78 protein-coding genes, 1 tRNA gene and 1 pseudogene (1 of these 80 cut by a window edge) are annotated in these 98,774 nt (G+C 45.2%); 30 read left to right on the top strand and 50 right to left on the bottom strand.

Annotated features, from left to right (window positions below; translation table 11 throughout):
- Window positions 1-109, top strand: partial view of a methyl-accepting chemotaxis protein gene (locus tag OW491_RS16955; protein ID WP_290037069.1) — the end only. It extends 1,685 nt beyond the left edge of the window; only the last 109 of its 1,794 coding nucleotides appear in the window; the start codon falls outside the window, past its left edge; the stop codon is at window positions 107-109.
- 106 nt (window positions 110-215) lie between these two features.
- On the opposite strand, the gene OW491_RS16960 is transcribed toward OW491_RS16955, so the two are convergent.
- Window positions 216-1,022 carry a response regulator gene (locus tag OW491_RS16960; RefSeq protein WP_290037070.1) on the bottom strand — a complete coding sequence of 269 codons (807 nt, stop codon included), beginning with the start codon at window positions 1,020-1,022 and terminating at the stop codon, window positions 216-218.
- A 176-nt stretch (window positions 1,023-1,198) separates the two neighbouring features.
- Window positions 1,199-3,448, bottom strand: a complete 2,250-nt coding sequence (ptsP, locus tag OW491_RS16965) for a phosphoenolpyruvate--protein phosphotransferase (protein WP_290037071.1) — start codon at window positions 3,446-3,448, stop codon at window positions 1,199-1,201.
- Window positions 3,449-3,598: 150 nt separating this feature from the next.
- Here ptsP and OW491_RS16970 point away from each other — a divergent pair, with 150 nt between their 5' ends.
- From OW491_RS16970 to recD, 4 genes are read left to right on the top strand one after another with little or no spacing between them, the layout of a single operon-like run.
- Complete coding sequence (locus tag OW491_RS16970) at window positions 3,599-3,805, top strand: hypothetical protein (protein WP_215152272.1); 207 nt, start codon at window positions 3,599-3,601, stop codon at window positions 3,803-3,805.
- Between the two features lie 56 nt (window positions 3,806-3,861).
- Window positions 3,862-7,134: an exodeoxyribonuclease V subunit gamma gene (gene recC, locus OW491_RS16975; RefSeq protein WP_290037073.1), complete on the top strand. Its 3,273-nt coding sequence runs from the start codon at window positions 3,862-3,864 to the stop codon at window positions 7,132-7,134.
- A complete protein-coding gene (recB, locus tag OW491_RS16980) occupies window positions 7,131-10,766 on the top strand; it encodes an exodeoxyribonuclease V subunit beta (protein ID WP_290037075.1) in 3,636 nt (1,211 codons plus the stop codon). Before recC ends, recB begins: the two co-directional genes overlap by 4 nt.
- The gene (gene recD, locus OW491_RS16985) at window positions 10,750-12,612 is read left to right on the top strand and encodes an exodeoxyribonuclease V subunit alpha (RefSeq protein ID WP_290037076.1); all 1,863 of its coding nucleotides are present in this window, start codon (window positions 10,750-10,752) and stop codon (window positions 12,610-12,612) included. The genes recB and recD overlap by 17 nt, the downstream gene beginning before the upstream one ends.
- 151 nt (window positions 12,613-12,763) lie before the next feature.
- Here recD and OW491_RS16990 read toward each other — a convergent pair whose 3' ends face one another.
- Window positions 12,764-12,919 carry a hypothetical protein gene (locus OW491_RS16990; RefSeq protein ID WP_178969029.1) on the bottom strand — a complete coding sequence of 52 codons (156 nt, stop codon included), beginning with the start codon at window positions 12,917-12,919 and terminating at the stop codon, window positions 12,764-12,766.
- A 42-nt stretch (window positions 12,920-12,961) separates the two neighbouring features.
- The gene (locus tag OW491_RS16995) at window positions 12,962-13,204 is read right to left on the bottom strand and encodes a GrxA family glutaredoxin (RefSeq protein WP_075172669.1); all 243 of its coding nucleotides are present in this window, start codon (window positions 13,202-13,204) and stop codon (window positions 12,962-12,964) included.
- Between the two features lie 529 nt (window positions 13,205-13,733).
- On the opposite strand from OW491_RS16995, the gene mqo reads away from it, so the two are divergent.
- Window positions 13,734-15,227 carry a malate dehydrogenase (quinone) gene (gene mqo, locus OW491_RS17000; RefSeq protein WP_075173534.1) on the top strand — a complete coding sequence of 498 codons (1,494 nt, stop codon included), beginning with the start codon at window positions 13,734-13,736 and terminating at the stop codon, window positions 15,225-15,227.
- Window positions 15,228-15,296: 69 nt separating this feature from the next.
- Here mqo and OW491_RS17005 read toward each other — a convergent pair whose 3' ends face one another.
- Window positions 15,297-15,869, bottom strand: coding sequence for a TIGR04211 family SH3 domain-containing protein (locus OW491_RS17005; RefSeq protein ID WP_075172668.1), 573 nt, complete (start codon window positions 15,867-15,869; stop codon window positions 15,297-15,299).
- 182 nt (window positions 15,870-16,051) lie between these two features.
- On the opposite strand from OW491_RS17005, the gene OW491_RS17010 reads away from it, so the two are divergent.
- Window positions 16,052-16,915 carry a mechanosensitive ion channel domain-containing protein gene (locus OW491_RS17010; RefSeq protein WP_075172667.1) on the top strand — a complete coding sequence of 288 codons (864 nt, stop codon included), beginning with the start codon at window positions 16,052-16,054 and terminating at the stop codon, window positions 16,913-16,915.
- A 44-nt stretch (window positions 16,916-16,959) separates the two neighbouring features.
- Here the strand turns inward: OW491_RS17010 and OW491_RS17015 are convergent, their stop codons facing one another.
- The 3 genes from OW491_RS17015 to OW491_RS17025 form a co-directional block, all read right to left on the bottom strand.
- Complete coding sequence (locus tag OW491_RS17015) at window positions 16,960-19,158, bottom strand: sodium:solute symporter (RefSeq protein ID WP_290037077.1); 2,199 nt, start codon at window positions 19,156-19,158, stop codon at window positions 16,960-16,962.
- A gap of 40 nt (window positions 19,159-19,198) precedes the next feature.
- Entirely contained in the window at window positions 19,199-19,480 is a 282-nt protein-coding gene (gene yidD / locus OW491_RS17020; RefSeq protein WP_178969026.1) for a membrane protein insertion efficiency factor YidD, read from the bottom strand.
- A gap of 174 nt (window positions 19,481-19,654) precedes the next feature.
- Complete coding sequence (locus OW491_RS17025; RefSeq protein WP_075172665.1) at window positions 19,655-21,043, bottom strand: PhoH family protein; 1,389 nt, start codon at window positions 21,041-21,043, stop codon at window positions 19,655-19,657.
- A 142-nt stretch (window positions 21,044-21,185) separates the two neighbouring features.
- Here OW491_RS17025 and cobB point away from each other — a divergent pair.
- The 11 genes and pseudogenes from cobB to OW491_RS17080 all read left to right on the top strand — a co-directional run.
- Window positions 21,186-21,929 (top strand): annotated as a pseudogene (gene cobB, locus OW491_RS17030) (Sir2 family NAD+-dependent deacetylase); the annotation flags it as partial.
- A gap of 118 nt (window positions 21,930-22,047) precedes the next feature.
- On the top strand, window positions 22,048-23,418 hold the full coding sequence (gene ppnN, locus OW491_RS17035) for a nucleotide 5'-monophosphate nucleosidase PpnN (RefSeq protein ID WP_075172663.1): 1,371 nt from the start codon (window positions 22,048-22,050) through the stop codon (window positions 23,416-23,418).
- A gap of 182 nt (window positions 23,419-23,600) precedes the next feature.
- Window positions 23,601-24,545, top strand: coding sequence for a peptidoglycan DD-metalloendopeptidase family protein (locus OW491_RS17040; RefSeq protein ID WP_075172662.1), 945 nt, complete (start codon window positions 23,601-23,603; stop codon window positions 24,543-24,545).
- Window positions 24,494-24,940 (top strand): polymer-forming cytoskeletal protein, encoded by a 447-nt coding sequence (locus OW491_RS17045; protein ID WP_075172661.1) that lies wholly within the window; start codon window positions 24,494-24,496, stop codon window positions 24,938-24,940. The genes OW491_RS17040 and OW491_RS17045 overlap by 52 nt, the downstream gene beginning before the upstream one ends.
- A gap of 13 nt (window positions 24,941-24,953) precedes the next feature.
- Window positions 24,954-25,751, top strand: a complete 798-nt coding sequence (locus OW491_RS17050) for a class II glutamine amidotransferase (protein WP_290037079.1) — start codon at window positions 24,954-24,956, stop codon at window positions 25,749-25,751.
- An 8-nt stretch (window positions 25,752-25,759) separates the two neighbouring features.
- Window positions 25,760-27,418, top strand: coding sequence for an AMP-binding protein (locus OW491_RS17055; protein WP_290037080.1), 1,659 nt, complete (start codon window positions 25,760-25,762; stop codon window positions 27,416-27,418).
- 50 nt (window positions 27,419-27,468) lie between these two features.
- Window positions 27,469-31,392: an ATP-dependent RNA helicase HrpA gene (gene hrpA / locus OW491_RS17060; protein ID WP_290037082.1), complete on the top strand. Its 3,924-nt coding sequence runs from the start codon at window positions 27,469-27,471 to the stop codon at window positions 31,390-31,392.
- A gap of 327 nt (window positions 31,393-31,719) precedes the next feature.
- Entirely contained in the window at window positions 31,720-32,634 is a 915-nt protein-coding gene (locus tag OW491_RS17065) for a porin (protein ID WP_290037083.1), read from the top strand.
- A 129-nt stretch (window positions 32,635-32,763) separates the two neighbouring features.
- Window positions 32,764-33,489 carry a VacJ family lipoprotein gene (locus tag OW491_RS17070; RefSeq protein ID WP_290037085.1) on the top strand — a complete coding sequence of 242 codons (726 nt, stop codon included), beginning with the start codon at window positions 32,764-32,766 and terminating at the stop codon, window positions 33,487-33,489.
- 37 nt (window positions 33,490-33,526) lie between these two features.
- On the top strand, window positions 33,527-34,723 hold the full coding sequence (locus OW491_RS17075; protein WP_075172655.1) for a SpoIIE family protein phosphatase: 1,197 nt from the start codon (window positions 33,527-33,529) through the stop codon (window positions 34,721-34,723).
- A complete protein-coding gene (locus OW491_RS17080; protein ID WP_083609992.1) occupies window positions 34,724-35,215 on the top strand; it encodes an STAS domain-containing protein in 492 nt (163 codons plus the stop codon).
- Between the two features lie 596 nt (window positions 35,216-35,811).
- Here OW491_RS17080 and dusA read toward each other — a convergent pair.
- The 14 genes from dusA to OW491_RS17150 all read right to left on the bottom strand — a co-directional run bounded on the left by dusA (window position 35,812) and on the right by OW491_RS17150 (window position 51,732).
- Complete coding sequence (dusA, locus tag OW491_RS17085) at window positions 35,812-36,789, bottom strand: tRNA dihydrouridine(20/20a) synthase DusA (protein ID WP_290037087.1); 978 nt, start codon at window positions 36,787-36,789, stop codon at window positions 35,812-35,814.
- Window positions 36,790-36,870: 81 nt separating this feature from the next.
- Entirely contained in the window at window positions 36,871-37,617 is a 747-nt protein-coding gene (locus OW491_RS17090) for a glycerophosphodiester phosphodiesterase family protein (RefSeq protein ID WP_290037088.1), read from the bottom strand.
- 25 nt (window positions 37,618-37,642) lie between these two features.
- On the bottom strand, window positions 37,643-38,212 hold the full coding sequence (locus OW491_RS17095; protein WP_083609991.1) for a LemA family protein: 570 nt from the start codon (window positions 38,210-38,212) through the stop codon (window positions 37,643-37,645).
- Window positions 38,213-38,352: 140 nt separating this feature from the next.
- Window positions 38,353-40,248 (bottom strand): DUF2207 domain-containing protein, encoded by a 1,896-nt coding sequence (locus tag OW491_RS17100; RefSeq protein WP_290037105.1) that lies wholly within the window; start codon window positions 40,246-40,248, stop codon window positions 38,353-38,355.
- 113 nt (window positions 40,249-40,361) lie between these two features.
- Complete coding sequence (locus tag OW491_RS17105; RefSeq protein WP_290037107.1) at window positions 40,362-41,204, bottom strand: metallophosphoesterase family protein; 843 nt, start codon at window positions 41,202-41,204, stop codon at window positions 40,362-40,364.
- Window positions 41,201-42,553 carry a sodium:proline symporter gene (locus OW491_RS17110; RefSeq protein WP_178969005.1) on the bottom strand — a complete coding sequence of 451 codons (1,353 nt, stop codon included), beginning with the start codon at window positions 42,551-42,553 and terminating at the stop codon, window positions 41,201-41,203. Before OW491_RS17110 ends, OW491_RS17105 begins: the two co-directional genes overlap by 4 nt.
- Window positions 42,550-43,203 carry a TIGR04282 family arsenosugar biosynthesis glycosyltransferase gene (locus OW491_RS17115; protein ID WP_215152256.1) on the bottom strand — a complete coding sequence of 218 codons (654 nt, stop codon included), beginning with the start codon at window positions 43,201-43,203 and terminating at the stop codon, window positions 42,550-42,552. Before OW491_RS17115 ends, OW491_RS17110 begins: the two co-directional genes overlap by 4 nt.
- Window positions 43,200-43,883 carry a TIGR04283 family arsenosugar biosynthesis glycosyltransferase gene (locus tag OW491_RS17120; RefSeq protein ID WP_075178352.1) on the bottom strand — a complete coding sequence of 228 codons (684 nt, stop codon included), beginning with the start codon at window positions 43,881-43,883 and terminating at the stop codon, window positions 43,200-43,202. The genes OW491_RS17115 and OW491_RS17120 overlap by 4 nt, the downstream gene beginning before the upstream one ends.
- Entirely contained in the window at window positions 43,870-44,706 is an 837-nt protein-coding gene (locus tag OW491_RS17125) for a DUF547 domain-containing protein (protein ID WP_290037109.1), read from the bottom strand. Before OW491_RS17125 ends, OW491_RS17120 begins: the two co-directional genes overlap by 14 nt.
- Window positions 44,706-46,856, bottom strand: coding sequence for a bifunctional TVP38/TMEM64 family protein/FAD-dependent oxidoreductase (locus tag OW491_RS17130; RefSeq protein WP_290037110.1), 2,151 nt, complete (start codon window positions 46,854-46,856; stop codon window positions 44,706-44,708). Before OW491_RS17130 ends, OW491_RS17125 begins: the two co-directional genes overlap by 1 nt.
- Before the next feature lie 11 nt (window positions 46,857-46,867).
- On the bottom strand, window positions 46,868-47,818 hold the full coding sequence (arsS, locus tag OW491_RS17135) for an arsenosugar biosynthesis radical SAM (seleno)protein ArsS (RefSeq protein ID WP_215152252.1): 951 nt from the start codon (window positions 47,816-47,818) through the stop codon (window positions 46,868-46,870).
- Between the two features lie 116 nt (window positions 47,819-47,934).
- Window positions 47,935-49,110, bottom strand: a complete 1,176-nt coding sequence (locus tag OW491_RS17140) for an FAD-dependent oxidoreductase (RefSeq protein WP_290037112.1) — start codon at window positions 49,108-49,110, stop codon at window positions 47,935-47,937.
- A 199-nt stretch (window positions 49,111-49,309) separates the two neighbouring features.
- Window positions 49,310-50,167: a delta-class carbonic anhydrase gene (locus OW491_RS17145; RefSeq protein WP_075178347.1), complete on the bottom strand. Its 858-nt coding sequence runs from the start codon at window positions 50,165-50,167 to the stop codon at window positions 49,310-49,312.
- 404 nt (window positions 50,168-50,571) lie between these two features.
- Window positions 50,572-51,732: an alpha-hydroxy acid oxidase gene (locus OW491_RS17150; RefSeq protein ID WP_290037114.1), complete on the bottom strand. Its 1,161-nt coding sequence runs from the start codon at window positions 51,730-51,732 to the stop codon at window positions 50,572-50,574.
- 111 nt (window positions 51,733-51,843) lie between these two features.
- Between OW491_RS17150 and OW491_RS17155 the strand changes: the two genes are divergently transcribed.
- Window positions 51,844-52,752 carry a LysR substrate-binding domain-containing protein gene (locus OW491_RS17155; RefSeq protein ID WP_290037116.1) on the top strand — a complete coding sequence of 303 codons (909 nt, stop codon included), beginning with the start codon at window positions 51,844-51,846 and terminating at the stop codon, window positions 52,750-52,752.
- A 98-nt stretch (window positions 52,753-52,850) separates the two neighbouring features.
- Here OW491_RS17155 and gcvP read toward each other — a convergent pair whose 3' ends face one another.
- From gcvP to OW491_RS17190, 7 genes are all read right to left on the bottom strand, one after another.
- Window positions 52,851-55,745, bottom strand: coding sequence for an aminomethyl-transferring glycine dehydrogenase (gcvP, locus tag OW491_RS17160; protein ID WP_290037118.1), 2,895 nt, complete (start codon window positions 55,743-55,745; stop codon window positions 52,851-52,853).
- A 265-nt stretch (window positions 55,746-56,010) separates the two neighbouring features.
- Window positions 56,011-57,039, bottom strand: a complete 1,029-nt coding sequence (locus OW491_RS17165) for a lipid A deacylase LpxR family protein (protein WP_290037120.1) — start codon at window positions 57,037-57,039, stop codon at window positions 56,011-56,013.
- A gap of 25 nt (window positions 57,040-57,064) precedes the next feature.
- Window positions 57,065-57,598 (bottom strand): disulfide bond formation protein B, encoded by a 534-nt coding sequence (locus OW491_RS17170; RefSeq protein ID WP_215152246.1) that lies wholly within the window; start codon window positions 57,596-57,598, stop codon window positions 57,065-57,067.
- 40 nt (window positions 57,599-57,638) lie between these two features.
- On the bottom strand, window positions 57,639-57,971 hold the full coding sequence (locus OW491_RS17175; protein WP_075178342.1) for a YdbL family protein: 333 nt from the start codon (window positions 57,969-57,971) through the stop codon (window positions 57,639-57,641).
- Between the two features lie 12 nt (window positions 57,972-57,983).
- Complete coding sequence (locus OW491_RS17180; RefSeq protein ID WP_290037121.1) at window positions 57,984-58,187, bottom strand: YnbE family lipoprotein; 204 nt, start codon at window positions 58,185-58,187, stop codon at window positions 57,984-57,986.
- 20 nt (window positions 58,188-58,207) lie between these two features.
- Window positions 58,208-60,514: a YdbH domain-containing protein gene (locus OW491_RS17185; RefSeq protein WP_290037123.1), complete on the bottom strand. Its 2,307-nt coding sequence runs from the start codon at window positions 60,512-60,514 to the stop codon at window positions 58,208-58,210.
- Window positions 60,515-60,566: 52 nt separating this feature from the next.
- Complete coding sequence (locus tag OW491_RS17190; RefSeq protein ID WP_290037125.1) at window positions 60,567-61,205, bottom strand: class I SAM-dependent methyltransferase; 639 nt, start codon at window positions 61,203-61,205, stop codon at window positions 60,567-60,569.
- A 232-nt stretch (window positions 61,206-61,437) separates the two neighbouring features.
- On the opposite strand from OW491_RS17190, the gene OW491_RS17195 reads away from it, so the two are divergent.
- A complete protein-coding gene (locus OW491_RS17195) occupies window positions 61,438-61,788 on the top strand; it encodes a hypothetical protein (protein WP_075172635.1) in 351 nt (116 codons plus the stop codon).
- A 4-nt stretch (window positions 61,789-61,792) separates the two neighbouring features.
- Window positions 61,793-63,160 carry a DNA recombination protein RmuC gene (rmuC, locus tag OW491_RS17200; RefSeq protein WP_290037126.1) on the top strand — a complete coding sequence of 456 codons (1,368 nt, stop codon included), beginning with the start codon at window positions 61,793-61,795 and terminating at the stop codon, window positions 63,158-63,160.
- Between the two features lie 75 nt (window positions 63,161-63,235).
- Here rmuC and OW491_RS17205 read toward each other — a convergent pair whose 3' ends face one another.
- The 3 genes from OW491_RS17205 to pspA all read right to left on the bottom strand — a co-directional run bounded on the left by OW491_RS17205 (window position 63,236) and on the right by pspA (window position 64,672).
- Window positions 63,236-63,679, bottom strand: coding sequence for a PspC domain-containing protein (locus OW491_RS17205; protein WP_075172633.1), 444 nt, complete (start codon window positions 63,677-63,679; stop codon window positions 63,236-63,238).
- Between the two features lie 16 nt (window positions 63,680-63,695).
- On the bottom strand, window positions 63,696-63,935 hold the full coding sequence (pspB, locus tag OW491_RS17210) for an envelope stress response membrane protein PspB (RefSeq protein WP_075172632.1): 240 nt from the start codon (window positions 63,933-63,935) through the stop codon (window positions 63,696-63,698).
- Between the two features lie 71 nt (window positions 63,936-64,006).
- The gene (pspA, locus tag OW491_RS17215) at window positions 64,007-64,672 is read right to left on the bottom strand and encodes a phage shock protein PspA (RefSeq protein WP_075172631.1); all 666 of its coding nucleotides are present in this window, start codon (window positions 64,670-64,672) and stop codon (window positions 64,007-64,009) included.
- A gap of 214 nt (window positions 64,673-64,886) precedes the next feature.
- On the opposite strand from pspA, the gene pspF reads away from it, so the two are divergent.
- The 5 genes from pspF (at window position 64,887) to OW491_RS17240 (ending at window position 70,590) form a co-directional block, all read left to right on the top strand.
- Window positions 64,887-65,999 carry a phage shock protein operon transcriptional activator gene (pspF, locus tag OW491_RS17220; protein ID WP_277253389.1) on the top strand — a complete coding sequence of 371 codons (1,113 nt, stop codon included), beginning with the start codon at window positions 64,887-64,889 and terminating at the stop codon, window positions 65,997-65,999.
- Window positions 66,000-66,456: 457 nt separating this feature from the next.
- Window positions 66,457-67,779: a cell division protein FtsA gene (ftsA, locus tag OW491_RS17225; RefSeq protein ID WP_290037128.1), complete on the top strand. Its 1,323-nt coding sequence runs from the start codon at window positions 66,457-66,459 to the stop codon at window positions 67,777-67,779.
- 87 nt (window positions 67,780-67,866) lie between these two features.
- Window positions 67,867-69,096 (top strand): cell division protein FtsZ, encoded by a 1,230-nt coding sequence (gene ftsZ, locus OW491_RS17230; RefSeq protein WP_075172628.1) that lies wholly within the window; start codon window positions 67,867-67,869, stop codon window positions 69,094-69,096.
- Window positions 69,097-69,217: 121 nt separating this feature from the next.
- A complete protein-coding gene (gene chrA / locus OW491_RS17235) occupies window positions 69,218-70,393 on the top strand; it encodes a chromate efflux transporter (protein ID WP_290037129.1) in 1,176 nt (391 codons plus the stop codon).
- A gap of 109 nt (window positions 70,394-70,502) precedes the next feature.
- A tRNA-Ser gene (locus OW491_RS17240) sits at window positions 70,503-70,590 on the top strand.
- Window positions 70,591-70,813: 223 nt separating this feature from the next.
- Here the strand turns inward: OW491_RS17240 and OW491_RS17245 are convergent.
- Window positions 70,814-71,131, bottom strand: coding sequence for a hypothetical protein (locus OW491_RS17245; RefSeq protein ID WP_290037130.1), 318 nt, complete (start codon window positions 71,129-71,131; stop codon window positions 70,814-70,816).
- A gap of 380 nt (window positions 71,132-71,511) precedes the next feature.
- Complete coding sequence (locus tag OW491_RS17250; RefSeq protein WP_290037131.1) at window positions 71,512-72,339, bottom strand: DUF2971 domain-containing protein; 828 nt, start codon at window positions 72,337-72,339, stop codon at window positions 71,512-71,514.
- Between the two features lie 224 nt (window positions 72,340-72,563).
- Between OW491_RS17250 and OW491_RS17255 the strand changes: the two genes are divergently transcribed.
- Entirely contained in the window at window positions 72,564-72,830 is a 267-nt protein-coding gene (locus OW491_RS17255) for a hypothetical protein (protein WP_290037133.1), read from the top strand.
- Between the two features lie 46 nt (window positions 72,831-72,876).
- Here the strand turns inward: OW491_RS17255 and OW491_RS17260 are convergent, their stop codons facing one another.
- The 10 genes from OW491_RS17260 to urtA all read right to left on the bottom strand — a co-directional run bounded on the left by OW491_RS17260 (window position 72,877) and on the right by urtA (window position 82,428).
- On the bottom strand, window positions 72,877-73,353 hold the full coding sequence (locus tag OW491_RS17260; RefSeq protein WP_290037135.1) for a hypothetical protein: 477 nt from the start codon (window positions 73,351-73,353) through the stop codon (window positions 72,877-72,879).
- 157 nt (window positions 73,354-73,510) lie between these two features.
- Entirely contained in the window at window positions 73,511-73,885 is a 375-nt protein-coding gene (locus OW491_RS17265) for a zinc ribbon domain-containing protein (protein WP_290037136.1), read from the bottom strand.
- A 72-nt stretch (window positions 73,886-73,957) separates the two neighbouring features.
- On the bottom strand, window positions 73,958-75,190 hold the full coding sequence (gene fmdA, locus OW491_RS17270) for a formamidase (RefSeq protein ID WP_075172625.1): 1,233 nt from the start codon (window positions 75,188-75,190) through the stop codon (window positions 73,958-73,960).
- 33 nt (window positions 75,191-75,223) lie between these two features.
- Window positions 75,224-76,375: an AAA family ATPase gene (locus OW491_RS17275; protein WP_215152235.1), complete on the bottom strand. Its 1,152-nt coding sequence runs from the start codon at window positions 76,373-76,375 to the stop codon at window positions 75,224-75,226.
- Window positions 76,376-76,427: 52 nt separating this feature from the next.
- Complete coding sequence (locus OW491_RS17280) at window positions 76,428-77,471, bottom strand: aliphatic amidase (protein WP_075172623.1); 1,044 nt, start codon at window positions 77,469-77,471, stop codon at window positions 76,428-76,430.
- A gap of 38 nt (window positions 77,472-77,509) precedes the next feature.
- Window positions 77,510-78,199, bottom strand: coding sequence for an urea ABC transporter ATP-binding subunit UrtE (gene urtE / locus OW491_RS17285; RefSeq protein WP_075172622.1), 690 nt, complete (start codon window positions 78,197-78,199; stop codon window positions 77,510-77,512).
- A 10-nt stretch (window positions 78,200-78,209) separates the two neighbouring features.
- Window positions 78,210-78,953 carry an urea ABC transporter ATP-binding protein UrtD gene (gene urtD / locus OW491_RS17290; protein ID WP_139303156.1) on the bottom strand — a complete coding sequence of 248 codons (744 nt, stop codon included), beginning with the start codon at window positions 78,951-78,953 and terminating at the stop codon, window positions 78,210-78,212.
- 11 nt (window positions 78,954-78,964) lie between these two features.
- Entirely contained in the window at window positions 78,965-80,137 is a 1,173-nt protein-coding gene (gene urtC, locus OW491_RS17295; protein ID WP_290037139.1) for an urea ABC transporter permease subunit UrtC, read from the bottom strand.
- A gap of 10 nt (window positions 80,138-80,147) precedes the next feature.
- Window positions 80,148-81,074: an urea ABC transporter permease subunit UrtB gene (gene urtB / locus OW491_RS17300; protein WP_290037141.1), complete on the bottom strand. Its 927-nt coding sequence runs from the start codon at window positions 81,072-81,074 to the stop codon at window positions 80,148-80,150.
- A 103-nt stretch (window positions 81,075-81,177) separates the two neighbouring features.
- Window positions 81,178-82,428 carry an urea ABC transporter substrate-binding protein gene (gene urtA / locus OW491_RS17305; RefSeq protein WP_290037143.1) on the bottom strand — a complete coding sequence of 417 codons (1,251 nt, stop codon included), beginning with the start codon at window positions 82,426-82,428 and terminating at the stop codon, window positions 81,178-81,180.
- A 293-nt stretch (window positions 82,429-82,721) separates the two neighbouring features.
- Here urtA and OW491_RS17310 point away from each other — a divergent pair, with 293 nt between their 5' ends.
- From OW491_RS17310 to fadB, 3 genes are all read left to right on the top strand, one after another.
- On the top strand, window positions 82,722-86,120 hold the full coding sequence (locus OW491_RS17310) for an ATP-binding protein (protein WP_290037144.1): 3,399 nt from the start codon (window positions 82,722-82,724) through the stop codon (window positions 86,118-86,120).
- Between the two features lie 33 nt (window positions 86,121-86,153).
- On the top strand, window positions 86,154-87,095 hold the full coding sequence (locus OW491_RS17315) for a DNA-binding response regulator (protein WP_075178330.1): 942 nt from the start codon (window positions 86,154-86,156) through the stop codon (window positions 87,093-87,095).
- 282 nt (window positions 87,096-87,377) lie between these two features.
- Window positions 87,378-89,519, top strand: a complete 2,142-nt coding sequence (fadB, locus tag OW491_RS17320) for a fatty acid oxidation complex subunit alpha FadB (protein ID WP_290037154.1) — start codon at window positions 87,378-87,380, stop codon at window positions 89,517-89,519.
- Between the two features lie 68 nt (window positions 89,520-89,587).
- On the opposite strand, the gene OW491_RS17325 is transcribed toward fadB, so the two are convergent.
- From OW491_RS17325 to OW491_RS17350, 6 genes are all read right to left on the bottom strand, one after another.
- Complete coding sequence (locus OW491_RS17325; RefSeq protein WP_290037155.1) at window positions 89,588-90,565, bottom strand: tripartite tricarboxylate transporter substrate-binding protein; 978 nt, start codon at window positions 90,563-90,565, stop codon at window positions 89,588-89,590.
- Between the two features lie 18 nt (window positions 90,566-90,583).
- Window positions 90,584-92,704 carry a hypothetical protein gene (locus OW491_RS17330; protein ID WP_290037158.1) on the bottom strand — a complete coding sequence of 707 codons (2,121 nt, stop codon included), beginning with the start codon at window positions 92,702-92,704 and terminating at the stop codon, window positions 90,584-90,586.
- Between the two features lie 3 nt (window positions 92,705-92,707).
- Complete coding sequence (locus tag OW491_RS17335) at window positions 92,708-94,138, bottom strand: HlyD family efflux transporter periplasmic adaptor subunit (RefSeq protein ID WP_290037160.1); 1,431 nt, start codon at window positions 94,136-94,138, stop codon at window positions 92,708-92,710.
- 9 nt (window positions 94,139-94,147) lie between these two features.
- Window positions 94,148-94,954, bottom strand: a complete 807-nt coding sequence (locus OW491_RS17340; RefSeq protein ID WP_075172612.1) for an efflux RND transporter periplasmic adaptor subunit — start codon at window positions 94,952-94,954, stop codon at window positions 94,148-94,150.
- Complete coding sequence (locus OW491_RS17345) at window positions 94,951-96,495, bottom strand: TolC family protein (RefSeq protein ID WP_290037163.1); 1,545 nt, start codon at window positions 96,493-96,495, stop codon at window positions 94,951-94,953. Before OW491_RS17345 ends, OW491_RS17340 begins: the two co-directional genes overlap by 4 nt.
- Window positions 96,495-98,774, bottom strand: a 2,280-nt coding sequence (locus OW491_RS17350) for a tandem-95 repeat protein (RefSeq protein WP_290037164.1), incomplete at its 5' end; no start/stop codon positions are given. The genes OW491_RS17345 and OW491_RS17350, both read right to left, overlap by 1 nt.

A 98,774-nucleotide genomic window follows, 5' to 3' on the forward strand; every position in this document is an offset into this window, starting at 1 on the left:
AGATACGGGTGAAGTGCTTAATGACCTTTCTATTCCTTTATATGTGAATGGGCAGCATTGGGGTGCATTGATCATGGGCTTTAATCCGGATGCCCTTTTAAGTGAGTGATAAGCTATTGTTGTAGGCATTTAGCAGGCGAACAATGCTAATTAAATACAAAAAAGCCGGCTCTTAAACGAGTCGGCTTTTTTGTATTTAATTGAATAAAAGGGCGTTAATAATCGCTTTTATCTAGCACAAGCCGCTCAATAATGCGTTTGGCCATCTCATAGGAAAGAGGCTTTGAACACAAAGCGGATACTCCGGATTTTTGAATAGCGGTTAGCTGCTCTGGGTTTTGCTCGGATGTGATCATAATAATAGGGACACTTGCTTGGTCACTATTTTGTCTGATTTTTTCGACCATTTCTCGGCCATCTAAATTAGGCATGTTGTAGTCGGTGATTATGAGGTCAAATGCTTGGTTTTCGACTTGAGAAATCGCCTCATTGCCATCGTTGGCTTCTAAGATAGTTTCTACACCTATATTACGCAAAATTTTACATACATAGTTGCGTGAGAGTTTGCTGTCATCTACGACTAGAATACGTAGTTCCTCAAACTCTTCTTCGGTATAGCTGGCTTCTGTGTCTTGATCCGATAGGTAGAGCAGTGTGCTTTGTAGTGCAGACAGCAGGTCTTTACGGCTAAAGGGTTTAGGTAAGATTGCAATAGCCCCAGATTGACGTATTGGCTCTAAGTATCGGTAATGCGTTTCAGACGAGATTAATAAAAAAGTTATGTGCGCCAATTGCTCATCTTTGCGCATCAGTGTCACAACATCAGTTCCAGTCATATCAGGGAGGTGCATAGATGAAACTACCAAGTCAGGTAGTTGAGTCTGCATGCCCTCTAATGCTTGTGCAGCACCATCGTATTCATCGATTTTATGAATACCAAAACTTTTAAGATGATTAACAATAATGGTCCTTTGTACTTTTGATGGTTCGATGACCAGTACAAAAAGATCGTCGTAATTCATAATCGGTCTCTAATATTAGATGTTGCTGTCTTGCTTAATCAGTTTAACACCGATTCGAAATTCTGCTGTGAATGTCGATGTTTTAACAGTTTTAATGAAAACGAGCTAATAGATTTATATATCGTCCAAGTTGTTGATTTCTTGAGACGATTATAAAAGCTATCAAAATTAATTGTTTACAGGCCTAGCTCTTTCAGTTTCTTGTTGAGCACTTTACGTATTTCGCTCTCATCTTCAGCAGACTCTACTTTAGCGAGCAGTTTTTTAGCGTCGGCGCGGCTAATATTGCGGATAAGCCACTTAATTTTAGGGATTCGATGTGCGCTTAAGCTCAAGCGATCAAACCCCATAGCGACTAATAAAAGTACAGACGCAGGATCTGCCGCCATTTCACCACATAATGAAACCGGCAGCTGTAAGGCTGCACACTTTTTACGAATGAAGTACAAAGCACTTAAGACCGCAGGGTTGAGGTTGTCAAACAGCCGCGATACTTTGGGATTGTTACGATCGACGGCTAACAAGTATTGAGTTAAATCGTTAGAACCGATAGAAACGAAGTCGATATAGGGTGCTATTTTATCTAAGAGCAAGAGAACTGATGGCACTTCAATCATAATGCCTAGCTTGGGCATGATGGCTTGTTTACCTTCGGCAACGAGTTCAGAGATGACCTGATTAAGCAGCTCCTTAATCGTTTTGACTTCATCTATCCGGCTAACCATCGGGATCAAGATTTTTAAGTTCTCGCGCCCATGCGCAGCCCTGACCATAGCCCTCAATTGAGTGACTTGTAGTGTGGTGTTGTCGAGTGTGAAGCGGATACCGCGCCACCCTAAATAAGGGTTTTCTTCTTTGAAATCAAAGTAAGGCAGCTGTTTGTCACCACCAATATCAAGCGTTCGCATTGATACTGGACGAGGGCTGTAGGCATCGATAACTTCTTTATAGACGAGGTATTGTTCCTCTTCTGTTGGGAAATTATCGTGGATCATAAAAGGGATCTCAGAGCGGTAAAGCCCAATACCTTCGGCACCATTACGCAATCCTGGCGAGACGTCAGCCAATAAACCGGTATTGGTGAATAAGCTGACGTGGAAATCGTCAGTCGTGACGGCAGGTAAGTCTTTTAGACCAGCCAGCGATTGGTTGAATTGCTGCTCTGTATCTTTGATTCGCTGGTATTCAGCGACCATCTCTTCAGGCGGTGCAATAATAATCTCACCGCGGCCTGCGTCGATGACGATTTGTTTACCCTTGTAGCGTTTTATATCTAGGTCAGACACGCCCATTATGGCAGGAATACCTAGCGCGTTTGCAACGATTGACGTATGCGATAAAGCTGAGCCTGACCGGCATATAATCCCTTGGATTTGATCCGATGGATACGCTGATAAATCGGCAATACTAATGAGCTCACCCGCCAAAATAACAGGCGTTGTTTTGTCGGGGGATTCGGTTTGTTCTTTGCGGGCCATTTGGGTCATGAGTTTAATAGCGATGTTACGCACATCTTCCCCGCGAGCCTTCAAATATGGGTCGTCAGCTTGCTCAAAAGAGCTCGCTAACTTGAGAGCTGTTTCTCGAACGGCCCACTGAGCACTGCAGCCTTGAGCAATTAAATCCCGTGTACTATCAAGTAACTCAGGGCTTTCGAGCATCATTCGATAAACGCCAAAGAGCGATAGGATATCTTCAGGCAGCTCTTTCTCAATTCGGTTAGCGCCTAAGTCAAGATCATCCCGAACAGAGTCTAGTGCGCTGTCGAATTGTTTACGTTCTTTTAAAATGCCCGCCCCTTGCATTTCGGGCGCTTGTTTAAGGTCGATATGCGTATGCAGCGGTGTTAACTCACCTATGCCAATCCCAGCAGAGCCTGCAATACCTGAGTAGCGTTTGAAAAGCCTTTTGGGCTTACGTGTAGTGATCCACTCGCCGGATTTCTGAATATTGTATAAGGTGCCAGCTAGCTGAGAGGCGATAGTCACTAAAAATGCTTCAGCTTCTTGTGAAAAAGGCTTCTTAGCTGTGCCTTGAACTACAAGTACACCAATGAGCTGGCGTAGGTGGATGAGCGGAACCCCCATAAATTGGCGGTACGGGGTTTCTTGTGCTTGTGGGAAAAACGCATACTTTTCATGCGCGGGAGCATTCGCTAAGTTTAACGTATGCTTCGTAGCGGCGATGGTGCCAACTAAGCCTTCGTCTATACTCAGTTTGATTTTTCCGATGGAAGATTCGGCAAGGCCCTGGGTTGCCGCTAATATTAGCTTAGAGCGTGTAGGCGACTTAAGGTACAAGCTGCACACCGGTACTTCCATGATGTGGCTTAGGCGCGCGACAATAACTTGCATGGCGCTCATGGCGTTTTCAGCCCCAGAGATTTCTTGGACCAGAGTCGTTAAGGTGGTTAGCGAATGCTGCATGGGCGGTGGCCTGCTAAGAAGAATCGTTCACGTAAGTCTCATATTCGCACACAAAACAAGGATTTACCAATGGCTGAAAGTAGCAAGTTTCAGTAAAATAAGTTGCAGAATTCGGTTGTATTTCTTGAGTTATAAAAGGTTAACGCGGACATGAAAAGTTATTTATTTACGACAGAAAACGACCGCGGCGGTGTAATGCTTTGCGATATAGATACATTAGAAGATGCGGTCGTTTATTTACAAGATCGTTTTGCGGGCGTTATTCGTGTTGAGCAGGGCAAAGACTTTTGGTCACAAGAAGAAGGCTATCACTTTGTAGAGACTTCCACATCGAGCGAGGATAGTCCGCCGTCCTAGCATCACGCTGTTACATACCACCTTAACTTGTATTGTTAGCTTCAAAGGGATCTTGCATGTTGTATGTTTATCACTCTAACGCGCTAGATCACTTACGTGATTTATTGGTTGAAATGGTCAAGCGTTCGCCGCTTGATGATCCATTTTTACCTGATCAAATTCTTGTGCAAAGTCCAGGCATGGCGCAGTGGCTCAAGTTGGAGTTGGCGGAGCAACTGGGCATAGCCGCCAATATAGAGTTCCCGTTACCGGCAAGCTTTCTGTGGAAAGTTTTTGTTAGTGTTTTGGACGATGTTCCTAAACGTTCGGCGTACAATAAAGATTCGATGACGTGGGTTTTGATGCGCATTTTACCAAATGTGATTAAAGACTCAGGTTTTGAAGTCCTGCATTCGTATTTGGAACAAGATAGCAACCCGCTTAGACACTACCACCTGTGTGTCAAAATAGCGGACCTTTACGATCAATACCTTGTATACCGTCCAGACTGGATAGCTAGCTGGGAATCAGGTAGTAGCGAACCGGCAACCGGTGATGATGCGTGGCAGCCTGTTTTATGGCGGGCTCTTGTTGCTGATACGCAAGCCCGGGGTTTACCTCATTGGCATCGAGCCAATATGTATGAAACCTTCGTTAAAGCACTGTCGGCTCGCACATCAGACTTGGCAGGTATTCCTCCTCGCATTTTTGTTTTTGGTATATCGGCATTACCGCAAAACTACTTGGAAGCCTTAGTAGCATTAGGGAACACGGTTGATGTTCATCTGATGATTGCCAATCCGTGCCGGCATTACTGGGGTGATATTATCGACCCAAGTTATCTCGCTAAACTAAACCGGCTTTGGTTAGGGAAAGGGATTGATCCTGAGAGTCATCATTATGATTCTGGGCATCCATTACTCAGTTCGATGGGTAAGTTAGGCCGGGATTATCTCCATATGATCCAGCAGATGTCTTTAGAGGAAGTAGGGTTGTTCGGTGAGCCGCATTACGATTCGCTATTACATGCAGTGCAATCGGATATTCTTGAGTTACACAACCGTACTTGTGCATCCGAAAGTGACGATTTTAGCTTTCAAAGCTTTGCCCAGGATAAAAGCATTCAAGTCCATTCAAACTACAGTGCTATGCGAGAGGTTGAAGTCTTGCAGGATCAATTGCTGGCCATGTTTGAGGCTGATGACTCACTGAAACCTCGCGATATTATTGTGATGATGCCAGATGTGGCCAGTTATGCTCCTTATATCGATGCGGTGTTTGGTAATGCTTCTGAGCATGCGTATTTGCCGTATTCCATTTCGGATCGCTCTGCAGATCAAGAAATTCCTCTTATCGCAAATTTTTTGAGTGTTATATCACTTAATCAAAGCCGTTTCGGTGCGCCTGAAATTTTAGACTTACTAGAGCTTCCAGCGACGTTACGTTGCTTTGATTTATCTGCTGCGGAGTTCGAACAGCTTCGCCGTTGGGTTGATGAGTCTGGTATTCATTGGGGGTTAGATTCACAATCCCGCGAAGACTTAGACGGGGTATCTTTTCATCAAAACAGCTGGCAATTTGGTATGGATCGGTTGTTTTGTGGGTATGCCATGGGAGATGTTGAAGATCTCTGGCAGTCCATTGCGCCTTACGGTGGGGTCACAGGGATATCATCGGCTGCATTAGGTCAATTAGCGGCTTTTCTACAGGTATTGTCTGATGTTCGCTTGTTATTCGCTCAGTCTTTAACGGCAAATGAGTGGATTGAACAGGTTCATGCGCTAACTCATCGTTTATACGTGGCAGATGAACGAGACCAAGAAGCACTGGAATTGATCTATAAAGCGTTAGAATCATTGCGCGAAACGATCAGTGAAGTGCACTACCAAGCTGCTATACCAGCTGAAGTGATTCAGGATTACCTGAAGGAACATTTAGGTAACCAACGATCGACACAGCGTTTCTTATCAGGGCAGGTTAACTTTTGTACGTTAATGCCAATGCGCGCCATTCCGTTTAAAGTGGTATGTCTTTTGGGCATGAATGATAGCGATTACCCTCGTGCGCTGCCGCCAATGGGGTTTGATTTAATGGTTGAACACCCGCGCAAAGGGGATCGTTCGCGCCGAGATGATGACCGTTACCTCTTTTTAGAAGCGATGCTGTCCGCGCGCGATATTCTATATATCAGTTATGTTGGCCGTTCTATTGCTGATAATAGCCCACGGGTTCCTTCTGTGCTTGTAAGTGAGCTGTTGGAATATTGTGATCAGGCGTATGGTGCGGCATCAGACTCCCACATTACCTCGGGTGATCTCATCAAGGAGATCACGACGGTGCATCCATTAACCGCTTATAGCGCATCGTATTTTCTGCCCGACGAGAGTGAGCGCTTGTTCAGCTATAACGAACGATGGCTGTCGGCCCACGAAAGTTCTCCTGTGACGTCATTTCTGACACGAAAACTAGATCCCCCCGAGCTAGAGGTAGTAGAGCTATCTGACTTAATACGTTTTTATCGTGACCCCATCCGCTTCTTCTTTGAGAGGCGATTGCAAATTTTCTTTAGTACAGAGGCTGATGTGCTGAGTGAAGAAGAGCCTTTTGAGTCCGCCGGCTTGTCTAACTATCTACTCAGAAAGCAACTTCTGACGGCATCATTAAATCAAAATGACTTAGCCAAGGTTGGCGAGTTTGTTACACAAACGGGTCTGCTACCGGTGGGTATTGCTGGACAAAGAGAGTTAGCCCAGCGGATTAAGGATGTCAGTGAACTACACGAAAAGCTTCAACCGTTCATGACAACTTCTCAACCGACTCGGGTTGAGGTTGACTTAAATTTGCAATTAACAAGCCAGCAATCGCTCACGCTTCAGGGATGGATAGATCAATCGTATCCTGATCATTTTCTAAAGTTTGATGTGGTTAAAGTGTCAGGAAAGCATGTTTTTGCTAGCTGGATTCAACATTTGGCAACCTGTGCTGCAGGCTATGACAAGCCTACTTATTTTCGAGGGTTAAGCGATCTAGTTAAGTTGCAACCCGTTCCTAGTGCCGAAGCGAAAGAGCAATTAGTTCGTTTGTTAACAACGTATGTTGATGGCTTGTGCTTTCCGGTTAGCTGGCTACCTGATTCGGGTTATTTTCTCTTAGATTTGGCTGGTAAGGGGGAAGAGTTTGTACTTAAAAAGGCCCGTGAAAAATTTGAAAGTACGCAATCCGGTGAATGGGCGAGCCTTTATGTTCAACGTAGTTACCCTGAATGGGCGCATTTCGAGCCGGGGTTATTGAAAAACCAACGAGCCTTGTTTGATGGGATGGCGCGCTATTTGGAGCTAAACCAAGAATGAAAACCCAACTGCTAGATCCCGTTACACTGCCTATTCAGGGGCAATGCTTAATAGAAGCCAGTGCTGGAACGGGCAAGACGTTTACACTAGCGGCACTTTATCTTCGATTATTACTTGGCTTGGGTAAACGAGGCGAACAAGCGCAAGAAAATACCCCGTTGGGCGTTGAGCAAATTCTAGTAGTGACTTTTACAGAAGCCGCTACTCAAGAACTGAGAGACCGTATACGGCAACGCATACGTGAAGCGCGTATAGCGTTTATGAGTGGTGAAACATCGGACCCTTTTTTGCAAAGCTTGCTTGCACAAACGGATAATCATCGTGAAAAAGCTAGGTTAATGGAGCTGGCTGCGGCTGAAATGGACCAAGCGGCCATTTTTACCATACATGGTTTTTGTCAGCGCATGCTCAAACAGCATGCTTTTGAGAGTGGGGCACTCTTTAATCAAGAGCTTACTCCCGATGATGCACCCTTAGTGCGCCAAGCTCTACTCGATGTATGGCGTAATTTGGTGTATCCGCTTACAGGTAGCTTAGCTAATGCGGTATTAGATGAATTTAAAACCCCTGAGGTCTTATTAAAGTCGATAAAGAGCTTATTGGGCATGAGCAATGTGACTGTAGAGCCAGACTATAGTCATTTTGATCTTGAAGCGGAGTGGGCAGTTTCTCAGCAAGCCCGAGAGGCTTTTAAACAGGTTTGGCGTAGTAATACTGATGATCTAGCTGAGATTATCGCCACCTCTGGCATTAAAAAAGCAAAATACAGATCTAATCATGTTCCCGGGCGTTTAGAGAAAATAGCGTTTTTTGTGGATAATGAGTTCGCAAAACTGCCGTTAAATGAATTGAATTATTTTAGAACTAGCGAGCTACACGCGAATACACCTGAAGGGAAAACAGCCCCAACCCATCCCGTATTCGATAGCATTGAGCAGATGCTAACGGCAGAAGTCCCTATTAAAGGGGTGATTGAGTCGATCGCATTGGAGCGTATCCGGGGCCGTTTACAATACGAAAAAGCAAGGCATCAGCTGTTGGCCTTTGATGATTTGTTGACTCGGCTTGCCAGTGCGCTACAAGCTTCTGGAGGAAGCAAACTGGCGGAGACCATTCGTCATCAGTATCCCATTGCAATGATCGATGAATTTCAAGACACCGATCCCCTGCAGTACCAAATTTTTAGTGATATTTATACCGACCCAGCGACTGCACTCTTAATGATTGGTGACCCAAAACAATCGATTTACGCGTTTCGCGGGGGGGATATCTTTACTTATATGCAAGCGCGACGGTCGGTAGATGCGCATTACACGTTAGAAACGAATTGGCGTTCATCTAGCGCCATGGTGTGCGCAACCAATACACTGTTTGAGCAGTCAGACGCTCCCTTTATCTACTCGGATGATATTCCTTTTGTGCCCGTAAGGGCTGCCGGTAAAGCTGACAAACAACCGTTTCTGTTTGATGGTCAGCCACAACCTGCGTTAACCGCGTGGTTAAGCTCAGAGCTGTTACAGACTCGCGATTATTTATCAAATTTTGCAGAGTCTACGGCCAGCCATATTGCAACTGTATTGAACGATCAGCGCTACACAATAGGTGACAAGCAAGTTAAACCGGGCGATATAGCTGTGCTGGTAAGGGATCGCCGAGAAGCGGGCGAAATTCAATCGGCTCTTCGTAACAAAGGTGTCGCCTCTGTTTTTTTGTCGAACCGCGACAGTGTGTATACCACAGTAGAAGCCAGCGAAATGCTGTTTATTTTGCAAGCTGTATTAGAACCTACTGACGAGCGTAAACTGCGAGCAGCGATAGCCACTGGGTTGTTTTGTTTGTCCATGACTGATATCGATCAACTTATCCGAGACGAGTTGGCGTGGGAGCAACTCGTTGACGAGTTTATTGAGTATCGTCAGTTATGGCTGCGTTTAGGTGTATTGCCTATGGTGCATCATTTGTTAGCCACACGAGGCCTCACTTCCCGGTTAATGCAAGCTGACCAAGGAGAACGGCGCTTGACAGACTTTTTGCATTTGGCTGAGCTTTTGCAGCAGGCAAGTCAGGAGGTTGAAGGGGAGCAAGGCATTATTCGTTGGCTTACTGAGCATCTGCATAGCCCAAACCATAATTCAGCTGAGCAGCAGCTGCGTCTAGAAAGCGACCGTTCTCGCGTTACCGTCATTACGATTCATAAGTCCAAAGGCTTAGAGTATGAGCTCGTGTATCTTCCTTTTATCTGCCGTTATCGAGCCGCCAGTGGTGCCTTGTACCACAATGACGCTGGGCAAACTATTTTTGATTTGGCGCCGGATGACGATGTTAAAGAGCAAGTTGAAAAAGAGCGCTTAGCGGAAGATTTACGTCTACTTTATGTGGCTGTGACTCGGGCTGTGCATGCCTGCTTTTTAGGCGTTAGCAATATACGTTATGGCAATTCTAAGCAGGGCACTACTGAAAAAAGTGCTCTGGGATATCTTTTAATGTCTCAATCCAGCCTTGAAGAAGGCTTAGAGCAATTGTCCAATGCCGAAAAAGGCTTCAGGGTTGATTCTCCTCCTGAGATGGTACAGATACCTAGCACGCAGGATATGTTTGCCGACAACGATTCCTCCAAGCCTGTCTATCAAGCGCGAATATTCAGTGCGCCCGTAGAGCGAGATTGGCGGATGAGCAGTTATTCGGCACTGAGTCGTTTTCATGATCATGTGGGGCATGAAGCGCCGCCTTCGAATCACTTTGAGCCAATATCAGAGTTGCATCTAGATTTGGAGGTGATTCATGAGTCTGAAAACGACAACACTGACGGGGCATACTCACCAGAAAACGTGACATCGGAGCCGAGGTCGGCCTCATTGTTTGATGCAGAATTAGAAGATTTGATTGAGCCGCCGGACAGTATCTTCACCTTTCCCAGAGGTGCCACAGCGGGTACGTTTTTACATACTTTATTTGAAGAAATTGATTTCAGCCAACTAACGGCTGAAGCCGCCGAGGCGGTGTTAACCGATCAATTGCCGCTGGCAGGCTATGATGAGCGCTGGGTGCCTGTGCTGAGGGATTATTTGTTAGCCGCCGTGCGTATACCGCTTAACCCCGATCATTTTTGCCTTGCAGATATTAGTTTGGAAAACCGACTGGTCGAAATGGAATTTATTATTCCCTTTAAACCTATTCATGCCGGCGTAGTTAATCGTTTACTCGCAAAGTATGACCCACTTGCGAAGCAGGCGGGAGATCTCCGGTTTGAAACCGTACAAGGCATGCTCAAAGGTTATATCGATTTAACGTTACGCCACCGTGGACAGTATTATGTATTGGACTATAAATCGAACCATTTAGGTGACCAGGTTGAGGAGTATTCAACAGCGGCGATGGAGGAGGCAATGTGCGAGCATCGGTATGATTTTCAATATGTGCTCTATACGTTGGCACTGCATCGATTGCTCAAAGTGCGCTTGCCCGGCTATGACTATGATCGTGACATAGGCGGTGTATATTACCTCTTTCTACGGGGGCTACACGCTGAGCACCCCGGGAATGGTGTATTTTTCACCAAGCCTAAAAAGGCGCTTATAGAGGCTTTGGATCAACTGTTTACAGAAGGTGTAACACATGCAATTGCTGGATGAGTTATTAGAGCTAAGGCTCATACGCCCAGTTGATTTACACTTTTCTCGTTGGTTGAAGCAACAGCATCCTAGCGTCAATCAGTCATTGCTTGCTCTGGCCGCTATTGTAAGTCGACATTTAGGGGACGGTCACATTTGTGTTCGGATTGACTCGCTGATGGGACTCATTGCGTATTGGCCGATGAGTGTTAGAGAGCCTTTGAGAGCGCTTTTACCTTCAGATACGGCGAGTATGTCGGCGTTAGTGGATGAAACTGTTTTAGGCACTGGCGACGAGCTGACTCCTTTAGTGTTGAATCAAGACCGAGTGTATTTGTACCAGTATTTTCAGTATGAGTGCCAAGTAGCACGTAAACTGCTTTCTCTAGCAGGTGAGGGGGTTGTTAATCCTGAGCAACTGACGGTGCATTTACAGGCATTATTTGCTCAACCAAATGAGCAGCCTGATTGGCAAAAAGTAGCGGCGACAACGGCTGTAGCACAGCGTGTCTCTGTGATTAGTGGTGGGCCGGGTACAGGGAAAACAACCACTGTAACACGTATGTTGGCGATCTATCTGCAAAGTGTGCTTGAGCACAACCCTGATATTCACCCCGTTATTCGACTAGCCGCTCCAACGGGTAAAGCGGCGGCCCGTTTGTCAGAATCTATTGCACAGGCGAAGCACCAGTTATCTGTTCCTGAAAGTGTTACCAGCCTGATACCCGATGTAGGGGTCACATTGCATCGATTACTCGGCGCCAGACCTAATGTGCATCATTATCAATATAATGCTGATAACCCGCTGCACTTAGATTTGTTAGTGGTCGATGAGGCCTCCATGATTGACCTTCCATTAATGGCGAGCCTGCTAGAGGCATTACCTGAGCAGGCACGCTTAGTTCTGATAGGGGATAAAGAGCAGCTGGCCTCAGTTGAAGCGGGCAGCGTGATGGGCGATTTATGCGCAAGGCCAGCCAGGTGTGTTAAAACCCCTGCAATGCAGCAATTGTTACTGCAAACGTGTGGTGTTCCGGTTGAACAAGGTATGCCTTCAACGTTTGCTGATGCCGTATCGTTATTACAGCGCAGTTATCGTTTTTCAGCGAACAGCGGTATAGGTGCCTTGGCTAGAGCGGTTAACAGCGGTGACCGTCGTGCGGTGCGTCAGGCTTTTGCGCAAGGGTATGATGATATTCATTTATTACCTATGCAGGATGATCATGTAAAACCGTTGCTTCAACATATGCAGCAAGGTTACACCGACTATTTAAAAGCCGTGAGCGAGCAGCAAGCACCAGCTTCTGTGCTATTGGCTTTCAATCGTTTTAAAGTACTGTGTGGCCTAAGACGTGGCCCATGGGGTGTAGAAGCGATTAACCAAGCCTTTGAGCTACAACTTGAAGCATTACAACGCATTAGCAGAAAGGGACGCTGGTATGCGGGGCGTCCCGTTATGATTACCCGGAATGAGCCCGCGTTAAACTTATTTAATGGTGACATAGGTGTCGCCTTGCCGGATGAGGCAACTGGCCGCTTAAAAGTCTGGTTTGATTTAGGAGGCAAACTAGTGCGCTTTTCAACCAGTCGCTTGCCGAGCCATGAAACGGTTTTTGCAATGACTGTACATAAAAGTCAGGGCTCAGAGTTCGATCAAGTTACGCTTGTGCTCACGCCGACTAGCCAAGTAAACAGTCGAGAGCTTGTCTATACCGGTATTACTCGCGCTAAAAAGCAATGTAATGTGTGGGGGTCTATTGAGACGTTAGAGAAAGCGGCGTGCTCACCTACAATTAGGATGAGCGGGCTTGCTGCGAGATTGTGGAACGGCTCGGGCCCAACCGCGTCAATTGAGCCTACACCCTAGTAAAAAGGGTGCGAAGGGCATTAAAAAAGGTAACTGGCTGCCAGTTACCTTTAATTTGTTTGTTATTTGCTCAATGTCGAGCAACTAACGAGTGATAGTGAAATTATGTATTCGCAAAAAGCGAAAAAAGTGCAATTAGTTCCGATTCCACTTAACGGCGACGCTTTACCGGCCTTTTTTCGTCACTTTTGATACGAATAGGCTGTAATGATCCTTGATGATTTTGATGTTCCGCAAACAATATTTTCCCTAAAAACGCCGCTACAGCTACGGAAGCGCCAATAAAAGCAATTGTTGCTAAGATCATGTCTTCACCTCGTTAGTATTTATTTAACTTACACTTTAGACCCTAGACACCCATTTCAGCAACTTTTTTTGCAAATTCGGTGTAGCCACCGATAGGTTCCTTGCCAAGAAAAATTTGTGGCACTGTTTCTACCGGTTTGCCGACGCTTTTTTCCAAATCAGCTTTCGTGATGCCTTCTTCATGAATGTCTACATATCGGAAGTCAAAATTTTTATCTTTGCATAATTGCACTGCGCGTGTGCAAAAACCACAGCCTGGACGGCCAAAAATCGTAATACGTTCCATAATTGTCTCCTTTGAATTAATTATATTAAAGCAGGAAACCTTTGGATGAGGCCAATGACTAATCTTTATATGGCTAATTGGAAAAACCTATGATGAAACTTATGCACTTATCTTGTGTATAAGTGTGTAGATAACTTATGGGCAAGTAGGGTAGAGCGTGGCATCATCAGTTATCTAAAAATTGATGAAAAAGTATTCAAAATTAATGAATTAGGTATTCGACTAGTACTTTTGTACCTATATTATGTAGGGTTATATATACGACGAATGGTTAAATAGTTAGCAGATAAATTCATAAGACATTTATTTCAGATTGGGTATAATTCAGCGCCATTGAGCTTGAGTAATAGTAAGCATTTACTTGTTTACGCGCGTTTGATTGCGTATGAATATACTGAGGCAGTGCACATATCGCTGTGATGCCAAAAGCTTCGCTGCAGTGCAATATGACAAGGCTAATCCCTCACCATATTTCATGGATCTGTGTACATCGAATCCCATATTTATATCATAAATGGTGAAAATCGAGATGACGGCTAAATCGGTTGATGTATTGTTAGTAGGTGCAGGTGCAATGAGCACAGCACTTGGAACCCTCCTTAAACAGCTAGACCCTTCTCTTGACATGATGATGGTGGAACAACTGGATCATGTAGCACAAGAAAGTACAGACGGTTGGAACAACGCAGGTACAGGGCACGCCGCTTATTGCGAGCTGAACTACACACCGATGTTGAAAGACGGCTCAATTGACACCACAAAAGCGTTTAAGATTAATACGGCTTTTGAAGTCAGCTTACAATTTTGGGCATACCTTGTTAAACAAGGAGCACTTCCTACTCCACGTCAGTTTATCAATCCTACACCTCATCAAAGTTTCGTTTGGGGTGATGAGAATGTGGCCTTCCTTAAAAAGCGTTATGAAACGTTAAGCCAAACCGTAGCGTTTAAGGATATGGAATACAGCGAAGATCCAGAGGTATTGCGCCAATGGATGCCGTTGGTTATGCAAAACCGCAGCCCTGATGAGAAAGTAGCTGGTACGCGTGTACGCTATGGCTCAGATGTCGATTTTGGCTCGCTAGCGCGTAACATGGCTGAATGCCTGAATCGCTCAGAAAATTTTGCGATGAAGTTAGGTTGTAAAGTAAAAGATCTAGTCAAGCAACCTGACGGACAGTGGAAAGTAGAGATTAAGGATCTTAAATCCGGTCAGCATGAAACCGTGGTTGCTAAATTTGTCTTCTTAGGCGCGGGCGGTGGAGCATTGCCGCTGTTACAGAAGTCGAACATAGTTGAAGGGAACGGCTACGGTGGTTTCCCGGTAAGCGGTCAGTGGTTAGTCTGTAAAAAGCCAGAAATTGTTAGCAAGCATTTAGCGAAAGTTTACGGCAAAGCACCGATTGGTGCTCCACCAATGTCGGTTCCTCATTTAGATACTCGCATCATTAATGGTGAAAAAGCGCTATTGTTTGGTCCTTTTGCAGGCTTTACTACGAAGTTCTTAAAACAGGGTTCTATTTTTGATCTTCCGAAAAGTGTGAAAATGGATAACATTAAATCTATGTTGTCTGTGGGTAAAAACAACATGGATTTAACCCGTTACTTGATTAGCGAAGTGTTGCAATCTCATGATTCTCGCGTTGACGCGCTACGTAAGTTTTTCCCTGACGCCAAAAATGAAGATTGGACGTTGTCTTATGCTGGTCAGCGCGTGCAGATCATCAAAAAAGACCCCGCTGGTGGCGGTAAATTAGAGTTTGGTACCGAAGTGATCATTGCTGAGGACGGATCTATCTCTGCTTTGCTAGGAGCTTCTCCAGGTGCATCTACTGCTGTAGATACGATGGTTACTTTGGTAGAGCGCTGCTTCGCTGACCGAATGGCATCGCCAGAGTGGCAAGCTAAGATGAAAGAGATGATACCTTCTTACGGACAATCTCTTATCGAGAACCCAGAGTTGCTTAGAACTGTTCGTAAATACTCACTGGAAACATTAAAGCTTGATGAGAATTACGAGTAATAACTTATAGCGGGTTGCCCCGTAACTAAAAAAGCCGACGTTACGTCGGCTTTTTTGTGCTTATAGCGATTAGTACCACTCGTCCTTACGCTTTTTCTTTTTCGGGAAGTAAGGCAGTAATAGCCCCAGTAAAACGCCCCCTAATGCTACCATGCCGCCATAGGTGAACCAGCGCATAAGGTTGCTCTCGTCCATGTTATCAATTTGGTGATTCAGATCTTTGATTTCGGCTTGTAGTTTGCTTAGTTGGCCTGAGTACGTGCTGTTTTCGGATTCAAACATATCTAACTGAGACCGTAACGTCGCAATTTCAGTGGTTTGTTCGCTGATAAGTGATTGGTTTTTCTCTAGCTCACTTTCAAGTTTGGGCATACGAGCCAGTGTACTGTCACCCGTTTCAACATTGTTGGCATCCGCCCAGCCTACTTTGCCAGTGCTAGTGCGAATTTGAATAAATTTACCATCACTGCTTTTTTTCAGTATGTCTATCGCAGAACCGCTGCGGACTCGTCCCGTAATACGGTACTGGTTGCTAGGTCCACCGTGAATAAATACATATACATCATCGGCAATATGCCCCGGTTGGGCATAGGAGGTGGAGGCCGCGAGTGCAAAGCACGCAGCTATCATTGTTTTCTTCATTCTGTAGAGCATCCTTTTAGAGGTCTAACATTGTACTGATTCCTCTGAAATGAGCCAGACCTTTACCTTTTCCGATACGTAAGAACATAAGATAAAAAAAAAGTTCCACGTATCTAGTTTGCTTAATTGGCCGTAAACAACGTGGTAAAGTGGTAATTATTTGAATTTAATATGGAGTTGGTATGGACGAGTTGTTTCAGAATTTTTTTGACCCGAGCACAATCGAAGGATTACAGAATGATTACATAGTGCCTTGGGCCATAAATATTGTGATGGCCTTAGCTGTTTTTATCATTGGCCGATTAGTTATCAGTATTATTTTGGCGGTGATCAATAAGCTGCTTGGCAAAACAAAAATGGATAGCATGCTAGTCAATTTTGTTATGTCTATTATGTATGCCTTGTTATTGCTCTTTGTAATTGTGGCATCGCTGGATCAGTTAGGTGTTAATACATCTTCATTAATTGCGTTAGTCGGTGCAGCCGGTTTAGCAATTGGTTTGTCCTTGCAAGATTCCCTCAAAAACTTTGCAGCGGGCGTTATGCTGGTAGTTTTCCGTCCCTTTAGAGAAGGTGAGTTTGTTGAGGTAAACGGTATCTCTGGTACGGCAGAGCGCATTACTATTTTTAATACAATCATGCGCACGGGTGATGGTCGTGAAGTAACCATTCCAAACGGCCCTATTTATGGCAACGTCATTACTAACTTTTCACGCCGTGATACGCGCCGTGTTGATATGGTTTTTGGGATTGGGTATGACTCTGATCTTCTTAAAGCTAAAGCAATTCTAAAAGAAATTGTAGAAACGGATGAGCGCGTACTATCTGAACCCGCTCCTCTTGTTGCTGTACAAGAGCTAGCCGATAGCAGTGTTAATTTTGTTGTACGTCCATGGGCTAAAACATCGGATTACTGGGATGTTTATCGAGATACCATGGAAAAAGTGAAATTACGTTTTGATGCAGAAGGCATCAGCATTCCATTCCCGCAAATGGATGTGCACTTAATTAAAGAAGAATCAGCAGCTAACTCACCTAAAGACTAGTCTGTGCATTGTTTAAAACGGAGCTTTAGCTCCGTTTTTTTACCTTAGCTTTCAGGGGTACGCGAAAGCGTCGTAAGTTGTTGGCGTAAATCTTCATTTTCTTTGCCCAAACGTTGTGCTTCCATTCGGTATTTAAAGATTTCCTCATAGCGAGACTCTAGTTTCGCTTCTAGTTCTATGAGCATTCTTTTTTGATCAGTTGATAAGGCTTCAAGCGAGTCTATTTGGTTTTGCAAATCGGAAATCATGCCGAACCCGTTAGGTATTACGCTATCTTCTGGGTCTTTGGTTTCTGGGTCATAAGTAACTTGGTTGTTTAAGCCGGTAACAATATGACTGTATAGCGCTTTTAGTTCACTGGATTCTCTGTCGCTATATCTGACTTGCTGCTCTATTGCACTGTGCGCACTGGCTGCGCCAATTGAGCCAGCAAGCATGTGCTCAAGCATACGGTGGAACTCCATGAGCTCGATGATTGTAATATGGCTTTTGTTTAACACTTGTAAATCATCAGCAATATTGAAAACGGCCTCGTGGGCCTTATTTCCGCTAATGTACTGCCTGAGCAGTGTTTGTGCTTCTTCCAATTTAACATTCAGTGGGATGTAAGCATCTAGACCCGCAGGACGTGCTTTGCGATTGGGCTGTACAGGTCGCATCGCGGCCATAAATTCGGTCGTAAGAGTCCGCTCTTCTTTATTAGGGTGATAAATTAATGAGCCAATTACATAAACGCTGATATTGACGCCTAACGTCCAGATAACGCTGTGCGTAACGGGCGTAAAGTGGTCAAGCCCAAAGAGTGCTTCGGGCCGTAGCCAATAAATATCCCATGGGCCATTTATTAGTATCTCTGGTGGTAGCCATCCTTGCTTAATAAACGTAGGTAAACCAAGGGTGTAGCACCAGACCAAAAAGCCGGCAAGTAGGCCAGAAAAAGCCCCCGCACTGTTAGCGCGGCTCCAGAAAATGCCGCCAAATACAGCCGGCGCGAACTGAAGTATGGCAACAAACGAGAGTAGTCCTATAGCCACAAGGATATAAGAGTCACTAAATTCAAGCTCGAACCAATAACTACCAAAAATAATGACAGCGACTAATAACCAGCGAATTTGTAATAAGTAGCTGCGCATAACTTGTGCTTTAGGCGTGAGCTCGATGATCGGCAAGATGAGATGGTTTGAGACCATTGTCGATAAAGTCATTGTGGTAATGATGATCATGCCGGTCGCTGCGGAAAACCCGCCTATAAAGGCGAGCATCGTCAAAGGGTCGTTATCAATCAGTTGAGGTAGTAGCAGGACAAAAAAGTCAGCTTTCTCGCTAGGTAGGTCGAGCAATAAGCCAGCCGCCGCAATCGGAACAACAAATAAATTAATCAGTATCATGTAAGCAGGGAAAAGCCACATCGCTGTTTTGATGTGTTTTTGATCGGTATTCTCGATAACAGCAACGTGAAACTGACGGGGTAACAGTAAAATGCCCGAAAAACTTAAAATGATAAGCGTGAGCCACATGCTAGCGCTATTAGGTGTTGCCGTTGGGCTGGTTAGATAATCTAGACCGTTCATACGGATTTGGTTAGCAATATCGCTCCAGCCATCAAACATGACATAACAGACGAACAAGCCGACAGCAGCAAAAGCGACAATTTTGACGAATGCCTCAACGACCAATACCCCCATCATTCCTTGATGGCGCTCGGTTGGGTCTAAGCGTTTAACACCAAACACAATGGTGAAAGCTGTCATAAGTAGGGTTACAAATAATCCGCTATTAGCCCAAGGCGAATCATGATCGTAAGTGATTATTTCAAATGAGTTGACGACTGCTTTCAGTTGAAGCGCAATGTAAGGAACGCTACCTATTAGTGCAATGAGGGTGACTAACCCGGCAATGCGTTGCGAGCGTCGGTATCGGGTTGAGATAAAATCAGCAATGCTGGTAATACGAAAATCTTCTTTAACGGCGACCATCTTACGTAAAGTTACCCACCAAAATAAAATACCGATGAGTGCGCCTGCGTAAATCCCCATAAACAACAGCCCTGACGTAGTGGCAAAGCCAACGCTACCGTAAAAAGTCCAAGAAGTGTGGTACACAGCCAATGAAAGGGCGAAAACCCAAGGGCTTTTAATCGCTCGGCCTGTTTTAGCGACACGATATTCAACGACTTGTGCAACTGCAAATAAGCAGAGCATGTAAATGACGACAGCTGTTACAACAATGGCAGGTGAAAACATGTGTTTATCCAGTCAGCGATCATTGGTGTTGGTAACTAGTTTAGCTATCTAGCTTTGATTTTGTATGACAATCACATTGGTTTCTTTTCTCGGGGACAGGGTCCATCCCGCCTTCGTGCCATGGGCCACATTTGAGTAGGCGGACTGTACCAAGCCACAAGCCTTTCAAAATACCATGCTCTTCAATGGCTTGAATCATATAGCTAGAGCAACTGGGGTAAAAGCGGCAGTTGTTGCCTAGCAATGGACTGATCGCAATTTGGTAAATGCGAACTAAGCCAACGAGCAAAGCCTTGATTGCCCAGCGAAATTTCGAAATCATGTACGTTAGACCTTTCTGCTGGTTAGGCAGAGCCTCAAAATGTTCATTAAGAAACTTTATTATACGTTGAAGATTAGCAATAGATATCGGCTTTTGCTCAAGCATCGATGATTGCTTTTTAAAGAGGGTGGGACCCTCTTTAAAAAGCGGTTGTTTAAATTGAAGGGGCAATCTTTAGAGATTTTTTTCGGCATATTCAGCCAGACGAGAGCGGAAGATCCCCTCAAGATGAATATTGGCAGAGCCTTCAAAACCTCTAAAACGCTCAACGAGATACGTTAAGCCTGACGTTAAAGCGGTTAAGTAGTTAGAGTCTATTTGAGCTAAGTTGCCTAAACAGATCATTTTTGTGCCTTTGCCGCAGCGTGTGATAATCGTTTTTAATTGAGAAGGCGTTAAGTTTTGTGCCTCATCAATAATAACTAAAGCGTCTTGAATACTGCGTCCGCGAATGAAGTTGAGAGACTTGAACTGAATGTTCGCTTTTTCAATGGCGTACTTTACGCTGCTTTGCGGTCTTTCATCGCCTTCATGCATGGCTTCTAAGTTGTCATGGATAGCACTGAGCCAAGGTGTCATTTTTTCCTCTTCGGTTCCTGGTAAGAAACCGATGTCCTCAGCTACCGGCGGCGTTGATCGAGTCACGATTATCTTGTTAAAGCGCTGTTGCTCTATCACCATTTCTAGTGCGCACGCTAGCGCCAGTAACGTTTTTCCCGAACCGGCAGCCCCGTTTATAACACACAAATCTATTTCCGGATCGACTAACGATTGCATAGCAAAAGCTTGGAAGATAGTAATGGGCGATATTCCCCAGCACTCTTGCTGCATTAACCGATCATAGTTTAAATCGATAAGTGTTATTTCATCGCTATCAATGCTGGTAACACGGGCAGCGAAGTCCTTTGTGTCATCATAAATATATTCATTGACGTAGGCGTTTGGTAAGAGGGAGCGGGCGACTTTGTGGTAAGTGTTCCCATCCTTTTGGAAACTATTCACTTCAGTGACTTGTTCCCAAAAAGTCCCATCTAAATGCATGTGACCTGCGGGTAACAGTTCGATATCAGAAACGAGCTGGTCGGTACGGTAATCCTCTACTTTTTCGAGACCTGCGCCCATGGCCTTAAGGCGCATGTTGATATCTTTGGTGACTAAAACGACTTCGCGGTGGGTGGTTGTTGATTGGAGGTGGAGAGCGCAGTTGATGATGAGGTTGTCTTTGTTTTTTATATCGGGCAAAAAACCTTGCCGGACGGTGAGCTCATGATCAGGAAACACACTGAGCTTACCCAGCTTTGTTTCTCGATCTTTTCCGGGGAGTGTGATCGGGACCCCTTTGGCTATTTGCGAGGGGGTTGTAGCAGTAGAGAGTATATCATCTATCGCTCTGATCACTACGCGTGCCTCTTGGGCAACATTTTTTTTGCGGTCTTTGATGTCATCCAATTCCTCTAGAACAGTCATGGGAATGCAGACATCTTGCTCTTTAAATTCGTACAAACACCGTGGATCGTGAAGGAGGACATTGGTATCGAGAATATAGAGTTTAGTAGCACTCATCGGCTATATCCTTATGCGGCCCTGAGGGGGTAAGTAATTATTTGCAAATCACTTACTCATGATAGTCTACTTTGGACAAGCGAAGGTCAATATGCCATTGCAATAAATTTAACAAAGGTTTAGAGAGTATCGATGTAAGTACCAAGAAAGGAGGAGCGCAAGTATGTCGCTTAAATCACCCCAGTCTATTGTCGTGTTAACAGGGGCGGGTATTTCGGCTGAGTCGGGTATTAAAACCTTTAGAGCCAGTGATGGACTATGGGAGGAGCATCGCATTGAGGATGTGGCTACCCCTGAAGGCTTCAAACGCGATGCGGGTTTGGTCCATCGTTTTTATAATGCTCGTCGGGCTCAATTGAGTGAGGATGAGCTGCAGCCTAATGCCGCTCATCATGCGTTGGCTTACCTAGAATCTGAGTGTGAATGCGATTTTTTATTGGTGACGCAAAATGTGGATGATCTTCACGAACGAGCGGGGAGTCATCACTTGATACATATGCATGGGGAGCTGCTTAATGTTAGATGCCAAGTGTCAGGGTTTGTTTATAAAACAACCGCTCCAATCAGCCCGTCAACACTGTGTATGTGTTGTGGGTTAGAAGGTACATTACGGCCTGATATAGTTTGGTTTGGTGAAATGCCAATGCGCATGGAGCATATCTACGAAGCGCTTGACCAGTGTGATTTGTTTTTGTCGATTGGTACGTCTGGTCATGTCTATCCCGCCGCAGGGTTTGTTGAAGTGGCTAATGCCGCTGGAGCACATACAGTAGAAATAAACTTGGAGCCTACTCATAAACAATCGTTATTTGATCAGCATATATACGGTTTAGCGAGTGAAGAAGTACCTCGTTTGGTTGAGCAAATATTAGACAGGTCGACATGATAAGTTTTAAGTTAATGTTATTAAAGGATATACCTGAGTCTAAATCTGTTCTATGTTGTAACTGGTTAGTTAAGTATTTTTCCCATATGTATCTCTTTAAGGATGGAGGTGGTGCTGTATGATCACCGAGCAGTTTATTAGTACCAGTGTAACGCCACTGGAAAGTTTAGATATTCTCTCCCCGCATGAAGTCGCTAAGTTACAGGATAAAAGCAATAGCGGCTTATATCGTTTGTTTCGTCAATGCTCATTAGCTGTACTCAACACAGGTAGTGAAATGGACAGTGCCAGCCAAGTACTGGATCGTTTCAAAGACTTTGATATTCATATCAAACACAAACACAAAGGGGTGCAGCTTGAGTTGATTAATGCACCAGCAACCGCGTTTGTAGAAGGCGAGCTTATTCAAGGTATACGTGAGCATTTGTTTACTGTGTTGCGAGATCTGCTGTATGTCGGTGATGAACTCGATTTGTGTTGTGACACAGATGATATTTCGGAAAGAACCACGAACACGGTTTTCCATATTTTACGCCATGCTGATGCAATGAAACCGCATGTTAAGCCGAACATGGTGGTGTGTTGGGGCGGCCACTCAATTAAGCGACCAGAATATCAGTACACGAAAAAAGTCGGTTACGAGCTTGGTTTGCGCCGCTTAAATATTTGTACCGGTTGCGGTCCCGGAGCGATGAAGGGGCCGATGAAAGGTGCGACCATTGCGCATTCTAAACAGCGTGTGCTAAACCCACGCTATGTAGGCCTTACTGAGCCAGGCATTATTGCGGCTGAGTCACCCAACCCAATCGTAAACGAATTAATTACGTTGCCGGATATTGAAAAGCGTCTTGAGGCGTTTGTGCGATTAGGGCACGGTATTATAGTGTTTCCTGGCGGCGCAGGAACCGCAGAAGAAATCCTATATATGTTGGGTATTTTGCTGCACCCTCGTAATAAGGATATACCGTTTCCATTAATTTTTACTGGACCAGAAGGAAGCGAGGCTTATTTCGAAACCGTGGATAAGTTTATTCGGGAAACGATTGGTGAGAATGCAACTAAACGCTACGAAATCATTGTCGATGATCCGCACCAAGTTGCTGTAAGAATGCGAGAAGGCTTAGACCTTGTATTAGCTCATCGCAAAGAAACCGATGAATCATTTCACTATAATTGGCAGCTTTTTATTCCGCCAGAATTCCAGCTTCCCTTTGAGCCAACCCATGAGGCCATGGCTACTCTCAATCTTAAACGAGGGCAAGAGGATTATATTTTGGCTGCCCAATTAAGGCGGGCGCTATCAGGTATCGTGGCTGGTAATGTTAAGGAGCCTGGTGTGGAAGCGATTCGTAAACATGGCCCATTCGAGCTTACAGGCGATAAAGATATTATGGCGTCACTGGATCATCTACTGGAATCGTTCGTTGACCAGCACCGCATGAAGATTAATCACGAAGAGTATGTCCCTTGCTATAAAGTTGTTCGCTAGGGCGCGCTAGGTGTCAATAATGAATAGGTTCTCAACGGAGGATAGCTTGTCTATCGACTGGCGAGAGCCTTTTTTATTGCCCTTTATTGGTGCTTGTTTACTTATCTTGAGTGCGTATTTATGACAATTGGGGTGTTTACGGGTATATTTACCACGCCAGATGTGCATTAAGGGTTCAATGTGTGAAAAATAAACTTATCGTGACGCTAACCACCGTTTATGGCTCGCGTCAGTATTCGTTAGGACAAGTAGCTCGTTATCTGGTCGCGTTTTTCGTCATTGTTTCGGCGGTTAGTTTTTTTATCTCGAATTGGTTATTGGTGAAAACGAGTGATGATCTGGCCAGTTTGGAAGAGGATCATCAGCAATTAACTGATCAATACGAAATGATGTTGGGTACTCAAACACTCTATAAAAACGAATTAGATGAGTTGAGTAGTTCGTTATCAAAAGTTGCAAATGAACGCGATCAACTACAAGAAGAAAATGTCCGAATGGGGGAGCTTCAGCTTTCTCTAGGCGAGAATTTAAACGAATTAGAAACGTTGCTTAACGTCCCCGATACAGGGGATGTATCCGCCGATCGTTTAGAAACATTAACAATGATGGCTAACCAGCGTTTATTTATGTTGAATAGTATGCCCAATGGACTGCCGATACAGGCCATCCGCATAAATGATGGCTTTGGTATGCGTATGCATCCGTTGCGCAAGAAACCTGTTTTGCATAAAGGTATTGATTACAAAGCAGAAATCGGGACCCCAGTCTATGCAACGGCTGATGGTGTGGTCGAGTTTTCTGGAAATAAGGGAGATGGTTACGGTCGGCAGGTTATTTTGCTGCATAACTTTGGCTTTCGGACGGCGTACGCCCATTTAAATAAAATGGTGGTTAGCAGCGGAGAGTTTGTGCACAAAGGCCAGAAAATTGCTGAGAGTGGCAATACTGGACAATCGACAGGTCCACACCTTCACTATGAGGTGCGCCACCTGTATAAGCCGATAAATCCGGCACCGTTTGTGGCGTGGAATATCGCCAACTTCGATACAATATTTACAACAGTGAAGAGTGTGAAATGGGCATCCTTAAAAAATCTGTATCCTCTCAACCAAACCGTTCAGCCATAACGATTATTGCTGAAGGTAATAAGTTCTCAGGTGATATGAGCGTTGTAGGCAAGATGCACATTGACGGTATCTTTGAAGGCCAAATCAACTCCTTAGATCATATCTCGATAGGTAAATCGGGGTCTGTTAACGGCTCGATCAAAGCCAAGCAGCTCATTGTTAGCGGGGTGTTAGAAGGCGAAGTCGTTTGCGATGAGCTGCATATTGAAAAAGGTGGCAAAGTTCGTGCTACGGTTTTAAGTAAGGTAATGTCGATTGATCCTGCGGGCTGCTTCCTCGGTGAACGTAAACTGCATGAAAAATCGTCACTTCAAGTTATTTCGCCACCTGAAGCGTCAGGTGTCGATGCTATTGATACCTTACCGGACAAGATTACTTTAAAAGTTAACAAATAAAGAGCATACCCCGATGTGTGAACTGCTTGGCATGAGTGCGAATGTCCCCACTGATATTTGCTTTAGTTTCAGCGGCCTAATGCAGCGTGGTGGAGGTACAGGGCCACACAGAGATGGTTGGGGTATCGCTTTTTATGATGGTAAAGGGGTGCGTGCTTTTCATGACCCTAAACCCAGTATCGATTCAGAAATAGCGCATCTTATTAAAGAGCATCCCATAAAAAGCTTAGTGGTGATAAGCCATATTCGACAAGCCAATGTGGGGTCTGTCTGTCTAGAAAATACACATCCTTTTATCCGTGAGCTTTGGGGATATAGCTGGTCGTTCGCTCACAATGGCCAATTGGACCCGCGTTTATACGACGAGCTTACGCTGCGTTTTTATCGTCCCGTTGGGACGACAGATAGCGAATTTGCGTTTTGTTGGTTGTTAGGTGAAATCCGCGACGCTTTTCCTGAGCGTCCAGATGATATGACACCCGTCATTGATTTGATACATGAGCGGTGTGAGCGTTTACGAGGATACGGCGTATTCAATATGTTGTTGTCGGAATCAAGCCTCTTAATAACCTATTGCACGTCGAAGCTGTCTTGGCTGACGCGTCGAACTCCTTTTGGCCAGGCTCGGTTGATGGATGAAGATATGATAGTCGATTTCTGCCACGAAACGACTGATAGCGACATAGTCACTGTCATAGCAACAGAACCTTTAACCCATGATGAGCCGTGGACACCTGTTAAAACAGGGCAGCTAACCGTGTTTAAAGGTGGCATTGACGCCGAGTATCGATATAGCGCTCAGCAAGAGTAGGTCGTAGCATGCATACGCTGACAGGAGTTAACGTCTTATCTGATGTACTGTTGCGATCGGCTCGGTTATTTCCTGAAAAGCCGGCATTCACGCATGCTGGTTCGACACTGACGTACGCTCAGCTTGATCGTTTAAGCACTCAAGTTGCTGGTTATTTGCAATTTACGGGTACTTTATCTCGCCAAGATAGGGTGGCTTTGATGCTACCCAATTTACTCCATTACCCAGTTGCTATGTTTGGCGCCATGAAAGCCGGCATGATTGTGGTGAATATTAATCCTAACTTTGGTGAGGCCGAACTTAGGCATATCCTACGAGATAGTGGCGCTCGGGTGTTGATCACACTGCAAGAGTGCTTAGACAGGGTTGAGGCAGTTATTAACGAAACTTCCATAGCCGAAGTTATCGCAGCTGATGTTTTGGACTTGCATCCACTCTCGCAACGAGCATTTACTCGATTTATGGGGCTCCCCAGAAAATACCGTCGTTTTAAATCGGTTTTACCTCATCTGATTAGCTTTCGAAAAGTATTGCGCATAGGGCAAGCCGAGCTGTACGTTCATGAGTCAATCTCTCCAGATGATATAGCCCTTCTACAGTATACAGGTGGTACAACTGGAGACGCTAAAGGTGCGATTCTAAAACACCGGCACTTAATAGCGAATATGAATCAGCTATGTGAGTTGTTTGAGAATGATTTAAATACGGGGAGCGAAGTGGTTGTGGCTCCTATGCCGCTTTACCATATTTATTCGTTTACGTTGCACTGCTTAATGATGATCGCTTTTGCCGCTCGTATGGTGTTGATCCCCGATTGGCGTGATCGAGACTTGCTGGTGGAAGAACTAGGCCGTTATCCGTGTACATTTTTTGCCGGACTCAATACGTTGTTTGTTGGTTTGTGCCATCATCCAAACTTTTTACAGCTTGATTTTAGTGCACTTAAAATTACTTGCTCGGGTGGTGCGCCGTTAAGTGAATCTACCGCTATAGAGTGGCGACGTATAACCGGATGCCCATTAGTAGAGGGTTATGGTCTAACAGAGGCCTCGCCGGTTATCTCGGTGAACTATCCACCTAGTGATAAATTTACAGGCAGCGTAGGTAAGCCGCTAACCCAAACAGAGTGTAAAGTGCTGAGCGAAGAAGGAGATGTGCTTTCGTATGGCGAAAAAGGTGAACTCTGGGTGAAGGGGCCACAAGTTATTAATCGCTACTGGAATATGCCCAAAGAAACAGAGGTATCTATACAAGAAGGTTGGCTTGAGACAGGTGATATTGTTTTAATGAATCAAGCGGGTGAGATTCATATCATTGACCGAAAAAGCGATATTATTAATGTCTCGGGTTTCCCTGTTTATCCAAGCGAACTCGAAAAAGTGATAAGCTGCCATCCGGATATCAAAGAGTGCGCCGTGATTGGTTTACCCGATGAGGCGACAGGTGAGCAAATTAAGCTCTATGTTGTATCATCCAACCCTCGGTTGAACGTGCGCGATATTCGCGAATATTGCCGTGAGCGCTTAACTTCATACAAAGTGCCGCGCCTAGTTGAGTTTAAGCAACACTTGCCGCACACCCCAGTGGGTAAGGTTTTACGCAGACAGTTGCGAGATGAAGCCTTAGCGGTGCATGTCAGCTCGCCATTATCAACATCTTATTTTTAGTATTAGCCTACCGCTGCGCCTTAAATCTACCATAAATACATGAGCTTATTTTGAAACCTAGTAACTCAGATACACACACATCCGTGCTTGAGCAATGTCAAACAAGTGATCGCTTTCGTATCGAAAAACGGTTGCAACAAATTGCTGCGCGTTCTGCTTCGGGCCAACCTACCTCTAAAATGCAGGCAGATTTAGAGCAAACTATCGAAAAAAGTACCGCTCTCACTCAGCAACGTCTAGACAGTATTGGTGTCGTCAATTATCCGGATTTACCGGTTGCTGAAAAAAAAGACGCTATTAAAGCCGCTATTTCTGAAAATCAGGTGGTTGTTATAGCCGGTGAGACGGGGTCGGGTAAAACGACGCAGCTACCTAAAATTTGTTTAGAACTTGGGTTGGGAGCAAAAGGGCTCATAGGGCATACCCAACCGAGAAGGCTAGCTGCTCGTACTGTAGCCAACCGTATAGCCGACGAGTTGAATACGACGATAGGCGATAAAGTGGGCTATCAGGTGCGTTTTACGGATCAGGTCAGCCAAGGCTCTCTTATTAAATTGATGACTGATGGTATTTTGCTAGCCGAGACTCAGCACGACCGTTACTTGTCAAAGTACGAAGTCATCATCATTGATGAAGCGCACGAACGCAGTCTGAACATAGATTTTCTATTAGGCTATATTAAGCGTATTTTACCGCAGCGCCCTGATCTTAAACTGATCATAACATCGGCAACTATTGACCTAGAGCGTTTCTCTAAGCACTTTGATGACGCGCCCGTAATTGAAGTCTCTGGCCGGACATTCCCCGTTGACGTGTTATATCGTCCTCTAGTGAGCGATGATGAAGATACTAAAGATAGAACAACACAGCAGGCCATTATTGATGCAGTGGAAGAGATCATAGCCTTAGACAGGCAGATTAAGAACACAGGCCCAAAAGATGTACTTGTTTTTTTAAGCGGTGAGCGTGATATACGTGAGGCCGCTGATGTGCTTCGTAAAGCCCAGTTGCGTGATACAGAAATTATGCCTTTGTATGCGCGATTAAGCGCCGCAGAGCAAAACCGTATATTTGAGAACAAGCGTTCGAGTGGTCGTCGAATTGTATTGGCGACTAACGTAGCGGAAACGTCCGTTACTGTGCCCGGTATAGGCTATGTGATCGATACTGGGGTAGCGCGTATCTCGCGTTACAGTTATCGCTCTAAGGTGCAGCGCTTACCGATTGAAGCGATATCCCAGGCCAGTGCTAATCAACGCGCGGGGCGTTGTGGACGAATAGCGCCGGGTGTGTGTATTCGCTTATACAGTGAAGAAGATTTTTTACAGCGACCGCTCTTTACGGATGCTGAAATTCGCCGTACCAATTTAGCCGCCGTTATTTTACAGATGCTGTCGCTGAAACTGGGTAGTATTGATCAGTTTCCGTTTATAGATCCACCTGATAGCCGCTTTATTAATGATGGCTTTAAGCTATTAGAAGAGCTTGGTGCAGTTGATGCGCATCGTAAAATGACATCGCTTGGTCGGCGCTTGTCGATGCTGCCTGTGGATCCGCGCATAGGCCGGATGATAATAGAGGCAGATAAGCAACAGGCATTAAGCGAGCTACTAATCATAGCTAGCGCCCTTAGTGTGCAAGACCCGAGGGAGCGCCCAGCCGATAAGCAACAGGCTGCCGATCAAAAACATCAAGAATATATCGATAAAGACTCTGATTTCCTCGGTTTTGTAAACTTATGGAATAGTTACGAAGAGCAGCGCCAGTCGTTGTCACAAAATCAATTACGTAATTATTGTAAAAAGCACTTTTTGTCATATATGCGCATGAGAGAATGGCGGGATGTGCACCGTCAGTTGCACCTCAGCATTCGACAAATGAATATGCGTGAGAATTCAGAACCTGCGAGCTATAAAGCAATCCATGTTTCGTTGCTAGCGGGTCTATTGAGCCAGTTGGGCTTTAAACAAGAGAATAAAGAATACTTGGGAGCGCGAAATCGGCGTTTCCATATTTTTCCTGCATCAGGTTTATTTAAAAAATCGCCTAAATGGATAATGGCTGCAGAGTTAGTAGAAACCTCAAAGGTTTTTGCTCGTTGTGTGGCGAAGATAGAGCCTGAATGGGCGGAGCCATTGGCTAGTCATCTAGTAAAGCGCACCTACCTTGAACCCGCATGGCATAAAAAGCGCGCTCAAGTTGTTGCTGTGGAACAAGTGACGTTATTCGGATTGTTGATTATTCCCAAGCGGATCATTAACTATGGGAAAATCGATCCGCAAGCCTCCCATGATATTTTTATACGTTCGGCATTGGTTGAAGGCGACTACCAAACAAAAGCTCTTTTCTTCACTCATAACCAGGCATTACTTGAGCAAGTTGAGGCACTAGAGGCAAAATCGCGTCGTAAAGATCTGCTTGTCGATGAAGATACGCTGTTCGACTTTTATTTCCGTAAATTGAACGAGCTCGGTGGCGAGAATGTAGTTAATGGTGCTGGATTTGAAAAATGGCGAAAAGACGTAGAGCAGGCCAACAGCCAAGTCTTATTTTTAACTCAAGCCGATATTCTTCAGCGCTCTGCTGATCATATCTCTAAGCAAGCTTACCCCGATGATTTAAAATGGAAGGGTGTAAAGTTATCCCTCCATTACCATTTTGAGCCAAGCGCTCAGGATGATGGCGTGACATTAGATGTACCGCTTCCTCTTTTAAAACAGCTCCCTCTTCAGCGTTTAGAGTGGCTTGTGCCTGGTATGCTGCGAGAAAAGTGTGAGGCGATATTGAGATCATTACCAAAACAGACTCGAAAGCAGTTTGTGCCAGTACCAGACTATGCCCAAGCGGTAAGTCAGGCAATGGTCTTTGCTGATGGGGATCTTTACGAGGCAATGTCTCATCAACTTCTGCGTATGACAGGCCACCGGGTTACCAGTGAAGAGCTAAAGCAAGCCACATTAGAAGATCACTACCGTATCAACTTGCGTTTGCTGGACGCTAAAGGCAAACAGATAGCCCAAGGTCGGGACTGGGAAGCTCTGTGTGAGCAGTTTGGTGAATCGGCAGAGCAGGCTATTAATAGTGCGCCAGATGAAAAATGGGGGCGCACACAAATAACGCGCTGGGATTTTGGCGAGTTACCCGTAAAAATACAGACTCGGCAAGCAGGAGGGATTCAAGTTGATGCGTGGCCTATGCTTGTCGATCAAGGTACTCATGTCGATTTAAAGGTGGCGATGAATGCATCGTTTGCAGAGCAATCTTCTATTTTAGGGGTGGTTCGTTTAGCCCGCTTAGCGCTAAATAGTGAAATTAAAAAGCAACTCTCATCTATTTTTAAAATTAATGAAAGCGCTATTTATGTGGCTAAAGTGATGACTAAAAAACAATTAGAAGAGGGGATGCTGACACTGGCGTTACGAAAAATCATGGATCTGGATGAAAAAATTCCTAGAACAGAGAAAGATTTTGAAAATCGATTGTTGTCTGTAAAAAAAGATTTACCCCAAGTTTTAAGAGACACAGCAGAACAAGTTTTTGCTATTCACCAGTCTTATCATCGCATACAAAGTCATTTGAATGGGCGCGTATCTTTGGACGGCATCAGTATTTTAAATGATATAAAAAGTCAGCTTGGTGGTTTAATTAATAAGCAGTATTTATTCAATATGTCGTGGGTAGTGTTTGCAGAATACACTAGATATATGAATGCTATTGAAGTTCGTTTAGAAAAGTACCAACGAGAAATACCCAAACAACGTTTATTAAGTGACCAACTTCAAGGGTATTATCAGGCGTGTTACAAAGCGTTTGAAGTTAAAGAGAAGCGCGGTGAGTTTGATATACAACTGTCTGAATTTCGTTGGTACCTAGAAGAATACCGAGTTTCGCTCTTTGCACAGCAACTGGGTACTAAAGAACCGGTATCTGAAAAACGGGTAGTCCAGAGATGGCGGGCGTTAGAAGCTGATTGAGGTCATTAAAAGTAGCCTTGAAGAGGTAGTAACCCTAAAAACTATACGTTACTAAGTTTCAAGGGGTTGCGTGCTTAAGGGAGCTGTGCTGTAATGCACGCAAATTATGCGTAACTGGTTGCTTTTTGGTAGTTAACTGGTTATAAATTAAGCAAGTGTTTGAATTATTTTAAACATTGGACAGAAAGTGAAAGTTTTTTGATTCACATGTTTGAAATATTCGAGATGTATAGTATTTTCTTGATAGTACTAACGGCTTTGTCGGCTGGTACCTTAAGAAAAACTAGAATTCACTACTAGTATGTTGAATATTGAAGGGGAAATTTGATGAAAAAGTCACTGATCGCTCTAGCTGTCGCTGGTGCTTTGACTGCTCCAATGGTTGCTCAAGCTGACGCTACACTTTACGGTAAGCTAGAAGCAGTTTTGCAATCTAAAGAAGACAACGACGTTGATCTGTTCATGGATGACGTAATCTTCGGTTTGAAAGGTTCTTCTGAAACTTCAGTAGAAGGCTTAACTGCTATCTACAAAATCGAAGTTGAACTTTCTGAAGGTGAAGGTCTTGACGACGGTTCTGGCATCGAAACTCGTTACGCATACGTAGGTGCTACTGGCGGTTTCGGTACAGTATTGGCTGGTCGTATTGCTAACCCAACTGACGTAGTTGAAGGTTACGGCGATGTTTCTAACAAAGCTGGTGAGTTGTACTACAACCCAGACCGTCTAGGTTCTACACTTGCTTACCTTTCTCCTAGCTTCTCTGGTTTCGACTTCTACGTAGCTGGCGTAATGGACGGTTCTGTTGCTGGTCCTGACGCTGATGACGTTGACGGTTACGCTTTGGGTGCTAACTACATGGCTGGTCCTTTGAGCCTGTCTGCTGGTTACTGGAACTTCGAAAACAAGTACTTAGGTCTTTCTGATGATCTAGAAAACTTCTTGTTGGGTGGTTCTTACGCATTCGGTCCTCTGACTTTAGGTCTAGCTTACGAAAAACTAGAGTCTGGTTCTGACGATTCTGATCTGTACGGTATCTCTGCTGTATACGAAGCTGGCGCTGCTGCTCCTTACGCTCAGTACTCTCAGTTAGACACTGACGGCGACGACCAAGACGAGTGGGTTATCGGTATGAACTACTCTCTAGGCAAAAAAGCTGGCGTTGGCGTTGAATACTCTTCTTACGACGACGGTTCAGACACTACTGACCAGTTCAACGTATCTTACACAGTTAAGTTCTAATCTTATTTAAGATTAGCTCTTGCTAAGAAAAGGCTCCTTCGGGAGTCTTTTTTCGTTTACGTAAAGAATTTCTTTTTGCACTGCAGTATTTTAGAATGGGTAATTCTTTTAACTCTCTTGGAAGCACGAATGTCTTTGTTCACTAAGCCGCTGTCGAAAACATCTTTTCTAACACTGTGTCTTGGCTCGTCTATAGGCTTATACAGTAGTGCTGCTGTATCTGAAGTAGAATCAGACCCTTGGGAAGGTGTTAACCGTATTACCTACGGCTTTAACAAAGGAGTTGATCTGGTTGTTCTGCGTCCTTTAGCCAAAGGTTATGAGTTTGTTACACCGGATCCTGTAGAGAAGGGCGTACATAACTTTTTTTCGAATCTGTCTGATGTTGGCTCGTTAGTTAATAACTTACTACAGCTTAAAGGCGATGCGTCTGCACATGATTTTTCGCGTATTATGTTGAATACCACGTTTGGTTTGGGTGGTATTCTCGATGTAGCAACGCCTATGGGCTCTCCTAAGTCGGGTGAGGATTTTGGCCAAACGCTAGGTTACTGGGGAGTAGGCTCAGGACCTTACTTAGTTTTACCTTTTTTGGGGCCGTCTTCTGTTCGTGATGGTTTTGCTAAAATCCCTGACAGCTACACGAATGTTTGGGGGCAAGCGGTGGATCATGTACCTACGCGCAATACGGGTTATGGTTTAGAAGTCTTGGATGCGCGGGTGGGGTTGTTTCCTTTAGAGAAACTGATCAGTGGCGATGAATATAGTTTTGTTCGCGACGCCTATTTGCAACGCCGCGAGTTTTCGGTGCGTGATGGTCGTATGGATACAGGCTTTGACGCAAGCGATTTTTAACCAAAACGTTGGCCCGTAAGGGGTGTTGGTTGTATGAATGTCGAGTGATGTAAGCGGGTTGATACAAATAGTTAATTTTTCAGGTAGCTCGCAAGCCTGGCTGCAGTCCGTTTTAGCGTGTTACGGAAAGTCCACGATAGTGGGGGCTTTTGAAGAACTGACTATTTTGCCTACTGTTCGCTTGAATATTGTGTTTATAGCAGATCTTTCTGATATTGAACGATTTGAAACCAGACACATGTTGTACTCTGATCATAATAGTCAGGGTGATGTGTTGGCTGATAGCCCTTTTTGTTACGAAACCTTAGCTATTCTTGCTACAGAAGATGCCGCATTGATACTCAAATCACTTAGGTCTGGCATTGATGATGTATTTATTATGTCTCAGCTAGAAACTGATGTGGCGCCATTTACTTTACGGGCTTTACAGGCGCTGCGGCGCTGTCATTTGATAAGTGAAGGACACGAGTATCGGGAAAGTTTAGAAGCAACGTTAAAAGAGCTGCAAGACGACCAGCAAGCCGCTTATCAATTACAAAAGCGTATTTTACCCGAGACCCATCAAAGTATTGATGGTTTCCAATATGATTATGCATTGTTGCCTTCGCTGGTTGCCAGTGGTGATTTTGTAGATATTATCCCTATTGATGATCATCGAACGCTCTTCTATGTTGCCGATGTATCAGGGCATGGCACATCATCAGCGCTGATAACAGTCTTACTTAAAAACCTCACTTTTAGATTACTAAGAAATCATCGTCGGGATTCAAGCCACGATATACTTTCGCCCTTGAGTACTGTTCAGCGTATGAACATTGATTTATGTGCGTTAGAATTAGATAAACATTTAACAATTTTTTGTGGCCTTATTGATTCTCAATCTAACCGCTTAACCTACACCGTAGGCGGCCATCATCCTATGCCCATTCTTAAGACAAAATCTAGTACGCGTTTTTTAGAGGGTAAAGGAATGCCGGTGGGCTTGTTGCCCAGCGCTCATTTTGAAGAGTACTCAATTACCATCGATGATGTTTTTTCATTAACTATCATGTCCGATGGTGTTTTAGAATTGCTTCCTGAAGGTACAATAGAAAAGAAAGAGTCGGATATCCTTAATTGGGTAAAAGCTCATTACCTAACATTGGATGCTTTTAGTGAATTTGTATTTGAAGAAACAGACATTGAAAATGGTTTGCCAGATGATATTACCATCATGTCTGTATCGAGAGTGTAGATGAAAGAGCAAAACGAAGGGGCTATTTTTTATGCAATGCGTGATAGCCACTATGTAATAAAGTTTATTGGTGAAATTCGTCTAACCTTGTGCGGTGCATTAGATCGCCATCTTGAGCGTGTGCTCTCTTCTGGGGAGTGCCAGCATGTATTGGTTGATTTAACAGAGTCTGACTTTTTAGACAGTACTACGCTGGGTTTGATTGCCAAGATAGCCATTCGCGCAAAAGAACAGAAATTAGCCGATCCGGTGTTGGTATCTGTTAATGCCGATGTAACACGAACATTACTCAACATGGGTTTTGATCGAATTTTCGTTATCCTAGATTCGCTACCAGAGACCGTAACCGAATTGAAACAAGTGCCTATGGTGCAGGAGTCACTAGAGGCAACTCAGCAGCGCATAATCAACGCGCACAAAGTATTAATGTCTTTAAATGAAACTAATTACCAAGCATTTTGTAATTTAGTATCTACTCTCGAAGAAAAATAGGAATTTTTCCTATATCCATCATCTCTGATTTCCGTAGAATGTATCAAGTCAGCGAGACAACAAGGAAGTGTCGTCGAAAGGATATTCGCGAGGAATTAGCGGTCTCGGACATGTTGGTTAGGATAACCGGCAGCTTATACGGAAGTAGGGTGTAGGGCTCAAAGCTGGATGCGTAATTGAGCCCTTTCTTCATTTTTCATAGTTTTTCCATCTCCTCTGCTATTATTTTCACTCCCTTTTATAAATACTTTGTTCTCCAGTTCTCCAGTTCGTATTGAAGAGGATGATTTTTGGAGGCGGGATGGGTCGTATTTTCACTATATGAGTTTTGATTTTTTTGATGGGTTACAGATCAAAATAGGACTTTTTCCTATAGTCTTCATCCGGCAATTCCGTAGAATGGTCCATGTCAGCGAGACAACAAGGAAGTATCGTTCGAAAGGATGTCGCAAGGATATTGACGGTCTCGGACCTACTAATCAGGATGATTAGTAATCTACATGGAAGTAGAATGAAGGGCTCAAAGCAATGGATGCGAACTGAGCCCTTTACTTTTTTACCCGCCTATTTAATCCCTTATACAACAACAGTTATTTTTAGGTGAGCTTTTCTAGAGCGAGCTGTAAGACATCGATGCCGGCGCCTGGCTTGTGAGCATTTTCACTAATAACTCGACGGAATTGTTTACCGCCTCGTTCGCCATGAAATAGCCCGAGTAAGTGCCTTAATATATGATTCAGTGCCACGCCATTACTTAACTGCTGCTCAATGTAAGGGAAGTAAGCTTCCAGTACTTGTGCTCGTGTGAGCACGTCTTTGGGAGCGTTACCGTAAATAACAGTATCAACATCAATTAGCATGTACGGGTTGTGGTAGGCCTCGCGACCAACCATTACGCCATCAATATATTTAAGATGTTCAAGACTCGTCTCTAGTGTTTTGATTCCCCCGTTCAGAATAACCTCTAACTCTGGATTGAGCTGTTTAATTGCATAAGCACGCTCATATTGTAACGGTGGAATATCGCGATTATCTTTGGGGCTAAGGCCATCGAGAATGGCTTTGCGAGCATGAATAATAAAGGTTTTGCAGCCAGATTCTTTTACTGTTGAAATAAACCCATGTAAGTGCTCGTCGCTATCAAGATCATCAATACCTAAGCGGTGTTTGACGGTGATCGGAATGCCTACAGCTTGCTGCATTTCGACAAGACAATCTCGTACGATGGTCGGGTGAGCCATAAGGCATGCACCAATCATGTTGTTCTGGACCCGGTCACTCGGGCAGCCGACATTTAGGTTGACTTCATCGTAACCATAATCCTCTGCCATTTTAGCGCATTCTGCTAATTCTTTAGGGTTGCTTCCTCCTAGCTGCAAAGCAACAGGGTGCTCTCCATCGTTATAGCTAAGGTAGCGATCACGATCCCCATAAATTAATGCACCTGTCGTTACCATTTCGGTATAGAGTACAGATTGGCTCGTCATGGTTCGGTGAAACATACGGCAATGGCGATCAGTCCACGCCATCATAGGGGCAACTGAGAAGCGACGATTTAAAGCAGTTTGTGGCAAAAGAAGTACTCGTGAAAATCAATATTAATTCAGGGGGCGCTACTAGGGGCGCAGTTGCTCCTTATTATATATGGCTTCGCTTTATTCTGCTTTATTGTTTAGGTATTGGGTGAACAGATGGGCTTGGTCACTAAAGAGGGTATCAATTCCTGATTGCCATAGTTGAATGGCTTCGTTCAGGTTATTACAAGTATACGCAGCGATTTGGTAGCCTTTCGACTTGATAGCGGTAATTGAGTCTTGCGTTAACTCTGGGTAATGGCAGTGAAGGCTCAATGGCTGGATACGGTGGGCGACGCTTTGCCAGTCTGGTTGTAAATCCTCATATAACATAGCTAGCAGTGCGTCAGGGTCGGCTTTTCTGTAGGCCAGTAATATGTCGTGGTCAAAACTGCTTATGACGATGGGTTGGTTACTTTTCCAATATTTCTTTATGTGGCTATACGCGCAACGCACAATAGTAGCATGGCTTACATGGGGCTGAGCTTTAAGTTCTAGGTTAAGCCCCATGTGGTAAGTAGATAATAGGCTTAGCATTTCAGCCAGGGTGGGGATTGGCTCAGCAGCAAACTCATGCGAAAACCAGCTTCCTGCATCTAGCCAGGCGAGGTCTTCTCGGTTGATATCTAATAAATGACCTTGGTGTTGCGTGCAGCGTTCTAGGGTGTCGTCGTGAAATATAACTGCAGTGCCATCGCCCAGTAAGCTAAGGTCTATTTCTACCCAGCTAATGTCATGGGAATATGCGGCGTGAATAGCTGCACAGGTGTTTTCTGGAGCCAGAGCTGATAAACCACGGTGTCCAATTACGGGCGGTAGTCTAACCATTGTTTATCGCTCCTTCGGCTATAGATTAAAAGCTAACATTTGGCACTTGACGCACCGCTTCGGCTTCCGCTGGGTCTAGCTCAAAATAGCTACGCTTTTCAAAGTTAAATTTCTGCGCCACTAAATTAGACGGGAAACTATCAACTAAGATGTTTAAATCACGTGCTGATCCGTTGTAGAAGCGGCGCGCCATTTGTATATGATCTTCTAGTTCTTGCAGTTGCTCTTGTAAATCAAGGAAGTTGGTATTGGCCTTGAGGTCAGGGTAGGCTTCGGCTAAGGCAAATAATTGACGCAGGGCACCGGTCAATTGAGATTCGGCTTGTGCTGCCGCTTCTGGGCTTCCTGTGCCTATTTGGACAGCAGAGTTACGCGCATTGATTACGTTTTCGAGTGTTTCTTGCTCGTGCTTGGCGTAACCTTTTACTGTTTCTACTAGGTTGGGAATAAGGTTGTGCCGACGTTTGAGTTGAACTTCAATGCCGCTCCATGCTTCTTCTGCGCGTGCGCGCTTATCAACGAGTTTATTGTAAAGGCTGATAATATATAGGGCGATTGCGATGATCAGCCCCACGATAATTGAAAATGTAATCACACAACGCTCCTAGGTTTGTTTGTCAGTTTTAAACTCGGTTATATGGCTGTTCTTTACCCGCTGCCTTGTTAATAACGCTAGTTTACCTGCATTGGCTTAAACAGCATGTTAATACAATGTGGTTTATGTGGTTTATATAGCTACCAGCCACCGCCACCACCACCGCCTCCACCGCCGCCAGAAGAACCGCTGCTGCTAAAGCCGCTGCTTGAGCTAGAACTTGGTGGTGTTGATGCAGAAGCGATGGTGCTTTCTAACTGCGAAGCCATCACCGTGGACATCGCCAACGAACGACGGCTTCCGCCAAAACGAGAGCGGCTTGCAGAAGCTGTGGTTAGCTCAGTATTGCTAAGTGTACTTTCAAAAGCCATTCCCCACTCATTTTCAACACCTAACGCTATTGCATAAGGCAGGTATTCTTCAAACAGTCCTAGCGTCATTTCTGGAGGATGTTGAAAGTTAAGCCTATCTTTTTCGGCAACGGATAAATATAGCTTAAACCCTTCAATTTGCTCGACTAGCTTTTGGCCGGCTACCGTGGGAGCTTCTAATAACCATGTAAATAGACCCAATAACGCGGTTGTGCAAAAACTATAAGTGATCATTGCGACTGCAGCAGCGCTTTCAAAGAATCCGAATTGTTGGAAGCTATTGAGCATCACGATTATAAAGAGAACAGGTACGCCGTTGGTTAGTATATTGAGTATCAAAGGTCGTGAGCGCTGAGTGACGGCTTTACGTACAGATTGGCCCAGTATAAAGGTGGCTACAATAGTAAATATGCTGCTAGCAACTGCCTCAATGTTATTACTGAGTAATATCATGGCTAATAAAGGCACGAACGCGATAAATGCCCCAAAGATGGCGTATTGTCGATTGGTAGAAAAATTTGTGCGCCCGTACTCGTTATTGAGCTTAGCTTTAAAAGCCGCAGTGGCTGATTTTAGTGAAGGATTATAAGTGCGGTTTAGTGTGAGTTTGCTATTGAGGCTTGGAAAGAGCCGAGCGGCTAAAATAGCTTCGCCGGGACTTAAGTCTGCAGACTCCTTTATGCGTGTCAGGGTAAAAACGCGTTTGCTACCTTGTTCTATAGATAAATACTCTTTTGCCACCATGTTTGTTAATGCGGCGGCCATGCCCCGTGGTCTGTATTTTCTATCCAAAATTAATTGGCAGGCCGCGGGTGAAAGATCTTTTGGTGGCGTAAAACGCGCAATGATAGCGTCTTTACTGGGGTCTCTGCCAACTTTGCTCCACGCAAAATACAAATACAGACCGGTCGCTGCAAAGCCGGCTATGGCAATGAGAATCAGCATGCCATCTTTCCAGGCCCAGCGTAGTTTGTCGGCTAATGTCGGCTCGGAAATAACGCCTTTATTCCAAGCAACCGCAAGTGATATACCTTCGTAGGGCGAAAGCGGCTGAGAGCTTTCCACTTCGATTGTATGACTATTTATAGGGCTTAAATTAGCGTTGTGCTCGCGGCTACCTTGACGCCCCGTATAGGCTATTGAATCAGAGATGATGGCATTTTCCGGTAACTGGATACGAGCTTTGGCACGATCAATGGGGAATACAAAGCCGGTACCAATGACATTGAAAAACAGTTCATCGGTGTTATCGCCAAATTGGATCATCCGCTTCATTTGGTAGCGTAGTTGGTAGGTATAGCGTGCCGTGGGAAGTATGACATTCTGGCTACCTATATAAATACGGGTGCCATTAGCTTGTGCCTTGGTATGGAAGTTTTCCGGTTGGCCATCCCGTGTGACGTCGGTGAGTATAAAGTCTACATGGTGCCTTGAGCCATCTGGGTTATCGTAAGTGGTAGGAATATCCCGATAGATACCACGCTTAATTTGCTGGCCCTGCGCTTGGACTTGAATCGTTTCTGTGACTAGTAGGGTGCCGTCTTCTAGAACGGTCACATCTGTTTGATAGTCTAAGATTCGTTCCTGAGCGAAGGCAAACGTCAGCCAGCCGGAAACAAAAAATATAAATAATGTATACAGTGGAAACTTGATAAAGCGTTGCACCCAAAGCCCTTACTGTTTGTTCTATTGAGCTTGCGAGTGTAAGTCGATGGTAAAATAAAAGAAAGGCCAGGAGAGTCAACGGCTGGCCTTAGTGAGTGCATTATGCAATACGCTTAATGACGTTCTATGAATAACGGTTCTATTTGTAAGGGAGTTCCTTGTTGGCTTTTTTCGTAGTCGGGCAATACATCCATGCTGGGCCATAGCCCACTGCTTAAAGCATCACAGTAACCTTCAGTAAGCAAACAATCCCGCATGGCTGTCTGGGTTTTTCGATAAGGGTAAGCAAGTCGATGCCACTGAGCATGAACGCCAGTATGGTCTGGCGTTAGGACTAAATACCAGCATTGTGTGGTGCCGTCGTTGGCTGGCATTCCTATTACGCCAGCATTTAGCCAGTAGCCATGGGCTAGGGAGTCTCCAAAAGGTAGGCCGCAATGGCCACCAATAACAACATCTTTGCCTGTGGCTGTTAATTGTTCCTCTTTGATATGGGATGCAGTGCTTTTAAAAACGAATTCGTTTATCTGTGTGGTGCTGCCGTGTACGGTGCGAAAGCTGAGTCCGTTCATCGAAAAGTCGATGGCGCTTGGTAAAGTTTGCATCCAACGGCGGTTAGTATTGGATATGTGTTGGTTGGCAAAAGCATACCAACTAATTGAAAGCAAAGAACAACTGCTACCTTCCGTAAACCCGCAGCCACAGTCAGGTGCTTGTTGAGCGATGGACTCTTCGCAATTCCCCATGACAACCGGAATACCCCATTCACGGATAATAGTGGTAGTTTCTTCTGGATTGGCGCAGTAAGCGACTACATCCCCGGTGCATATAACTCGGTCTGAAGGTATCGATAACCGGCGAGCTTCTTCTTGAATAGCTAACGTTGCTTCAGCATTGCTATAAGGGCCGCCAAAAATGAGCACCGGCCCTGTTAATTCTCCTAAATCCTGAATCATCGGGAGCGGCCTCCCCACCAGAAACAGAAGCAGCCTAATGCGGGTACTAGCAATGACAACCACAGCAACTTGGTGTATTTGTGGGCTTCACCTAGCAACGTCGAATAGCCAGATGATTCAGTAAAATAGAGTACAGCGGCGGCTATTGCGATTACAAAGCTGGCAACATAACTCCAGACAGGAATGTCGGTGCGTTTGCCCCACAAACTGAACAGGATGACCGGCACAAGGTACATAGAGGCGGTGCCACTAACGGCTACTGCGCTGAATAAATCTTTATTTCCCAAAAATACTAATGCTAACCCAAGTAGCATAAACACAGCCATAACGATACGCCCGTTACGGACAGAGGGGGCTGTCACTTTCATATCCATGACCAATAATTTAGCTGAACTGGATAAGGTGCTATCCAGGGTCGACATAGCTGAGATTATTAGTGATGCGCTTAACAATAGCATTGGGTAAGTGCCTAATAACCGAGTGAGAGCTTGGTTCATATCTTCGCCTGTAATGGCGTTTGCTCCGGCAATCACCCCTAAAGATCCAAAGGCGACAATGCACAGCATGCTAATCCAACCGGCATGCATAAAGCTGCGTCGAGTCGTGTCACGGTCGGCTAAAAATCCACGATCCATCATTACCGGGTCATGCATGGGGTAGCTCCAGACCTGCAGTAACGCGACCAGTAATAGAATAGGGCCTGGTTGTGAAATATCGAATGGTTTAAAGCTAATGAGATCGAGTGTGTAGTGGCCGCCAAAAGCTACCATCAGAAGTAACAATCCTAGTACTGCAATAAAGGCGATCATTTGAAACAAGTCGGTGCGTAAGCTGGCATGCAGGCCACCTAGCATGGAGTAGGCTAAAGTGATAACGGCGACCGCTATAATAGCCAAGGTATAAGCTTGGCTGCCCGCTGCGCCAAACAGTATGCCGATAACCAGTAAGTTAGCGAATACCTCGCTGGTTAGCCGTACACCAATAACAAGGTTGTAGCATGATGTTCCCCAGCGCCCAAATCGGTTAGCTAGAAAGGTTTGTACGCTGTCAAAGCCTTCTACAAAGCGAACGTGCTCGACGATTTTAGCGCCAGTGAAAAATGATAAATAATAGGCGGTATAGGCGAGAGTCCCCCAGATACCATAATAAAACCCTAATATGGCCGCATTCAGTAGTGATCGAGCAAAGATCCACGTTGTTACCTGAGAAAAAACTAAGGTAATTAAAGAGGGGGCTTGCCCAGAAGCCGACTGGCCTAAAAAGAAGCCGCTTGAATGATTCGACTTTCTCGATAGTAGCAATGAAATGACCGCCACAAGGGCAATCACAGCAGGTAGTTGGTAGTTCATTCTAGACTCCAAGAAATAACTGGGGATTCAAAGCGTGACGGTAAGCGTGATAAATCGTTTGGGGTATCAACATCCCACAGTAATTCGCCTTCCCAGCATGACCACTGCAAATGCTTGAGGCGATTGAGTGTTATATTCGCAACGGCATCGGTACTCCAGGGGATATCGCTAAATAGGGATGGGTGCCATTGTTGGATACCTAACAGCGAGTAGCCGCCGTCTTCAACGGGATAAATAACCGAGTCATGCTGCTCCAAAGCGGAGGCGGCAGCTAACAAACGTTGAGTGGTTAAGGGTGGGCAATCGGTTCCAGTTAGAATGACGGAGCGACCTTTATCGATGATTCGTTTGGCTGTAGCGGACATTCGTTCTCCTAAATGCCCGTCTACTTGCTGAGTTAATTGAATACGTGAATCAGTTATTAGCGATGACCAATATGGGTGCTCCATATCCGGTGTGACGCATAACTCGATTGATTCAAAGGATGTCGCAAGCGCTTCTTTAACCGCATTTTGAAGCAATAGGTCAGCCAAGTGAGCAGCGCCTTTTTTACCGAGTGCCGGTATGAGGCGAGTCTTGGCTAAACCTGGTTCGGGAGCCTTAGCGAAAATGACCAGTGTGGTGTCGCGTGTAAGGGATGGGGGTTTCATCGGTATTGCTCCGCTAGGGTTTCAGGGCTTTCTCCTCGCCAATAGGACCAACGTAACTTCCACATTAGCGCAATAGTTTTCCAGCTCCCTCGCGAGTCCCAGCGCCGACCTGACGTCGTTACTTTATGTTTAACACAATAGGGAGGGGCGCATTGTTTAAGCTGTTTTGAAATCTCGATGTCTTCCATTAAAGGTTGATCCGGGAAACAGCCAACAATCTCAAACAATGATCGAGACATAAACAGTACTTGATCGCCCGTGGCTATATGCGTCAACCGCGAACGCCAGTTCATCATAAAAGCGATGATTGGCAATAGGCGAGATTGCCCTTCAATTTTTACATCAAAGCGCCCCCACGCTAGTGTTTTCTGCGAGAGTAAAGCGACCATAATGTGATCGGCGTTACTTGGTAGGCGTGTATCGGCATGCAGAAATGCTAGGTATTGTGAGCTCGTGGCGCGCGCGCCTGCATTCATTTGCTTAGCGCGGCCAGCGGCCGATGTTATGACCCTACCACCGGCGGATTGAATGGCAGCAGCGGTTCCGTCTCGGCTTCCTCCATCGACGAATAGTACCTCATTACCTCTTTCAGCGTAGGGCTTCAGATGGTTAATAAGGTCATGAATGGCGTTAACCTCATTGAGTACTGGGACTATGATGGCAAGGTTACGGCTTGTCATTGAGCCTCCAATCATAGTCTAAAAACGTGATATCGATTTCGCCACTGATAACGCGGCCTTTTTGGTCGTCGGTAAGCCCAAGCGATGTGCGATAATGTGTTAGAAATTCAGCTAACGAGCGTGCGCCTTCCCAGCCTTTTTCAAAGTCTTCACGGTACCATTTAAAAATGGATGACACTTCTAATCGTTCATCGCGCAGGCGGTTGCGGCTCTGATCGGCAAGAAATAACTGTGTTTGTTCTTCTAATTGCGCATCTAACTTATCGGCTGTATAGGCTTCCGCCCTGAGCGCTGGGCAACCAATGCTGGCGCAATTTACGGCAAAGTGAATACGTGGATCATTATAGCGAGAGGATCCACGAATTAAGGTATGCTCGATGTTATCTAGCGAGCGAGTTTGCTCTAAAAGTGGTATAAATTCTTGTTTCCAAGGTGATTTAAATAACCCGCCTAGATCTTTGATTGAATCAAGGTTAGGGTACTGGCTCAAAATTAACTGAACTGTCCACGCGTTGTAAGCATTGATTAAAAAAGCGAGTTGCTGATTGTTTGACCACTGATCAAAATCACTTTGCTTAACAGCAGATAAGTGATCAAGATAGCGTTTTAGCAAAACGGCTTCTTGTTGAATAGCGCGGTAATCGACTTGGGTTGCATGGCCATCATGTATGTTAATGACATGTGATTTAAGCAAGCTATTCCAAAGCTGGTGATCAGGCTCAGAGGCTTCAGCGTAAGGAATAACCCAGCTGCTGATCAATAGCGCGATAACGCCAAGTATTGGTTTGCTTGAGGATGAAAGAGTCAGGCTTATAGAGCGCATTATGAACGCCTCCAAGCATGATATCTTTCTAGCCAGTTGAGGATCGTTTGTGGGGCGTGCGCTCGTTTCCATTCACCGGCAGCATATTTGTTGGCTTCTGCCCAAGTGGGATACGCATGAATGGTGCCTAGGATTTTATTAAGACCTAAGCCATGCTTCATGGCTAGAACAAACTCGGGCAATAAATCGCCCGCATGCGATCCGGCTATGCATACGCCTAAAATTTTATCTTTCCCCGGTTCCGTTAGTACCTTCACGAAGCCATCTGTTTCACTTTCGGTGATAGCGCGATCTAAGTCGTCTAGTTGATAGCGAGTGACTTCCACTTCAATACCTTGCTCAGCGGCCTCGGCTTCACTTAAACCAACGCGGGCTATCTCGGGATCAGTAAAGGTTGTCCAAGGAATGACGCGGTAGTCGGCTTTAAAGCGCTTAAATTGCCCAAACAGTGCGTTAACGGCGGCATACCAAGCTTGATGGGCAGCGGTATGCGTAAATTGGTAGGGGCCTGCTACATCACCGACTGCATAAATATTCGGGTAGAGCGTTTCAAGATATTCATTAGTTGTGACTGTTCGGTTGGTATCAATCCCCAGTTCTTCTAGCCCATAGCCAGTTAGGCGAGGTTGGCGGCCGACAGCAATGAGTAGCTCATCAAAGGCGATTGGTAACTCAATACCGTTGTGCTCAACAATCAAGTGTTTCTCGTCGTTAACAACTTCGCAGCGGATGGCATTATGTTGCGTTAAGATTTGTACGCCATCGTTAGTCATCGAATGAGCAACTAGCGAGGCAACTTCATGATCTTCGCGCGGTAAAATACGCTCTCCTCGCTCAACTTGAATAACCTGTGAGCCTAATCGAGCAAAGCTCTGGGAAAGTTCGCAACCGATAGGGCCACCGCCTAGAACGATTAATCGTTTAGGTACTTCATCGCGTTTAGCAAATTCGTCCCATAATGTATCACTGGTCACATAGCCTGTGGTGTCTAAGCCTGGTAGAGGAGGTACAAAAGGTCTAGCTCCTGTGGCAATAACAATGCTGCGGGCGGTTAAGCGTTCAACATTGCCTTCGTTATTCGTGATTTCTACCGTCCAAGGGTCCAGCATTTTTGCATAGCATTGCTTAACATCTACGCCTAAATCGGTGTAACGCTCAACGCTATCATGCGGCTCGATAGCGCGAATGACGTCATGGATTCTTTTCATGACCGCGCGGAATGAAAATTGTGGTGTGCTGCTTTCTAAACCGTATTTTTCTGCATGCTGGATGGTGTGAGCCAGTTTGGCGCTTTTGATAAGCGCTTTGCTGGGAACGCATCCGAAATTTAAGCAATCTCCGCCCATTTTATGCGCTTCAACCAATGTGACTTTGGCTTTAACCGCTGCCGCGATGTAAGACGACACTAAACCACCGGCACCAGCGCCAATCACAATTAAATTACGGTCAAAAGAGCTTGGTTTATTCCAGTTGGCATAGACACGGCGCTTCTGAAAAAAAGTTGCTATTTTTTTACCGATTAAGGGAAAGACACCCAATAACGCAAAAGAGAATAAAAGAGCAGGGGATAAAATGCCTGATAAAGAGTCAATATTGGCTAACTGTGTGCCTGCATTGACGTAAACAACAGTGCCCGCCAGCATACCTATTTGGCTAACCCAATAAAATTGGGTCGCTTTAATGCGCGTTAAGCCCATCAACAAGTTAACGAGGAAAAACGGAAAGATAGGAACCAATCGCAACGTGAAAAGATAGAAAGCACCATCGCGCTCGATACCTTCATTGAGAGTGGATAAGCGTGACCCAAAACGTTTTTGTACCATATCTTGTAAAAGGTACCGAGATACAAGGAAGGCCAATAGTGCCCCAATACTAGAAGCGAACGAGACTAACAACAGACCCGTTGCTAAACCAAATAATGCGCCACCAGCTAAGGTTAAAATGGCGGCTCCAGGTAATGACAGGGCTGTGACTACGACATAGACACCAAAAAAAGCGCCAGCGGTTAATAGAGGGGACTCGTTACGCCATGCTTCAAATTGTGCCAAGCTGCCTTTGAGGCTCTCAAGGGTAAAGAAGTGGTGTAAATCAAAAATAAAAAATAATGCAGCTAGCACCAAAATAATGCTAAACAATAAACCTTTCTTCATGGGTAAAACTCCTAAAGTGCGCCGCCGCAGCTGCTGCCTTGTCCTGCGGTGCAGGCGTAACAATGATCAGCGATACGAATGTGCGAGTCGTAGTTATCTTGTGCGAGTAAATCGTTTAAATGCTGACGCTTTCCGCCTAAATTTAGCTCGAGTTGTTGGTTGAAGTCGCAATCGTAGAGATAGCCCTGCCAATCGACACTAATCATGGAACGACACATGACGCCCGGTAAATTAGCGGCTGCAAAGTTATCTTTAAGCAGTTGCATGTAGGGCTCAAATTGACCTTTTGAAATAAGCATAGATCCAAAGCGCTTAATTGGCATATTGGCGATGGCAAACAGCTGATTAAAAACGATGCCAAAGTGAGCCATCAGCTCTCGCTTAAAATCGGCCTCTAGAGCGGTTTGATTGGGTGGTAGTGAAGCACCCTGTGGGTTGTAGACGAGATTTAAGTTAAGCCCAGAATCTGGTTTTCCGTAGCCTAAAGAGTTGAGTAGCTGTAGGCCAGCTATGCTTTTGTCAAATACACCTTTGCCACGTTGTTGATCTACGTTTTCAAGGGAGTAACAAGGAAGAGACGCCACGACTTGAACTTTATGTTGAGCTAGAAACTCGGCGAGACCTTTTTGGTCCTCTTCAAACAACACTGTGAGGTTACAGCGGTCGATGACCTGCACGCCCAAAGCGGTAGCGCGAGAGACTAAATCGCGAAAGCGCCAGTGCATTTCTGGCGCGCCACCGGTTAAATCAAGAATTTTTATGTCATGCTTTTGAAGGACTTCTATGATGGTTTCGATGAGTTCGTCGGAGACCATCTCTGTTCGATTGGGGCCTGCATTAACATGGCAATGCACGCACGTTTGATTGCACAGATAACCAAGATTGACCTGTAAAGTTTCCAATCTATCGCGTTGTAATGGAGGAAAATCGGTCGCTTCAAGTAATTCTATCGTGCTTAACATATCAAATGGCTCCTATTCAGTAATCATACATTGAGCCCATCAGACAGGCTTTTCATGTATTAGTTATAGTAGTTAGTCGCTTGATAGTTGGATTCCTTACAATTTTTTTAAAAAAATTATTCGTCGTCATAACTAAATGAATGGATGAAGCGTTGGTCAATGCTATCTTTCCATCGCCATACCCAACGTCCTGCAACAGTAAATGGCCCCCAAGAGCCAATGGCGTGGCGTCGGCCGCTAGCGAGCAAGAAAAGTGAGTGTCGGCGAGGCTTAAAAGCTTTCAGTGTTAACGGCAGGGCTTTACCCGCAGAGCCCTCCAGCGAAGCTGCATTCGCTTTAATACAAGATAAAAGATTATGCGCGAGTATTGGGCCTGCTCTTACGGCATGAACTCCAGACCGTTTAAGGGGAGAGTTACGGCGACTACAGGTGTCGCCGGCAGCGAATACGGTTGGGTGAGAAAGGCTACGATGATACTCATCAACAGCTATATATCCATCCTCTGCAAGTTGTAGCTTTGTTTGGGTAAGCCAAGGCAGGGCACAGGCACCGGTTGCAGTGAGCACACAATCTACACCGCGCTGTATTTTGTCATTAACCATCAAACCTTTGTCTGAGGACTTGGCATGGCCTTTCAATACGGTTATTGATTGCTCTCTGAGTTGGCGATGGGTTAGCCAGCGCGTCATCCTAGAAAAGTTAGGCAAGACCCCCAGCTGGCCAGTTACCAGGGTCACTTTATTGTTTGGGCCGAGCTGCTTAAGACGAGCATTAGCAGCGAATGCCAGCTCAACACCGGCAGCCCCACCGCCTATGACCGCGAGTGTGACGGCGGAGTCTTTCGTTTGTGCAGTTGTTTCAATAAAAGTGTGCCATTGATCACAAAATCGAGCGAGCGGTTTAATGTTTATAAATTGATAAGCGCTCTGAGCACCATCGGACGCCGGTATAGACTTTACTCCGCTCCCTATATCGATAGATAGTAAATCGTAATGAACCGAGCTTGCATCGCTGAGTTGGATCGTTTGTGCGTCGGAGTCGATGCCAACGGCGTCTAATTCTACGAAGCGTATATCAGATCCTAATAGTAGGTTTTTAATATTTATCCGGCACTGGTCAATGGAGTAAATACCTTCTATCCATCCTGGTATCATCCCTGAGTAGAATTGCCATCGTTGAGGAGAAATAAGAGTCACCTTGCAGATGTCTGGCGTTTTCTGGAGTGTCGATAGTAGTTGCTGTAAAACGAATAAGTGCGCATGGCCTGCGCCTAGGAGAACGAGATGTGTCATGGCTTATTTCAAATTAATGGTTCCATGGCAGCTTATCACGAAAAACCATTAACAGGATAAGAGTGATGCAATGAGCTAACTTATGCTGTTAAGAAACCGCTCGCGATAAGGTACGAAGCCGCGGTGTTGATGGACAAGGATGGGACCAAAAAATAGCCGCACAGATGAGCGGCTAATAGCTATTTAATAATAGTATCGATTACTGCATAGGAGAGAGTAGATCTGGGTTAGTTACTAGGTTACGAACACCGTGAGCGTGATCTTCTTCGAAGGTATTGCCTTCACACCAAGTACCTACAGTGTTGATATCCACTTTAGCGACTTTTGGTCTTACGCTCCACGTGACTTGGAAGGGGGAGCCTGCTTCGTTGTATTTCGGCCCTGTTGTTGAGCCTGCGTACTCAATTGGGGTACCCGTGTTGTTAGGAATGTTGAGTGCTTGCTGATACCCATTGCTAACACTGTGCTGTGTTAACTCGCCAAAATCCAATGCTTTGTCGTCATTGACCAGAACAAATACTTGAGTTTCAACACGGAATTGAGGATTTTTGATTGAGTCGCTAAGGCAGGCACCAAGAGTTGCTCCAGGTGTAACTTGAGCGCTAGAGTGCACATAGTGAACTTCAATCGTATCGCCTGTTTGTAAGCCGCCGTGCTCACTACGACAAACCGCTTGGTTTAACGGCTTAGACTCACTCTTAGTTAACGTCCCCGAATAGACATAACCGGTTTGGTAGCCCATACCATCGCCATTACCAGCAAATTTAGAAAACTCACCGCCGGCATGCTCTGCATTTTTGTGCATATGGATATTACACAAGTTCATTTGGGTGTAAGCCGGGGCTTTATTGAACACTACAGGGTTTGTGCCTGCGGCCGCTTCAATATTGCGTGGTGATTGTGGGCCAAAGCCTTTGCCTTGGGTGTTTTTAGCAAGGTTAGCTCGTTGTTGAGCAACAATATCGTCCGAAACGTTGGTGTGATCATTAGAGAGCGCCATGACATTCATAGATAGAGCCGCCATTGCACCTGAGAGTAAAAAAACTACCTTTTTCATAATTTTCCCTATTTAAATACTAACAAGTTATATTTTTTACTTTTTTATTCGGAATATGGCTGGTGTAAAAACGAGAATTTAAAACTTGATTTGATAGTCAAGTAAATCCTATAGCTTCTTGATGCAGATAGGCTTTTTTAAATAAAAAGAAAAATCTGGCACATGTTTATCACTTTAAACAACCGTAAACCACTGTGCTAACACGTCCAATGAAGAGCACAGGTTATTGATTATCCTAATTTTTTTGTTCTTGTCTAGATATAAATACATTATGTATGGAAGGCGCATAGGTAGGATGTTTGCTGATCACGTACTTACACTCAATGAGAAAAGTAACAGGTAATTAAAAAGCTGCGCAATTGAGCAGCTTTTTAAAATAAATTTCTATCAATGAATTTTTTTCGCTAAATTTGCTCAATGTATTTTTTATTTAATTCTTGAGGAGTATTAACACCCAATAACCCCAGATCTGTGTGCAGTTCGGATTTTAATAATTGGATCGCATGTGCAACGCCGTCGTAACCTCCAATGGCAGCTGCGTAATTAAAAGGCCGACCAATAAAAGCGCAGTCTGCTCCCAGTGCCATCGCTTTAAGTATGTCTGTGCCGCGGCGAAAACCGCTATCAATCATCACTACCATGGAGCCACCCACGGCGTTTTTTATTCGCTCTAAAACATGGATTGGTGATATAGCGCCGTCTAATTGACGGCCCCCATGGTTAGATATAATGATCCCGTCTATGCCTAATTTTTTGGCAGTTAAGGCATCTTCTACATTAAGGATCCCTTTTAATATTAGCGGCTTTTCCCAGTTGCGACGGACTGTGGTAATCATTTCCCAGTCTAAGTGCTCTCGGCCAGAAAAGTCCCTATTTACGTGTTTTGCAATTAGTGCCGCGCCTCTTTGTGCATTAACATTTTCAAAGTGTGGCATTCCTTGTTTTACAATTGTACGCAGTAGTGTGCCCACAGCCCACCTGGGGTGAGTTACTCCATCCCATAACAAGCGCCAGTCTGGCTCTAAAGGGGTCTTGAAACGGTTGCGTAAATTATTTTCTCTATTTGGAACAACAGCGGAGTCAACCGTTACGATAATCGCTTTAAAACCAGCCTGATTTACGCGGTGTGTTAAAGCGACCGCATCGGTTTCCTCTTTAGGTAAATAGGCTTGAAACCAAGCTTGATCAGATTGTGCAGACACTTCCTCCATAGGAATCAAAGATGAGCTGCTCATTATCATAGGGATATTGTGGTCTTTGGCGGCGTTAGCTAGTTGTAAGTCTCCGCGATAGGCTGTTAAAGCTGATATGCCCATAGGAGCAATGCCAAATGGTGCGCTAAATGTTTGGCCGAAAAGTTTTATGGAGGTATCACGTTTTGATACATCCCTAAGAACATGAGGCACCCAACTCCATTGTTGAAAGCTCGTTTGGTTATTCCGTAGCGACAAGTTGGTTTCGGTTGCACCGCTAACGTAACCAAATAATGGCTTGGGGAGGTGCCGCCTAGCTGCTTCTTCGAAGTCATCTAAACAAAAAATTTTTGATAAATTCCCATCAAACATGGCGTTTCCCTTACATTGTAATTTTAGTTATTAGGTAAGAAATTATTTTTTCATGCATGATGTGTATGGTAAAACGAGTAAATATCATTAATCTCATGAGTTATTGTAATAATGAACCTTAAAAAAATAACCCCTTCGCTTTCTATGCTGATGGCCTTTGAGGCTTCGGCGCGGTTGGGGAGCTTTACCAAAGCAGCTCATGAGCTTTCTTTAACACAAGGTGCTATTAGTAGGCAGGTAACTGCATTGGAAGGCGCTTTAGATTTACCGTTATTCATACGCTGTGGGCGGCATATAGAGTTGACGGAAGTGGGGCGTAGGTATGCCCTAGATATTGCACCGGCATTGGCACGTATTAGAGGGGCTAGTACAAGAGCTTTGGCTTTTTACGGTGGGGAAGGAGGGCAGTTGAACTTGGGTGCGTTGCCCACTTTTGCTTCGCGGTGGCTTGTTCCAAAGCTGGCGAGTTTTTATCAGCAACACCCTAATATGGTTGTCCATATTCATTCTCGTATTGGTGAGTATGTGCTTCAAGGTACAGGGCTTGATGCGGCTATTAATGTAGGAGTAGAGCCATTTTCTGGATTGCTGTCGGAGCGAATCGTACCTGAGGAAATGATTATTGTGTGTAGCCCAAAGTTATTAGTGAGGAATCCCGTAAGAAGTATAGAGGATCTATTTTCCTTTCGACTTTTGCATATTATGGCTAGGTCAGAAGCGTGGCGCGAGTTAGCCACTCAATATCAAATAAACCCTAGGTCCGCATTAGCAGGTCCGCAATTTGAAACGACTATTCATCTTATACAGGCAGCCGTGTTAGGAATAGGGATTGGGCTGGTAGCTCGTTGTTTGGTAGAAAACGAGCTCAACAGTAAGGAGCTGGTGGAGCTACCTTTTAAGGGATTATCGGCAAAGCGAGACTATTGTTTACTGTATTCCCCAGACAAAGAGGGTCATCCAGTATTACAGGCGTTTAGAGCGTGGTTGGCTGATCAAATTATTGAGAGTCATTCATTATAAGACCTCTCTGCGCTTTATTGGCCTGAAATGATAAAGAGCCACCTATTGGGGCAGCTCTTTATCATCAAATATGATTTAACCAGTGGTTGGGTTAATCATTACTCAGCCGTGTCATAAGCGTCCATCGGCACACACGAGCAGAACAGGTTACGGTCGCCGTATACGTTGTCGATACGGTTCACCGTTGGCCATACTTTACCCATACGTACGAATGGTGCTGGGAATACTGCTTGTTCGCGGGTGTAAGGGCGGTTCCAATCTGAATCCACTAAATCGTCCATTGTGTGTGGCGCATGCTTGAGTGGGTTGTTTTCGGCGTCTAGCTCACCGTGTTCGACTTGGGCAATTTCGCTGCGGATTTGTGCCATGGCTTCGATAAAGCGATCGAGTTCGGCCTTTGATTCGGACTCGGTTGGCTCGATCATGAGTGTGCCCGGTACCGGGAACGACATAGTCGGTGCGTGGAAGCCGAAGTCCATCAGGCGTTTAGCGACGTCTTCTTCGCTGATACCGGATGCTTCCTTCAATGGGCGCAGGTCGATGATGCACTCGTGTGCGACGCGGTCATTGCGGCCAGTGTAAAGAACAGGGTAGTGCTCAGCTAATTTTTTAGCTAAGTAGTTAGCATTCAAAATAGCGTATTCAGTCGCTAGGCGTTGGCCCTCGCCACCCATCATTTTGATGTACATCCATGAGATAGGTAGGATACTTGCGCTGCCCCATGGTGCTGCTGAAACGGCACCATTACCGGCTTTCGGGCCACCTGAAATGGTTTGTACGGCGTGGTTCGCAACGAAAGGCGCTAAATGTGCTTTAACACCGATAGGACCCATACCAGGGCCGCCGCCACCGTGTGGGATACAGAAAGTTTTGTGCAGGTTCATGTGTGAGACGTCTGCACCGATTTCACCCGGTTGGGAGATGCCCACTTGCGCGTTTAAGTTTGCGCCGTCCATGTACACTTGGCCACCGTTATCATGGATAATTTGGCAAATGTCGCGGATTCCTTCTTCATAAACACCGTGTGTTGATGGGTAGGTAATCATCAAGCAGCTAAGGTCATCTTTGTGTTGCTCGGCTTTAGCGCGCAGGTCATCAACATCCACATTCCCTTTTTCGTCACACGCCACTACGACTACTTTCATGTCGGCTAGCGCAGCTGAAGCGGGGTTGGTACCGTGTGCTGATGATGGGATCAAACAGATGTTGCGGTGATGATCGCCATTGGCAAAATGGAAGTTGCGAATGGCTAATAAGCCCGCATATTCACCTTGAGCACCGGAGTTGGGCTGCATGCAGATGTGATCGAAGCCGGTAATTGCTTTCAACATCTCGTCTAGTTCGCTTAGCATCTGCTGGTAACCCGCTGCCTGATCCAATGGAGCGAACGGGTGAATATTAGCAAATTCAGGCCAGGTTACAGGGATCATCTCGGCGGTAGCGTTTAGCTTCATGGTGCATGAGCCGAGTGCAATCATGCTATTTGCCAGAGAGATATCTTTATTTTCAAGCTGCTTGAGATAGCGCAGCATTTCTGTTTCGCTGTGATAGCTGTTGAAAACAGGATGCGTCAGTATGGCTGATTGGCGAACACATTCGGCTGGGATTGAGTCACGAGCTTTATCAAGGGCTTCAACCGATAGGCCATGATCTGCACCAATGATGGTAGCGAATAAGTCTAGGATAAGAGCATCGTCTGTACGCTCGTCAAACGTCATGCCTAGCTGGGTATCATTTACTTTACGTGTATTGATGCCTGCATCCAGTAGCTTGCCGTAAACTGCGTCTCGGTTAGCACCTAAATCGATGGTGAGGGTATCGAACCAGGTACTGTTAACCAGTTTGATACCTTTATTTTCTAAGCCGCTTGCCAAAATATCCGTGTAACGGTGGATACGTTGCGCAATGGTTTTAAGGCCTTCAGGTCCGTGGTACGTCGCGTAAAAACCAGCCATGTTAGCTAGCAATACTTGCGCGGTACAAATGTTCGATGTCGCTTTCTCACGGCGAATATGTTGTTCTCGCGTTTGCATGGCCATACGCAATGCTTTTTTGCCACGCGTATCCACTGAGACACCAATAATGCGACCAGGAACAGAGCGCTTGTAGGCATCGCGAGTCGCGAAAAATGCGGCATGCGGACCACCATACCCCATAGGTACGCCAAAGCGTTGAGCCGAACCAAATACAACGTCCGCACCCATTTCACCTGGTGATTTAAGCATCACTAAGCTCATGATATCGGCAGCTGCACAGAACAGTGCTTTTTTGTCATGCGTTTTTTCAATGAGGCTGGTTAGGTCGATGACTTGACCGTGAGTGCCGGGGTATTGAGCTACAACACCAAAAGGTTCGTGCTCGTCTAATAAGGTGTTTAAGTCACCAACGATCACGTCATAACCTAGCGGCTCAGCGCGTGTTTGGATAACGTCGATGTTTTGTGGGTGTAGGTTTTCATCAACCAAAAAGAGGTTGCTGCGCTTCGCTTTAGACATGCGTTTGCACAATGTCATCGCTTCGGCCGCGGCGGTTGATTCATCAAGCAAGGAGGCGTTAGCTAAGTCTAAGCCTGTTAAATCTAATACCATCTGTTGGTAGTTTAGGATGGCTTCTAAGCGACCTTGTGATACTTCAGGTTGATAAGGTGTGTACGCTGTGTACCAACCTGGGTTTTCCAATACATTACGTAGAATGACGTTAGGTGTAATGGTGTCAGTGTAACCCATGCCAATCAAAGAACGATTGATTATATTTTTGCTCGCGACTGCTTTAAGGTAACCCAGTGCTTCAACTTCCGTCCGTGGAGTATCTAGTGGAATAGGGGTTTTCACTCGGATACTACCGGGTACTGTCTGATCAATTAGGGTATCCAGCGTATCTACGCCTAATTCGCTTAACATGGCATCGCGTTCGTCGTGCGATGGGCCTATGTGGCGTTCGATGAAAGCAGATCGGTTCTGCAGGTCAGTTAACGGACGGGAGGTTTCGCTCATGAGTATTGAATCCTGACTGGGTCTGATAGCCGCTGATTAGCGATACGAAATTGGGCCAATGATAGCGCAAAACCGCAGCCGGATGTATGGTAAAAAAGTAGAAATTTCCTATAGGAAACTTTTGTTTCCTGGAATTTAAGAAAGGAAAATTAGATCTGAGTTTGCATCTAGGTGCCTACTAATTGAATTTAAAGGTTTTTTTGCGGCAGTTTTTGAATTATCTGCCGCAAAAAAATAGAAGGTAGTGTAGGGCGTATCTTTTTACTTAATAGGAGTAAGAAATGCTAATAGAACCAAAACGTTGTGGTTTTTTCTGAGACCTGAACTCTTTTGTGCGGTGAACATGCGCGTACGATATTTTCCAACGATCATAGATTGCCGACACACCGATGGCCGCGTCGGCTACAAAATACTCTTTGTCAACTGAGTGACTATCCGTGAAGGTATTTCCATCTAAAAAGATGTTGTGTAAAACTGCGCGCGCATCAATCGATACAAAGCCATGAATACCGCGACCTTCATAACGCAGTCGAGGGTCACTGTTTCCCGGTGCGCTGTTATCACCACCAGGACGCAAGGCTGAGGTACCAAAGTCATCAGGGAGGTTCCAACCAATTCGGTATTCAGCGCCTAGGTTGCCGTAGGTTGCAACGTTACCTACACTGCCGCCCGCATGGGTAATAAAGTCGTAGCTGATATCGTTATGCAAAGTGTTTTTGTATAAGCGATGCTTGTGCTCATAAACAACTTGTATGCCTAGCTCGTTACGCAATTGGTTATCCCAACCTTGGAAGGTTTCTATGCCTCTTAGGTCGTGGATAAAATCTTGTGTTTCATGGGCGTAGGAGGCAGGGCCTACTACGCCTAAGTTGACCTCAACTGAGTTCATTTTGTTATCAGTTTTGGCGTGATAACCAAACCCAGCATAAAGCCAACCGGCAAAAGGGCGGTCGTCAGGATCGACTGTTTTGCGTTTTTTATCCGTTGGCGTATACATCTCTTGGCCAATGGTAAAAATGAGCTTTCTTTGGACATTATCTGTGTAGCTTTCTGTAACGGGGTATAGGGGGCTAAATTGTGCGTTGATGCGCCGCAGCCAAAGTGGGATACGCTCATCTAAAAGGTAGTTGTCGAGGTCGGGCGATACCCATGAAAAACGAACGCCGTTGGTATAACTTTGATCAGTACCATCAAATAGGTCGTTTTCAAAGTAGGTATTAAATGTCCATGGATCAGCGGCATAGCTAATCGTAGGTAATATGGCTAATAATCCAGCGCTAATTTGCTTTTTCATAGTCTTCCATCGCTAGGAACTGTATTTAAAACAGTGATACGCGCTGACGAGGACTTCGGAGCACAATTCGCCAGCTAATAATACACAATAGTATAAATAGCAGTAATGTAAGCTGTGGGAGCGATAAACCCAAGAAATTTGTTGTCGTTGGAAGACATTCATTCTGTTCGGTAAAAAAAGCCATCAATTCGGAATTATTGGGTAGTAAACCGAGCCAGGAGTCGAGTTGTAAGCTGCAAGAGTCCGAAGGGGTCGGCGTATCCGGTGCGTACCATAGATACCGCCCGGTGAGTAACAAGCCCACGGTGGCAAGCAGGACACTACAAAAACCCAGTAAGCGTTGGCCAAATTTCCAAGGGTTAATGATAAAGCCCAGTAAGAAAATAAACGTTAAGCACAGCAAGCAAAAGCGAATAGCAATACAAGCAGCGCATTGAATATCGCCAAGCTCATTACTGAGGGAGCTGGCAGCAACGGCAACAGAAGACCCCGACAATACTAAGCCCAAAAAATGTAATTTCCGATACGTAAAAAAGCCGGAATCTTTCTGCTTTGCCATATAAACCTCTTAATTAGTATAGGGCAGATGGAAAAAGTAATTACTGTTTGGTCCAGCGACCGTCGGGTTGTAAAAGGTACTCTCCTGACTCAGCTCTTTGGTAAAGCCGTTGAGCCATACGTTTGGCGATAATATCGGTAGCTACTCCTGCTTTGGTAGCGCTCTCTTGATAAGCCGCTTTACGTTGAGTGTTGATGCTGTCTACCAGCTGCTTAACAGAGCTGTCGGCATTAGCGCTCACGGCCGCTATGTATCCTTGTGGGGTTTCCCCTACGAGCCCTTGGCTTTTTGCCGCGTCTAAGCTCAAAGCAAAAGCGGGTAATGAAAGCAGCAAAGATAAGAATAAGGTATTCGCAATGTGTTTTATCTTCATGATGATGCTTCCCTAGAATAGATCTTTTTGATTAGTGAGTAGGGTGTCGACTTCTTTATCAACTTTAACAAGAATCTCGTGCTCAATTTTAACATTGAGGTTGATAGTAATTGGCTCATTAGGGACTTCGACTTGTACCTTAGGTGAGCACCCTACTGTCAGTAATAGCGAGGTGAGTAAAATGGTTGTAGGCACGCTGTATTTTTGTAATAACATTAGTTAGCTCCGCCGCCTTGTTATTGTTTTTTATGCTGAAGTTGCTCTGCTAATTTGTCAGCAAATTGCAAACTCTTCATAAGCTGTATCAAGTTTTCTTCTATGTTGATTGAGAAGTTAACCGGTTGTCCCTTATTCCAATCAGGGTTGCTACCCGATAGTTGCGTTTGCAGCAACAAATCACCATTGCTCTGATAATTGGCATTGGCGCTTAATGTTGTGTAATTAAAATTAGACAACGCATTAAGTGCGATCCCCAATCCTTGATTATTTTGCCCCATTTGTCGCACATTATCCGTTGGTTCGTAGCGGATATTTCCGGGTTGTACCGCTTTGATATCTCCTGCTTTAACCGCTAGTTTGCCTTGATGGTAGGTTAAGGGAATTCGCCCACTCAATAGGCCTTGGCCTGTTAAGCCGGGTTGATTCTCAAGTTGGAGTAGTTGGTTTAACGAAAGTTCACTGACCTCAATATCGGTACGTATATTCATATCGTTAAACGTAGTGTAAAAAGGAGTTGCTGTTAACGTGCCGCCTAATAGCTCAGCTTGTAGGGCGTTAATGTTAATGATGGGGTCTTTAGACGTAAGTTGGTTGATGCGGTATTCGGCGTTTAGTTTTTGCAAAGAATAACCCTGCTCAACCTGTTTCACGGTCAATGTGCCTTGTTCATCGATTCGTTTGTCACGCAAAAAGGTGGTGCTCTTGGCGTTAATGCCTTCGATAGCAATCTTTTGATACATTACATGAAGATCACGCATCAGGTGATTGATCTTTCCATCCAGCGTACCGTCCCACCAACTGAGAGCGCCGTTTTGACTGTAGAACCCTTCGCCAATTTGTATGTCGATAGGCCATTTAAAGGGGAGGTAGTTGCGCCATTTAAGCGGCAGCTCATTGGTTGGTATTTCTTTAAGGTGCCAGTTGGTTTTAAGTAGCTTGTTATTAATCACATATGAAAGGTCACCGGATAGATCGATATCTAAAGGCTCGTTAACAAAGAAGTAGCTGGTTTTCAGAGTATCTGGTGTAAAGGTGAAAAGGCCCTTTGCAAAAAAGGGCGGTATAGGATCTTTACCTAACTGTACTTTAAGCTCTTTAAGAGTGTAGCCTGCAGAGAAAGTTTGCTTGGCGGCGTTAACAGATTGGATATCGAGCTCAATGGGTTCACTAGCAAGTGTCATTACACCAAATTGAGCATCTTTATAGGCCAGGCTGATGCGAAATGGTGACACGGTAAGTTTATCAAAATAATTCACCGTAATCGGGCTTTGGGTAGTGAAGTCGAGTTTGTCGATATGCCAATCATTGTTGCCTAAGTTGAGTGCTGTTATTTTGCTTTTAGGTGTAACCTGGACTTGCAAGCCTTTGTCATTGGTCAATTGTGTTTCGGTTTCTATGTTGAGGTTCACTACTTTTATCGTTTCTAGCGGAGACAGCGCCACAATATTTGTTTTGCTACTGTCCTCAAAACTTAATGCTTGCAGCCAGGCGGTTGTGTCTTGGGTCAGCGTGCGCTGCAAACTGATTTTTGCTCGGCCCTTTAGGGCGCCGGTAAAACCAGGAATAATTTGAGCAATAGAGCCGGGAATCTGCCATAGCAGCTCGTGAGCTTTAGCTAGATTAGTTTCATGGTTGGCGGCAATCAGAATAGCTTTTTCGTCTTCGACCGCTCTGCCTTCTATATCGATAACGGACTGGTTGTCGTGTAATAGCGAAAACGAGAAGCGGTCGTTGGCCGTGAAATGTAGGTCAGCACGGGCCAAAGGTTGAGCATCATAGTAGCCTTCTACACGGCTAAACAGTTGTTGGTTTTGCAGGGCAATGTTACCCACCAGTTTAATGTCTGGGCGCGATCCTAACTGCAAGGTAGTCGTCAATTGGCCAATTAAAATTTCGGCAGCCGGTGTTTGCTCTATCCAAAAAGAGGGTAAGAAGTTTGCTAATTCTACAGCGAATCCAGAAGCTTCAGTGTTAGCTATATTTTCCGATTGGTTGAGATCCTTTGTCGAGATGACAACTGAAGCCTCGGGGATAGTTATCCGCTCAAACGTCCCTGAAAACAGCAGTCTTAAAGGTCTGTAATGTAAGGTAACAGGCCCTGCTTTGAGTGTGGAATGGCGGTCCGGCGTGTTTTTGGTGACTTCTAACTGTTTGATCAGTAGCTCACGGTTAGTGGGGTAAGCGACATCGAAATGCGGATCGTCAAATCCTTGTTCGCTTAACCAGCTTTCTACAGCCTTGCTCGCCAAAAAGGGTAAGGCTAAATAGAGCGCCACTGGGATAACTATCAATATTGTCAGGCTTGCTAAAATCCATTTTTTCAACCTGTTACTCCTTACTACTTATATCAACATCATAGGGGTTGTTTGTTGGGGATTACCTAAGCTTTCTGACTACGTTCAAGCCATCTCTCACGGTTAAGAATACATTCTCAAAGTCAGGGTCAGCCGCAATAATACGGTTAGTTTCCACTAAGGTGTCATCTATTTCTGATTCAGGTTGTACTACCTTACCTGACCAAAGCACGTTGTCTAAAATGATCAAGCCACCCGGTCGAGTCAGCTCTTTAACAGCCAACCAATAATTCAGGTAATTACGTTTGTCGGCGTCAATAAATGTAAAGTCTAATGGGCCATCAAGTGTGGCTAATGTATCTAAGGCACGGCCGAAAATTACATCTATTTTGTGCCCGTGTTCGCTGCGATCATAAAATGTTTGGGCAAACTCAATAGCGCGAGGGTTAGTCTCGCAGCAAATTAGTTTTCCATCCTCTGGCATGCCTTCGGCAATAGACAGAGCCGAGTAGCCAGTAAACATACCAATCTCTAATGCACGCTTGGGTTGATGTATCGCACTCAGCATCTTTAACGTTCGGCCTACTAGGCGGCCAGAAAGTTTTTGAGGCCAGCCCATATTTTGGTTAGTTGCATCGATTAGCTCTTTTAGTAAAGCGGGCTCTTCGCTTGTGTTTAAAAAGGCATAATCTTCTACGGCTTCGTTAACCAAGTACTCCATTGTTGCGGGATCTCTCTTAACAGTATGTGACTCGCAAATCAGCTTGGTGCTGAATTGCGTGTTTTGGGTTACGCGGCTGTGCGCGGCTATTGGGTAATATGATACCACTCTAAATTGTTTTAAACGCTAGCTTATCGCACCCTTATGTACGCTATATGAAGACGCATATAGGGTTGAACTGCGTTTTGATCTACAATCACCCGCTTATTCATCAGTTGTTGGAGTTTTCGTTGTGGAACCATTATTTGTTTTTTTGTTTTCGGGCTTCGTTGCAATGTCAGCTGCGCTGAGTGCTCGGGATATTAATAAACTACCTGAAGAACAAAAGACAGGACGATTAGCTAGCCGCAATGCACAGGTTGCCGTTGTATTTGCTGGCAACTTGGCGGCTCTTACGCTGGTGGGGGCGTTAGCTTACGGTATGCGTCAGCTGGAGTGGTGGATTCCGCTCGTATGTGTGTTTATCAGCTTTCCGGTTGTGCATTTCGTGTTTTTTCAGCGTTTATGGAGCGATTTGATCAATCTGAGTTTGATGACTTTACTGGTTATCGTTGCGATCGCTGCTCTCTACTATTACTGGTGAAGACATGACGTTATCGTCATTATTAGCTGATTCCTCTTTGGTGGCGGCACTGATTGTCGGCTTGTGCGTGCTTGTTGTTATGTTACTCATATTGTTAGTGCAGCGTTCGCGCTGGATGGCTGCGCAGCAGACATTAGAAGAATCATTGCAGCAATATCGATTAAATGAAGTGCGTTACGAAGAGCAAGGCCGGCAAGCTGCTAAGTTGGAAGATAAACTCGAACAGCTTGTTTATGAAAATGGTGAACTGCACGAGCAGCTGTCTATTCGACAAACTCAAATGGCTGAAATGGACGCGCGTTATCAAGCTGAGAGGGCAAGTCATGAAGAGAAAATACGCTTGCTGAGTGAGGCGCGTGACCAGCTGCGGCAGGAGTTTCAAAATTTAGCGAACCAGATCTTTGATGAAAAATCGCAGCGTTTCTCTGAAAATAGTCGAAAAGAAATGGGTATGGTACTCACGCCTTTGCGCGAGCAGCTAGGAGATTTTAAGCGCAAAGTAGAAGATGTGTATGTACAAGAGGCCAAGGAGCGTAGGGCGCTGCATGCCGAGATTCATCAGCTAAAGCAGCTGAATCAGCAGATGAGTCAAGATGCGATCAACCTAACACAAGCGCTGCGTGGCGAGAGTAAAACTCAAGGTAATTGGGGTGAGGTTATTCTTGAGCGGGTTTTAGAAGAATCGGGTTTGCGCAAAGGTCATGAATATCAGGTGCAGGTTACTTTAAAGGATCAACAGCAACGTTATCAGCCGGATGTGATTGTGCATCTACCTGACGGCAAAGATGTCATTGTTGATGCTAAAGTCTCGCTAACGGCTTACGAACAATATTGCTCCAGTGATGATGAGCAGGTTAGACAGCATCACCTGAAATCGCACCAAGTTTCGTTGCGCAATCATGTTAGAGGCCTGAGCAACAAGGCTTATGAAAAACTAGAAGGTGTGCGATCCCTCGATTTTGTGTTGATGTTTGTTCCAGTTGAAGGCGCATTTTTATTGGCTTTAGAAAATGATCCGGAATTATTTCGTTTTGCATTTGATCGCAACATTATGTTGGTGAGCCCTGCCACTTTATTGGTCACTCTTAGAACGATTCAAAACATCTGGCGATATGAGCACCAAAACCAAAATGCGCAAGAGATAGCGAAGCGGGGAGCTGACCTTTACGATAAGTTTGTGATATTTGTGGAGTCGTTGGAGGATATCGGTAAGCACCTGCATCGCGCCCAAGATTCCTATGAACAGGCTTATGGTCGATTATCGACGGGGCGTGGCAATCTGGTTCAGCAGGCGATGAAGCTGAATGAGCTGGGGGTTTCCGGTAAAAAAGAGATTCCGAAAAATTTGCAAGATAAGGCAATCGATCACTAGCTGAATATGTTGTTTGGAATATTGATAAAAAGCCGCGTTCATGCGGCTTTTTAGTGGGCGTAAGACTGGATCAGCTTACGGTTTTTGAGTGCGGTGTAACTCACGATCGAATTGGTATTTTTTAGAAGTAACGTGCGTTTCCATCGCGCGAATACGTTGATCTATTGAGCTGAGTCGGTCACGTATTTCGTAAATGCGGCTGGTGGCGGCTTCTTTATGGCTAAATACTTTCTGTTTAATATTTTGCGGCCCGTTTGGATTTTTAGGGGGCGTTTCGTGGTTATAAGTCCGTCCAGCATAAGGAGCCTCGGAGCGGCTTGCTATAAGAAACCAAGCTGCAATGTAGGCTAAGAAAGCAAAAGACCCGGTAAACATAAACAATAGTATCGCTATAATTCGTAAGCCAGTAGGTGACCAGTTCATATTCTCGGCTAAACCACCACATACTCCGGCAATCCAGCGAGAACGTCGACTTCTGAATAGGTCGATATCCCAACCGCGGTTTTTAGCATCAAACATAAAGTACTCCTTTTTCCTAGGCAGAATGGCGATCACGCCAATCAGGCTGCTCGGCATCTAAGATGGTTTCGAGGGTTTGAAGGCGCTCTTCTACGCGATCGAGTTCGTTTAATGTCGCCTCCAGTGTTTGTTTGTCCTCCTCAGAGAGCCCTTTAGAAGCCCGCCATGTAGCGGCATAGTGAAGCACCAACCATAAAGGGAGCACTAAGCCGAGGAAAATGACCGTCGGAACAAAAAAGAACACAAAACTGGACATTATTGATCACCACTCGTTAGAGGGAGGGAGCAAGCATAACTCCCACCCATTACCATTAAAGTGAGCCGCATTTATTTTGCTTTTTGGCTCATGCGCGCTTTTAATTGCTCGAGCGCTTGATCGACCTTTTCGTCGCGGGCTAGGTCTTGGATTTCATCGGCTAAGTCTTTGCTGCCTATATCGTAACTTTCGACTTCCGCTTCCATATCGTCCATTTTTCTTTCATAACGTTCAAACTTTTCGAACGCTTCATTCAGTTTGTCACGGTTAAAGCGGCGACGAATCTCAAGCTTAGATCGTGCTGTTTGTTCGCGTGCTAGCATAGATTTTTGCTTAGCTTTTGCATCGTTTAGCTTTTGTTGTAGCTGCGCAACTTCGCTATTGAGGTCAAGCACATGCGAATCTAACGCAAGCAATTCTTCTTTTGCAATCTCTAAGGTCTCATTTGCAGCTGATTGCTCTGCTAATGCAGCACGCGCTAAATCTTCACGGTCTTTTAGTAAAGCTAAAGCAGCTTTTTCTTCCCAGGTGTCTGCTTCTTTTTCAAGAGCCGCCATGCGGCGTTCTAATGTTTTCTTATCGGCCAATACTTTGGCGGAAGTTGAGCGTACCTCAATCAGTGTTTCTTCCATTTCTTGAATCATGAGGCGGATCATTTTTTCCGGATCTTCAGCGCGATCCAATAAAGAGTTTATGTTCGCGTTAATGATGTCCTGAAAACGAGAAAAGATACCCATGTGAATCTCCTGTGGCTGTTATCGCCTTTTTGGTTAAACACACCCGGCAAAACAGGTGTCGGGGTAGATGTGTTGATGTTAGGTACCCAGCTATAACTGTGCCATGTTTTTAAGTTGCTGATTTATATAGATTTTAGTTGTTGGTAGGATGTTTTTTTGATTTATGGTTGGTTTTTATGGCTAATTTATAGCTTTTAATGCTAAATTTTAGTTTATGAGGCTAAGTGATAAGACAAAAATATTAGGTGAATCTTCCCTGATGCTTGATCTAATGGACCAAATTTCGCGATTGGCACCATTAAATAAGCCCGTGCTGGTTATTGGGGAGCGGGGAACGGGTAAGGAGTTAGTCGCAGAGCGGATTCATTTTTTGTCGGGACGCTGGGATCAAGCTTTTCTCAAACTCAATTGCGCCGCAATGAATGAGAACTTGCTTGAAAGTGAATTGTTTGGACACGAATCCGGAGCTTTTACAGGGGCCTCAAAGCGTCATGTAGGGCGGTTTGAACGGGCTGAAGGCGGAAGTTTGTTTTTGGATGAGTTAGGTACCAGCTCATTAATGGTACAAGAGAAGTTATTACGTGTTGTTGAATATGGTGAGTTTGAGCGTGTAGGCGGGCAGCAAACTTTGCAGGCCGATGTTCGGTTAATAGCGGCCACCAATGCAGACCTATTAAACATGCGAGAAGAGCAGACTTTTCGAGCGGACCTTTTAGATCGTCTAGCATTTGATGTGATTCATATCCCGCCCTTGCGCCATCGCCAAGATGATATTTTGTTGTTGGCTGAGCACTTTGCCCAGCGCATGTGCATTGAGTTAGGGCGCGAGTATTTCCCCGGTTTTTCCGCCGCCGCACAAGATGACCTGTTGAGTTACGCTTGGCCCGGCAATGTAAGAGAGCTAAAAAACGCTGTAGAGCGCAGTGTGTATCGTGAGTCAAATCACGAGCGGGCAATTGAAACCATGGTGATTAACCCCTTTATCGCACCTTGGCATGTCTCGTCTGCAGTAGGAGCCGATATTGATTCTTCACAACAGTCGACGGTTATCTCGGCTTCGCCCAACGGGCCGGACGCCACTGAACGTCCCAACTTAAATAAACCTCAGTGGGAGGCGCAAAAGGATGAAGCGGCAGATTTAGAAACTCAGGTTAGGGGATTGGAGCAGCGCTTGCTCATAGAAGCGCTACAAGTGAGCGGCTATAACCAAAAAATGGCAGCTGATAGGTTGGGTTTGACATATCACCAGCTAAGATCACAGCTTCGTAAATATAAAATGATACCTTTAAAAAGGTTTATTGAGCGGATGAATAAGCAGGGTGACTAGCGTTTACGCTTGGTTTTTGGTGAGCTATAAAACCCAAAAGTGAATGAGTTTTTGTGAGAGATTTAATCATAATTGGTTTTTGATATTTCTATGAATAATCAAAATCAAATATTGATATTTTATATATTAATCAAAATTAAGTTTTGATATGTACGTTTTTTTCAAAATAGGATTTTGATTTTGGTTAAAAAATAACCGGTGGTTTTTTGGCGGAAGTTTTTAGTTTTTTAGCAAAGTTTGAAAAATAAAGAGATCGCTATCTCATTGAAATAACAATAAAACGTTAAAGTTCTATAAATAATTGCCGATTTAGTATTGGCATATACTGGTGATTTTTTGTACATTTATACTTAATGTAAACGCTGCGGTTTCAGCTGTTTTTAAACACCAGATAGCATATAATTTACAAATTACTTATTACTAACGTACTTTCACGAGTTAATCATCGGTCGCTAAGATGGAAATTGAGCATAATATGATCGTCGCACTTGATATAGGCACTTCAAAAGTGGTGTGTCTAGTTGCGGAGGTATTGGCGGATGGCCAAGTTGAAGTAGTCGGTATCGGCTCTCATCCATCCCGTGGGCTCAAACGAGGTGTCGTTGTTAACATCGAGTCAACAGTTACATCAATTCAGCGGGCAGTAGAAGAAGCTGAATTAATGGCCGGTTGTAAGATCCATTCGGTAACGGTGGGTATCGCTGGTAGCCACATCAGCAGCATGAACTCTCACGGGATTGTTGCCGTTCGTGAACGCGAAGTAACCGAACACGATTTAGAGCGCGTAATTGATGCTGCCAGTGCAGTGGCAATTCCGGCAGATCAGAAAATCCTGCATATATTGCCGCAGGAGTATTTAATTGATCACCAAGAAGGCATTAAAGAGCCGCTTGGTATGTCTGGAGTTCGCCTAGAAGCCAAAGTGCATCTAGTAACAGGCGCGACTAATGCCATTTTGAATATTGAAAAGTGCGTGCGCCGCTGTGGCTTAGAAGTCGATGGTGTGGTGTTGGAACAGCTCGCGTCCAGTTACGCGGTGCTGACCGAAGACGAGAAAGAGCTAGGCGTTTGCATGGTCGATATTGGCGGTGGCACTACCGATATCGCGGTATTTACGGCAGGTTCTATTCGGCACACGGGTGTGATTCCTATTGCTGGTGATCAAGTAACTAATGATATCGCCATGGCATTGCGAACACCTGCGCAGCACGCTGAGAAGCTTAAAATTCAGTATGCCTGTGCCTTGGCTCAACTGGCGAATGCAGATGAGACGATTAAAGTCCCTAGTGTAGGTGACAGACCGCCTCGGGATCTATCGCGCCAAGCGCTAGCCGAAGTGGTTGAGCCTCGATATGACGAATTATTTACCCTAATTCAAACTGAGCTACGTCGCAGCGGTTTTGAGGATCTTATACCCTCGGGCATCGTTTTAACTGGCGGCACCGCAAAGATGGAAGGTGTTGTTGAATTAGCGGAAGAAATCTTTCATATGCCCGTTCGTTTGGCAATGCCGCAGGGCGTTCGGGGTATGGATGATATTTTACAAAACCCTATATTTTCAACAGGGATGGGGTTGCTGCATTACGCCGCACAGGGCGGCCAAGCCAGCAGTAGTGCGACCACAGCACATGTCCCGAAAATGAATGACGACCGTTTAACAAATTTAAAAGCCGATACGCCGTCTGAAAAACGAACAGAGAAGGAACGAAAGGTAAAACCGGTTAACGAAGGGCCGGGGTTGCTAAGCCGATGTAAAGATTGGCTGAAAGGGAATTTCTAAGTCAGTAATAGTGCTGGCTTGGATTACATAACTAGAGATAACTCGCGCAGTAGACGTTGTAGGCGCGGACCTGAAGGAGATTAGATCATGTTTGAAGTAGCTGATAGTTTGCCACAAAGCGCTGTCATTAAGGTGATTGGTGTAGGTGGCGGTGGCGGTAACGCCGTGCAACACATGGTAACCGCTGATGTTGAAGGCGTTGAGTTTATCTGTGCTAATACAGACTCTCAAGCACTACAAAATATGCTGTCTAAGGCGGTTATCCAAATTGGTGGAGAGCTGACTAAAGGCTTAGGCGCAGGCGCTAACCCAGAAGTAGGTCGTGAAGCCGCGCTTGAAGACAAAGACCGTATTGCCGAAATGATTACTGGCGCTGATATGGTCTTTATCACAGCAGGTATGGGCGGTGGTACGGGCACAGGTGCTGCCCCAATCGTGGCCGAAGTTGCTAAAGAGCTTGGCATTCTTACAGTAGCGGTTGTTACTAAGCCGTTCCCGTTCGAAGGCCGTAAGCGAATGAAGATCGCTGAAGAGGGGATCAAAGAATTAAAAGAGAATGTTGATTCATTAATCATCATTCCAAACGAAAAACTCATGCAAGTAATGGGTCGTAACTGTAGCCTTATTAACGCATTCAACACAGCAAACGATGTACTGCGTGGTGCGGTTCAAGGTATCGCCGATCTAATTACCCGTCCAGGTATGATCAACGTCGACTTTGCAGATGTTCGCACTGTTATGTCTGAAATGGGCATGGCAATGATGGGTACAGGCGAAGCGCGTGGTGATGATCGCGCGACAATTGCTACGGAAGCGGCGATTAACAGCCCTCTACTTGAAGATGTTGATTTAAAAGGCGCTCGCGGTATTTTGGTTAACATTACAGCTGGCTTAGATTTAAGCTTGGGTGAGTTTTCTGAAGTGGGCAGTATTGTTGAAGAATACGCCTCTGAAAACGCGACGATTGTAGTCGGCACGGTTATTGATGCCGAGCTAAGTGATGAAATTAAAGTCACAGTCGTTGCTACAGGGCTTGGACAGGCGCAAACCGAAGAATTAAAGGTGGTTAATGGTGGAACAACATCGCGTGTTGTTTCCTCTTCGCCATCACATTCTCACTCTGCACCATCGAGCAGCCGTTCAGATTTTAACCAACTGGATTTGCCAACCGTTTTACGTAATCGAGCGGATGAGCGTCAGCGTGCTGCTGCACCAGAGCAAGAGAACGACATGATGCAATCCGGCATGAAGAAAACAGGCACTGACGATATGGATTTCCTAGATATTCCGGCCTTCCTTCGTCGTCAGGCTGACTAATCTACTGGTCTAACGACCTTTCAGGTGCTTTATTTGGGCCACTCTTTGAGTGGCCTTTTTTTGTATATGTCATATAGTCGTCACTCACCCATGGAAAAATAACAGTAAAAAAGGGGGCTCTATGCGCAGTTTGTTTTCAATTTTCTCTATCTTCTTTAGGCTAGGTTGTTGGTCTTTTGGTGGACCTGTAGCGCATTTAGGTTATTTTCAACGCGAATTCGTTGATAAAAGGCAGTGGCTTTCAGAACAAGAATATCTGGAGTTAATTGCTCTTTGTAACTTTTTGCCCGGCCCGGCTAGCTCGCAAACCGGAATGGCGATTGGCTATCAACAACGTGGTGTTCTGGGAAGCTTAGTGGCGTTTGCTGGGTTTACGTTGCCGTCCATGCTGCTAATGATCGCCTTTGCATTGTTGATGACTACGCAGCTCAGTAATGACTTAGAGGCCATCTTACACGGCTTTAAACTGCTGGCCGTTGTAGTTGTGGCGGATGCTATTCTAAAAATGCTCAGAGCGTCTATTAAGAGCCATTGGCACAGTGCTTTGGTTGCCGGTACGGCTATAGCGGTCTTACTATTACCCGGTGCGGCAGCACAGCTGATCATATTGTTATTCGCCGCTTGGCTGGGTTATTTATTTATGCAGCCTAAAATCTACAACCAGACCCACTCTGATCTATCTGAAAAAAGTACTTCTGGCGCTAAAGTGAGCCAGATGGCTGCTATTGCATTTGTGGCTGGATGGGCACTACTTCTGGTTGCTTCATGGTTGCTACCCTCTACGGCGTGGTTAGAAAGCATTTACCGCGTGGGTGCAACTGTATTCGGTGGAGGCCATGTCGTTTTGCCATTGCTCAGTGCCGAGCAAAGTATAACGAGTACTGTTATGGCCAGTGAGCTATTAGCCGGTTACAGCATTGCTCAAGCCATACCAGGGCCTATGTTTACCTTAGCCTCCTATTTAGGCGTTATGTTGGGTAGCGGTGTGTTAGGCGGTGTCATTGCAACAATCCTTATATTTTTACCAGGCTGGTTGTTGTTGCTTGCTGTACTACCCCACTGGGAAAACCTACGCAGTAACCGGACACTTCGCGGCATTTTAGGTGGTGTTCAGTTAGGTGTTATCGGCTTATTAGCAGCTACCTTGTACAGCTTTGTTTGGGTAGGCACGGTAAACGGTGCTATGGATATGGCCGTTGTTGTGGGTCTGTGGTGGTTGCTGTGTTCACTAAAGTGGCCTGTGTGGCGAGTTGTTCTCGTGGCTGGTGTTAGCGGATTGGTAGCCTTTGCTGGCTAGCGGATAATCGGTTAAGCCCGACCATCGATACAAGGCGCGAAGAGTAGGCGAAAACTGCTTATTTTATTTGCAGTTAGTAGTCAGTATGCTACTATGCGCGCCTCATAACGGTGAGGTGTCCGAGTGGCCGAAGGAGCACGCCTGGAAAGTGTGTATACCGCAAGGTATCGAGGGTTCGAATCCCTCCCTCACCGCCATTAGATGTCCTAATCTATTGTTTTAAAATTCCTTTTTGGTTAATTTTGTTTTTCGACCCGTCATAAGTTTTTTTTTATTCTTTTAATGGAATTCGGTGTTCCTGATTCCCGCTTTATGTCTCATACTGATTGTAGGGGGGAATTAGGGAAGTTAGCCTTAGGTTAGTCGTTTAGAAGGTTTTAGACCTGCGCGTCGTACAGCTAGATCGACGCTGTTATTTTGTTAGAGTTTGTCGAAGTGGTAAGGGCTCTCGGCATTAAAAACGCGTCTGTACTTCTCTCGTGATTCTGGAGGGTAAGTGTCTTCAATTTCACAAATTTGAACTTCAGATAGTTTGCCTGCATTAACCCATTGCGGCGTCCGATCAGCCTTAGAGTGATACACCAAGCTTAGAGTTTGGATGTAAAGGCTGCCATCCTCTTCACGGATTAGCTCTCGTGGGCTAGCACCGTAACCTTCGTAGCGTGTTGGTAGCATTTTGTGAGATGTGTTGTCCTCTACGGAAACATAAAAACGATAATGACCTAGCATGTCTGTCATATTAATTTGCCTGTATAGTTGATTCGAAATTTTAGACAAGCATGTAAGGTATTTGTTCCAATTTCTTAAGCAATTTTCATTCCAGTTTCTACTTTTACTTGTTGCGTTGGAGCTTTGCACCATTTCCAAGATGGTATTACTTTGGTACTCGGCGTCTTTCAAAGTCCGCGCTGTTGGTTCGCTGCGTCGTTCTCAGCCACGTAATAATCATCACTCTTGCGTTGAGACCCAAGCAGCGCCAAGCTCTACCATGCGACAGTTCAAATCCTTGCCATTTGACCACTCTGCATAGATCAAACGTTTGTAGCTTTCGATTGTGGTGCAGTCCAACGTAACGCGACGTATCCCCACTAGCGAAGATAGCTACTCTTTCTATTTCGCTAAAGTCTTATGATGTTGATTTTTTCTTGGTTTTCATGCTTTGGCGGTTCCGTAACCCAGTACTCGACGTCAGGGCCTAAAAAACTTGTTACTCGATCAATTATCTCAGGTTGAGCAAGGTGGCCAAATGAAACTTTTTTTATAGCTTTAGTTTGGTATTTAACTTTCTGCCAGTCCTGTGACTGTGGTTTTGCGCTTCGTACAATACAAAGTCGAGTCTCTGCTTCAGGTAGGAACTCAATCCGTTTAGTTCCAAGTAGGTTCCGTAAAACGGCTTTTTCGAGTAACGTCCTTCGTTCTCCTTCTACCAAGTAGGGCCAGATAGGATTTAGTTTGTTAGGGGCGCTCATGTGCTTGTATTTGACTTCACCGAAGTAACAGTCATGACCTGCGAGATTATCTGGAAAAAGTTTATCGGAATCATATTCAAATGCAGCACCGCGGTACTCAGCTCCATAGGTGTTCCACATGTGTGTTGATGTGTCGTTATTTGTGAAACAAACGATGCCTGAAAATTTTCTGATATTAAGGCTATTGTTCTCGTATCGCGACATCTCGTTTTCGATGAATCGTTGTACTAGGTATTCATCCTTAACTAAGTAGTTTAGGGCCAACAATGGCGTATTGGGATCGTCCTTGCTCTTATTGACGAGGCATGAGTACCTTTTATACTGGGTATTAATATTTGGAGGTTTAACACAAACTTTTACGTTTAGTTCAAATTCATCATCTAAATTACAGGCTGTGGACTGCCAAAAATATCCTTCTTCAAGCGCTATTAAATCGTTTTCATTCAGGGCTCTAAATCTGTAAACGCTATTAGCCATTGCGAATAATCCTATTGGTGCGGCGTAACTTATTCCTAATGTTAGTTTAACGGAGTTGTGTTTTCAGCGTCTGCAAGGTCGACCCGTCAACTTACACTCTATTAAATATTAGATTTAAGCCTTCTTCTACATTCGTTCCTCCTGTCGACGACATTGAAATGGTGTTTGCTCATATTTTGCTATTTTATATACTTAAATACCGTATCAAAAATGGAATTGTTCATATGAGTTTGGAACGCTATACCTTGCAAGATCGGTTAATAAGCTTTGTGGCAGGGATGGTTTTCGCGGTTCCGACGGCGGGGTTTATTTGGCTTTTCACAAATACAAAATTAGCCGTGTGGGGGCCAGACGGGGCATTTCTTGGCTCAACGGGTTTTTGGGCTGTGTTGGGAACCTTTGCGATTATTGCTTTGGTTGCTCCAGACTTATTTCCTGATTTTTTAGGAAAGGTATGGCAAACAATATTGAGAGTAGGGCATTGGTGGTAGTTGAAAGCTAGCTATACGTATTCAAACGGATAGCTGGCAAAAAGTGTCATTTAGATTGCATCCATTCAACCCATCGCTCCATCCTTACTTCTTCATCGCAAACTGGTTCGCTAAGGTAACGCTCAGTTCCATCTAGGTAATACTTGACAGTTATATCATTGATAATCCATGCATTATTTTCTTTGGCGAATGTTAAATAATAATCCATTGGGATACTGTCTTGGTTGTTACCCTGAACCATTAAACATCCGTAATCATGATCAACTACTTCTGAATGAGAAATTTCATTTCTCATTTCAAACGGATAATTCGCTAGGGCAGCTGCGAAACCTTCTTTATTCGAGTGAGCTTTGCTATTTTGCAATGTTTCCCATAAGTCTGGGCTATACAGGGTCTGTTGATCCGTTGATGATTCTTTAGATTGATCATAAGCGCCGTATAGTTGCTCGGTCGTGGTCTGCTTTGATACAAGGCCGCAGCCTACAAGGCAAAGGTTTAGCGTTAAAACTATACTAAGTTTCATTTGGGAGCACTTTGATCAATACTCATTAGCTAAAATCCTTTTAACTATTTCTCATGAAAGTTGATCCTGAAACATATCAAACCTTTAAATTACTTTATAGCCTTTTGATTTATCTAATTGATTTATCTAAAGCGCTCCGAAGAGCGCTTTGATCACTCTAGTGGCTAATCATCCACGGGCGCATGGATGGGAACATCTTGTTGCCTTCGGCGGTGTAAAAGAGGTTACTTTTCTTTTTAGGTTGGCATCCGCAGTTGCTGCCGTGTTTGTGTGCGTGCCTTGCTGCTTCTTCTGCTTTTTTCTCTTTATGTTGCGCCATGGTCATGATCTCTGGCGCATGCTGTGCTTTTTCGTTGCGCTCGATGGCTTCACGCTTTTCTTTGAGCATATTCAGAAATTCTGGTGGTAGTGTTAAAACGCGGGCAGAAATTTGGCCGCATTGCGGGCAGGCGCACGGTTGGTCGTAGTCTTCTAGGGTGGCAAGTTCTTCAAATACACCGTGTTTTGCGCATTTATATTCGTACATTGGCATGGTGTGCTCCTTTATTCCTATTACGGGCAGCCTAGTGATAGGCTGCCTTTTTATACGAAGGGTGGGCTTTATTTACTCTTTGTCAGGCGCTAACGGTATGTCGATGCTGCCATCGAGGTGTTTTATTGGGCCGTCGCTGTTGGGTTTGATATCAAAGTCGAAGATATCCGTCGGTAACCATAAGGTTGCACAGGAGTTTGGAATATCAACTACGCCGCTAATGTGGCCCTGCACAGGTGCACAGCCGAGGATGGCGTAGCCTTGAGCGGGAGAGTAGCCAAACTTCGTGAGATAGTTGATCGCATTAAGGCAGGCTTGACGATACGCAACGCTAGTATCCAGATAGTGTTGTTTGCCATCTTCATCCACAGAGATGCCTTCAAAGATGAGGTAATCATCGTATTTAGGCACCATTGGGCTTGGTTTGAAGATTGGGTTTTTAACATCATACTTTTTCATGCCGTCTTTGATTAGATTAACGCGCATGTGTATCCAGCCTGCCATTTCGATAGCGCCGCAGAAGGTGATTTCGCCGTCGCCTTGGCTGAAGTGAAGGTCACCTACGGATAAGCCAGCACCGTCTACATAAACAGGGAAGTATACTTTTGCACCGCGAGTTAAGTCTTTAATGTCGCAGTTACCACCGTGCTCACGAGGAGGGACTGTTCGCGCGCCTTCGCCAGCGGCTTTGGCTTTATCGTCACCTTTCATGCGTCCCATGTGCGCTGTTTCAGCAAAGGGTAGGCAAGCTAACGCGGGTTCGCGTTCTGGATCGGTATCAAAGAGTTCTTTCTCGCGCGTGTTCCACATCTCTAACATGTCTTTTGAAGGCAGGCAGCCAATTAAGCCTGGATGAAGAATACCGGCAAACTCGACACCGGGAACATGGCGCGATTTTGTAAACATGCCGTTAAAGTCCCAAATCGACTTTTGGGCTTCTGGAAAATGATTGTCGAGGAAGCCACCGCCGTTTTTCTTTGAGAAAAATCCGTTAAAGCCCCACTGTTGTTCTGCGAACGCACCAATGTCGAGGATGTCGACTTCCAATAAATCACCGGGCTCTGCGCCTTCGACGGCTATAGGGCCGGATAGGAAATGGACTTGAGTGAGGTCTACATCGCGGACGTCGGATGCGTCGTCATCGTTTTTTATTTGCCCGCCGGTCCAGTCGAAGCACTCGACAATAAAATCATCACCGGGTTTTACCGTAGCGACCATTGGGATGTCGGGATGCCAACGGTTGTGCACGTTGTCATGCTCGTAAGCGGATTTGTTCAGGTCGATTTTAATAATTGTATCGGTCATCTTCTTTCTCCTTACGAAGTCATTTTGGCTTCTTTAAAAAGTGGACTTTGGTTCTAATGGTTGATGCGTGTCTGTGGACGTTGCATCGTTTATGGGTAGTAACGTGAAAGTTAAGCGCTCACCGTTTTCGGTAGCGTGATACGTGCTGGCCGCTTCTGGGTAAGGTGGGTTTGTGATCATTGCTTCGGCTAGCGGGATAATGACAAGCTCTCGATAGCGTCGTTTGATTGATCGGGCACCAAACAATGGATCAAATCCATATTGGCGAATAAAAGCGACTGCACTGTCATCAAGCTCAATAGCCACACTTTTGCGGCGTAAACGTTGGTTTGCCGCTGCGGTTTCTAGTGCGATGAGGATATCTAGGTGCTCAGTGCTGAGCGGCTCAAATAAGGCAATGCGGTCAATGCGATTAAGGAATTCAGGATCAAAGTGAGCATGTAATGCGTCGTGAATTACGGTGTCACGGTTAGGCTGAAAGGGACTTTGGAATATAAAGCGCCGCAAGAACCCCATTTTACCAGCACGCCGTTGTGCGCTGGCCCATGTGCGCGAGCCGATATTGCTGGTCATGAATATCAGGCTGTTGCAGAAGTCGAGTTGATGATTACCTGACGCAAGGCGTAAATGCCCGGTATCCAGAATATTCATCAAGCTGCGAGCAACGTCTGGGCTGGCTTTTTCGATTTCATCGAATAAGACAATACCGGGGCGGCTGGCGGTGCCGGCTATTTTGTCGGCATCAAAAAGACTGGTGCCTTCTTTACTGCCGACGTATCCCGGAGGCGCCCCTGTAATGGCTGCGCTGTAATGGCTTTGGGATAGGGTGTTCATGTCAATACGGCAAAACTGATTGCAGTCACCATGAATAGCTTTAGCTAACAGGCGAACAATCTCTGTTTTGCCAACGCCAGTATCGCCAATATATAAAGCAACGTAGAGCGGTCGGTCATTATCAACCAAGTCAGCTTTAATCACTTTTAGTTGCTGATACAAGGACTCAATGACTTTGCGCTGACCTGCAATGTGGTGCAGTAACAAGGTTTTAATTTCATCAGGGTCAAAGGCAAAGCGAGACCGCAACGGCTGGCTTTTCGTTGCATGACTTTGGCTTTGTGCCAGCGGTGTTTGAACCGCTTGGGCTGCCGGGGCAGTATCATGTAGTCGATCAGTAATAAACGGCATCCAGATTCCCCTTATAGCCACGCGTGCTCGTTGCCCCGATAGTTAACATTGCTTAGCCCATTTCCTTTTCAGATGCGCCTGCTGGTAAATTACCTACTGGGCAATCGACCACGCCTATGGTGTCGCGCGTCATGGCTTCTACATCAGATTGGGCTTTTTCGGCGTCCATCACCCAAGTGCGATAAAACTCAAATGGGCAGTCGGCTATACCTTTATCGCCGTCGCCTGAGTTGTGCACGCCGGTGTAGCCTCGATGGAGTAATTTGAATAAGTGGTTTTGTGATTGGTCGTTGGCGCGTGCATCACGTATTTGCGATACCGAGAGTTGGGCGTACTGGATACCCATGTCTTCTTCACCGCACTCGCCAAGTGTGCGTCCGTCAAAACCAACAATGGCTGAGTGTCCAAAATAAGAATACACACCGTCAAAGCCAGCGGCGTTGGCTACCGCAACATAGCAGTTGTTGGCCCAAGCCATGGTTTTAGCCATCATGACTTGCTGCTCTTTGGCTGGGTACATATAGCCTTGGCAACGGACGATGAGTTCAGCACCACGCATAGCGCAATCGCGCCAAATTTCTGGGTAGTTACCGTCATCGCAAATAATTAAGCTGATTTTCATACCCTTCGGGCCGGTTGTTACATAGGTGCGATCACCTGGATACCAGCCTTCGATAGGGCACCAAGGGATGCATTTACGGTATTTTTGAACGATTTCACCCTCGTTATTGATGAGCACTAGCGTGTTGTAGGGTGATTTATGAGGGTGTTCTTCGTGTTGCTCACCGGTGAGTGAAAACACACCCCATGTGTTGGCTTTTTTGCATGCCGCAGAGAAGATAGCGGTCTCTTCTCCGGGGATGGTGGTGGCTGTCGCCATCATTTCGTCTTTGTCGTACATGATCCCCATGGTGCTGTATTCGGGAAACACAATAAGATCCATGCCGGGGAGCCCTTGTTTGATACCAATGATCATGTCGGCAATCTGTTCGGCGTTGGCTAAAACATCGGATTTAGTGTGTAGGCGTGGCATCTTGTAGTTAACTACGGCTACACCAACGGTGTCTGGGCTGCTTGATATATCACCGTGTCGCATGGCGTATTTCCTCTATTTAGTTGAAAAGTCAGTCATCGTTAAACGGATAAGTAACGAGCAATGGTGTCTGGGTCGGCATCGGCACAGGGCACGTCATGGACGATGTTGCCTTTTTCGATAACAAGAATTCGATCGGCAACATCCATCGCAAAGCTCAGTACCTGCTCGGATACAAGAATGGCGAGGCCGTGTTCGTCACGTATTTTGCGTAAGGTGCGTGCCATTTCTCGGATGATGGAGGGTTGGATGCCTTCGGTCGGCTCATCCAGCAACAATAATGAGGGGTTGCTGGCTAAGGCGCGCGCAATGGCAAGTTGCTGCTGTTGCCCACCGGATAAGTTGCCTCCACGGCGGTCTTTCATTTCTTTAAGTACTGGAAACAGTTCGTAGAGATGCTCGGGAATACTGTTGCTTTTGGTGGAGGTAAGGCCGGTTCGGATATTCTCTTCAACCGTCATCGTTGAGAAAATCATACGGCCTTGCGGCACAAAGCCCAGCCCAGAGGCGACACGTTGATGGCTTTTCATGCCACTAATTTCAGTGTCTTTTAACGCGACACTGCCGCCAGCCGATGGGATCATTCCGATCAACGATTTCATCAGGGTCGTTTTACCCATACCGTTACGGCCTAACACGGCAACAATTTCGTTGCTGCCAATGGTTAAGTTCATATCATTGATGACCTTACTTTGGCCGTAAGCGACATCATATTGATTAACAGTTAGCATGTTCGTCTCCTTAGTGGCCTAGATACACTTCAACGACTTTGGGGTCGCTTTTGACATGCTCCAATGAGCCTTCGGACAGTAATTTCCCTTGATGTAGTACGGTTACGCGATGGGCAATGTCTTCTACAAACTGCATGTCGTGCTCAATCACGAGTACGGATCGATCTTGGGTAATCCGGTTGAGTAGTTCAGCTGTTTGTTTACGTTCGGCGATCGACATGCCAGCAACAGGCTCGTCTAGCATCAGTAGGGCGGGATCCTGGATGAGCAACATGCCAATCTCTAACCATTGTTTTTGCCCGTGGCTAAGCAAGTCGGCGCGTTGATAGAGGTGCTCTTTCAAAAAGATCATGTCAGCGATTTCATGAACAGACTCGATAACAGCCTCATCTCGTTTAAACATTAAAGCGCCAAACACACCGTGGCCTTTTGGGTAGGAAAGCTCTAGGTTTTCAAAAACGGTTAAGTCTTCGTATATGGATGGGTTTTGGAATTTACGCCCGACTCCTGCATGAACTATTTCATGCTCTTTCATACGGGTTAGTTCTTGATCACGGAATTTGATAGAGCCATCAGTGGCTTTGGTTCGGCCGCAAATTAAATCCAGTACGGTGGTTTTCCCAGCACCGTTAGGTCCGATAATGACGCGTATCTCTCCCTCATCCACATAGAATGAAAGGTCGTTTACCGCTTTAAAGCCATCAAAGGATACGGTTAGGCCTTCTACAGAGAGTACAAAATCTTTCTTAGACATGATTCCGGTCCTCAAGATGGGTTAGCAGGGCTAGCGTTAGGGATTGATGCATCATTGCTGTCGGTTTTTGCCGCGGGGGCTTTGGCCGGTGTTGATGAGCGGCGAGAGGCTAAAAACTTCTCTTTTAGTGTGACGTAAACGCCTGCTAATCCATTAGGGAAGGTCAGTACTACGCCAATGAAGAGGGCACCCATGGCGAATAACCATAGTTCTGGGAACGCCTCTGACATAGTTGTCTTAGCGGCATTGACTAATAGCGTTCCGTAAACCGCGCCAATTAATGACAGACGCCCGCCAACTGCACAAAAGATGACCATTTCGATGGAAGGCACGATGCCAACTAAGGTCGGTGACATAAAGCCCACTTGAAGTGTGAACATAGCTCCGCCAATGGCTGATAGCATGGCAGCAAAGCAGAACACAAAGATCTTAAAGTTGGATACGTCATAGCCTGAAAAGCGCACCCGATCTTCTCGGTCTCGAATGGCTACAAGTAGACGGCCTAGCTTACTTTTCATCACAAATTGCGATAGCAACAGCACAGCAAATAAGCAGCCTACGCATAGAAAGTAGAGGACGTATTTGGCGTAATCTGAGCGGATATCCCAGCCTGCTAGGGTGCGTAGATCTGTTATACCGTTAACTCCACCTGTGTAACCTTGTTGACCAATAATCAGAATGGTAATAATTGCGGCGATAGCTTGTGTGATGATCGCAAAGTACACACCACCGACACGACGCTTGAACATGGCTACGGCAATAATGTAAGCAAACAACGGAGCGATAAATAAGATGGCTAAAACAGTAAAGCCTAACGAGTGGAAGGGCTCCCAAAACCAAGGCAGCTCGGTGAGCTGGTTCCAGTCCATAAAGTCCGGGATACCAGGTGTAGACTGAATAGCGGTGGCTTCGGGGGTTGAGGCTTCTAGCTTCAAGTACATAGCCATTGCGTAGCCGCCTAAGCCGAAAAACACTCCTTGGCCTAAGCTTAGGATCCCGCCGTAACCCCAACAAAGTACAAGGCTAACAGCAACAAAAGCGTACGTAAGGTATTTACCGACCAGGTTGAGTCGAAAGATATCCATGGTCAGTGGAAGAATGACAATCAAAAGTAAAGCTAATAAACCGTAGTGGAGTATGTCTTTCTTTTGAAAAAACGAATGCGTACTGGCTGAAGTCGTCATAGATAGCTCCTTATTTACGAATCTTCATGGCGAATAAGCCTTGTGGGCGAATCATCAAGATGCCAACAACGAACAAGAGGGTAAGCACTTTGGCCATAGAGCCACTGAGGAAGAACTCCATCGTGGATTGCGCTTGCGAGATTGTGAATGCTGAGGCAATAGTGCCTAGCAAACTGGCAGCGCCACCAAAAACTACGACTAAGAAGGTATCAACAATATAGAGCTGCCCAGAGGTTGGGCCTGTTGATCCAATCATTGTAAAAGCACTACCTGCCACACCGGCGATGCCGCAGCCTAGCGCAAAGGTCATGCGGTCTACTTTTTCGGTATTGATACCGACCGCACCCGCCATCGGGCGATTTTGTACAACGGCGCGAACCTGGCCGCCCCAGTTAGAGCGGTACATCAACAAATATAATGCAAAAGCAATGAGCAGGGTGAGGATCATGACAAACACACCGTTAATGGGTATTTCAATCATGTCAGTTACGGCGAACGAACCCATGAGCCAGTCAGGTAAAGTCACACCCACTTCGCGTGCGCCAAAAATAGAGCGGTAACACTGCTGTAAAATTAAGCTCAAACCCCAGGTCGCTAGAAGGGTATCCAGCGGGCGATGGTATAGCCGTTTAATAATGGCCCATTCCACAACGGCACCGAGGGCACCCGAAGCAAAGAAGGCGATCACCATTGCGATAATGAAATAACTGCCATACAGGCTGGGTAGATAGTTTTCAAAAAACTGGGACGTTAGGTAGGTCATGTACGCGCCCAAAATCATGAACTCGCCATGGGCCATGTTGATTACGCCCATTTGTCCGAAAATGATGGCTAAGCCTAATGCCATCAATACAAAAATAGAGAAGAGACTAAGGCCCGCAAACCCTTGCATTGCAAAGATGGCGCCTAGCTCTGATAGTGAGTATTCAGCAAACATGATGGCGTACTCCACTAACGGTTAACTGAGTGATAACAGAATGAAAAAGTAAAATTTCAGCTGAAAAGCTGCACCTCAAGAGATTGAAGTGCAGCCGATGAAATTACTGATAACCTTCTGGGAATGGGTTAGGTTCGATAAGCTCTGGGCTCTCATAAACCACTTTGTATTGGCCGTCAGGCTCGGCGACACCGATACGTGTTTTAGACCAGAGGTGGTGATTGTCATGAACGCGAACATAGCCTTCAGGAGCGGTTGTTAGCTCAATGCCAGGCGATGCTGCTTTCACTTTATCGATATCGAATGAACCTGCTTTTTCGACAGCGGCTTTCCATAACCATGGCCCGAGGTAGGCGGCCTGAGTGACATCACCAATAACGATGTCATCACCCCAGCGCTCTTTAAAGGCTTTAACAAAGGCTTGGTTATTCTCGTTAGGTAAGCTTTGGAAATACTTCATTGATGCGTAGATGCCGTCGATATTTTCGCCGCCAATACCTAAGATTTCATCTTCGGTAACCGAGATTGTTAAGAACAGCGGTTTTTCTTTAGTCATGTCAATACCGGCTGCTTTTAACTGCTTGTAGAAAGCAACGTTAGAGCCACCCACCACTGAGATGAATACAACATCAGGCTTTTTGAGTTTGATTTTGTTGATAACCGAGTTGAATTGAGTATGCCCTAACGGGTAGTACTCTTCCCCAACGGTTTTTAGACCCAATTTTTCAATGTGCTTACGGGCAATTTTGTTAGAGGTACGAGGCCAGATGTAGTCAGACCCTAGGAGGTAAAAAGATTTAGCGCCTTTAGTTTTTGTCGCCCAGTCAATACCCTCTAAAATTTGCTGAGTGGCTTCTTGGCCTGTGTAAACAACGTTAGGTGATTGCTCTAGCCCTTCATAAAAAGTGGGGTAATACAGCATGCCGTTGTACTGCTCAAATACCGGTAAAACCGCTTTACGTGAAGCAGATGTCCAGCAACCGAACACGGCGGCGACTTTATCGTTGACTAAGAGTTTTTTCGATTTCTCAGCAAATGTAGGCCAGTCACTAGCACCGTCTTCTTGTACATACTCAATTTGGCGGCCCAGTACACCCCCCATAGCATTAATTTGTTCAATGGCTAGCTTTTCTGCCTGCACTGAACCTGTCTCACTAATCGCCATGGTGCCGGTGACTGAGTGAAGAATACCTACTTTAACCGTATCGTCAGTTACGGCTAGACCTGTGGTATTTACGTCTGCGGCCCATGCCATGTTGGATAGCATAATTGCGGCTGGCAGTGCCATTAACCCCTTAATGACACTGCGTCGTAGCTGTCTATTTTTGGAGATGTCTTTACGTTGCTTTCGCATGATAGAGCCCTCTGTACAGTCAATGGAAGTAAGTCGTGCTTGGTATGGATATAGAGTGAAGTTTTTCGTGGCTCAGAGGTATTCGTGAATTGCACTAGCGGGCTACGTCATTTAACGCATATCTGTTTTGTTGCTAATTCAGTATGGTCTTGAACCGGTTGGCGCCAGGGCAAATGGGCAATGATTGATCGCGGGTGGTGTGGAAATTGCTGTATTTATGTCTTTATTAGGAAACAAAATTTGGTGGGCGCCTAGAATCATCAATAATGGTGCCGTAAAAATAGGGGTAGAATTTGGCGCACGATAAAACGGCGAGAACCAAACGCAGCTATAACCGCTGGGTGGCTAACCAAACATTGGAAGACTACGCGCTGCGCTTTACGGCTAAAGATGCTCGTCGTTGGTCAACTGCACGTGTATCTAATACGGCCTTAGGCGCTATTTCTTTTTTAGCGTTAGAAGCCATTGGCGGGTCGTTAACCCTTAGTTACGGGTTTGAAAACGCATTGGCCGCTATTTTAGTCGTTTGCGCTATCATCTTTTTAACGGGTTTACCTATTAGTTATTACGCGGCGCGCTATGGCGTGGATATCGACTTACTGACTCGTGGCGCGGGCTTTGGTTATATTGGATCCACTATCACCTCGCTGATTTACGCTTCTTTTACTTTTATATTTTTTGCGTTAGAGGCGGCCATTATGGCCTCAGCGCTCGAAATTTTATTTGATATCCCATTAGGTATTGCTTACGTCATTTGCGCGCTGGTTGTTATTCCTTTAGTGACGCACGGCATCACATTTATAAGCCGGTTTCAGTTATGGACTCAGCCGGTTTGGGTTGTGCTGCAACTGCTACCGTTTGTTTTTATTTTGCAGCATGAGCTATCAGTCATTGATGACTGGACTCAGTATCCACCGCAAGGGGATCCTAACCAAGCCGGTTTAGGATTGAATGTGATCTATTTTGGTGCGGCTTCGGGGATCTTGTTCGCACTAATGGCGCAGATAGGGGAGCAAGTCGATTTTCTTCGGTTTTTACCGGAAAAGACAGAGCAAACAAAGTTCCGCTGGTGGCTAGCTATGCTGTTGTCTGGCCCTGGATGGGTAATTCCCGGTCTGGTTAAGATATTGGCGGGCTCTTTCTTAGCCGTACTTGCGATTAACCACGGGGTCCGTGTGGAGGTCGCGGACGACCCTATGCAAATGTACTTAATTGCATTTTCGTATTTGGGACAGTCCCCGCAAGCTACATTAGCTCTGGCGGGTATTTTTGTCATTGTTTCGCAGCTAAAGATTAACGTAACCAATGCTTATGCGGGCTCGTTAGCATGGTCTAACTTCTTTTCGCGTTTAAGCCATAGCCATCCTGGCCGGGTGGTGTGGTTAGTCTTCAATGTCATTATAGCGCTGTTGATTATGGAGTTAGGTATTTATGAAGCGCTAGAGCAGATCTTAGGGATCTATTCAAATGTAGTAGTTGCGTGGGTTGGTGCTTTGGTCGCCGACTTAATTGTGAATAAGCCGTTGGGGTATAGCCCTAAGCATATCGAGTTTAAACGAGCGCATTTATACGATGTAAACCCTGTAGGTTTTGGCGCTATGTTGATTGCTTCAATAGTCGGCGTTGTATGTTATTTGGGGATGTTGGGGCCCATCGCAAAGGCGTTCGCACCGTTTATTGCGTTACTGTCTGCATTTGTTATTTCCCCCATTATTGCGTTTCTTACTCAAGGCAATTATTACATTGCGCGCTCTTCCATGATGGAGCCCACCACAGCGCAAAAAGGCGAGTGTGTTATTTGTGAGAATTGTTACGAAATAGAGGACCTAACGCAATGTCCTGTGAACGGCGGCATTATTTGTTCGTTATGCTGTACGTTGGATGCGCGTTGTCACGATCAATGTAAGGAGGGTGCGCGCTTTAGTGACCAACTAAGCCGGTTAGTGGTGTTCTTTTTACCTTCGAGAATGGCAGCGCGCTCAGACTCTCGGATTTTACAATTTAGCGGCTTACTATTCTTAATAGCGACTATTGTGGGCAGCTTGTTCTGGCTAGTCTACATGCAATTCCCGTTTGATGATGAAGCGGTGAGAGAAGCGGTTTATACAACGCTGTTACAAGTATTTTTGTTGCTGCTCATTATTAACGGCGTGCTGATTTGGCTGTTTGTATTAGCGAAGGACAGCCAGCAGCTCGCGCTTGAAGAATCGCAACGTCAGACGGCCTTATTAACTAAAGAAATTGCGGCTCATGAAGAAACTGATCGCGCTTTGCAGCGAGCTAAAGAGCAAGCTGATTCGGCTAACCAAGCTAAAAGCCGCTATTTAACGGGTATTAGCCATGAATTAAGGACACCACTCAACTCGCTGCTTGGTTACGCGCAATTACTTGAGCGTGATCGTAACTTTCCGGATGCTTATAAGAGCAAAGTCGGGCTCATTCGAAGAAGCGGCGAGCATTTAGAAGATTTGATCGAAGGCTTATTAGACATATCTCGAATTGAGGCGGGACGCTTAGAGCTAAGTAGGGATCAGGTTTTATTACCTGAGCTCATGCAGGAGTTAGTTGAGATGTTTAGTGTTCAAGCTAGGGATAAAGGTATTGAGTTTTCCTATGCCGAGCATAGCGTCTTACCCAAAGTGGTTATTGCGGATGAAAAGCATGTACGGCAAATTCTTATCAACTTACTATCTAACGCCGTCAAATATACCGAAAGGGGTTCGGTTACTTTTAGCGTACGTTACCGCAGCCAGGTTGCTGAATTTTTGATTAAAGATACCGGTGTTGGGATTGAGAAAGAGGATCAAGAAGTTATTTTTAAGCCCTTTGAGCGCATCCGTAAACCCGGCATACCGCAGATATCAGGAACAGGTTTAGGTCTGACCATTTCGCGTTTATTAACGGATATTATGGGCGGAGACTTGTCTGTTGACTCTATACCCAAGGAAGGTAGCCAGTTTAAGTTATCACTTATGTTGTCTCGCGTGGATAAAGCGCAGATACAAAAAAAGCCGGTTGAACGTCGTATCGAGTCATATAAAGGCGATCAAAAAACAATTATGGTCGTCGATGATGATGCCACTCACCGTGGATTAGTGAGCGAAATTTTATCCCCTTTAGGCTTTGTTGTGTTGGAGTCGCCTAATGCTGAGGTGTGCTTATCAACACTAGAATCGACAACGCCTGATCTATTTTTATTGGATATTTCAATGCCCGGAAAAACGGGGTGGGAGCTGTTAGCAACCTTGCGACAAATTGGCATGATGCAGCCGGTTATTATGGTGTCAGCTAATGCGACAGAGCGTCAGCCCTCAGAGTTAGAAGAAGGTACGCGCGGCTATTCGGCCTATCTTACTAAGCCAATGAAGGATAGCTTGCTGTTGGCCAATATAGCCTCTGCACTCAAGCTGACGTGGCAATATGAACCCCGAACACTACCTAAAAAGCCTAGGCTTATTGCGCATCAAAACATCTCCTCTGCAAATGTGATAACACCTGGACAGGCGAAAGAGATTATCTCAATGGCTGAGATTGGCTTTCTTCAAGGCTTAGATCAGCTATTAAAAGAGATAGAACAAACGCATGATAAGCATCCCGATGTCTTAAAAGCGAGGGCCCTCGTTACTCAGTGCCAATTTGCTGAGCTCATAGCTTTGTGTAAACCGCTAGTGTCTGAGCAGGTGGCCACATGAGCACGCATAACAATAAAAGAGGTAATAAATTTCATGTCTCAAGCTAATGGTGTCATTCTGGTTGTTGATGATTCTGCCGAATCTTTAGGGATGCTCAACACGACATTAGTAATGGAAAATTACACTGTGCTAGTAGCTATGGACGGTGTGCAAGCTATCTCAATTGCTGAGAAAATTCAGCCGGATTTGGTCTTAATGGATGCCATTATGCCTAATATGGATGGGTTTGAGACGTGTAAGGCATTTAAGGCAAATACGGATTTAATGGATATTCCCATTGTGTTTATGACAGGCTTAAGCGAAACCGAACATGTTGTAAAAGCATTTGAAGCGGGTGGGGTAGATTACGTTAACAAACCTATAAAGCTTGAAGAGTTGTTAGCACGTATTAAAGTGCATTTGAATAACTCCCGTTTAACCCGCAGCGCTAGGTCTGCACTCGATGGGTTAAGCCAGGCCGCGTTAGCATGCGATCGGCATGGCACATTAATGTGGTGTACCCACAGTGCAAGAGTGCTGTTAGATGTCTGGCACAGTGAAGAAAGCGCTAAAGTAAAAGTTGACCCTGATTTACGTAAAATAGATGCATTACCCGACGGCCTTCGCTTGCCCATTAAGCAATGGTTAGATAACGAACCTGAAAAACACAGTTTCTTAACGGTTAAATCATACCAGAATCCGATATCTATTCGGTTTCTAGGGATTGGCCTCCCCGGTGAATATTTACTTAGGTTGGTAGAAGAAGATGAACTCAGTTTACGAAATAGGATTAGGGATAGATTTGAACTAACGGACCGCGAAGCAGAAGTGCTGATGTGGTTATCACGAGGCAAAACCAACCGAGACATTGGTCAAATTTTATCCATGAGCCCAAGAACGGTTAATAAGCACCTCGAGCAAATTTTCAAAAAGTTAGGCGTTGAGAATCGCACATCGGCAGCAGCAGTGAGTTTGCAATTTCAAAGTACGTTGTAGATGGGCAAATTGAGAGTCTTTTATACACCCTAATATGAGCTACTTTTGTGCAGATGCGTTAATTTTATCGTTATTTCTAATTCTACCAAGTCCCCCAAATAATAGGTTCTACCTAACCATTGTATGCTTTAGAGCAAGTTAAACTATTTATTTTTTGTGCAGCACAGCGTAACTTGATACATAAATTCCAAAATTGTGGCATGGTTTAATAAATGCTAGGTAACTAAACCAACCAAAACTATTTTTAAGGTTGCTTAGCCGTTTGATATGAAAGGAGTTTGTATGTATCAGGGGAGTGCTGTACGCCTTCAATCACTTGATGGTGGCCTAGTTGAGTTAGTTTTAGACCTGCAAGGTGAGTCGGTTAACAAGCTAAATCAGTTAACACAAGACGAAATGCAGCAGGCGGTTACCTGGCTTAGCAGTCATGCCAGTGAAGTTAAGGGCTTATTGATATCCAGTGCTAAGTTTTTGTTTATTGCTGGCGCTGATATCACCGAGTTTTCGAGTTTATTTAATCATTCGCATGCTGAAATAGAGAAGTGGGCTTGGAAATATCACAATACGCTTTGTGAACTAGAAGCGCTGCCTTTTCCGACGGTAGCAGCAGTTAATGGTGTCGCATTAGGTGGCGGCTTAGAAACAGCGCTATCGGCAGATTATCGGGTACTGGCTGAAGATGCCAAAATTGGTTTGCCAGAAGTAACCCTAGGTATTTGCCCTGGTTGGGGCGGTTCGGTGAGGCTTACGCGTTTAGTCGGAGCTGAAACGGCTGTCGATTGGTTGCTAAGCGGTAAACCAAAACCAGCCGATGTTGCGAAATCGTTAGGGCTAGCTGATGCGGTAGTCCCGAGTGAATCAGTGCGTGAAGAAGCGTTACTGTTCCTTCAAAAAGTTATCGCCGATGGTGATGATTACCAAGCTAAACGCGACTTTAAACACGCAGCGCAAGAAGACAATGAACAATGGCAACAGACCTGCGAATCGATTAGGGAGCAGTATGGTAAAAAGTTAAGTCCGCACTATCCGGCTCCAATCGCGATACTTTCACTGGCTACTTCCCATCCTGTTCTTTCTTTTAGGGACGCCTTGGCCGCTGAAGCTCAATGTTTTGCAACACTAGCGTTGACCGACGCCGCTAAGAGCTTGACGGGCTTATTCATGAACGATCAAGTTCTCAAGCGTAAATCTAAAGCTGCAATGAAGCTGGCTCACCATGTTGATAAGTCTGCCGTGTTGGGTGCCGGTATTATGGGCGGTGGTATCGCTTATCAATCGGCTTCTACAGGTACGCCAATTATAATGAAAGATATCCGTGAAGAGGCGCTAGAGCTGGGACTGAATACCGCTGGTGGTATTATGGATAAAGCGATTCAGCGAGGTCGTATGGATGAAGCGGGTAAAGATAAAGTACTGAGCAATATCACACCATCGCTTGCATATGACGGTTTCGAGGGTGTGGGCTACGTAGTTGAAGCGGTCGTTGAAAACCCCAAAGTTAAAGCTGCCGTACTGTCAGAAACTGAAAGCCATATAAGCGACACGACGGTACTGGCCTCAAACACCTCCACCATTTCGATCACCGAGCTGGCTAATAGCCTTAAAAAGCCTGAGCGCTTTTGTGGTATGCATTTCTTTAATCCGGTTCATCAAATGCTTTTAGTGGAAGTTATTCGTGGCGAAAAAACGAATGAGGAAACCATCGCAACGACGGTGGCTTACGCTAATGCAATGCGTAAAACACCGATTATCGTGAATGATTGCCCTGGCTTTTTAGTTAACCGTGTTCTTTTCCCGTACTTTAATGGCTTTAACCGTCTGTTGTTGGACGGCGTTGGTATTGAACGTATTGATCAGGTCATGGAAGGCTTTGGTTGGCCGATGGGACCAGCGTATTTAGCCGATGTAATAGGGTTAGATACGATGGTGCATGCCGATCAAGTGTTGCAAGCAGGCTACCCACAACGGATGAAGCATGATGGGGATGTCATTATTGAGGTTTTGTTAGCACAGGGCGCGCTGGGACAGAAAAACGGCACAGGCTTTTATGAGTACGGTAAAGATGAGTCCGGTAAACGTTTCAAAAAAGTCTCACCGGCTGCGCAAGCCATTATTAATGAGCGTGTTGGCTCTGGGATGGATATCAGCGACGAAGATATTATTGCCCGAATGATGATTCCAATGTGTTTGGAGTCGGTGCGTTGCCTAGATGAAGGCATTGTAGAATCTCCGGCTGAGACGGATATGGGCTTGATTCTTGGATTAGGCTTTCCGCGCTTCAGAGGGGGGCCGCTACGCTATATTGATACATTGGGTTTAGATGTATTCGCTAAGCAAGTAAGGAGGTTTGAGGGTCTTGGTGGTTTATATCAGTTACCTGAGAGTTACCTTCAGCGATTAGATGTCGGACAGCGCTTTTTTTAAAGCTAGCCCTAAGGTTTTTCCAAGAACGCCTCACTACGAGTACTGGTTAGTGAGGCGATTATCTAAGACTAGCTTACTTTCCCTATCCGGTACTCTTTCACCATATCGCCATAATACTCGAGTTCATTTTGTATGCGTTGAGTAATAACGGTGTCATATGAAATAACGGACTTTAGTGAAAACTCTTTTTGGATCTCACGAAACTTGGGATCGCTCAACATTTTTTGCACTTTATAGTAGAGAGGGCGGTATAAGCTATCGGCCATGTCAGCCGGTGCGAACCACCCATACCAGCCAGAAATATTAGTGCTAGGGATGCCTTGTTCGTTAAATGTCTTAACGGCCCCCCAACCTAGGCCTGGGTGACGATATTTACTGGTAACTGCTATTGCGCGTAACTCACCACTTTGGAATTTTTCGGTTGCATTTCCGGTAATAACCATACCCGCGGCTAGCGTGCCGTCCAGTAAATCTTCAATCATCATTGAAGTGCCACGATAGGCTTGCGGCCTAATAGCCACTTGTTTGCCACGTGCAAGAACCAGTTGTGCCATATGGCCTGGTGAACCATATTGAGTAAAACCTACATAACGTGATTCGGGGTTTTCTTCCACCCATTCTACAAAATCATCAATGCTTTTAACGTCCTTTGACACCAAGGGACCTAAAGCGAGGGCGATGGTGTACTCACCCAATATGCCCAAAGGCCGTAGATCTTTTAATGGATCATACGAAATATTACTGTGTATATGCGGTAACATGTTCAACGAAGGTGATTGGGTCTGCAGTATGGTTAAGCCATCAGGCGCTGCTGCTAAAAAGGAGTCCGTTGCATTGAAAGTGCTCCTGCCAGGAACATTTTCGAGCTGGTAAGGATAAATACTGTGTTTTTCAAAAATATCCAGCGCGCTAAGGGCCAGCTTGCTACCAAGTCCTGTTCTTCCATAACCAAAGAGCAGTCGACCGCCAGCTGCCTCGGCGCTATTGGGAATGAGTGAAGCCGCCAGTAAAGCTGGAGGAATCGCTAAAAACTGTCGTCTATTCATTATAGGTGTACCTTCTTTTCAGCCTCGAAGCTCGGTCATGAGTATCTTCCACACTTGCTTAAGCATTTGGTGTGCAATACTTTCGGGCTGTATTTCTAGTTCTATATGACCACGAAGTGCATTCAGTATAGTTGTAGAATCGGCCATTGTGTGATTAACGGTAAATCTAACTTTGTGCTGTGCTACGACAGGTACCGGCTGCCCGCTATCACTGTCATAACTAGCAATGGGCCCCCCAAACTGCGAGCTCAGGCTGATATCTGAGATAAATTCGGTTGCTGACTCTTCAATATCAACCAACTTAAGCGTGTAAACCGGTAGAGAAGGCTCCTCGGGAATAAAACGCGCGATTCGTGTTGGCTGGAGCCTGTTTAACACGTTTTCAGGTAGGTAGGCTGTGGCTAGAAGGGACTGGTTGCTTACAATACGCCCTAATTGATTATCGGGCCTTACCCATTGCAGAGCACCTATTTGCTCGGGAATATCAACAATAATACCGCTAGCTGGTGCTCTCCAAAGTAGTTTCTCGGCACGTTGTGCCAATCCCTCTACGTCCATTTTTGCTTGTATTTGCTGCTGCCTAATAACTACCGACTCGGTTAGTTCTTTAGCGGATCCGCTGATGCGGTTGAGACGCTCAGTGGCGACGTTATATCGGAGTATAGCCTCGGTGGTTTTGTATTCCAGCTCGGGTGAGGAGAAGGCCATGATGATTTGATCGGCAGCGATATAGTCCCCATTTTTAGCATTGATGGATAAAATTTTGGCATTTTCGGGAGGATGAATTGTCGCCAACTGCTCACGGCTCATTATGGAAGGAACAGTGGTAGAGTGGTCGAGCGGTAGTAGTAATAACAAGCTCACCCCTGCGGCGATTATGAGCAAGAATAACCGACGTACAACGCTCATGAGTTGTCTAGCTGCAAACGAATCTTTTATCAGACGGTAAATCGGAGCAACTAAGTAATGGCTGAGGGTGTAGACAAAAAACAAACAGCCGATGGTTTTATCTGCAAAACTATAGACCAAGTAGCTAATGCCCATCATTAGGGAGATTTGATAGAACCAAACAAGCATGCCGTACAGTGAGAAAAGCCAAATTTGGGGTTTGCCCATAGGTTCGGGTTGTTCGAGGGCTTGACCTACAATAAGGCGTCTTATGTACCAGCGTGAGAAGGCAAGGGCGCGAGGCTGCAAGTTTTCTATCTTTAGCCAGTCGCTTAAAAAGTAATAACCGTCAAACCGCGATAAAGGGTTTAAGTTAATTAAAATAGTCGTTAGCCAGCTGGTAGTGCATAAAATAAAAGCGATACTTCGCAGTATGCCCTCGGGCAACAAGGCCCATGCTAAGGTGGCTATGCCTGCAATGAGAGTCTCTGCAGCAACCCCACCGGTAGCTACCCACATTCGTTGATGCGGGTCTCTAATTCGGTTAATGCCAGCAAGTTCGGTGTAAAACATGGGTAATCCCATAAAGAGTGATATTCCCATTTTACCGACACTACCTCCCTTTATATGGGCCACATAGGCGTGTCCTAGTTCGTGTATAAACTTGAGTAGAATCAGTGAAACACCGTACGTTAAAAAACCTTGTACCGAAAATAAATGGGTAAAAGTTGAAACAAAAACATCCCACTGGCGGGTTGTTAGATAAACGCCAAAGAGCGTAATGAATAACCAGATACTAATAAAAACGCGGTGCCCTATAAGCTCAATGCTGGGTTGAAGAAAATGAATAAGAGGTAGCGGGGAAAATAAAGGAAATTGAACAATTTTGGGAGGACTAAAAAGCCTTGCAAGCCCAGTAGGGTTTACTCGCTTGTGTTGTTCTTGCAAATGTCGGTAATTTTTATTACCCGTTGCTTTGGTTAAGTTGTTTTCACTTAAAAAACTTAATAAGCCATCTAGCTGTTGAGCATTGAGAGTTTGCCCTGTGCGTTCAAGTGCTGTTTTAAGCTTGTCGACGGTCCCTACTTGCCAAAAGGCTAATAGTTGAATGTCATCACTACAAAGCTGAAAAAAGCGGTGCTGGCAAGGATCATAAATACGCCAACGTTTATTCCCAGCACGATCGTATGAATCGGACTCTAAACGAATATCTTGGCGTAACGGCGGTAGGGCTTGATTATTGTTTAACATTTTTTACACCCCAAGATATTGCCTGACAACGGCGATAGGGCGGCGTAACAGCTGATAAGCTAAGGTCACTTGCTTGCCGTAAAGGCGCGCGGTGCCTCGCGCTCCAATACGTGGAATATCAGTTACAACATCGAGTCCATTTTGTTCGCCTGATAGTGATGATGGTTCTGCAATGATGCGGTAACTGGTGATGTTGCTTTCTGTCGCTGCTGGGGTGTGGCTAATAGATTTAAGGCTTGCCTCGTAACCTCCCAATGGAGCGCTGTCTAAATAAATGCTGATATCAGCCCCTGTTTCTAGTTCGATCAAGTCTCCTGTGGGTAAGTCGATGCCGAATTGTACACGTAACGGGTTAGCAACTTGTAGGATCTGTTCTCCTACCTGTACTGCACGACCTTCCCAGTCCTTGCGATCAGTATAAGTAACAAGCCCAGCCACTGGGCTGGTTACTTGCGTTTGAGACAGTAGCTCTTGAGTGTATCGGTATCTCACCTCAGCTAAATTAAGTTCGGCGCGTGCGATAGGTAATTCATAGGCAACATCTGCATCGGAAAAAATTGAAGAGTTCACACGTGATAGTCGAGCTTGGGCTACAGCAAGCTCTTGCTCTGCCAACGTTGACTCGTTTCTGAGCTTTAAATCTTCAAAGGTGACAAGCGGGGTGTTTGCATTTATGTTGGTGTTAGGCGCAACCGCGATGGACTTAATGACTCCATCAATCGGCGCTGTAAGCACATAAGGATCTTGTGGAATCACTTGCATCGGGGCCATTACACTGAGGCGAACAGGAAATAAGCCAGCTGCAACAATAAGAATGATTAAACTAATAGAGAGTAGCCGTGTATTTCTGCCTCCGATGGTCGCTGTTTTATTTCCTGTTAGTGCAAACCATGCGTGCTCGTAAGTTTCAATAATACGGGCTAATAAAGTGGTTTCTTGGTCAGAAAATGCTTGGTCGCGTGCTAATAATATTCCTGCGTCAGCTAATCCGGTTTGATTAAATAACGGAACCCAGCACACAGCTTGGTGAGGGTAATCATTTATTAAGTCTGGGCTGTTGTTTTTTTTCGTATCCGTTAAGTTTTTATCGGTGTTCAGGGGAAAGCTTCGGTACGTATCTACTAGATACTTGCTGGCATCTAATGCTTGAACAGCCTGCTCCAGCGTTTGGTTAAACGGAGCGTCCCTCTCTAGAATAGCTATATCTGAGATAAGCGTTAGCTGTAACTTCTGAGCACTTTGCTTGCGCTGGAACAAAAATGCTTGCTCGTAAGGGACTAACTCTCTTACTTGATTAACGAGATGCAGTTTTAAAGCATCAGTTGATTCTAGTTGTCGAATGTCACGCTCAAACTTCAGTAGGCGGATAGCGGAAACAGAGACTTGATCAGCGTTCGGTATAAGTGGCTGCTTTGATTGAAGGTTCCTTGCCATGGTGTTTACCTATTCAAAATGAGCAGTACCGCTCATACCAGGGAGAATAAGCTGATCTGTTTCGGGTGGCAAAAGTTGCCCAATAACTTTTACGGTTTTGCTAACGGGATTGACAGAAGGGGAGATGCGCGCAATTTTTCCGGTAAAGGATTGTCGTGTTTCATCTACGGAAAAGGAGAAGTTTGTATTAACCGTTAACCAATTAAGCCAATGTGAAGGGATCACCATATCGACTTCTAAATTTTGAGTATCAATAATGGAAATAACAGGCTGGCCTGCCGTTACACTTTCGTATCTCAAAGCTAGTTGTTCTTTGACTTGCCCCGCATAGGGAGCTTTTATGGAACAATGAGATACTTCAGAGGCCAATGCTTGTGCCTGCGCAGTCACTTGATTTAGTTCTGCAATCGAAGCTGTTAGTTCAAATTGACCAATAGACTCAAACTTTTGTAATTCTTTATTTGTATTTACAGTATTCCTTTTAACTTTTATAGCCTCTCTAGCTGCACGGTACTCAGCCTGCTGCTTGTCACAATTAAATTGAACTAAAAGCTCACCTTTTTTGAAGCTCATACCTTCCTGAAAAGGCATGTTTTGAATTTGCGCTGGTATACCAGAAGACAGTGTTGCTTCATTGGTTGAGCGCACAACTCCGCGAACAGGCGACTTTTGAGTGTGTTGTTGAGTAGCGTCCGGCGCTGTATTTGAGTTAGCAAGACTAGGTAGCTTACTTGTATCTAACGGCGTTTCAGCCATAGCTGGAGCGATGCTTAGCAATAAAAAACTATGAGTTAATAAGCTAACAAATTTATTCATTTAGGAATCTCCGGTACAGCAGGGAGAGCGACGGCTTGCTCTTCCCAATGGTTTCGTAACTTCTCAGCTATTTCGGCAACGGGGGCTTCAGGCGATATATTAAAGTCGAAGTTATCGACACCCATAGATGCATATAAATTGGCATAAGCATTTTGTAGATCAGCATAAGCCGTGTCATAGCGGACCTCTGATAAAATGCTATTCATCTCTTCTTTAACTAGGTCTCGCTGGCTGATTGCTTTGGCTTTAAAGCCGTTTTGAGTCAATGTAAGAATTCGTCCTTGCACATCGTTGTACATTCGAATGGTATTTAACTCTTGTGAGAAGCGTATAAATCGAGCTCGTGCTACGTGAACTTGGGTCATAATCGCCATGGTTAAAGCATCCGCTCGTGCTTGAATGACTTTAGCCTCGGCTTTTAATGCTTTTCGCTGAAGTGGGTAGCGGAAAAGATTTGTTAAATCCCAACTAATTCTAGAACTTATGTTGATCCAATCCTCGTTATATAAGAATTCGTTTGAGTTATAGTTAATACCCAGAACGGTTCTAAATCCGGGTAATGAACTAATAAATTGCTCTTGTAAGGCATCAATATTTATACGCTCTCTATAGGCAGATTCCCTTAGTTCGGATCTAAACTGTAATGCAATCATAACCATTTGCTGTGCAGATCCCGGTAATTCGGGTACAACATCCGTTCGGTCAGGTAATACTAATTTAAAATAGGAGTTTGGCTTTAAGTTCATTAAAGCCGCTAGTTGTTTTTTGGCCAGTAGTAATTCGCGCTGCATCCGCTGAACAGTGGACTGTATTTGCAAAAGGTCTCGTTGATAGTTAAGTACTTTGAGAGGCGGCGCTAGGCGTCTCTTTTCAAGAGTTTCTGCTTGTAGGAGAGCCTTTTGAGTTAATGCTTCTAATTTAACGAGTTTTTTATGAGTACGGTCGGCGCTAACTGCACGCCAATAGGCGGTTCTTACATCTTCTAAAATACGATTAATAACTTTACGGCGGCGCTCGGCAGCAATAAGTCTTTCATCGCTGTTTTGCTTACTTTGAACATAAGATAAACCAAAGTCGAGGATGTCCCAGCTTGCAATTAAATCACCTGAATAGACTGTTTTTTCACTAGAGGACGAAGGTTCTAGCGATTCTTGACCTGATAGAATGGAGCGGCTGCTCGATCCTGATTCGTTATTGCGGCTATCGACCCCAAAAGAAGCGGTGATAGATGGAATCATACCTAGTTGAGTTACAGCCGTTTGTTTGCGTCTGAATTCTTCGTCTAGTAATTCGATTTTTTCGTCTAAGTTATACTTAAGCGCGCGCGCCATAGCCTCATAAAGAGATATTGGCCCAGTAATAGGCTCTTCATCTTTAATGATGGTATCGATGCGCTGATAAGAGGCAACTGAATTCGCCTCAAAGTCGATTGGTTGAGTTTGTACACTACAGCCGCTCACAATTAATACCATGGCAACTAGCGATAAAACTGTCTCTTTTTTGTATCTTTTATTTCTGAATTTAATAATTTTATTTATCATTAAGTAAGCGCCTTAATAATCGACTTAAATTCTTCCGATGACTGGTTAGTTGTTTCGTTTACTTGTTCAGAAAATGTCAGGGGTTGAAGAACTAGGTTGTTATAAGGGTTAGCTGCTAGTGATTCAGAAACTTGAGCATTGTTCGCCTGTTCATTTTCTAAATTTATTAATTCATCTTCGTTTATATTATTTTCATCCACGATATCTAATATATTCTCAGGATTACTTTCTAAAAAGTTATCGGTTAGTGCCTCTGTTTGTGGACTGGTGGTTGCTTGCTCGCTGAGATAATTAACCGTTTGATTAATAATAGAACTATCGATCGTTAGCTCTGTTAAACCACCAAGTTGTTGCATAAAACTGACAGATTCAACTATCGGGGAGTTAGTTGTTAAATTAGCCAGTCCTTCTAACTGTTGAACACCATTAAGCGCGTCTAATAAGACTGGGTCATATTCCACTAACTCTATATCTAGAGGAGTATTGGTATTTTGTGTTGTCGGTGTAGCGGCATCACTTCGTGGTGATTCTTGCTGTTCTACCTGGACGACGGTTTCATCAACTTGGACTGTTATAGTACTGATGGATGTATCGTTTCCATCGGATACACTAACGCTAATTGTGTCTGTTCCCGAAAAGTTCGTATTGGGTTGGTAGGTAATGGATTGGTCGTTATTGATAATGACTGTTCCGTTGTCAGCTGTTGCGGTGGAGATAACTAAGCTGTCGCTATCAACGTCTGTTATCTGATCAAGGATATTAAGTGTGAGGGCTGTATTGCCCGGTGTTGTAGCCAAGTTATTAGTCACATCGGGAGCATCATTGACGGGAGTTACCGAAATGCTTACAACGGCTGTCTGCGCGCCGCCTTGGTTATCAGTAATGACATAGGTAATCGTGTCATTACCTGCAAAGTTGGGGTTGGGGGTGTAGGAAATACTGCCATCGTTACCGATACTTACTGTGCCATTTTCAGAAGTGGCGCTATTAATAGATAATGTGTCCCCATCTACATCATTAGCGTTTCCTAAAACATCAATAGTGATAGGTGTATCTTCTGTCGCGGTGGCATTTTGTGGCGCAATGTTTGGGGCGTCATTTATCGGTGCGATGACTACCGTAGTTGTTGCGGTAGATGTGCTTCCTGCTTCATCTGCTACAGTGTAGGTTATTGTATCTTGTCCATTAAAATTAGTGTCAGGCGTGTAGTTGAGAGTTCCGTCTCCGTTAATGACGACTGTACCGTTATTTGCATTAGCGGTTTCAACGGATAAAGCTCCGCCCTCAATATCCGTATCGTTTGCCAGTACATCTATGGTTACCGCTGTGTCTTCATCAGTATTTGCTATTTCGTCGGCGGTGCTAGGAGCATCATTTACCGGAGCTACATCGACCGTAATGGTAGACGTTGATGTGCCTCCATTGCCGTCTGTCACTGTGTAGGTGATGGTACTTGTACCATTAAAGTTGTCTTGCGGTACAAATGAGAGCGTACCGTCTCCATTAATAGTGACACTGCCATTGGTGGTGGTTGCTGAATCGATACTGAGTGTGTCACCGTCCGCATCGCTTGCGTTTGCTAACACATCGAGAGTAACAGGCGTGTCCTCGTCAGTAATCGCTGTGCTTGCCGCGATGGTTGGCGCATCGTTCACGGCATTAATCGTCACTTCCATAGTAACCGTCGAAGTCCCGCTGTTACCATCGCTCACGGTATAAGTAATGGTATCGGAGCCAGTGAAATTCGCATCAGGCGTGTAAGTGATGGTGCCATCAGGGTTGATGGCAACCGTGCCGTTAGGCGCAGTAGCAGAGTCGACTGTGAGCGTATCGCCCTCAACATCGGAGTCATTGGCTAATACATCCACGGTGACTGGCGTATCTTCATCCGTAGTTGCTGATTCGCCCACGGTGGTGGGGTTGTCATTCACGGCATTAATGGTCACCGCTACGGTAGCCGTTGAGGTGCCGCCGTTACCATCGCTCACGGTATAAGTGATGGTATCGGAGCCAGTAAAGTTTGCATCAGGCGTGTAAGTGATGGTGCCGTCAGGGTTGATCGCAACCGAGCCGTTGGTGGCGGTGGCACTGTCGACGCTCAAGCTATCGCCGTCAACATCGGAGTCATTGGCTAATACATCCACAGTGACTGGCGTATCTTCATCCGTAGTTGCTGATTCGCCTGCGGTGGTTGGGTTGTCATTCACGGCATTAATGGTCACTGCTACGGTAGCCGTTGAGGTGCCGCCGTTACCATCGCTCACGGTATAAGTAATGGT

The sequence above is a fragment of the Neptunomonas sp. CHC150 genome (assembly GCF_030397555.1).
In the GTDB taxonomy this organism is placed as follows: domain Bacteria; phylum Pseudomonadota; class Gammaproteobacteria; order Pseudomonadales; family Balneatricaceae; genus Neptunomonas; species Neptunomonas phycophila.

Excerpts from the sequence above, each read along its gene's own strand:
- OW491_RS16960 (WP_290037070.1), bottom strand. The coding sequence starts at position 1,022 with ATGAATTACGACGATCTTTTTGTACTGGTCATCGAACCATCAAAAGTA.
- ptsP (WP_290037071.1), bottom strand. The coding sequence starts at position 3,448 with ATGCAGCATTCGCTAACCACCTTAACGACTCTGGTCCAAGAAATCTCT.
- OW491_RS16970 (WP_215152272.1), top strand. The coding sequence starts at position 3,599 with ATGAAAAGTTATTTATTTACGACAGAAAACGACCGCGGCGGTGTAATG.
- recC (WP_290037073.1), top strand. The coding sequence starts at position 3,862 with ATGTTGTATGTTTATCACTCTAACGCGCTAGATCACTTACGTGATTTA.
- recB (WP_290037075.1), top strand. The coding sequence starts at position 7,131 with ATGAAAACCCAACTGCTAGATCCCGTTACACTGCCTATTCAGGGGCAA.
- recD (WP_290037076.1), top strand. The coding sequence starts at position 10,750 with ATGCAATTGCTGGATGAGTTATTAGAGCTAAGGCTCATACGCCCAGTT.
- OW491_RS16990 (WP_178969029.1), bottom strand. The coding sequence starts at position 12,919 with ATGATCTTAGCAACAATTGCTTTTATTGGCGCTTCCGTAGCTGTAGCG.
- OW491_RS16995 (WP_075172669.1), bottom strand. The coding sequence starts at position 13,204 with ATGGAACGTATTACGATTTTTGGCCGTCCAGGCTGTGGTTTTTGCACA.
- mqo (WP_075173534.1), top strand. The coding sequence starts at position 13,734 with ATGACGGCTAAATCGGTTGATGTATTGTTAGTAGGTGCAGGTGCAATG.
- OW491_RS17005 (WP_075172668.1), bottom strand. The coding sequence starts at position 15,869 with ATGAAGAAAACAATGATAGCTGCGTGCTTTGCACTCGCGGCCTCCACC.
- OW491_RS17010 (WP_075172667.1), top strand. The coding sequence starts at position 16,052 with ATGGACGAGTTGTTTCAGAATTTTTTTGACCCGAGCACAATCGAAGGA.
- OW491_RS17015 (WP_290037077.1), bottom strand. The coding sequence starts at position 19,158 with ATGTTTTCACCTGCCATTGTTGTAACAGCTGTCGTCATTTACATGCTC.
- yidD (WP_178969026.1), bottom strand. The coding sequence starts at position 19,480 with ATGATTTCGAAATTTCGCTGGGCAATCAAGGCTTTGCTCGTTGGCTTA.
- OW491_RS17025 (WP_075172665.1), bottom strand. The coding sequence starts at position 21,043 with ATGAGTGCTACTAAACTCTATATTCTCGATACCAATGTCCTCCTTCAC.
- ppnN (WP_075172663.1), top strand. The coding sequence starts at position 22,048 with ATGATCACCGAGCAGTTTATTAGTACCAGTGTAACGCCACTGGAAAGT.
- OW491_RS17045 (WP_075172661.1), top strand. The coding sequence starts at position 24,494 with ATGGGCATCCTTAAAAAATCTGTATCCTCTCAACCAAACCGTTCAGCC.
- OW491_RS17050 (WP_290037079.1), top strand. The coding sequence starts at position 24,954 with ATGTGTGAACTGCTTGGCATGAGTGCGAATGTCCCCACTGATATTTGC.
- OW491_RS17055 (WP_290037080.1), top strand. The coding sequence starts at position 25,760 with ATGCATACGCTGACAGGAGTTAACGTCTTATCTGATGTACTGTTGCGA.
- OW491_RS17065 (WP_290037083.1), top strand. The coding sequence starts at position 31,720 with ATGAAAAAGTCACTGATCGCTCTAGCTGTCGCTGGTGCTTTGACTGCT.
- OW491_RS17070 (WP_290037085.1), top strand. The coding sequence starts at position 32,764 with ATGTCTTTGTTCACTAAGCCGCTGTCGAAAACATCTTTTCTAACACTG.
- OW491_RS17075 (WP_075172655.1), top strand. The coding sequence starts at position 33,527 with ATGTCGAGTGATGTAAGCGGGTTGATACAAATAGTTAATTTTTCAGGT.
- OW491_RS17080 (WP_083609992.1), top strand. The coding sequence starts at position 34,724 with ATGAAAGAGCAAAACGAAGGGGCTATTTTTTATGCAATGCGTGATAGC.
- OW491_RS17090 (WP_290037088.1), bottom strand. The coding sequence starts at position 37,617 with ATGGTTAGACTACCGCCCGTAATTGGACACCGTGGTTTATCAGCTCTG.
- OW491_RS17105 (WP_290037107.1), bottom strand. The coding sequence starts at position 41,204 with ATGATTCAGGATTTAGGAGAATTAACAGGGCCGGTGCTCATTTTTGGC.
- OW491_RS17110 (WP_178969005.1), bottom strand. The coding sequence starts at position 42,553 with ATGAACTACCAACTACCTGCTGTGATTGCCCTTGTGGCGGTCATTTCA.
- OW491_RS17115 (WP_215152256.1), bottom strand. The coding sequence starts at position 43,203 with ATGAAACCCCCATCCCTTACACGCGACACCACACTGGTCATTTTCGCT.
- OW491_RS17120 (WP_075178352.1), bottom strand. The coding sequence starts at position 43,883 with ATGACAAGCCGTAACCTTGCCATCATAGTCCCAGTACTCAATGAGGTT.
- OW491_RS17125 (WP_290037109.1), bottom strand. The coding sequence starts at position 44,706 with ATGCGCTCTATAAGCCTGACTCTTTCATCCTCAAGCAAACCAATACTT.
- OW491_RS17130 (WP_290037110.1), bottom strand. The coding sequence starts at position 46,856 with ATGAAGAAAGGTTTATTGTTTAGCATTATTTTGGTGCTAGCTGCATTA.
- arsS (WP_215152252.1), bottom strand. The coding sequence starts at position 47,818 with ATGTTAAGCACGATAGAATTACTTGAAGCGACCGATTTTCCTCCATTA.
- OW491_RS17140 (WP_290037112.1), bottom strand. The coding sequence starts at position 49,110 with ATGACACATCTCGTTCTCCTAGGCGCAGGCCATGCGCACTTATTCGTT.
- OW491_RS17145 (WP_075178347.1), bottom strand. The coding sequence starts at position 50,167 with ATGAAAAAGGTAGTTTTTTTACTCTCAGGTGCAATGGCGGCTCTATCT.
- OW491_RS17150 (WP_290037114.1), bottom strand. The coding sequence starts at position 51,732 with ATGTTTGATGGGAATTTATCAAAAATTTTTTGTTTAGATGACTTCGAA.
- OW491_RS17155 (WP_290037116.1), top strand. The coding sequence starts at position 51,844 with ATGAACCTTAAAAAAATAACCCCTTCGCTTTCTATGCTGATGGCCTTT.
- gcvP (WP_290037118.1), bottom strand. The coding sequence starts at position 55,745 with ATGAGCGAAACCTCCCGTCCGTTAACTGACCTGCAGAACCGATCTGCT.
- OW491_RS17165 (WP_290037120.1), bottom strand. The coding sequence starts at position 57,039 with ATGAAAAAGCAAATTAGCGCTGGATTATTAGCCATATTACCTACGATT.
- OW491_RS17170 (WP_215152246.1), bottom strand. The coding sequence starts at position 57,598 with ATGGCAAAGCAGAAAGATTCCGGCTTTTTTACGTATCGGAAATTACAT.
- OW491_RS17175 (WP_075178342.1), bottom strand. The coding sequence starts at position 57,971 with ATGAAGATAAAACACATTGCGAATACCTTATTCTTATCTTTGCTGCTT.
- OW491_RS17180 (WP_290037121.1), bottom strand. The coding sequence starts at position 58,187 with ATGTTATTACAAAAATACAGCGTGCCTACAACCATTTTACTCACCTCG.
- OW491_RS17190 (WP_290037125.1), bottom strand. The coding sequence starts at position 61,205 with ATGGAGTACTTGGTTAACGAAGCCGTAGAAGATTATGCCTTTTTAAAC.
- rmuC (WP_290037126.1), top strand. The coding sequence starts at position 61,793 with ATGACGTTATCGTCATTATTAGCTGATTCCTCTTTGGTGGCGGCACTG.
- OW491_RS17205 (WP_075172633.1), bottom strand. The coding sequence starts at position 63,679 with ATGTTTGATGCTAAAAACCGCGGTTGGGATATCGACCTATTCAGAAGT.
- pspB (WP_075172632.1), bottom strand. The coding sequence starts at position 63,935 with ATGTCCAGTTTTGTGTTCTTTTTTGTTCCGACGGTCATTTTCCTCGGC.
- pspA (WP_075172631.1), bottom strand. The coding sequence starts at position 64,672 with ATGGGTATCTTTTCTCGTTTTCAGGACATCATTAACGCGAACATAAAC.
- pspF (WP_277253389.1), top strand. The coding sequence starts at position 64,887 with ATGAGGCTAAGTGATAAGACAAAAATATTAGGTGAATCTTCCCTGATG.
- ftsA (WP_290037128.1), top strand. The coding sequence starts at position 66,457 with ATGGAAATTGAGCATAATATGATCGTCGCACTTGATATAGGCACTTCA.
- ftsZ (WP_075172628.1), top strand. The coding sequence starts at position 67,867 with ATGTTTGAAGTAGCTGATAGTTTGCCACAAAGCGCTGTCATTAAGGTG.
- chrA (WP_290037129.1), top strand. The coding sequence starts at position 69,218 with ATGCGCAGTTTGTTTTCAATTTTCTCTATCTTCTTTAGGCTAGGTTGT.
- OW491_RS17245 (WP_290037130.1), bottom strand. The coding sequence starts at position 71,131 with ATGACAGACATGCTAGGTCATTATCGTTTTTATGTTTCCGTAGAGGAC.
- OW491_RS17250 (WP_290037131.1), bottom strand. The coding sequence starts at position 72,339 with ATGGCTAATAGCGTTTACAGATTTAGAGCCCTGAATGAAAACGATTTA.
- OW491_RS17255 (WP_290037133.1), top strand. The coding sequence starts at position 72,564 with ATGAGTTTGGAACGCTATACCTTGCAAGATCGGTTAATAAGCTTTGTG.
- OW491_RS17260 (WP_290037135.1), bottom strand. The coding sequence starts at position 73,353 with ATGAAACTTAGTATAGTTTTAACGCTAAACCTTTGCCTTGTAGGCTGC.
- OW491_RS17265 (WP_290037136.1), bottom strand. The coding sequence starts at position 73,885 with ATGCCAATGTACGAATATAAATGCGCAAAACACGGTGTATTTGAAGAA.
- fmdA (WP_075172625.1), bottom strand. The coding sequence starts at position 75,190 with ATGACCGATACAATTATTAAAATCGACCTGAACAAATCCGCTTACGAG.
- OW491_RS17275 (WP_215152235.1), bottom strand. The coding sequence starts at position 76,375 with ATGCCGTTTATTACTGATCGACTACATGATACTGCCCCGGCAGCCCAA.
- OW491_RS17280 (WP_075172623.1), bottom strand. The coding sequence starts at position 77,471 with ATGCGACACGGTGATATATCAAGCAGCCCAGACACCGTTGGTGTAGCC.
- urtE (WP_075172622.1), bottom strand. The coding sequence starts at position 78,199 with ATGCTAACTGTTAATCAATATGATGTCGCTTACGGCCAAAGTAAGGTC.
- urtD (WP_139303156.1), bottom strand. The coding sequence starts at position 78,953 with ATGTCTAAGAAAGATTTTGTACTCTCTGTAGAAGGCCTAACCGTATCC.
- urtC (WP_290037139.1), bottom strand. The coding sequence starts at position 80,137 with ATGACGACTTCAGCCAGTACGCATTCGTTTTTTCAAAAGAAAGACATA.
- urtB (WP_290037141.1), bottom strand. The coding sequence starts at position 81,074 with ATGTTTGCTGAATACTCACTATCAGAGCTAGGCGCCATCTTTGCAATG.
- urtA (WP_290037143.1), bottom strand. The coding sequence starts at position 82,428 with ATGCGAAAGCAACGTAAAGACATCTCCAAAAATAGACAGCTACGACGC.
- OW491_RS17315 (WP_075178330.1), top strand. The coding sequence starts at position 86,154 with ATGTCTCAAGCTAATGGTGTCATTCTGGTTGTTGATGATTCTGCCGAA.
- fadB (WP_290037154.1), top strand. The coding sequence starts at position 87,378 with ATGTATCAGGGGAGTGCTGTACGCCTTCAATCACTTGATGGTGGCCTA.
- OW491_RS17325 (WP_290037155.1), bottom strand. The coding sequence starts at position 90,565 with ATGAATAGACGACAGTTTTTAGCGATTCCTCCAGCTTTACTGGCGGCT.
- OW491_RS17330 (WP_290037158.1), bottom strand. The coding sequence starts at position 92,704 with ATGTTAAACAATAATCAAGCCCTACCGCCGTTACGCCAAGATATTCGT.
- OW491_RS17335 (WP_290037160.1), bottom strand. The coding sequence starts at position 94,138 with ATGGCAAGGAACCTTCAATCAAAGCAGCCACTTATACCGAACGCTGAT.
- OW491_RS17340 (WP_075172612.1), bottom strand. The coding sequence starts at position 94,954 with ATGAATAAATTTGTTAGCTTATTAACTCATAGTTTTTTATTGCTAAGC.
- OW491_RS17345 (WP_290037163.1), bottom strand. The coding sequence starts at position 96,495 with ATGATAAATAAAATTATTAAATTCAGAAATAAAAGATACAAAAAAGAG.